General features: G+C 32.4%; 98 protein-coding genes, 8 tRNA genes, 1 pseudogene and 1 riboswitch. Of the genes and pseudogenes, 16 read left to right on the top strand and 91 right to left on the bottom strand.

What is annotated here, in order from left to right; all coding sequences use genetic code 11:
• Positions 1-34 precede the first annotated feature (34 nt).
• The 18 genes from KA873_RS09840 to KA873_RS09755 all read right to left on the bottom strand — a co-directional run bounded on the left by KA873_RS09840 (position 35) and on the right by KA873_RS09755 (position 15,581).
• Positions 35-108, bottom strand: a tRNA-Gly gene (locus KA873_RS09840).
• Between the two features lie 33 nt (positions 109-141).
• Positions 142-224, bottom strand: a tRNA-Leu gene (locus KA873_RS09835).
• 350 nt (positions 225-574) lie between these two features.
• Positions 575-1,027, bottom strand: a complete 453-nt coding sequence (locus KA873_RS09830) for a SprT family protein (RefSeq protein WP_107505347.1) — start codon at positions 1,025-1,027, stop codon at positions 575-577.
• Complete coding sequence (locus KA873_RS09825) at positions 1,020-3,170, bottom strand: Tex family protein (RefSeq protein ID WP_107505346.1); 2,151 nt, start codon at positions 3,168-3,170, stop codon at positions 1,020-1,022. Before KA873_RS09825 ends, KA873_RS09830 begins: the two co-directional genes overlap by 8 nt.
• 144 nt (positions 3,171-3,314) lie before the next feature.
• Positions 3,315-4,085, bottom strand: coding sequence for an RNA polymerase sigma factor SigB (gene sigB, locus KA873_RS09820; protein ID WP_107384537.1), 771 nt, complete (start codon positions 4,083-4,085; stop codon positions 3,315-3,317).
• Complete coding sequence (gene rsbW, locus KA873_RS09815; RefSeq protein ID WP_019468013.1) at positions 4,060-4,542, bottom strand: anti-sigma B factor RsbW; 483 nt, start codon at positions 4,540-4,542, stop codon at positions 4,060-4,062. The genes sigB and rsbW overlap by 26 nt, the downstream gene beginning before the upstream one ends.
• 1 nt (position 4,543) lies before the next feature.
• Positions 4,544-4,870 (bottom strand): anti-sigma factor antagonist, encoded by a 327-nt coding sequence (locus KA873_RS09810; RefSeq protein WP_019468012.1) that lies wholly within the window; start codon positions 4,868-4,870, stop codon positions 4,544-4,546.
• A 68-nt stretch (positions 4,871-4,938) separates the two neighbouring features.
• Positions 4,939-5,940, bottom strand: coding sequence for a SpoIIE family protein phosphatase (locus KA873_RS09805; RefSeq protein ID WP_210140277.1), 1,002 nt, complete (start codon positions 5,938-5,940; stop codon positions 4,939-4,941).
• A gap of 343 nt (positions 5,941-6,283) precedes the next feature.
• Entirely contained in the window at positions 6,284-6,646 is a 363-nt protein-coding gene (locus tag KA873_RS09800; protein WP_019468010.1) for a type II toxin-antitoxin system PemK/MazF family toxin, read from the bottom strand.
• Positions 6,643-6,813: a type II toxin-antitoxin system antitoxin MazE gene (gene mazE, locus KA873_RS09795; RefSeq protein ID WP_019468009.1), complete on the bottom strand. Its 171-nt coding sequence runs from the start codon at positions 6,811-6,813 to the stop codon at positions 6,643-6,645. Before mazE ends, KA873_RS09800 begins: the two co-directional genes overlap by 4 nt.
• A gap of 87 nt (positions 6,814-6,900) precedes the next feature.
• Positions 6,901-8,049 carry an alanine racemase gene (gene alr / locus KA873_RS09790; protein ID WP_107386317.1) on the bottom strand — a complete coding sequence of 383 codons (1,149 nt, stop codon included), beginning with the start codon at positions 8,047-8,049 and terminating at the stop codon, positions 6,901-6,903.
• A 105-nt stretch (positions 8,050-8,154) separates the two neighbouring features.
• Positions 8,155-8,505, bottom strand: a complete 351-nt coding sequence (gene acpS / locus KA873_RS09785) for a holo-ACP synthase (RefSeq protein WP_107384540.1) — start codon at positions 8,503-8,505, stop codon at positions 8,155-8,157.
• 35 nt (positions 8,506-8,540) lie between these two features.
• Entirely contained in the window at positions 8,541-9,032 is a 492-nt protein-coding gene (locus KA873_RS09780; protein WP_107505381.1) for a PH domain-containing protein, read from the bottom strand.
• Positions 9,025-10,530, bottom strand: coding sequence for a PH domain-containing protein (locus tag KA873_RS09775; protein WP_107384542.1), 1,506 nt, complete (start codon positions 10,528-10,530; stop codon positions 9,025-9,027). Before KA873_RS09775 ends, KA873_RS09780 begins: the two co-directional genes overlap by 8 nt.
• Positions 10,523-11,002, bottom strand: coding sequence for a PH domain-containing protein (locus KA873_RS09770; RefSeq protein WP_107384543.1), 480 nt, complete (start codon positions 11,000-11,002; stop codon positions 10,523-10,525). The genes KA873_RS09775 and KA873_RS09770 overlap by 8 nt, the downstream gene beginning before the upstream one ends.
• Before the next feature lie 224 nt (positions 11,003-11,226).
• On the bottom strand, positions 11,227-12,744 hold the full coding sequence (gene cshA / locus KA873_RS09765; RefSeq protein WP_107384544.1) for a degradosome RNA helicase CshA: 1,518 nt from the start codon (positions 12,742-12,744) through the stop codon (positions 11,227-11,229).
• Positions 12,745-13,142: 398 nt separating this feature from the next.
• Positions 13,143-14,498, bottom strand: a complete 1,356-nt coding sequence (locus tag KA873_RS09760; RefSeq protein ID WP_107384545.1) for a UDP-N-acetylmuramoyl-tripeptide--D-alanyl-D-alanine ligase — start codon at positions 14,496-14,498, stop codon at positions 13,143-13,145.
• 12 nt (positions 14,499-14,510) lie between these two features.
• A complete protein-coding gene (locus KA873_RS09755; protein WP_107384546.1) occupies positions 14,511-15,581 on the bottom strand; it encodes a D-alanine--D-alanine ligase in 1,071 nt (356 codons plus the stop codon).
• Positions 15,582-15,840: 259 nt separating this feature from the next.
• Between KA873_RS09755 and KA873_RS09750 the strand changes: the two genes are divergently transcribed.
• A complete protein-coding gene (locus KA873_RS09750) occupies positions 15,841-17,028 on the top strand; it encodes an FtsW/RodA/SpoVE family cell cycle protein (protein ID WP_107384547.1) in 1,188 nt (395 codons plus the stop codon).
• A 436-nt stretch (positions 17,029-17,464) separates the two neighbouring features.
• Here KA873_RS09750 and KA873_RS09745 read toward each other — a convergent pair whose 3' ends face one another.
• From KA873_RS09745 to csoR, 3 genes are all read right to left on the bottom strand, one after another.
• Positions 17,465-17,605, bottom strand: a complete 141-nt coding sequence (locus KA873_RS09745) for an Lmo0850 family protein (RefSeq protein ID WP_002482742.1) — start codon at positions 17,603-17,605, stop codon at positions 17,465-17,467.
• A gap of 257 nt (positions 17,606-17,862) precedes the next feature.
• A complete protein-coding gene (gene csoZ, locus KA873_RS09740; RefSeq protein ID WP_107384548.1) occupies positions 17,863-18,069 on the bottom strand; it encodes a putative copper chaperone CsoZ in 207 nt (68 codons plus the stop codon).
• Between the two features lie 14 nt (positions 18,070-18,083).
• Positions 18,084-18,377: a copper-sensing transcriptional repressor CsoR gene (gene csoR, locus KA873_RS09735; protein WP_107384549.1), complete on the bottom strand. Its 294-nt coding sequence runs from the start codon at positions 18,375-18,377 to the stop codon at positions 18,084-18,086.
• A 141-nt stretch (positions 18,378-18,518) separates the two neighbouring features.
• Between csoR and cls the strand changes: the two genes are divergently transcribed.
• The 3 genes and pseudogenes from cls to KA873_RS13600 all read left to right on the top strand — a co-directional run.
• A complete protein-coding gene (gene cls / locus KA873_RS09730) occupies positions 18,519-20,003 on the top strand; it encodes a cardiolipin synthase (RefSeq protein ID WP_107504822.1) in 1,485 nt (494 codons plus the stop codon).
• Between the two features lie 273 nt (positions 20,004-20,276).
• Positions 20,277-20,921, top strand: a complete 645-nt coding sequence (locus tag KA873_RS09725) for an HD domain-containing protein (protein ID WP_107504821.1) — start codon at positions 20,277-20,279, stop codon at positions 20,919-20,921.
• A 277-nt stretch (positions 20,922-21,198) separates the two neighbouring features.
• A pseudogene (locus tag KA873_RS13600) lies at positions 21,199-21,415 on the top strand (transposase); the annotation flags it as partial.
• Positions 21,416-21,552: 137 nt separating this feature from the next.
• Here the strand turns inward: KA873_RS13600 and yidC are convergent.
• The 7 genes from yidC to KA873_RS09690 form a co-directional block, all read right to left on the bottom strand.
• Positions 21,553-22,422, bottom strand: a complete 870-nt coding sequence (gene yidC / locus KA873_RS09720; protein ID WP_107504819.1) for a membrane protein insertase YidC — start codon at positions 22,420-22,422, stop codon at positions 21,553-21,555.
• An 86-nt stretch (positions 22,423-22,508) separates the two neighbouring features.
• Positions 22,509-23,147, bottom strand: coding sequence for a thiamine phosphate synthase (thiE, locus tag KA873_RS09715; RefSeq protein WP_107504818.1), 639 nt, complete (start codon positions 23,145-23,147; stop codon positions 22,509-22,511).
• Between the two features lie 2 nt (positions 23,148-23,149).
• Positions 23,150-23,929 carry a hydroxyethylthiazole kinase gene (gene thiM / locus KA873_RS09710; protein WP_182467395.1) on the bottom strand — a complete coding sequence of 260 codons (780 nt, stop codon included), beginning with the start codon at positions 23,927-23,929 and terminating at the stop codon, positions 23,150-23,152.
• Positions 23,922-24,743 carry a bifunctional hydroxymethylpyrimidine kinase/phosphomethylpyrimidine kinase gene (gene thiD, locus KA873_RS09705; RefSeq protein WP_107504816.1) on the bottom strand — a complete coding sequence of 274 codons (822 nt, stop codon included), beginning with the start codon at positions 24,741-24,743 and terminating at the stop codon, positions 23,922-23,924. Before thiD ends, thiM begins: the two co-directional genes overlap by 8 nt.
• Complete coding sequence (gene tenA, locus KA873_RS09700) at positions 24,736-25,425, bottom strand: thiaminase II (RefSeq protein ID WP_107385185.1); 690 nt, start codon at positions 25,423-25,425, stop codon at positions 24,736-24,738. The genes thiD and tenA overlap by 8 nt, the downstream gene beginning before the upstream one ends.
• A gap of 79 nt (positions 25,426-25,504) precedes the next feature.
• Positions 25,505-25,602: riboswitch (TPP riboswitch) on the bottom strand.
• 293 nt (positions 25,603-25,895) lie between these two features.
• The gene (locus tag KA873_RS09695) at positions 25,896-26,597 is read right to left on the bottom strand and encodes a transglycosylase family protein (protein ID WP_107504815.1); all 702 of its coding nucleotides are present in this window, start codon (positions 26,595-26,597) and stop codon (positions 25,896-25,898) included.
• Between the two features lie 444 nt (positions 26,598-27,041).
• Positions 27,042-27,461: a single-stranded DNA-binding protein gene (locus tag KA873_RS09690; protein ID WP_107386673.1), complete on the bottom strand. Its 420-nt coding sequence runs from the start codon at positions 27,459-27,461 to the stop codon at positions 27,042-27,044.
• A gap of 189 nt (positions 27,462-27,650) precedes the next feature.
• On the opposite strand from KA873_RS09690, the gene KA873_RS09685 reads away from it, so the two are divergent.
• Positions 27,651-28,091 (top strand): YwpF-like family protein, encoded by a 441-nt coding sequence (locus tag KA873_RS09685; protein WP_019468307.1) that lies wholly within the window; start codon positions 27,651-27,653, stop codon positions 28,089-28,091.
• A gap of 51 nt (positions 28,092-28,142) precedes the next feature.
• On the opposite strand, the gene fabZ is transcribed toward KA873_RS09685, so the two are convergent.
• The 27 genes from fabZ to fdaB form a co-directional block, all read right to left on the bottom strand.
• Positions 28,143-28,580 (bottom strand): 3-hydroxyacyl-ACP dehydratase FabZ, encoded by a 438-nt coding sequence (gene fabZ / locus KA873_RS09680; protein ID WP_046207765.1) that lies wholly within the window; start codon positions 28,578-28,580, stop codon positions 28,143-28,145.
• Between the two features lie 58 nt (positions 28,581-28,638).
• Entirely contained in the window at positions 28,639-29,904 is a 1,266-nt protein-coding gene (murA, locus tag KA873_RS09675; RefSeq protein WP_107385330.1) for a UDP-N-acetylglucosamine 1-carboxyvinyltransferase, read from the bottom strand.
• A gap of 101 nt (positions 29,905-30,005) precedes the next feature.
• Positions 30,006-30,239, bottom strand: a complete 234-nt coding sequence (locus KA873_RS09670) for a DUF1146 family protein (protein ID WP_019468304.1) — start codon at positions 30,237-30,239, stop codon at positions 30,006-30,008.
• A gap of 415 nt (positions 30,240-30,654) precedes the next feature.
• Positions 30,655-31,059, bottom strand: a complete 405-nt coding sequence (locus KA873_RS09665) for a F0F1 ATP synthase subunit epsilon (RefSeq protein WP_019468303.1) — start codon at positions 31,057-31,059, stop codon at positions 30,655-30,657.
• 18 nt (positions 31,060-31,077) lie between these two features.
• A complete protein-coding gene (atpD, locus tag KA873_RS09660; protein WP_107384837.1) occupies positions 31,078-32,490 on the bottom strand; it encodes a F0F1 ATP synthase subunit beta in 1,413 nt (470 codons plus the stop codon).
• 21 nt (positions 32,491-32,511) lie between these two features.
• Positions 32,512-33,378: an ATP synthase F1 subunit gamma gene (gene atpG / locus KA873_RS09655; protein WP_210140276.1), complete on the bottom strand. Its 867-nt coding sequence runs from the start codon at positions 33,376-33,378 to the stop codon at positions 32,512-32,514.
• A gap of 30 nt (positions 33,379-33,408) precedes the next feature.
• Positions 33,409-34,923, bottom strand: a complete 1,515-nt coding sequence (gene atpA / locus KA873_RS09650; protein WP_107384839.1) for a F0F1 ATP synthase subunit alpha — start codon at positions 34,921-34,923, stop codon at positions 33,409-33,411.
• 20 nt (positions 34,924-34,943) lie between these two features.
• Positions 34,944-35,483 (bottom strand): F0F1 ATP synthase subunit delta, encoded by a 540-nt coding sequence (locus KA873_RS09645; RefSeq protein WP_107384840.1) that lies wholly within the window; start codon positions 35,481-35,483, stop codon positions 34,944-34,946.
• Positions 35,483-36,010, bottom strand: coding sequence for a F0F1 ATP synthase subunit B (locus KA873_RS09640; protein ID WP_107384851.1), 528 nt, complete (start codon positions 36,008-36,010; stop codon positions 35,483-35,485). The genes KA873_RS09645 and KA873_RS09640 overlap by 1 nt, the downstream gene beginning before the upstream one ends.
• Before the next feature lie 97 nt (positions 36,011-36,107).
• Positions 36,108-36,314: a F0F1 ATP synthase subunit C gene (atpE, locus tag KA873_RS09635; RefSeq protein ID WP_002482721.1), complete on the bottom strand. Its 207-nt coding sequence runs from the start codon at positions 36,312-36,314 to the stop codon at positions 36,108-36,110.
• A gap of 38 nt (positions 36,315-36,352) precedes the next feature.
• Complete coding sequence (gene atpB, locus KA873_RS09630) at positions 36,353-37,075, bottom strand: F0F1 ATP synthase subunit A (protein WP_019468297.1); 723 nt, start codon at positions 37,073-37,075, stop codon at positions 36,353-36,355.
• 27 nt (positions 37,076-37,102) lie between these two features.
• Positions 37,103-37,453, bottom strand: coding sequence for an ATP synthase subunit I (locus KA873_RS09625; protein WP_107504823.1), 351 nt, complete (start codon positions 37,451-37,453; stop codon positions 37,103-37,105).
• A gap of 154 nt (positions 37,454-37,607) precedes the next feature.
• A complete protein-coding gene (gene wecB, locus KA873_RS09620) occupies positions 37,608-38,738 on the bottom strand; it encodes a non-hydrolyzing UDP-N-acetylglucosamine 2-epimerase (protein WP_107384842.1) in 1,131 nt (376 codons plus the stop codon).
• Positions 38,739-38,760: 22 nt separating this feature from the next.
• Positions 38,761-39,390 (bottom strand): uracil phosphoribosyltransferase, encoded by a 630-nt coding sequence (upp, locus tag KA873_RS09615; protein WP_019468295.1) that lies wholly within the window; start codon positions 39,388-39,390, stop codon positions 38,761-38,763.
• A gap of 16 nt (positions 39,391-39,406) precedes the next feature.
• On the bottom strand, positions 39,407-40,645 hold the full coding sequence (gene glyA, locus KA873_RS09610) for a serine hydroxymethyltransferase (RefSeq protein WP_107386306.1): 1,239 nt from the start codon (positions 40,643-40,645) through the stop codon (positions 39,407-39,409).
• Positions 40,646-40,666: 21 nt separating this feature from the next.
• Positions 40,667-41,191 carry a TIGR01440 family protein gene (locus KA873_RS09605; protein WP_107384845.1) on the bottom strand — a complete coding sequence of 175 codons (525 nt, stop codon included), beginning with the start codon at positions 41,189-41,191 and terminating at the stop codon, positions 40,667-40,669.
• A gap of 143 nt (positions 41,192-41,334) precedes the next feature.
• Positions 41,335-41,757: a low molecular weight protein arginine phosphatase gene (locus KA873_RS09600; protein WP_107504814.1), complete on the bottom strand. Its 423-nt coding sequence runs from the start codon at positions 41,755-41,757 to the stop codon at positions 41,335-41,337.
• Positions 41,754-42,797: an L-threonylcarbamoyladenylate synthase gene (locus KA873_RS09595; RefSeq protein WP_107384847.1), complete on the bottom strand. Its 1,044-nt coding sequence runs from the start codon at positions 42,795-42,797 to the stop codon at positions 41,754-41,756. The genes KA873_RS09600 and KA873_RS09595 overlap by 4 nt, the downstream gene beginning before the upstream one ends.
• 95 nt (positions 42,798-42,892) lie before the next feature.
• Positions 42,893-43,732 carry a peptide chain release factor N(5)-glutamine methyltransferase gene (gene prmC, locus KA873_RS09590; protein ID WP_107504813.1) on the bottom strand — a complete coding sequence of 280 codons (840 nt, stop codon included), beginning with the start codon at positions 43,730-43,732 and terminating at the stop codon, positions 42,893-42,895.
• Complete coding sequence (gene prfA, locus KA873_RS09585) at positions 43,716-44,792, bottom strand: peptide chain release factor 1 (protein ID WP_019468289.1); 1,077 nt, start codon at positions 44,790-44,792, stop codon at positions 43,716-43,718. Before prfA ends, prmC begins: the two co-directional genes overlap by 17 nt.
• On the bottom strand, positions 44,792-45,391 hold the full coding sequence (locus KA873_RS09580; protein ID WP_107384849.1) for a thymidine kinase: 600 nt from the start codon (positions 45,389-45,391) through the stop codon (positions 44,792-44,794). Before KA873_RS09580 ends, prfA begins: the two co-directional genes overlap by 1 nt.
• A 202-nt stretch (positions 45,392-45,593) precedes the next feature.
• Positions 45,594-45,851, bottom strand: coding sequence for a type B 50S ribosomal protein L31 (locus KA873_RS09575; RefSeq protein WP_019468287.1), 258 nt, complete (start codon positions 45,849-45,851; stop codon positions 45,594-45,596).
• Between the two features lie 133 nt (positions 45,852-45,984).
• Complete coding sequence (rho, locus tag KA873_RS09570; RefSeq protein ID WP_107384850.1) at positions 45,985-47,301, bottom strand: transcription termination factor Rho; 1,317 nt, start codon at positions 47,299-47,301, stop codon at positions 45,985-45,987.
• Positions 47,302-48,145: 844 nt separating this feature from the next.
• Complete coding sequence (locus KA873_RS09565; protein WP_210140275.1) at positions 48,146-49,573, bottom strand: aldehyde dehydrogenase family protein; 1,428 nt, start codon at positions 49,571-49,573, stop codon at positions 48,146-48,148.
• 404 nt (positions 49,574-49,977) lie between these two features.
• A complete protein-coding gene (locus KA873_RS09560) occupies positions 49,978-50,298 on the bottom strand; it encodes a winged helix-turn-helix transcriptional regulator (protein ID WP_107385296.1) in 321 nt (106 codons plus the stop codon).
• 87 nt (positions 50,299-50,385) lie between these two features.
• A complete protein-coding gene (locus KA873_RS09555; protein WP_107385295.1) occupies positions 50,386-51,645 on the bottom strand; it encodes a UDP-N-acetylglucosamine 1-carboxyvinyltransferase in 1,260 nt (419 codons plus the stop codon).
• Positions 51,646-52,007: 362 nt separating this feature from the next.
• Positions 52,008-52,868, bottom strand: coding sequence for a class IIb fructose-bisphosphate aldolase FdaB (gene fdaB / locus KA873_RS09550; protein WP_107505277.1), 861 nt, complete (start codon positions 52,866-52,868; stop codon positions 52,008-52,010).
• Positions 52,869-53,088: 220 nt separating this feature from the next.
• Between fdaB and KA873_RS09545 the strand changes: the two genes are divergently transcribed.
• Positions 53,089-53,610, top strand: coding sequence for a DUF2529 family protein (locus KA873_RS09545; protein WP_107384757.1), 522 nt, complete (start codon positions 53,089-53,091; stop codon positions 53,608-53,610).
• Positions 53,611-53,692: 82 nt separating this feature from the next.
• On the opposite strand, the gene KA873_RS09540 is transcribed toward KA873_RS09545, so the two are convergent.
• The 4 genes from KA873_RS09540 to KA873_RS09525 all read right to left on the bottom strand — a co-directional run bounded on the left by KA873_RS09540 (position 53,693) and on the right by KA873_RS09525 (position 57,599).
• Positions 53,693-55,303: a CTP synthase gene (locus KA873_RS09540; protein ID WP_107384758.1), complete on the bottom strand. Its 1,611-nt coding sequence runs from the start codon at positions 55,301-55,303 to the stop codon at positions 53,693-53,695.
• 325 nt (positions 55,304-55,628) lie between these two features.
• Positions 55,629-56,171, bottom strand: a complete 543-nt coding sequence (gene rpoE / locus KA873_RS09535) for a DNA-directed RNA polymerase subunit delta (RefSeq protein ID WP_107384759.1) — start codon at positions 56,169-56,171, stop codon at positions 55,629-55,631.
• A 115-nt stretch (positions 56,172-56,286) separates the two neighbouring features.
• Positions 56,287-57,147: a GNAT family N-acetyltransferase gene (locus KA873_RS09530; protein WP_107384760.1), complete on the bottom strand. Its 861-nt coding sequence runs from the start codon at positions 57,145-57,147 to the stop codon at positions 56,287-56,289.
• An 86-nt stretch (positions 57,148-57,233) separates the two neighbouring features.
• Positions 57,234-57,599 (bottom strand): VOC family protein, encoded by a 366-nt coding sequence (locus tag KA873_RS09525; RefSeq protein WP_181187764.1) that lies wholly within the window; start codon positions 57,597-57,599, stop codon positions 57,234-57,236.
• A 92-nt stretch (positions 57,600-57,691) separates the two neighbouring features.
• On the opposite strand from KA873_RS09525, the gene coaW reads away from it, so the two are divergent.
• Entirely contained in the window at positions 57,692-58,492 is an 801-nt protein-coding gene (coaW, locus tag KA873_RS09520; RefSeq protein ID WP_019468276.1) for a type II pantothenate kinase, read from the top strand.
• 136 nt (positions 58,493-58,628) lie between these two features.
• Here the strand turns inward: coaW and KA873_RS09515 are convergent, their stop codons facing one another.
• The 3 genes from KA873_RS09515 to KA873_RS09505 form a co-directional block, all read right to left on the bottom strand.
• Positions 58,629-59,294 carry a DUF2750 domain-containing protein gene (locus tag KA873_RS09515; RefSeq protein ID WP_107505396.1) on the bottom strand — a complete coding sequence of 222 codons (666 nt, stop codon included), beginning with the start codon at positions 59,292-59,294 and terminating at the stop codon, positions 58,629-58,631.
• 167 nt (positions 59,295-59,461) lie between these two features.
• On the bottom strand, positions 59,462-60,655 hold the full coding sequence (gene ldmS, locus KA873_RS09510) for an L-aspartate--L-methionine ligase LdmS (protein ID WP_107521361.1): 1,194 nt from the start codon (positions 60,653-60,655) through the stop codon (positions 59,462-59,464).
• Entirely contained in the window at positions 60,652-61,836 is a 1,185-nt protein-coding gene (locus KA873_RS09505) for a M20 family metallopeptidase (protein WP_107384764.1), read from the bottom strand. The genes ldmS and KA873_RS09505 overlap by 4 nt, the downstream gene beginning before the upstream one ends.
• A 254-nt stretch (positions 61,837-62,090) precedes the next feature.
• Here KA873_RS09505 and KA873_RS09500 point away from each other — a divergent pair, with 254 nt between their 5' ends.
• Positions 62,091-62,561: an S-ribosylhomocysteine lyase gene (locus tag KA873_RS09500; protein ID WP_107384765.1), complete on the top strand. Its 471-nt coding sequence runs from the start codon at positions 62,091-62,093 to the stop codon at positions 62,559-62,561.
• 418 nt (positions 62,562-62,979) lie between these two features.
• On the opposite strand, the gene KA873_RS09495 is transcribed toward KA873_RS09500, so the two are convergent.
• The 4 genes from KA873_RS09495 to deoC all read right to left on the bottom strand — a co-directional run bounded on the left by KA873_RS09495 (position 62,980) and on the right by deoC (position 66,560).
• Positions 62,980-63,294 (bottom strand): DoxX family protein, encoded by a 315-nt coding sequence (locus KA873_RS09495; RefSeq protein WP_154409672.1) that lies wholly within the window; start codon positions 63,292-63,294, stop codon positions 62,980-62,982.
• 35 nt (positions 63,295-63,329) lie between these two features.
• Positions 63,330-64,517 carry a phosphopentomutase gene (deoB, locus tag KA873_RS09490; RefSeq protein WP_107505284.1) on the bottom strand — a complete coding sequence of 396 codons (1,188 nt, stop codon included), beginning with the start codon at positions 64,515-64,517 and terminating at the stop codon, positions 63,330-63,332.
• 11 nt (positions 64,518-64,528) lie between these two features.
• A complete protein-coding gene (locus tag KA873_RS09485; protein ID WP_107384768.1) occupies positions 64,529-65,830 on the bottom strand; it encodes a pyrimidine-nucleoside phosphorylase in 1,302 nt (433 codons plus the stop codon).
• Between the two features lie 67 nt (positions 65,831-65,897).
• Positions 65,898-66,560, bottom strand: coding sequence for a deoxyribose-phosphate aldolase (gene deoC, locus KA873_RS09480; RefSeq protein WP_019468268.1), 663 nt, complete (start codon positions 66,558-66,560; stop codon positions 65,898-65,900).
• Positions 66,561-66,739: 179 nt separating this feature from the next.
• Between deoC and deoD the strand changes: the two genes are divergently transcribed.
• Positions 66,740-67,450 (top strand): purine-nucleoside phosphorylase, encoded by a 711-nt coding sequence (deoD, locus tag KA873_RS09475; protein ID WP_019468267.1) that lies wholly within the window; start codon positions 66,740-66,742, stop codon positions 67,448-67,450.
• Positions 67,451-67,689: 239 nt separating this feature from the next.
• Here the strand turns inward: deoD and KA873_RS09470 are convergent, their stop codons facing one another.
• The 9 genes from KA873_RS09470 to KA873_RS09430 form a co-directional block, all read right to left on the bottom strand.
• On the bottom strand, positions 67,690-68,139 hold the full coding sequence (locus tag KA873_RS09470) for a Dps family protein (protein ID WP_107384769.1): 450 nt from the start codon (positions 68,137-68,139) through the stop codon (positions 67,690-67,692).
• Positions 68,140-68,318: 179 nt separating this feature from the next.
• Positions 68,319-69,182 (bottom strand): ribokinase, encoded by an 864-nt coding sequence (gene rbsK / locus KA873_RS09465; RefSeq protein WP_107505375.1) that lies wholly within the window; start codon positions 69,180-69,182, stop codon positions 68,319-68,321.
• Positions 69,183-69,205: 23 nt separating this feature from the next.
• Positions 69,206-69,589 carry a thiol-disulfide oxidoreductase DCC family protein gene (locus KA873_RS09460; protein WP_107384771.1) on the bottom strand — a complete coding sequence of 128 codons (384 nt, stop codon included), beginning with the start codon at positions 69,587-69,589 and terminating at the stop codon, positions 69,206-69,208.
• Positions 69,590-69,915: 326 nt separating this feature from the next.
• Positions 69,916-71,286 carry an EVE domain-containing protein gene (locus KA873_RS09455; RefSeq protein ID WP_210140274.1) on the bottom strand — a complete coding sequence of 457 codons (1,371 nt, stop codon included), beginning with the start codon at positions 71,284-71,286 and terminating at the stop codon, positions 69,916-69,918.
• Between the two features lie 72 nt (positions 71,287-71,358).
• Positions 71,359-72,339: a YeiH family protein gene (locus KA873_RS09450; protein ID WP_107385905.1), complete on the bottom strand. Its 981-nt coding sequence runs from the start codon at positions 72,337-72,339 to the stop codon at positions 71,359-71,361.
• Positions 72,340-72,533: 194 nt separating this feature from the next.
• Positions 72,534-72,764 carry a hypothetical protein gene (locus KA873_RS09445; protein ID WP_019467689.1) on the bottom strand — a complete coding sequence of 77 codons (231 nt, stop codon included), beginning with the start codon at positions 72,762-72,764 and terminating at the stop codon, positions 72,534-72,536.
• 23 nt (positions 72,765-72,787) lie between these two features.
• On the bottom strand, positions 72,788-73,726 hold the full coding sequence (locus KA873_RS09440; protein WP_107505275.1) for a type I phosphomannose isomerase catalytic subunit: 939 nt from the start codon (positions 73,724-73,726) through the stop codon (positions 72,788-72,790).
• Between the two features lie 557 nt (positions 73,727-74,283).
• Positions 74,284-74,982, bottom strand: a complete 699-nt coding sequence (locus KA873_RS09435; protein WP_107384888.1) for a FadR/GntR family transcriptional regulator — start codon at positions 74,980-74,982, stop codon at positions 74,284-74,286.
• A gap of 131 nt (positions 74,983-75,113) precedes the next feature.
• Positions 75,114-75,773, bottom strand: coding sequence for an SDR family oxidoreductase (locus KA873_RS09430; protein ID WP_107384889.1), 660 nt, complete (start codon positions 75,771-75,773; stop codon positions 75,114-75,116).
• A gap of 149 nt (positions 75,774-75,922) precedes the next feature.
• Between KA873_RS09430 and KA873_RS09425 the strand changes: the two genes are divergently transcribed.
• Together KA873_RS09425 and czrB are read left to right on the top strand one after the other, a co-directional pair.
• On the top strand, positions 75,923-76,222 hold the full coding sequence (locus KA873_RS09425) for an ArsR/SmtB family transcription factor (RefSeq protein ID WP_107384890.1): 300 nt from the start codon (positions 75,923-75,925) through the stop codon (positions 76,220-76,222).
• 18 nt (positions 76,223-76,240) lie between these two features.
• Entirely contained in the window at positions 76,241-77,194 is a 954-nt protein-coding gene (gene czrB / locus KA873_RS09420; protein ID WP_107384891.1) for a CDF family zinc efflux transporter CzrB, read from the top strand.
• 126 nt (positions 77,195-77,320) lie between these two features.
• Here czrB and KA873_RS09415 read toward each other — a convergent pair whose 3' ends face one another.
• On the bottom strand, positions 77,321-78,052 hold the full coding sequence (locus KA873_RS09415) for a metallophosphoesterase family protein (RefSeq protein ID WP_107384892.1): 732 nt from the start codon (positions 78,050-78,052) through the stop codon (positions 77,321-77,323).
• A gap of 131 nt (positions 78,053-78,183) precedes the next feature.
• Between KA873_RS09415 and KA873_RS09410 the strand changes: the two genes are divergently transcribed.
• Positions 78,184-79,338, top strand: a complete 1,155-nt coding sequence (locus KA873_RS09410; RefSeq protein ID WP_107505273.1) for a hypothetical protein — start codon at positions 78,184-78,186, stop codon at positions 79,336-79,338.
• A 179-nt stretch (positions 79,339-79,517) separates the two neighbouring features.
• Here the strand turns inward: KA873_RS09410 and KA873_RS09405 are convergent, their stop codons facing one another.
• The 5 genes from KA873_RS09405 to glmS form a co-directional block, all read right to left on the bottom strand.
• On the bottom strand, positions 79,518-80,369 hold the full coding sequence (locus KA873_RS09405) for an HAD family hydrolase (protein ID WP_107384894.1): 852 nt from the start codon (positions 80,367-80,369) through the stop codon (positions 79,518-79,520).
• Between the two features lie 51 nt (positions 80,370-80,420).
• On the bottom strand, positions 80,421-81,221 hold the full coding sequence (locus tag KA873_RS09400) for an ABC transporter ATP-binding protein (protein ID WP_107505272.1): 801 nt from the start codon (positions 81,219-81,221) through the stop codon (positions 80,421-80,423).
• A gap of 27 nt (positions 81,222-81,248) precedes the next feature.
• On the bottom strand, positions 81,249-81,554 hold the full coding sequence (locus KA873_RS09395; protein WP_348634385.1) for a DUF2200 family protein: 306 nt from the start codon (positions 81,552-81,554) through the stop codon (positions 81,249-81,251).
• Between the two features lie 173 nt (positions 81,555-81,727).
• Entirely contained in the window at positions 81,728-82,711 is a 984-nt protein-coding gene (locus KA873_RS09390) for a BtrH N-terminal domain-containing protein (RefSeq protein WP_210140273.1), read from the bottom strand.
• 143 nt (positions 82,712-82,854) lie between these two features.
• Positions 82,855-84,660, bottom strand: coding sequence for a glutamine--fructose-6-phosphate transaminase (isomerizing) (glmS, locus tag KA873_RS09385; protein WP_107384898.1), 1,806 nt, complete (start codon positions 84,658-84,660; stop codon positions 82,855-82,857).
• A gap of 643 nt (positions 84,661-85,303) precedes the next feature.
• Between glmS and KA873_RS09380 the strand changes: the two genes are divergently transcribed.
• The 4 genes from KA873_RS09380 to KA873_RS09365 are packed head-to-tail and all read left to right on the top strand — an operon-like array spanning position 85,304 to position 90,450.
• Positions 85,304-86,839 (top strand): PTS mannitol transporter subunit IIBC, encoded by a 1,536-nt coding sequence (locus tag KA873_RS09380; protein WP_107384899.1) that lies wholly within the window; start codon positions 85,304-85,306, stop codon positions 86,837-86,839.
• Positions 86,840-86,876: 37 nt separating this feature from the next.
• Positions 86,877-88,907 (top strand): BglG family transcription antiterminator, encoded by a 2,031-nt coding sequence (locus tag KA873_RS09375; protein WP_107505200.1) that lies wholly within the window; start codon positions 86,877-86,879, stop codon positions 88,905-88,907.
• A 5-nt stretch (positions 88,908-88,912) separates the two neighbouring features.
• Positions 88,913-89,347: a PTS mannitol transporter subunit IIA gene (locus tag KA873_RS09370; RefSeq protein ID WP_107384901.1), complete on the top strand. Its 435-nt coding sequence runs from the start codon at positions 88,913-88,915 to the stop codon at positions 89,345-89,347.
• Positions 89,347-90,450 carry a mannitol-1-phosphate 5-dehydrogenase gene (locus KA873_RS09365; protein WP_107505201.1) on the top strand — a complete coding sequence of 368 codons (1,104 nt, stop codon included), beginning with the start codon at positions 89,347-89,349 and terminating at the stop codon, positions 90,448-90,450. Before KA873_RS09370 ends, KA873_RS09365 begins: the two co-directional genes overlap by 1 nt.
• Positions 90,451-90,788: 338 nt before the next feature.
• On the opposite strand, the gene glmM is transcribed toward KA873_RS09365, so the two are convergent.
• The 10 genes from glmM to KA873_RS09315 form a co-directional block, all read right to left on the bottom strand.
• Positions 90,789-92,144, bottom strand: coding sequence for a phosphoglucosamine mutase (gene glmM / locus KA873_RS09360; RefSeq protein ID WP_107505202.1), 1,356 nt, complete (start codon positions 92,142-92,144; stop codon positions 90,789-90,791).
• A 24-nt stretch (positions 92,145-92,168) separates the two neighbouring features.
• Positions 92,169-93,101 carry a CdaR family protein gene (locus KA873_RS09355; protein ID WP_107385262.1) on the bottom strand — a complete coding sequence of 311 codons (933 nt, stop codon included), beginning with the start codon at positions 93,099-93,101 and terminating at the stop codon, positions 92,169-92,171.
• Position 93,102: 1 nt separating this feature from the next.
• On the bottom strand, positions 93,103-93,909 hold the full coding sequence (gene cdaA / locus KA873_RS09350; protein ID WP_019467737.1) for a diadenylate cyclase CdaA: 807 nt from the start codon (positions 93,907-93,909) through the stop codon (positions 93,103-93,105).
• A gap of 148 nt (positions 93,910-94,057) precedes the next feature.
• Positions 94,058-94,963, bottom strand: coding sequence for an arginase (rocF, locus tag KA873_RS09345; protein WP_107505393.1), 906 nt, complete (start codon positions 94,961-94,963; stop codon positions 94,058-94,060).
• Between the two features lie 255 nt (positions 94,964-95,218).
• Positions 95,219-95,291 (bottom strand) — tRNA-Lys (locus KA873_RS09340).
• Between the two features lie 3 nt (positions 95,292-95,294).
• Positions 95,295-95,369 (bottom strand) — tRNA-Gln (locus KA873_RS09335).
• A 4-nt stretch (positions 95,370-95,373) separates the two neighbouring features.
• Positions 95,374-95,457 (bottom strand) — tRNA-Tyr (locus KA873_RS09330).
• An 18-nt stretch (positions 95,458-95,475) separates the two neighbouring features.
• Positions 95,476-95,551: transfer RNA gene (locus KA873_RS09325), tRNA-Val, on the bottom strand.
• 13 nt (positions 95,552-95,564) lie between these two features.
• Positions 95,565-95,636, bottom strand: a tRNA-Glu gene (locus tag KA873_RS09320).
• A 3-nt stretch (positions 95,637-95,639) separates the two neighbouring features.
• Positions 95,640-95,714: transfer RNA gene (locus KA873_RS09315), tRNA-Asn, on the bottom strand.
• Between the last annotated feature and the right edge of the window lie 31 nt (positions 95,715-95,745).

Genomic DNA, 95,745 nt, shown 5'->3' with positions numbered 1-95,745 from the left:
TTCAGTTTTCAATGTTCATTTTAAAATTTCTCAATGGAGCGGGTGATGGGAATCGAACCCACAACATCAGCTTGGAAGGCTGAGGTTTTGCCATTAAACTACACCCGCATATTTTTATAAATGATATGTAAAGTATTTTGATGCGGCCGAGAGGACTTGAACCTCCACGGGATAAATCCCACTAGGCCCTCAACCTAGCGCGTCTGCCATTCCGCCACGGCCGCTCGGTTGACGCTAAAAACTTTCGTTTATCAAGTTAACGTATTTCATTGTAATATGTTTGGAATGTTTTGTCAATAAGTTTTTAAAATTTCTTTAACAAACTTAATAACTCCTTCATTTAATTTCATATTATTTTCGCAACGTTTAATATCATATAACATAAATTATACAACGTCAACACATGCAAATAATAAATTAGAGTAAATATTCATTTTAAGGTGTTTTGTCCACTTAAATACACAATGTTCATATAAATTTGGTTACTTTCATTTAAAAATATCAAATGATAAGTGATTCATATTAAAAAGAGAGTTGAAAAGTATCAACTCTCTTTTTAATTAAATTCACGATTTTAAACACGTTTTTTTTCTATCAGTTTACCTTTACAACGTCCACAAAACATCTTATTTATATTTACTTTTCTTATTCTAGTATATTTCGCACCACAGTTTGAACATTTATAGATGTATCTAACCCTATCTTCATAACTTTCAATTGCTGAACAAAATCTCGGAGAACCTGTCTGTGCACTTAACACCTTGAAATCTTTATCTCTATGCTTATATCCCTTTCCTTGAATATGAAGATGGTAATGACATAATTCATGTTTAATAATATCAATAACGGCATTTTCTCCAAAAGCATCATATTGTTTTTTATTTATTTCTATATTGTGTGTGTTTAGTATATAACGGCCGCCTGTTGTTCTAAGTCGTTTATTAAAATAAGCGCTATGTTTAAAAGGCCTTTCAAAAACTGTGATAGAAATATACTCTGTCAATTTTTGTAGCTTTTCATTATCCATGAGGATCAATCATAGTTAATGAAACTTTCCCTTTCTTGTCATCGATGTCTAATATCCAAACATCGACAATATCTCCAACGCTGACAACATCCATAGGATTTTTAACAAATTTCTTAGATAATTTTGAAATGTGTACAAGTCCATCTTGTTTAACACCTATATCCACAAATGCTCCAAAGTCAACGACATTTCTTACAGTACCACTTAATTTCATATCTTTTGATAAATCTTCTATTGATAAGACATCTGATTTTAAAATTGGTGTCTCAAATTCATCACGAGGATCTCTATTAGGTGCAATTAATGATTTGATAATATCTTCAAGCGTTGGTTTTCCAATGTTTAGTTTTGCAGCCATGTTAGTCAAATCCACATGATTTAATGCCGCTTTCAAATCATCATTTCCTAAATCTTCTGCACCAAAACCGATTTCATTTAACAATTGATAGGTTGCGTGGTAGCTTTCTGGATGAATTGATGTATTATCTAAAGGTTCATTGCCATTTATAATTCTTAGAAAACCAATACTTTGTTCAAATGTTTTAGCACCTAATCTTTTAACTTTGGCAATATCCTTATTATGTTTAATAGGTCCATTTTCTTCACGATATAAAATTATGTTTTGAGCTATAGTAGAAGACAAACCAGAGACATATTGCAGTAATGAACGTGAAGCCGTATTTACATCTACCCCCACTTGGTTAACAGCTGTTTCAACAACAAACGTTAACGCGCCTTCCAATGCTTTTTGATTAACATCATGTTGATATTGACCAACTCCAATTGATTTTGGGTCGATTTTCACAAGTTCACTTAATGGATCTTGCACTCTTCTTCCAATCGAAACAGCACTACGTTCTTCTACTTGAAAATCTGGGAACTCTGAACGAGCGACTTCTGAAGCTGAATAAACGGAAGCTCCAGCTTCGTTAACAATAATAAATTGTGTTTTTAATTTATGTTTCTGAATCATTGAAGCTACAAATTGTTCTGTTTCTCTACTAGCAGTACCATTGCCAATAGCAATTAAATCAACGTCATAATTATTTACAAATTGAACAAATGTTTTTTCCGCGTCTTCTTTTTTATTTACTGGTGGATGGGGATATATAACTCCCTTAGCAATAAAAGTTCCAAAAGGATTTATTACAGCCAATTTACAGCCTGTTCTAAAAGCAGGATCCACTCCTAGAATTTGTTTACCTTTCATTGGTGGTTGTAATAAAAGATTTCTTAAATTCTCACTAAATACATCAATAGCATGATTTTCAGCTTTTTCCGTTAAATCCCCTCTAATTTCCCTTTCGATCGAAGGCATAATTAATCGTTTTAAACTATCAGAAATCGCATTTTCAATGATATTCGAACCATCGTGATGATATATTACTTCATACTTACGAATAAAATTTTCAATTCCCTGAATATCCATTTCTACTTTGACGGTTAATATTTTTTCTTTTTCTCCACGATTGATTGCTAATGTTCTATGGTTAGCAATTTTCTTTATTGGTTCTGAATAATCGTAATACATTGAAAAAATTTCTTGTTCATCTTCAGCATTCTTTTTCTTTTGTGTAACGATTTTCCCGTGTTGGAAAGTATCTTTAAGAATTTTAGTTCTATATTTTGGTTCATCTGAAATTTTTTCAGCGATAATGTCTTGTGCACCTTGTATTGCTTGTTCTACATTTTCTATTTCTTCATTTAAAAATTGTGTTGCTTTTTCTTCTATTGTCATGTCTAAACTAGAGCTTTTAAGCCATTTTGCAAGAGGTTCTAAACCTTTTCTCTTAGCTTCCGTAGCTCTTGTTTTCTTTTTCTGTTTATAAGGTCTATATAAATCTTCAACTCTTTGTAGCTTAGTTTGCTTTAAAATGTCAGTTTTTAATTCTGTAGTCAATAGACCTTGTTCTTCAATATTATGTATAACTTCTTCTTTTCTTTTTTGAAGATTGACCATATATTGGTACTCATCATTAATTTGCTTTATTTCTACTTCATCCAAACCGCCAGTCTGTTCTTTACGATAACGCGCAATAAATGGTACCGTATTTTTTTCTTCAAGCAAAGTTAATACTGCATTTATTTGTTTACTTGAAAATTTATATTTTTCTTTTATAGATTGTATTAAATTACTATCCATAGTATCCTCCACTCATAAATAAAAAAATTAATTACTATTACTAATATATTCTAACATATTACGTAATATTGATTCTTTTTATAAAAGTAAACGAAGTATAAAAAAGCAGAATTCATTAAATGAATTCTGCTTTTAGCATGTATTTTATTGATTTGCTGCTTCTTGCAGTTTTTTTATAGCCGTTCGTTGTAAACGAGATACATGCATTTGACTTAAACCTATTCTTTCACCTGTTTCTTTTTGACTCAAACCTTCAATAAATGTGCACTGTATAATTTCTCTTTCACGCTCAGACAAAATTGGAAGTATTTTTTCTAATATCATACGCTTTTCTGTTAAATCATAATTATCATCTTGTTGCCCCATAATATCTAATAGTGTAACAGTCGAGCCATCTTTATCCGCTTCTATGGAATGGTCTACACTTAAAGCATTGTAACTTTGCCCCATTTCCATAGCTTCGAGCACATCTTCTTCATTGACTTCTAACCTATCAGCAATTTCAGCAATAGAAGGTGAACGCTCTAACTCATTTGTTAACTCATCAGTAACTTTCTTAATACGGGGTCCGATTTCTTTAATTCGTCTTGGAACGTGCACACTCCACGTTTTATCACGTAGATAACGCTTAATCTCACCAATTACAGTTGGTACTAAAAAAGCTTCGAACTTTCTATCAAAAGATAGGTCGAATCGGTTAATTGCGCCAATTAAACCAACCATACCAACCTGAACGAGATCTTCGTGATGAGATTGACCTTTTGAATATTTATATGCCAATGATTCAATCAACTTTTTATAATGTTTAACAAGTTTATCTTGTGCATCTGTATTCTCATTATTTTGATGCTCCATTATCCACTGGTTGATTTGTTCAGGTGATACGTCATTAACTGATTTCGACTCTCTCGCCATTATTTCGCACCTGCTCTTTTTTTATATACTTAATCATACTAATGGTTACACCAGAGTTTTTATCTACTGTAACTTCATCCATTAAAGATTCAATTAAAAATAAACCAAGACCTCCTTCTCTAAGGAAATCTATATTTTCATTATCTTTGTATGGTCCTAATTTTGCTTTAGTTTCTTCATAATCAAAACTTTCACCTTGATCGGAAATAACTATTTTAATTTTATCATCGAAAATTTCAAAACAAAGGTTAATCATACCTATATCTGTAGCATCGTTTTTATATGCATGTTTTACTGCATTTGTTACTGCTTCACTCACTGCTATTTTGGCATCTTCTATATCGTCATATGAAGCTCCAGCACGAGAAAATACACCTGATAATGTCAAACGTATTAAGCTTACATACTCTGCTGATGCTGGTAAACGCATTTCTATATAATCTTGTTTAAGTTGCATGTTATTCGACCTCCGTTCCTTCATTAACATGCATCAAATCTTTTAAACCTGTGATATCAAATAGTCGACTTATTCGATCTGAAGCACCTAATATATATAATTCTTTATCATTTTGATTTAAAGCTTTTAATGTTCCTACAAATAGCCCTAAACCAGTTGAATCCATATAACTTACATTTTCCAAATTTACATATATGTCATGCGTTCCCTCTTGTCTCATCGGCACGAGTACCTCTTCAAGTTCTGGAACAGTATAAACATCTAATTCTCCGCCAACTTTGACTTCATAATGTGTATCATGTGATATTGTTTCAATATTTAGATTCATAAATTACACTCCTAAGCATAGTCTCATTAATAACCGTTATACCCTTTTATTTTAATCATTAATCTTCTCTAATTCACTCTTTTTATAATCAATATTGTTAAATCATCTCTTTTTTCTGGATTCTGTATTTTTAAAATTGCCTCATATAAAAGTTGAACGATATCTTGTGGATGCATATGTTTATACTTTTTTATCATGTCGAGTAGATAACTTTTATCTAAAAAGTCGCCTGCTTCATTTCTAACTTCAGTGACACCATCTGTAAAAATGATGACTAAGTCATCTAAATGAACTGGTATTTCTTGCTGATTGTATCTTGTTTGTTGGCTGACACCTAAAACACGACCTCTCACTTTAATTTCTTCGAATGTTTCAGTTTCAGCTCTATAAATATACCCCGGTTCATGGCCGGCAGAACTACAATATAACAAGTGATTTAACTCTTCATATAATCCATAAAACATCGTTACGAACATATTTTGATTCACATTTTTTTCTACTACGCGATTCAATCTTTTAAGCCCATCGCTTGGCAATTGTGAATGTCCATATGAATCCATACCAAATTTGATCATACTCATAGCTAAAGCAGCAGGTATACCTTTACCTATAACATCTGCTACCGCAAAGCTCATTGTACCATCTTTATGATCTATTAAATTAAAGTAATCACCGCTCACCTTTTGCGCCGCTACAGAAATTACACCGATTTGTATACTATCAAATTGAGGAATATCAGTCTTAAGCATAGTTTGTTGTAAACGAGATGCTAAGTCGATTTCTTTATCATGATATTGTAATCGATTTACAAGATCTTGATAATCTCTATAATTATAGCCAAATCCTTTTACTACCTCTTTAAGCACATTGAATGTTTGAGTAATTTGTTCATTATCTAACTCTAAGACTTGAACATAATTTTTATGAATTTCAACGATGTCTTCAGGTAGTAAGTCTTTTCTTTTCACTTCTTCAGTAAAGCATTCACACTTTTTTAATAAATCTGTCTCATTTACTGTGTGTAGACTTTCGTCAATTAGCGCTTTATATTGATTTTTGAACTCTTTCACTCAGTATTTCCTCCTCAAAATGCAAATATAAATCGCATACATCGGTTTTAACATGAATATATTCTGTTATATGTATGTGTATTAAATGATTAAACAAGCAATACAGTTTTTATTTCTAGCAAAACAAAATATTTTTAAATATATGATTTACGTTGATATCGAAAAAAGCTTTAGGATAACCTAAAGCTTTTCAACTTAAACATCCTATTCAAAAATATTTGATTACAAACACATGATATGTTTTCTCTGTTCTATTTCAAATTATCTTGCGATTAAGTGTTTGTTGCATGTATAAGGAATTGATGTCTATCATTCGTTATTTTATTACGCTCGCTTTTAAAAATTATGTTCTATGATTTCTAATATTATGTAAACCTAGACTAATATCTATAGCATTATTAACTTCTTGCATTTTTTCTTCAGATAAATATGTCAGCTTTTCTTTTAATCTATTTTTATCTAAAGTCCGTATTTGCTCTAACAATATAACAGAATCTTTGTCGAGTTTATACTTGCTTTTTTCTATTTCTACATGTGTGGGTATTTTAGCCTTATTAATCCTACCTGTAATTGCAGCTACAATTACGGTAGGACTATACTTGTTACCAGTATCATTTTGTATAATGACTACGGGTCTTATTCCCCCTTGTTCAGAACCCTGTACTGGTGACAAATCAGCTAAATAAACGTCTCCTCTTCTCATCATTCATTGTTATTCTTAGATATAATGTAGACTTCATTGCAATCGCAAGCTTCACATTCAAATGGAAATGCTTCCGCCGCAAGGGAGAGATTCAAGTCAGCCATTTGAGAATAGCCTTCTTTTAAAAGTTGTTCAATACTATGATTTCTGTTTTGATTAAAACTTGCCATGAATAAAGACCTCCATGTGACTAAAATAGAATATATTGAGATTTCTTGTTAGATATATAATAACAAATTTTAAATACAGTGACTATACTATTTTAGTAATTCATTGAGGATTTCTAGGTCTTGGGTACCATAATATATACGTGGTAACCTTCTGTTTAAACGACATAAAACTTCATAATTGATTGTATGTTGTTGATATGCCAGCGCTTCCACAGATTGTTGACTGTCTGAATGATGATCCAACAATATCACTTTATCTCCTGTTTGAATTTCTTCTGGAATTTTAATAATTATTTGATCCATGCAAACTTTTCCAATAATTTCACATTGTCTGCCATTAACATTGACAGAAAATCCGGTCATCATTCTTGGAAAACCATCTGCATATCCAACGGGAATGATACCTATTTTTGTAGGTTCTGTTGCTGTATAAATACTGCCATAACTTACAGATTCTCCATGTTGTAAGACTTTTGTTTGTACAATTTCACTAATCCATTGTGCGCTTGGTTTTAAATGTATTTTCACACTGTCTTTGACATATCCTGAGGGATAGTAACCATATAATGATATACCCACCCGTACTGTATTACAGAATTGGCTATCTTTCATCAATGCACCTGCAGAATTTTGTGAATGTATATATTGTGGTTTTTCATCTTCTTTTACAATTGATTCAAATAAACTTTGTTGCTGATTCATCGATTCTCCAGGTTCATCTGCACATGCAAAATGTGTAAACACGCCTTCAAATACTAAATGCTCATGATTATTAATCAGCTCAATAACTTCTTTGTACTCATTTGTATCTTTAATACCTAATCTTCCCATACCAGTATCTATTTTTACGTGCAACCATAAATCTTTGTCGTTATCTACTGGAATTTCTTCTAATGCTTCAACTAACCATGCTTTTGATGGAACAGTAATGGCTACACGGTGTTGTATAGCTTTATTTATATTATATGTAGGTATAACTCCCAGTATTAAAATTTTGGCATCTATACCGTGCATTCTTAATTCTATCGCTTCATCTAAAGTTGCTACGCCAAAAAAATCAGCCCCATGATCCATTAGATGACGCGCTATTTTCACACTACCAAGCCCATAAGCATTTGCTTTTACGATTGGTATCACCGTTTTATTTGGATGTAATTTTTGAAAAACCTGAAAATTTGCCACAATTGCATTTAAATCTACGTTTAAATAGGTGGATCTATAATACTTATCAGTCATGAAACGAGACCTCCATTTCAAAAAATAAAATTACGCTTTGACATACATTAAGTTAAGTTTATAACAATTAAATAGAGATAGCCAAATCTTTATATTAAAATAGTTTTATTTTTCTATAATGACTTGACTCATCGCGTAATGTTCTGTGTGTGTAATACTTACATGAACTGTAAAACCATCATAATTTATACATGGTTTACCAAGTTCATCATTAAAACAGTCAATTTCATTTAATGCAATCTTTTTTCCGAGTCCGGTACCAAGCGCTTTGCTAAAAGCTTCTTTACAGGTAAACCTTCCCGCTAAAAATTCTATTTTACGAGCTTCGCTTTTAAACTGGTGAAAGCAATTTTGCTCATTTTTTGACAAAACACGTTCTACTAATTTGTCTTGTCTGTGGTAAAGTTTTTTTATTCTATCAATTTCAATTAAATCAATGCCAATACCATATATCATTAGCTGCTCCTAACTTTCTATGACAAGTATTTATATTATAAACTTTGTTGCATAGAATGATTACCATTTTTTATTTCTTGCTTTAAAGCATTTGCTTTATTTTTGTCAATTAACTTTATTTCAGTATTCCCACCAGCTGTAGACAAGGTTAAACTCGCTAAATTATATTTTCGCATTAAGATACCTTCACGTGTATCTACATTTTGAATACGAAACAAAGGGATGTTCACTACATTAACAAACCACAAACCATTTCTAACCGTTATTTCTTGGTTTTCTAGCTTATATCTAAATATTTTATATCTATAAATTGGTGCTATAATCCCACCAACAATTATAACAATTAATGCAAGTGTGATATTTATCGTCCATAACCAAAACAATACTTTAGAGCTTATGAAATGTAGCCATATTTTATCAATTATTGTAACAATTGATAAAATTAAAATTAATAGGATTACTGTAATTATAGAACTAATACGCATTGCTGTTTTACCAGATTTATCCATATAACTATATTCATTCATCAAAATCACCTCTCAAATACCACGACTTTAGTTTCTCCACATTAGTAACCTCACTATATTTCAATCCTATTTCTGCGCTACCAGCAGCTTTAGCAATTATAAACTTAAAGTTCGATAGACTACTACGAATTAGAAAAGGATTTTCTGACATTTGCATCCCTAATAATTTATTGTGTTTAAAGTATGTGCTTTTAAAGCCAAACATGGTTACATTCCGTACAACTAATTCATCACGATTTAAGTTTAAGCCTGAATACTTAATAACGATAAAGCTGTGAAGAATCATTAATAAAATTAAGCACCCTGCAATGACAAACGACCAGACAGACCAATAATAAGTAGCAATCGCTGCACCTATAAGTAATACAAGTGACTCTCTCCAAAAATATCTATGAAACCCTCTCCAAGGCATGCCTAGTTTCGGTTTAGTGAACTTCATGTCTGGAATAAGTTGCTTTATAAGTTCAAATGCTTTTTTTCTCTTAATAAATGGCAAGATCATAACATTACCACCTAGTGTAACATCATCTTTATCTAGACTGTCCATGTCACTGGTAATAACGAAATGAATTGAAGTATAGCCGAATAACTTCCTTAAAAATGATTGACGTTCTACGATTGCTTGCACTCGGTCAGTGGGTACAGTAATGCTTTTAACATTAAACAAACCATATTGAATATTTAATTGTGTACCTTGCTGCGTAACCGTATAATTGAAATTTCTTATTATCTCAATGACAGTTCCAAAAATATAACTTGCTACAATGACCAATACAACAATCATTAAAATAATCATAAACGTAGCTTGAAAGATTTCAGAAAATGTATCTGTAATTTTGTCCCAAGGTATAATGTCATTAAGTGCAAACATAATTGGTGAAAGTGTTGCAAAAGCTACACCAATTACACCACTCGTTAAAGCCATAAATAAAAGTTCTTTAAAATTTAATTTATAGATATTAATAGCGGGTGACTGCATATTTTGCTCTTTTTCAGTATCCTGCTCTGCAAACGAACTATCAGTGTCACTGATTTCGCTATTTTGAGTTAAGCTTTGTTGTTTTTCTTTTAAGGTTTGCTGGATAAAATCACTTTGCTTTTTTGATACAGTATCTAACTCTATACCATCACTTGGTGTTTTAATTTGAAGTATTACCCCACCAACAATTTGATTAATAATACCTTGTGAGGTATCTAGCGTTTGAATTCTCCGTATATTTAACTCTTTTTTTTCTTTGCTAAAAATACCTGTAGCCAAGATAAAATGATCATTTTCAATCCAGTACCTAGTGTTATAAACCTTTAATATTTGTAATACAAACGAGATTAAAAAAATAATAGTAACAATTCCTGGATAAATATATGATTTATAATCAGTAAAATCAAAGTTACGTAAATTAAAAACTAAAAAAATGATAATTAAAATAATATTTTGTTTAATCGCTTCTATTATTCCAGTAATATAAGAAATTGGATGTAATTTTTGAGGACTATACATCGTAATCAGCTCCTCGTAAGTATTCTAAAATGTTATGTTCAAATACTTCAATTTCCTTTGTTAACATCAATGGGAAATCGAGTGAATGTCCAGCTGTCATCAAAGTTAGCTTTGATATATGTAATTGTCTTAATAATGGATTGCTTTTTCTTTTTAAAAATTGTGTACGCTCAAATTTAACAATTTCATACTTTTTAAAAAATAATCCCTTTTTTATTTCAATATAGTGGTCTTTTACACAATAAAATGTGTATTTATACTTCAACCAAGGTCTTAATAGCATATAGATAACATCAAATAGTATTATTGCAATAAATATGTAAATTAAAAAATGCCACCAATTATAATGACTCCATAAAAACACTAATGCCACCATAAATATTAAACTAACAATCAATTCAATAACTTCAAGTATGTAATAATATCTCATTGCTTGCTTAGGGCTTCGCCTAAATTGTTGGTCGTTAGTCATAATTACACTCCTTAATAAAATTTTTCAATTCATTATAACATAGCGATATGCTTGCTTCATTATAGTCTTAGAACTAGATGATCATTCAAATAGTTTCTAATTGTTTTTATAGTTATATACATTTTCTAATCGTTTTTAACGCGTCTGGGTTACTTTAAGATATAAAAAAGTCACCCCAATAAATTGGAGTGACTAAACCTAAAATTCATATATGATAAAGTATTTTATTTTTTATGGTCGGCGAATGTGCGACCCTTCATTGATTTTTTGTTGTTTCTATCTGATGATCTATCATTTTTCTTTTTATTGTTGAAGCCGCCTTTATTTGGACGACGATTTCTGCTATCGAATTTGCCGCCACCACGTTTATGGTTTCCACCGCCACGTTTTGGTCCACCTTTACCTTGACGACCTTTGCCTCGAGATAATGGTTTTTCAAATGTTAATTGAACATCAACTTCATCGTTTGATTCAACTAACTCTTGTAGTAATGCTGCTACTAAATTCACATCATTATATTCTTCAAGTAATTCTGTTGCAATACGCTCTAATCTTGGTTCGCTATCTCTTGACATCCAGTTTTGAACTTTACCTTTAATGTCGTCTTCACGTGCTTTAAGCACTTCTTTACGATGAGGTGGTCTCAATGCTGTCATTTGTCGTTTGTTTGCTTGTTCAATTTGACGGATATAATCCATTTCAATTGGGTTAACAAAAGTGATTGCTACACCTTTTTTACCAGCACGACCTGTACGGCCAATTCTGTGTGTATAACTTTCTGTATCTTGAGGTATATCAAAGTTGTAAACATGACTCACGCCAGATATATCAAGGCCTCTTGCTGCAACATCTGTAGCAACTAAGATATCCAATTGATCGTTTTTAAATTTTTTCAATACTTCTAAACGTTTAGCCTGTGTGATATCACCATGTAAACCTTCAGCTTTATAACCTTTTGAAATTAACGCACTTGTTAGTTCGTCAACACGACGTTTAGTACGACCAAAAACAATTGCTAACTCTGGTTGATGTACATCTAAGAAATTTGTAAATGTATCAAATTTTTCTAATTCTTTTACAATTGTGTAATATTCATCTATTTGAGGATCTGACATCTCATTATTCATAGTTTTAACAATTTCTGGTGATTTCATAAATTGTTGCACTAATGTTTGAATAGCTTTTGGCATTGTTGCTGAAAACAGCATTGTTTGACGTTGTGATGCTGGTATTTTATCCATAATAAATTTCATATCATCAATAAAGCCCATATTCATCATTTCATCAGCTTCATCTAATATTAATGTATGAATATCGTTTGTTTTCAATGTACGACGATTTAAATGATCGATAACACGTCCAGGTGTACCTACAACAATTTGTGGTCCCTTTTTAAGTGATTTAATTTGACGATCTATTGGCATGCCACCAAATACAGTTACTATTTGTACATTTTGACCTGTCGCAAACGTTCTAAGTGATTCAGCAACTTGCATCGCCAATTCTCTTGTTGGTGCTAATATTAATGATTGAACTCCATCTTGTCCTGCCACTTTCTCAATAAGTGGAATACCAAAAGCGCCTGTTTTTCCTGTACCTGTTTGCGCTTGACCAAGAACATCCTTACCTTCTAAGGCAAGAGGGATACTCTCTTTTTGTATAGGAGTGGCCTCATCGAACCCCATTGATACTAGGGTTTCTACCGTTTTATCTGAGATCCCTAATTCTTTAAAATTTTGCAATATAATTCTCCTTTATTTATCTGTATTTCTCTACATATATGTTCATCTAAGTTTCTTCAACTTCTTTATAGTACCACCTCAAGTCTATAATCGCAATAAACCAAATTTATTATAATGGTCTAAATTTCCACATTTATAATCACATTATACTGATAAAATACTGTGATATATAGGTTGTAAGCGTTTAATTTTATTTTTCGGTATTTATTTTTTTCTTTCGAAAAAAATTTGTAGATTAATTTATCTTGATAATTATTAGCAATTTTCAAATATTTAGTAACTTAAATATACTGATTCAAGTTATTAAATATTGCTACATACTATTTTTTAAACAAACAAAAAATAAAACACCACTATTTTCATTATTAAAAGTGATGAAAAATGTGGTGTCTATAATTTTAAATTAGTGCTTCTACAACTTCTTCTAATTGCATCCCTCTTGAACCTTTTATTAATATTTTATCTTGTGGTTCAATATTTGCTTTTAATGACTTAATCAATGCTGTTTTATCTGTATAGTGTTCCGCGGACTTTACAAATGTTTTACCTGTATGATGAATGTGGGCCGCTTCTTTTCCATAAGTATATAACGCATCGATTTGTTTATTAACTAAATAATCTCCAACCGCTTCATGCATTATTTGGCTGTCAGGACCCAATTCTAAGACATCACCCAATACAAGTATTTTTCGGCCTTCCATACTACTGAGTGTATCAATTGCCGCTTTCATGCTAGTTGGACTAGCATTATATGCATCATTAATAACAAGTATACCTGAATCAGTATGATGTTGCTCCATTCTCATACCTGTGAGTTGAACATCTTGAATATTTTGATATATCGTTTCGTAACTCAGATTCAATCTTTTACCAACAGCAATAGCTATAGTCGCATTTTTCATATTATGTTCACCTAAGATAGGTAATTCATAATTTTCAGCTCCATTAATATTAAAAACAATACCTGTATCATCTATATTGTCAATTTGACAGACCAAATCATTATTTTCTTTTTTACCTATACTGATTAAATCTAAATCCACTAATTTATCAACATGCGGCTTTAATAATGGTTCATCACCATCATAAATAAATAAGCCATGAGGTTTAAGGCCAATTGTAATTTCGGATTTAGCTTTCGCTATACCTTCACGCGATCCTAAATCTTGCATATGTGATTCACCAATATTAGTAATGATTGCAATATCTGGATTAACTAATTGTGATAATGCTTCAATTTCATGAAAACCTGACATACCCATTTCTAAAATAGAAATTTCTGTGTCTTGATCTAATTGCAAAATGGTTAATGGCATACCGATTTCATTGTTATAATTTCCTTGCGTTTTTTTCACTTTGAATTGAGGCTTCAATACACTTTCAATCATATCTTTAGTCGTTGTTTTACCGTTAGACCCAGTAACAGCAATCACATGCGGATTAACAAACGCCAAATATGCTTTGGCTAATTGCTGCAATGCTTCCAATGTATCATCTACCCAAATAATCGGACCGGAAATTTGAGGATCTAATACGCTGTCTTTCTGATAAAATGCTGCACCAGCACCATCTTTCAATGCTTGATTCACAAATTTATGTCCATCTACGTGTTCTCCTTTAAATGGAATAAATAAATTTTGTTCGTCAATTTTTCTTGAGTCTATAGAAACACCTTTAATTGTGTAATCTAAATAATCATTATTAATCTCACAAGGAATCCATTCTTGGATTTGTTCTAAAGTTACTTCAATCATGATTTAACCGCCTCAGTCAATTTTGTATTTATTTTTCTTTTTATCTTCGTGTTTTTCTTTTGCTAATTCAATTAATTTACTTATGAGTTCTGCATAGCTGACACCCATATTTTCCCACAAACTTGGATACATACTATAAGCAGTGAAACCAGGCATTGCATTTGTTTCATTAATAAAAATTTGATTATCTTCAGTTACAAAGAAATCTGCACGTAATAATCCTGAACAATCTGTTGCTTTAAAAGCTTCTACAGCCATATTTCTTAAAGTCATTTTCACTTCATCATTTAAGTCAGCTGGAATATCTAATTTGATTTTCCCATCTTTATATTTAGCTTTATAATCATAAAAGGCAACATCTTTAACTACCTCGCCAGGCCATGTCGTTTCAGGATAATCATTACCTAAGACAGCAACTTCAATTTCTCTAGCATCGATGCCTTGCTCAATCACTAATTTACGATCGAATTGAAATGCTTCTTCTATACCTCTTTTTAATTCTTCCTCATCGTTACACTTACTAATACCTACGCTTGAGCCTAAATTCGCAGGTTTCACAAATACAGGGTATTCTAACTTATCATGTACTAATTTAAGAATATTGTTTTCATATTTTTGATATTCGCTTCTTAAGAAACTTACATAGGGTAACTGAGGTAATCCTCTATGTGCAAATAGTTGTTTCATCACAAGCTTATCCATTGAACTTGAGGCTGCTAACACACCATTACCAACATATGGTATATCTAATACTTCAAATAAACCTTGAATTGTCCCATCTTCACCATTCGGTCCATGTAATAATGGGAAAACTGCACTATATGCTGTGCCTAGGCTTCCTTCATTCAATAATTTGGAAATTTCTCCAGCAGGAACTTCTGCTAATCGTAACGTATCTATGTCATCTATAGGATCTACGATATTTTCTTTCTTTTTCCAATCACCATCGTTTGTTATGTAAATAATGTCCACTTGATATTTTTCTTTATCAATCGCATTTAAGACATTTTGTGCTGTTAATATTGAAACATCATGTTCAGCACTTTTACCTCCATATACGATACAAACATTTTCTTTAGCCATATTTTAGCCTCCATATAGAATTCTTAAACTACATCATATCACGATTTATTAGCATTTTGCATTTGTTATGTAGTAGTAAAATCATTGTTTTTTATTAGTATATTGAAGTTTTTTAAGTATTTAAAGTGAAAACTTTAAATACTCGCACAATAATTATTTAAGTTTTACATACCCTACTTCTAGCAAAATCGTATAAAGTTCGGTAAAATCTATATATACTACATATTATTGAAATAATAGTTTTCCAAAGGAGTAAGAAATGAATACTTCACGTCAATCAAAAAATAATCATTGGATCCGAAAAATAGACTGGATTTTAGTTGGCTTCATCGCATTATTCGCTATCATTAGTATTACATTAATTAGTTCTGCTATGGGTGGAGGCCAATATAGCGCTAACTTTAGTATACGTCAGATATTATATTATGTTTTTGGAGCAATCATCGCATTGTTAATAATGTTAATTTCACCTAAAAAACTTATGAAATATACATATTTACTTTATATTATACTTTGTTTCTCATTGTTATTATTACTGATTATTCCAGAAACTCCCATCACACCGATTATTAATGGAGCAAAAAGTTGGTATACATTTGGTCCAATCAGTGTCCAACCATCTGAATTTATGAAAATAGTTATGATTTTAGCATTAGCTAAAATTGTAACAAAACATAATCAATTTACTTTTAACAAATCTTTAGAAACTGATTTTAAATTATTCTTTAAAATTATCGGTATAGCCTTTATACCAATGGTACTTATATTATTGCAAAATGATTTAGGTACGACACTAGTTATTTTTGCGATTATTATCGGGGTTATGATAATCAGTGGAATAACGTGGAAAATACTAGCCCCTTTATTAATAGGTGCAGTCGTTATCGCGTCGACAGTAATATTATCAATAATTTATAAACCTTCTATTTTAGAAAATAGTTTCGGCATTCAACCTTATCAATTAAGCCGTATCAATTCTTGGCTCGATCCTTATACTTATAGTAGTGGGGATGGATTTCATTTAACTGAGTCACTTAAAGCGATTGGATCTGGTCAATTATTTGGAAAGGGATTCAATCAAGGTGAAGTTTATATTCCAGAAAATCACACTGATTTTATTTTCTCGGTTATCGGGGAAGAATTTGGTTTTATAGGATCTGTCATTTTGATATTGATTTTTCTAGCGTTTATTTTTCATCTAGTACGACTTGCTACTAAAATAGAATTACCATTTAGTAAAATTTTCATCATTGGATTTACGACTATGATACTATTCCATATCTTAGAAAATATTGGTATGACTATTCAACTATTACCAATTACTGGTATACCATTACCATTTATTAGTTATGGTGGTAGCTCATTATGGAGTTTAATGTGTGGTATAGGTGTTATATTATCAATTTATTACCACCAATCTAGACAATATACAACACAAAACAAATAAATACTTATCTCAAACTGTCGACAAAGTCTCCGACTTTGTCGGCAGTTTTTTGTACACGCTTTCCGCGGGCACTGCCTTAGCCTGTAGTCTTCGGCTAGTGCGATTCCGCAGGAGTCGGCTCAAATCACTGCCAATATTATACGAAAAATATTATAATATATATAAATTAAACAGTGGTGGTGTTTATTTTGTTGAATAAATCAATTGATAAAAGATAGATCAAGATGTTTCCAACGCTTTTATTTATGAATTTGAACTTACCATTCAATCACACGCACTAAATGAGCTATGAAGCAATCTAATTTATTTAAAATGATTGCTTCTGTCCAACCATTTAAGACTGGCTGTCAATATAACAATAAGAGGCTGAGACAATAAATTTGTCTCAGCCTCTTAAATTTTGCATATATACTTTATTCTTAGTACGGGTAACTCACTATTTCAATTCGTTAGCGGCTTTCACAGTCGTTGGTAAAGTATGCATGACTTCTAATCTTGATTTAGTTTTCTTTATGTTTACCCCTAATGATGATAATAGTTTAACTACATTTTGAATCTTTTCGTTATCTTTACTCATATCATCACTCCTAACTTCTAGCTTCTATTCTATTTTACCCTATTTATTTACAAATTACTACATGTTATTGAAATTTTCTTTATTTTTATAAAATAATTTTTGTTTTATTACGTAGTTTTAAAATTTTCACTTAATAATTATTTTAACTATTAAAATTCAAAAATAGAATATAAGTTAGTGCGAGTTTATTGATAATTTCATACCAATCTTATATGACATGATATGCGTAAGATAACATTTCAATAGCATTGGCAAACTTAATATAAAATTTCAAATCCTAAATCATATATGTCTTTTTCTAAATTGTTTAAACTCGCTGGTGTTTCAAATTCTATAAACACTTGAGCTTTTTCAATATCAACTAAGACATGGTTCACACCGATGATTTGTGATAATTTATTTTCTATTTGAAGCTTATCTTGTTTATGGTTTATTTTACTTAAATAAATAATTTGTGATTCCATTAACGTCACCTGATCTAGTCTTTCATTAACTTTTGAAAAGTCACTAATAACTCATCCATCGCTTCTTGTTGTTCACCTTGATTTACTTTATCCATGATACAACTTTTCATATGATGATCCAACAGTTTCGTAGCAACACTGTTAAGTGCTGATCTTGTTGCTCTTATTTGTGTAAGTACATCATCACAATATACATCTTCATCTACCATACGATTGATTGCTCTCACTTGTCCTTCAATGCGGTTCAAACGAGATTTTAAATTTGATTTAATTTGTTCAGAATGATGCGCTTTTTGCAATTCGGCCATGGTTCAACGCCTCCTCTTAATATAGTTTTTATAATATACCCCTATCAGGTATTAGTCAAGTGATAAAAACGTGGTACCATGTTACAATGATTAAGAATTTATCAATTGTAAATTAATTGAATAGCAATTTGGAGGTTTAATATGATAGATATTTTTGCTATAACTTACAACCATACGAACGTCATCATTAATGTCATTCTGATTGGCGCATTTATATTAAACCTAATCTTTGCATTTACAATTATCTTTATGGAGCGACGATCTGCAGGTTCTGTTTGGGCATGGATATTGGTTTTGGGTCTTATACCTATTTTAGGTTTTATCGTATATTTACTTTTTGGTCGCCAAATCCAACGAGAACATATCTTTAGTTTAGATGAAGAAGATAAAGTCGGCATTGAAATGATTGTAAATGAACAACTAGAAGCCTTGAAAAATGACGACTTTTCTAAAGGCAATCATCAGATCGTGAAATTTAAAGATATGGTGCAAATGTTATTGTATAATAATGCGGCTTTCTTAACTACTGATAATGATATAACCATTTTTGTAGATGGAAAAGAAAAATTTGATTCACTCATTGAAGATATATATAATGCCAAAGATTATATACATATTCAATACTATATTTTCCGTAATGATCATTTAGGAAAACGAATATTGACAGCATTAGAACATAAGCTTAATGAAGGTGTCGAAGTGAAAATGCTTTATGATGATATGGGCTCTAGAGGTTTATCAATTAAAGACTTTAAAGCTTTTAGAAAAAAAGGTGGACTCGTAGAAGCATTCTTCCCTTCTAAATTACCATTAATCAATTTGAGAATGAACAACCGTAATCATAGAAAAATTGTTGTTATCGATGGACATATCGGTTACGTAGGTGGTTTTAACGTCGGTGACGAATATTTGGGACTTAAGAAAAAGTTTGGCTATTGGAGAGATACACATCTCCGTATTGTTGGTGATGCTGTTAACGCTTTACAACTACGCTTTATGCTAGACTGGAACTCACACTCAACACGTGATAACTTAAAATATGAAGAACGCTATTTCCCAGATGTAGATTCAGGTGGCACAACCGGTGTACAAATTGCTTCAAGTGGTCCTGATGAAACGTGGGAACAGATAAAATACGGTTATTTAAAAATGATTGCTTCTGCAAAGCATTCTATTTATATACAATCGCCATATTTTATACCCGACCAAGCATTTCTAGACGCTGTTAAAATTGCGTCATTAGGTGGCGTGAATGTTAATATCATGATACCCAATAAACCGGACCATCCTTTTGTTTATTGGGCAACATACAATAACGTTGCTTCTTTATTAGATGCTGGTGTGAATATTTTCCACTACAATAACGGGTTCTTACATTCTAAAACTCTTGTGATTGACGATGAAGTTGCCAGTGTTGGTACAACAAATATGGATCACCGTAGCTTCACATTAAACTTTGAGATAAATGCATTTATCTATGACACACATATAGCTAAAGCTTTAAGAGTGGCTTTTGAAAATGATTTAAACGTTTCTTATAGACTAACGAAAGCATTATATGAACAGAGAAGTTTATGGGTCAAATTTAAAGAAGGCATCTCAAGATTATTATCCCCTATTTTATAGAATAATTAGTAGTCCGAGGCTTATCATATGTCTCGGACATTTTTAATCTTAGTAATTGTACGTGTCTAAAATATGTTTCTTTATATATGAATTTTTAAAGTATATACATACTTTTGGGTCATTCTTATGTATCCATACGGCGTTTTATCTTAGAAAATCTTAAAAATTTTGATTTTTTCTCACTACTTGAACATATTAAAATATTTTTCAAAAATATTTTAACCTCAAATTTTATTTACTAATTTAATTTTCTCAAAATGGAGGCAATTTTATATGACGGATAATGACATAATCTCTAAAGCACAAGACTATATGACATCTTTTCACTGTGATGATACAACTGGACATGATGTTGCACATGTAAAACGTGTTACAAGATTGGCAAAATATATTGCTATGAATGAACAACAAGGTCATTTACTCACCATTCAGTTAGCAAGTATTTTACATGACACCATAGACGAAAAACTTACCAATACCAAAGAAGCAAAAATAAAATTAGTACAATTTCTTAATCATTTGGAACTTGATTTTACGGTACAACAAAATATATTACATATCATTGAACATATAAGTTATAAAAATGGTAAGAATGATCATATTCAATTGTCAATTGAAGGACAAATAGTTCGTGATGCAGATCGTTTAGATGCTATTGGTGCAATTGGTATAGCACGCACGTTTCAATTTGCAGGTTATTTCGGTGAACCTATGTGGATTGAGCATCAATCCTATAACATAGATGAATCTAATCAACCATATTTTGATTGGGAGCCTTCTGCAATTAAACACTTTTATGAAAAATTATTTAAACTTAAATCTCTTATGCATACTAAAACTGCAAAAAATTTGGCACAACAACGCCATGAATATATGAAAAATTATGTAGATACTTTTTTTAAAGAATGGTATTTTTAAAATTTTAATAATGGTAGTTACAGATTGACTTTTAAAATGTGATGGTTCATTAACTATCGAAATTAAATTACATTTATTTAAAATAAACAGAAGATATTGGGACATAAATTCCAGAAAAATAGCACTCAGATGATTTTTTTAATTCATCTAAGTGCTTCTTTTTATTCCATACTCCGTATTGTTAGCTCGCTTTCTGAGGGAACAGATTCAGCCAGTAGTCTTCAGCTTGTCCTATTCCCTCAAGCGTTCCGCCAAAATACGTCGCATTTATATGTATTTATCACGACATGTTAATGAAATCTTTGAGACAATCCCTAAAAATGTACTTGATGAATGTAAACATCATTGTAGTGCTACATCATATCAAAATGATGTTAAAAATTATTCTATATATTTACTCACGATCCGTATGCTTTGGTAGTAAAATAGAAAAACTACTTTATAATCGTATCCGAATGATATGGCTGTCACAAAATCAAACACAAAATGAAAAAGGCAATTTCTATATTATTTCAATAGAAATTGCCTTTTTTCACTTGTCCGAGAACTTTATGTCTCAGACGCTTCTTATGCTTTATACCTGCTATTTATTATGTACCAGGCTTGTCATTTTAATTAATGATATGACGCACTATTTCTTTTTAGATTTCTTAGGAGCTACTTGTGTATTCTTACCTTTGCTAGGTTTATCAGAATCATTATTCTTCATTGCTTCAATCATTGGAGCAACTTCCTTTTTAGCAAGGTTAGAATAATACATGTTGGCAACTTGAGTTTGTACAATCAAGAATGCCGCACTGACTGACCAATAAAGACCTAATGCAGATGCAGAACTTAAAGAAATCCAAACAATCATAATTGGAGAAATAATCATCATCATATATCCCATTTGACGTTGTTCATTCGGCATACTCTTACTTGATACATATGCTTGTAAGAAGTATAAAATACCAGCGATAACTGTAATCCAAATATCAGGTTGTGCCAAATTGAACCATAAGAAATTTGGGTGTTCAGTAAATCCACCACTTGAAGGGTATTTTAATACGAAGAATAAGCCCATAATGATTGGCATTTGAATTAAGATTGGTAAACAACCTAACATGCTCTTCATTGGATTCATATCGTATTTTTTATATACTTCCATCATTTCTTGGTTTGCAGCCATTTTTTCTTCTTGCGTTCTTGAACGCTTAACTTTTTCTTGAACTGCATCGATATCTGGTTTTGCAACCTTCATCTTTTCTCGCATCATATGACTATTTTTATAGTTTGATAACATGAAAGGCAATAATACAACACGTATTGCCAATACAAGTACTACTATTGCTAAACCATAATCATTGTTAAAACTTGTTCCCAACCAATGAATTAATTTGTCCATCGGTTCTACAAACGTATTAAAGAAAAATCCATCTCTATTTTCAGGTTTAGAATAGTCACAGCCTGCTAATAAGACCATTACACCTAATAATAAAGGTAGTAGCGCTTTCTTTTTCATTTTTCCACCTCTAATGATATATTCACATAAAATTTATTTTATCATACTCAAAGGAAAGTAGAAAACAAAAAAAGAAATTTTCCGCATTATTCAACAGTTTGTAAAAATTGTTGTACAGTTTCTGGGATATTTGAACTTTTCGCGATGGCTGAAATAATTGATAATCCATCTGCACCATGATTCATAATTATTTCAGCATTTTTTGTATGAATACCTCCAATTGCAACGATTGGAAAACCTTGAACTTTAGTTCTTAATGTTTGAATCATTTCCGGCCCTACTGGAGCTTTAGCATCTGATTTCGATCCAGTATGATACATCGGTCCAACACCGATATAATCAACGTTGGATAAGTCAGATGCTTGATATTCTTCTAAATCACTTACACTAAGTCCTATTATTTTATCGGTAAATGCACTAGCGAATACATCAACATTTGCATCATTTTGTCCTACATGTATTCCATCTGCATCTATAGCATTTGCTAAGTCTACATCATCATTAACAATAAAAGGAACACTGTAACTTTTACATAAAGAGAATAACTTTTGTGCAAGCTCTATTTTAGCATTTCCAGTTAATGAGCCCTCTCCTTTTTCTCGAAATTGAAACATTGTAATCCCAGATTCTAAAGCTTCAGTCACAACATCTATGATTGATTTGTTCTTTGGTATATCTTGTGTTCCACAAATAAAATATAGCTTTAAATACTCTTTATTAAACATAGTTACACCTCTTGCTTATTATGATATTGTAGATATGTTTCAAAAGTAATGTTGTATAATGCATTTAATAACTCCACTTTAAAAGTACCAGGTCCTGCTGAAATTTGTTCAGCTTGTTCAGCAGCGATATTATATATAGATACCGCTTCTATTAATGCATTTATAGATGGATCTTCTGATTCAACAAAACTTGCAACTATAGCTCCTAATAAACAACCAGCACCAGTTATTTTTGCCAACAATGAAGATCCGTTAGATAGTTTAAATATGCGTTCATTTTGAGCAATGACATCCTCTTTGCCAGTGATAACAATCGACGTATTAAAATGTTCATATGCCTCATTTGCAATCGATACTGAATCTAAACTATTATCACTATCAGTTCCTTTCATTTTTGTATCACTGTTAATTAACGTTAAAATTTCAGAAGCATTACCTTTAATAACAGTAACTTTTATTTCATTCAGAAATCTTTTGCAAAAATCTTTGCGATATTGTGAAGCACCTACAGCAACAGGATCAAATATAATCGGTTTGCCAAGTTGATTCGCTGTTTTTGCGATTTTAAAAATATCTTGTTCTCTTTCTTTTGTTAACGTACCGATATTTATTAACAATGCTTTTGCAGCTGTCAGCATATCATATGCTTCTTCAGGTGCCTCACTCATTGCTGGACTAGCACCAAGACTTAACAAACCATTCGCAGTAAAATTTTTCACTACATCATTCGTATAACATATTACAAGCGGTTGATCCGCTCTTAATTTTTCCAAATTATTCATCATCTAAACCAACTTCCTTCATATATGCAAAATGGTTTACTGGTCCTCTACCAAAACCAATTTCAGGTGTATGTTTAATACTAAGAGAAATAAATTTTTTTGCTTTTTGAACTGCATCAAACATAGATTTCCCTTTAGCTAACTCTGCGGTAATAACGGCTGAAAAAGTACATCCAGTACCATGTGTATGTTTGGTATCATATCTTGGTTCTTCAAAAGTATACACATCATCTTGTGTAAATAAATAATCTATAGATTTATTTTCATCATTTGAATGCCCACCTTTTATAACTACACCTTTGCTACCAATTTCATTGATAAATATATTACCAGCTTGATAAATCGATTGTTGATCATTAATAGTAATGCCTGTGATTTCCTCAGCTTCTGGTAAATTAGGTGTCGCTATTGTAGCATAAGGCAATAAAATATTTTGTAAGTTAGCTTTGGCATCATCATCCATTAGTGAATCACCACTTTTCGCTAACATAACCGGATCAATTACATAAGGAATATCATCATATTTTTTTAAATATGGTTGAATAATCTCCATCATTTCTTTTGATGCAATCATACCAGTTTTCAAAGCATGTGGCAGTTCATCGGAAAATACACTTTCCATTTGCTCTTCTAACCATGTTGAATCTAGATTATGAATGTGCTGTACGCCTTTTGTATTTTGTGCCACAATACTAGTTATTGCGGCCATACCATATACACCACATGCATGAAATGATTTCAAATCTGCCATGACACCTGCGCCACCTGTAGGGTCTGTTCCTGCAATCGTTAATGCTATTTTAGGTTTATTCATTTGTTTGACCTCCATATAACCAATTTTCTTGTATATAAGCCATATTAAAGAAATTTCGTTCATGTATCGTACTTTGTAAGAAACAAGATTTTATTGCCTCTTTTTCTTCAACAGAAATATTTTGAGTTAACCGGTCCATTAAACCATCGAAGATATTTACTAATTCATCCATTTCTGTACTATAAAATTCAAACCATTTTGATAAAATTGAGTCTTTATTTAATTCATTATCTTTCAATGCTTCTTTAGCAATCACCTGATACACATACGGACATGGTGCCATTGCTGCAATTGTATATGCTGCATTTTCTTTTGAATAAGCATTGAAATACATATGTTTGATATAATGGTCTCCACTTGGTGGCCAAACTTTTTCTTGGACGATTTCATCATAGTTTTCTTGTACGTATGCTGCTAATATTTCATGTGCTTCTACTTCACCATCAACTATAAATTGAATTTGTTCTACTAAAAATTGGACTTCTTCCAATCTATTCATTTTTGGTATTAGCAATGCATATATATTTGCAAATTCTTTTAAATACGAAGCATCTGCTCTTAAGTAAAATTTCAAAGCTTCGTTAGAAATCGTACCGTGTAACATTTCTTGAATAAATGAATCATTATAAATATCCTCAATAATTGGTTTTGAAGCTTCTTTTAATTCCTGTGAAAATAACAAATTTAGCCCTCCTAATTAAAAAACTACATCCCCGTAGGAATGTAGTTTATTAATAAATATATTAGAGCAATTTTCCAAATATTAATGAACGCTACTTTCCTACGTTGGTCTTAACCAAATCAGGTTATAAGGGTCTGAATTTCTCATCTCAGCCATAAGGCTCCCCTAGTAGTTTTTATAATGTATTTATATAAAACATATCAAAGTATACCACCTATTGCAATAAAATGAGTTATATCAACTATGACCATTTGAAAAATATTTAACAAAAGAGCATTCATGGTATGAATTTTCTCCAAACATTTATACAGAAATATGATTATATTACCACTTATATACTTCCGATATTTACGATAGAAAAAAATGAGTTAGTCTCTAAGTTTACCTGCATTATTTCCTATATAATAAAAAAAGCTAAGACAATTAAATTGTCTTAGCTTTGTATAATAATATATTACATTATTGTTATATTATGCAGTAACCCATTGTGAAGCGCCAACTTCGTCATATAATTTTTGAGCTGCAGCATCTTGAACTGATTCTGGTGCGTTAGCTGCTGGTTGACCTTGATATTCAGCTGGAGCTACTGAATCCCATGTACTTTGTAAGAATTGGAACTTACCTGAAGCACCTGATGATGGATTTGTAGCATGAATATCGCCACCTGATTCACGTTGCGCGATTTGTTGTAAGTGTGCATTCACACCTGATGAACTATTTGAAGCTTCATTTGAACTTGATGATTGAGTTGAAGCTTTTGTAGTTGCTTCTTGTTGTGGTTGTTGTGTTTGTTCAGTTTGTGGAGCAGCTTGTTGAGCTGGTTGCTCAGTTTGTGCTTCTTGTGCTGGTTGTTCAGTTTGTGTTTGTTGAGGTTGTTCAACAGAAGTTGTTTGTTCTGATGAAACATCTTCACTAGAACCTCCACCAAAACTCCATGACCATGTTTGGCCATCTGATTCAAAATTATAGTTTGTACCATTGAAATCAAAATTATAGTTATATGCACCCTCTTGTACAGGTGATGCATTTAATTGTTCTGGATTAGATTGTGCTAAGTTTGCTAATTCTGCTTTGTCAACACCTTGTTCAGCTGCGTCTGCTGAGTTTCCTGCTGCGAATCCTGTTACGCCTAAGCCTACTGCTAATGTTGAAGCTAATACTGTTTTTTTCATTTTTAAAAATTCCTCCTATAAGGTAAATAATTTTTTCGTTATGATTAATTTGCAAGTACAACTATAACATCTAAAAAACAGTAGCAGGTTACAGCCAAATAAAAAAGTACACCTTTTCTTTACACGGGGATTACATTTTCAAAATAGTATAAAAGCATAACTTTTCACTTTAAAAACTGCTATGAAAGTTTATATTAGTAATAATAAAAAGTATGTTGTGTAATGATATTGTAATTTATCTGATTATTCTGCATTATATTAGTATGAATTTTGGCTTTTTTAATAATGGATATGTTTGCCATATAGTATGTATATTAGCTATTCCTATTGAATCATTTTTGAGTTAATAGGAATAGCCTGATAGAAGTATAATTAAATAGTAGGATTAAATGTATATTAGATTTGATGGGTTAAATTAATGGGGAGTTGGAAATGCCTGAAACTTTATACAATTTCATAAATATCGTTTTCCTCTAAATGAAATTTATTAATAAGTTCTTGATTTGGGACTATTGGAAGTGGGTCAAAAAGTGCTTCATCTTCATTTTTAGAGCGTGGGGACATAAATTTAATAGTTTCAATAAAAACTTCTGATACAAAATGCATCTGTCCTTCTTTTTCAAATTTTCTCGATTGCATTTGTCCAGTTATACCAACTAATGAGCCTTGATTGATATATTTTTCGACATTATTAGCAATTTTTCCGAATGCTTTACAGAATAAATAATCACAAATATCTTTTTGATTTTTATCTTTATAATTTCTTGAAACAGCTACGCAAAATGTAGCTAGTTTATTTCCCTCCTTATCATAAATTTTAGGGTCTTTTGTTAGTCTCCCTACAATGACAATACTGTTAATCATATGTCACCTCCTTTATAAGCTAATCATAAAAAATTCACATGATTCCGTCAAAACACATTTTTTAAAATTTAAAATAGTAATCGAATACTTATTTCTACTTTTTTCACCTTTCTCATAGAAAATTACGTTATAATAATAATATAAATGCATTTTTTGTAGAGTTTAAATTAATTAAATGGATGTGAGACGATGAAAACATTTAAAGCCGTTCGATTTCAAATCGTATCAGAGAATGGTGGCGTGACTGAGTACGAATTAGAAGATGGTGTCATTATCAATAAGGAAAACAGTGGCACTGGCTGGTTGCTTGAAATCGTCATTTCAGATTATCACTATGAAACTATGAAAGCATATATGGAAAACGAGACATTATTAGACATACGTGTCGTTATCACTAGACCTGCTAACGATCCAGCTTTGTTTGATGCAACCATTAAACATATCATTCAATTAGAAGACACAATTTCTGTTGTTTGTGAATGTCATATTTACACATTGAGACAAGTTTACGCTGAAAGTTTATTAGAACAATTAATAGATGAAGGTTTAACTGGCGACGACTTGAAGAAATCATTTAATAGATTGATGCAATCTAAACCAAGACTTAAAGATGAAAAAATTGATAAATAAAAAATAGTGTTACATTCTGTTGAAAACAGTCTGTAACACTATTTTTATATACTATTTATCTTGCAAAGCAAATGTTAACTCACAACTACATGCTAATTGTCCATCAACTGTTGCTTTAGCACTACCCTTACCTATAGGACCTCTGAGCTTCGTTATTTCAACTTCTAAGCGCAAAGTATCTCCAGGGGTTACTTGTTTTTTAAAACGACATTTATCGATACCAGCAAATAGTGCAAGTTTACCTTTATTTGCTTCACTATTTAACATAGCAACTGCACCTGTTTGGGCTAAAGCTTCAGTAATTAATACACCAGGCATTACAGCATATTCTGGAAAATGACCTTGAAAGAATGGTTCATTACCTGAAACTTGCTTAATGGCCACACATCGTTGACCTTCATCGTATTCTACGACACGATCAATTAATAAAAATGGTTGCCTATGTGGAATAATCTCTTTTATTTGGTTGTAGTCAAAAATTGTTTCCATAATTTGCTTCCTCCAACTATACTTCTATCTATTTCCAATTTATTAATATATTATAACATTAATCTTGTGTTCTTTTGATATCAGCACCTAATGCTTTTAATTTACCATGTAAATCAACATATCCTCTGTCTAAGTGTTTTAATTCAGTAACATATGTTGTACCTTCAGCCACTAAGCCTGCTAAAATCAGTGCTGCTGCAGCACGTAAATCTGTTGCTTTAACTTGAGCACCTTGAAGTTCACTTTTACCTTCAATTTTTGCACTTCTACCTTCTACAGTGATTTTAGCATTCATTCTTTTAAATTCACCGACATGCATAAATCTATTTTCAAACACAGTTTCAGTTACTACTTTGTGCCCTTTTGCAGTTAATAATAACGCCATCATTTGTGATTGCATATCTGTAGGGAAACCAGGATGCGGAAGAGTTTTGATATCTATTGGTTTCAATTCGTTTTCGGCACTTACACGAATTGCATCATCAAAATATTCTAGATTAACTCCCATTTCTTCTAGTTTATAAACTAAGCTCGTCATATGTTCTTTGATTGCACCGTTTACTAAAACATTTCCTCTTGTAATTGCACCGGCAATTAATAATGTACCTGCTTCTATTCTATCAGGTATAATTGAATGCTCAACGCCATATAAAGCTTCAACGCCTTCAATCGTGATCGTGTCCGTACCGGCTCCTAATACATTTCCACCCATTTCATTGATATAATTAGCCAAATCAACGATTTCTGGTTCTCGTGCGACGTTTTCTAAAACAGTTTTACCATCAGCTAAAGAAGCTGCCATTATAATATTTTGTGTCGCACCTACGCTAGGAAAATCTAAGTGAATCGTTGTACCTTTCAATCCATTAGTTGTGTTTGCGTATATAAAACCACCATCCATATGGATTTCTGCACCAAGCTCTTCAAAACCTTTAATATGCTGTTCAATCGGTCTAGAACCAATAGCGCAACCACCAGGCAAAGCCACTTTGGCATGACCTAATCGTGCCAATAATGGGCCCATAACAAGAATACTTGCTCTCATCTTACTTACATATTCATATGGTGCTTCTTCATTTAATTGTTTCGTTGCATCTACTGTAACTTCTTCTTGCTCTTTATTATAAGAAACATCAGCATTTAATGTTGATATTACATTATTAATTGTTTCTACGTCACTAAGTGCTGGTACATTTTTTAACTTGCTCACGCCTTTTGATGCTAATAGTGATGCTGTCAATACTGGTAATACTGCATTTTTTGCACCTGAAACTTTCACTTCACCAGTTAATTTTTTACCACCATTAATTTCTATCTTATCCATCTTAAATCCTCCACTTAACTACTTATAAATTGCCTTTAATTTTCAATCAAACTTACTACTAAATTATATCGATAATCATGCGTAATATACAATTATTTGAATTATTGTGCCAAATATTTTATTTGTGTAGAAAATTGTAACAAATCTACAATAAAATTGCTGACTGAAGTCCCGATTAATATTGCTAAAAATATCATACAAATTTGAACTTGTACTGGAAAACCTTTTTTAAAAAATTGTTCCAATCTCACTGCATTCAATGCCCAATAGGCAATGCAAATACAAAGGACATGTAAGATGAGATGTACAATTGAAAACTGTCCCAAATATTCCATAATTATTCTCCTTGCTAAACACTATTTATATATTTTACACGAAACACTATGCAAAAGATACTTAATAATGAGATAACTGACATTTAAATAATAAAGCGTCAATTTAGTATTATTTTCCCATTATATATGACATATATGCATAACAATTAAAATTAAATACTTTTAATTATTTTAGTCATTTATCAATTATTTTCTTCCTTTATAAATGATTATGAAAAATCATATGTAAATGTAAGTCTTCATAAAAATATTTTAATATAGTAAATACAAGCTATTACTTAAATCAATATGTCATTGATAATCATACGCTAAAATTTTGATTTTAACATGTCTTAATCAAAAAATAGAAAAAAGTCGACAAAGTTTTATACTTTGTCGACTTTTTTGATAAACATAATAGAATATCTTATATTCATTATTGTAATTGAGCGACACGAAGACGGTTATTAGCACGATCTAATGCGCGTTTGGCTCTATTTATGTCACTGCTATCTTCTTCATTGTTTAAATGAGATTCTGCTCTTGATTTTGCTAATTCTGCTCTAGCGACATCAATTTCATTCGCAGGCTCTGCAGTTTGAACAATGATTGATAATTTATCTTGTCTTACTTCAACAAAACCTTCACTCACTGCAATATATTCTGAACCACCGTCAAAATTAATTTTGGCATAGCCAATTTCAAGTGCTGCAACTGTTGGAATATGTCCATACATGACACCGATTTCTCCAGCAGTAGTTTGTAATACTGCAAGAGTGACATCTTCTCGGTCGTAAACAGAACCATTAGGAGTGACAATATTTAGGCTTAATGTATTCATTATCCATACCTCCTAATTTTAAACTTCAACACCCATATCTTTAGCTTTTTCAATTACTTCATCCATACTTCCAACTAGACGGAATGCGTCTTCTGGAATATGATCGTAATCACCATTTAATATTGCTTTGAAGCCTTCTACTGTTTTTTGAACAGACACATAAGATCCTTTTTGGCCAGTAAATTGTTCAGCAACGTGGAAGTTTTGTGATAAGAAGAACTGAATACGACGTGCGCGTTCTACAGTTTGTTTATCTTCTTCAGAAAGTTCATCCATACCTAAAATAGCTATAATATCTTGTAACTCTCTATATTTTTGTAAAGTAGATTGTACTTCACGTGCTACTTCATAATGTTCTTGGCCAACAATTGATGGGTCAAGCGCTCTAGAAGTAGATGCTAAAGGATCAACTGCAGGATAAATACCCATTTCAGTTAATTTACGTTCTAAGTTTGTAGTTGAATCTAAGTGGGCAAATACTGCAGCTGGTGCTGGGTCAGTATAATCATCGGCTGGTACGAATACCGCTTGAATTGATGTTACAGAACCTTTAGTTGTAGAAGTAATACGTTCTTGTAATTGTCCCATTTCAGTTGCTAACGTTGGCTGGTAACCAACAGCTGAAGGCATACGACCTAATAACGCAGAAACTTCTGAACCAGCTTGTGTAAATCTAAAGATGTTATCTATGAATAATAGAACATCTTGTCCTTGTTCATCACGGAAATATTCAGCCATAGTTAAACCAGAAAGTGCTACTCGCATACGCGCACCAGGTGGTTCGTTCATTTGTCCAAATACCATTGCTGTCTTTTTAATAACACCACTATCACTCATTTCAAAGTATAGGTCATTACCTTCACGAGTACGTTCACCTACACCAGCAAATACTGATATACCGCCGTGCTCTTGAGCGATATTATTGATTAATTCTTGAATTAATACGGTTTTACCAACACCGGCACCACCGAATAATCCAACTTTACCACCTTTAATATATGGTGCTAATAAATCAATGACTTTGATACCTGTTTCTAAAATTTCAACTTTAGTAGATAACTGATCAAATGCAGGTGCTTCTCTATGAATTGGATCACGACGCACTGAGTCATCTATGTTTTCATCTAAATCTATCGTATCACCTAATACATTAAATACTCTACCTAATGTTTCATTACCAACTGGTACGCTAATACTATTTCCGCTATCTCTAACTTCTGTACCACGTTTAACACCATCAGTTGAATCCATTGCGATTGTTCGTACTACGTCATCGCCAAGTTGTAATGCAACTTCTAACGTTAATTCAACATTACCTTCTTCTCTTTCTATATCGAGAACTAAGGCATTATTAATTTCTGGAACTTCATTGTGCTCAAAGCGAACATCAATTACTGGACCCATAACTTGTGTTACACGGCCTAATCCCATGCTATTTTCCTCCTTTAATCATTATTCAAGTGCAACTGCGCCACCAACGATTTCAGTAATTTGTTGAGTGATTGCTGCTTGTCTCGCTCTGTTATACTCGATAGATAAATCATCAATGATATCTGTCGCATTATCAGATGCATTTTTCATAGCCGTCATACGTGTAGCATGTTCACTTGCTTTTGCATCTAAAATCGTTCCATATATTAAACTTTCAACATATTGAGGTAAAATAACACTTAATATTGCTTCTTTGTCTGGTTCAAATTCATATGAAGACATTTGACCATGTCCTAAGCTTGAATCTTCAGGAGACAATGGAAGCACAGTTTTCATCGAAGGTGTGTTTTCTAAAACACTTACGAAGTGACTGTAATAAATTTTTACCTCATCCACAATCTCGTCGTTATACAAATCTATTGCTTTTTTAGCAATTGCTTGTATCTCTTTAAATGAAGGTTGATCAGGAACTTCTGTTAAAGAATCATGAATCTCATATCCTTTATTTTTAAGAAAATCAACACCTGTTTGACCTAAAACTAAGATGGAATATTCATCACTACTACTATGTTTGCGTTCAATATCTTTCATCAGATGTTTCAATACATTTGCATTGTATGCACCTGCAAGGCCTTGGTCACTAGTAATTACGATATAACCACTTTTCTTCACTTCTCGCTGTTGTAACATTGGATGATGTGAATTTTTGTCCGCACCAGCAACGGCTGTAATTGCATCTTGCATTTTAGCCATATATGGTCTGAATTGATTCGTGTTTTTTTCAGCACGACGCAATTTCGAACTAGAAACCATGTTCATTGCTTTCGTAATCTGTTTCATCTTTTTTATTGATTTTATTCGTGTATCGATTTCTTTAAGAGATGCCATTATCTCACCACCTTTTATCTACATTAACTATTATGCTTCCTCTGATTTGCTAAAACTCTTCTTGAATTCATTGATTGCTGATTCAAATGATTCATCATTAGGTAAAGCACCCGTCGTTTTGATTTCATTTAATAAATCAGATGCATTCGATTTAGCCCATTGATTCAACTCGTCTTCAAAACGCGTAATATCAACTACTGGGATATCATCTAAATGTCCTTTTGTTAAAGCATAAATAATTAAAACTTGATTTTCTACAGGTAGTGGTTTGTTTTTATCTTGTTTTAATATTTCAACTGTACGTTTACCACGTTCTAATTTTTTAGCAGTAAATTCATCTAAATCAGACCCAAATTGCGCGAATGATTCTAATTCACGATATGATGCTAAATCTAGACGTAAAGTTCCGGCAACTTTTTTCATTGCTTTAATTTGTGCAGAACCACCAACACGTGATACTGATTGTCCTGCATTAATCGCTGGTCTAACACCAGAGAAGAATAAGTCAGATTGCAAGAATATTTGTCCATCTGTAATAGAAATTACGTTTGTAGGAACATAAGCAGCAATATCGCCTGCTTGTGTCTCAATAATAGGTAACGCTGTGATTGAACCGCCACCTAAATCATCATTTAATTTAGCTGCTCTCTCTAATAATCTACTATGTAAGTAGAATACGTCACCAGGATAAGCTTCACGACCTGGAGGTCTACGTAATAATAGTGATAATTCACGGTAAGCTGCAGCTTGTTTTGTTAAATCATCATAAACGATTAAAACATCTTTGCCAGCAAACATGAATTCTTCAGCCATTGCTACACCAGAATATGGCGAGATGTAAAGCATAGGTGCTGGATCTGCTGCTGAAGCAGAAACAACAATTGTATAATCTAATGCACCTTCTTGACGTAATTTTTCAACATTTGCTCGAACCGTTGAGTCTTTTTGTCCGATAGCAACGTATATACAAATTGTATCTTGATCTCTTTGGTTCAAAATTGTATCAATGGCAACCGTTGTTTTACCTGTTTGACGGTCACCGATAATTAATTCACGCTGCCCACGACCAATTGGTACAAGTGCATCAATTGCTTTGATACCTGTTTGTAATGGTTCATCTACAGATTTACGATCCATTACACCAGTTGCTTTCTTCTCTACAGGACGTGTTTTTGTAGTATTGATTGGTCCTTGACCATCAATTGCTTGTCCTAATGGGTTAACGACACGACCAAGTAACTCCTCACCAACTGGAACTTCCATGATACGTCCAGTTCGTTTTACTTCGTCTCCCTCTTTTATATCCGCGTAAGGGCCTAAAATTACTACACCGACATTGGATTCTTCTAAGTTTTGTGCTAAACCTAGAACGCCGTTATTAAATTCAATAAGCTCACCAGCCATAACGTCATTTAATCCGTGGATTAAAGCGATACCATCACCAATTTGCAGAACTGTACCTACATCAGTAACAGCCATTTCTGACTCATAATTTTCTATTTGTGAGCGAAGTAATGCACTGATTTCTTCAGCTTTAATGGCCATCTATGTCACTCCTTCAATTTTTATTTCACTCTAATAAATTGCTTTTCAAGTTTGGCAAGATCATTTTTAATACTTGCATCCATCACTTTCGTACCGACTTTAACTCGGATACCACCGATAAGATCTGGATTTATTTCATTTGTTATCATTAGTTTTGAAAGTTTTGTACGTGATTTTATAATTGAATCAATACTTGCTATTTCATCCTCAGATAGTTTATAAACTGATTCAATAACTGCAAAGTCTTGATTATGATATTCATTATATAAGGTTTCAAAAGCTAAAAATATTTCATGAGTATATGTAAGGTGGCGATTACTTGCAAGCACCATAAACATATTCTGTAAATATTGATTTGCATGTCCAAAAATAATAGCAACAAAACGTTGACGTTGTGTTACATCTTTTTGCGGATCTGTGTCTAATTCTTTTAATTTTCCAACTTCAGGTTGTACTGCTTCGTCAATTGTTGAAAATTCTTCATACATTTGATCGAGTAACGCTTTTTCTTTAGCAGTATCAAATAACGCTTTTGCATATTTTTTTGCTACATTAGCCATTATTTATCGCCTGCCTCTTTAATGTACTTTTCAACTAATTCTTTTTGATCTTTTTCTGAAATTTCTTTTTGAAGTACTTTTGAAGCAATAAGTACTGAAAGTTCAGAAACCTGATTGTTAATATCCGCAAGTGCACGTTCTTTTTCACTGTTTATTTCATTTTGTGCTGTTTCAATCATACCATTGGCTCTAATGTTGGCTTCGTGAATGATTTCTTCGTGCTGTTTACGGGCTTGTATTTTAGACTCTTCTAAAATTTTATGAACCTCTTCTTGTGTTTCTTTTAGTGTTTGTTTGTTTTGTGCTTCTAGTTTTTGAGCATTTAATTTAGCTTGTTCAGCATCGTCGATATCTTTATTAATATCGTGTTCACGTTTGTCCATCACTTCTTTAAGTGGGCCCCAAGCAAACTTTTTCAATAGTAAAAGTAAAATGGCAAATGTAGCAATCGTAACAATGATTGTTCCCCATTGTACACCGCCGCCACTAGCCGCACCTAGAACGAACATATTAGTCGTAGCAGTCACTTTCATAGACACTCCTTTCATCCAGTATAATCATAAGGTATTTTGATAAAAACGAACGGCGAGAGCCCAGAAGACTTCGCCATAAAGACTAGTTTACTTATAGTGACATGAAAGCGATAACTACACCTATAATTGGTAACGCCTCAACTAAACCGATACCGATGAACATAATACCCATTAATTGACCACGTGCTTCTGGTTGACGAGCGACACCTTCTACTGTTCTTGAAACGATAAGACCATTACCAATACCTGCACCAAGTGCTGATAAGCCGATTGCGATTGCTGCTGCGATTAAATTCATTTAAAAATCCTCCTAATTTGTTCTTTTTATTTTTTAATTTAATGACTCTTTTGTACTTTGTGTGACATATATACCATCGAAAGCATTACAAATATATATGCCTGAATCGTACCGATAAAAATTGAGAATCCTTGCCATACAATTAGGCCAGGTAATCCGATTAGCCAACCCCATGCTGGGAAGTCGAATACTAAACCTGCCAATAATCCTAGCAATAATTCACCTGCAAAAATATTTCCGTAAAGTCGTAATCCTAGCGTCAATGTTGAAGTGAATTCTTCAAATACATTGATGGGCAATAGGAATATTGGCTTTGTATAATTTTGGAAATATCCTTTAGTTCCAACCATTTTAACTCCATAATAATGTGTTAATAGTATTATCAGAGTTGATAATGTTAGTGTCACAGTTGGATCGGCTGTGGGAGATTTCCACCACAGGGTGTGTCCCGAAATTAATTGAAACGGTAATCCAAGCATATTACTAACAAATATGAAAAAGATTAATGTAACGGCTAAGAAATGGAACTGACCGCCTTTTGACCAAGCCATGTTACTTTCAATAATCCCTCTTACGAAATCAAAAACCCACTCAATAAAGTTTTGTTTGCCTGTTGGACGTTTCTTGAGGTTACGTGTACAAATAATAGCTATTACAAAAACAATAAACGCCGTAATCAACATCATCATAATCGATGATAGATTAAACACGATGTCTAGACCGAACACATTCCAACTGACTAGAGGGTCTTTATGATCCATGCTTTCTCACCTCTTTCATTATAAATTTTATTTCTTGTGTAAAAATGGTTTGAAAACAATTAAAACATAAGAAATCATTAAACCAACAACTACTCCAAAAATGTTTATATAGTCCTTATAAAAATACCATGTCGTACAAGCTAATATCACTATCAAATATCTCCAAATGTTGCCCGTTGAAATATGTATGTTATCCTTTTCTTTTGCTTTCGCCAAATAATATTCAAAAGTAAAAGTATTGATTAGCGATCCGATCATACCAATTATAAGACCTAATATAAATGTAGAGTATGTGAAAATAAACACAATTACAAGTACAATAATACAATATAAATAGTATTGTATGTACTGATTAAAAATGATGTTGAAACGTTTCATTTCAGTGCCTCGCTTCACCTTATCTTTCATATATGAAAACCATTCCAATCATACAATTTTAATAATAATATAGGGTACTTTACGTGTCAATTCTATTCAAATTGTAATTCAATTTTTTACAAGAATGTCACAAAAATGACACATAAATACATAATTATTTGAAAGAAGAAGGTTTTTTATCAATTAAACCGAAAAAATATTTAATATTTTGACAAATTCTATATGATGCATTGCCATCTCCATATGGATTTTGAGCTGTGCTCATCGTCTCATATAAATTTTTGTTGTCTAATAGCTCTTTGGTTGCTGCAAAAATGTCCTTTGTATTTGTACCTACAATTCTTAATGTACCCGCTGCCACACCTTCTGGCCTTTCTGTTACATCCCTTAGTACGAGCACTGGTTTGCCTAATGAAGGCGCTTCTTCTTGTACTCCACCAGAATCAGTTAAAATTAAATAAGACTGGTGTGCAAAATTATGAAAATCAACAACTTCTAATGGTTCTACAAGCTCGATTCTCGTGTGGTTTGACAAATAATAATCTGCAATTTCGCGTACTTTAGGGTTTTTATGTATTGGATATACGACAACAACATCCTCGTATGCTTCGACAATATCACGTACTGCTTTGAAAATATGTGCCATAGGTTCTCCAATATTTTCTCGTCTATGCGCAGTTAAGAGAATAATACGTTTGTTTTTATGCTTAGCTATGATTTCTGATTGATAACCATTATGAATTGTCGTTTTCATAGCATCAATCGCAGTATTGCCTGTCACTACGATCGTGTCTTCTGGTTTGTTTTCAGCGATCAAATTGTTTGCAGCATTATTGGTAGGAGCAAAGTTTAAATCAGACATTACTCCTACCATTTGTCTATTCATTTCTTCAGGAAATGGAGCGTATTTATTCCAAGTTCGTAAACCAGCTTCGACATGTCCGATTGGGACTTGATTATATAATGCTGCTAAGCTTCCGGCGAATGTACTCATAGTATCTCCGTGAACAAGTATCATATCTGGTTGCGCTTCCTTTATCACATCCTCTAATCGAATGAGTATGCGAGAAGTTATATCAGACAATGATTGACCCTGTTTCATAATATTCAAATCATAATCAGGTGTTATGTCAAAGCTCTTCAAGACAGAATCTAACATTTCTCTGTGTTGCGCAGTCACTACAACGATTGGTTGTAATTCAGAATCTTTCTCCAACTCTAAAACGAGCGGTGCCATCTTTATCGCTTCAGGACGTGTCCCAAAAACAGTCATAACTTTTTTCATACTACTCCACTCCTGGGTTAAACTATTTTGTACCGAATAAACGGTCACCAGCGTCACCTAAACCAGGTGTAATATAAGCATGGTCATCTAATTTCTCATCTAATGCTGCGATATAAATATCAACATCTTCATGTGCTTCTTGTAATTTTTCTACACCTTCTGGAGCTGCAATCAGACACATAAATCTGATGTGTTTAGCGCCACGTTTTTTAAGTGAATTAATCGCTTCAATTGCGGAAGCACCAGTCGCTAGCATTGGATCAACTACTACAATTTCTCTTTCTTCAATATCTTGTGGTAGTTTTACAAAATACTCAACTGCTTCTAGTGTTTCGGGATCTCTGTATAACCCAACATGACCTATTCTTGCTGCCGGCACTAAATTTAAGATACCTTGTGTCATACCAAGTCCCGCTCTTAAAATGGGAATAAATGCTAATTTTTTACCTGTTAGTCTCTTAGCTATCATTTTAGTGACTGGTGTTTCAATTTCTACATCTTGTAACTCTAGATTTCTAGTTACTTCGTATGCCATCAACATACCAACTTCATCTACGAGTTCTCTAAATTCTTTTGTACCTGTATGTACATCTCTAATGTAACTTAATTTGTGTTGAATAAGTGGGTGATCAAAAACATGTACGTTGCCCATAATTACTTCCTCCAATTTAATTATATAAAGGATGTTTCGTAGTTAATGCTTTAACTCTTTCTTGTCCTTCTTTTAATGTTGTTTCATTTTCAGGATCTTTTAGCACTAGGCTAATAATTTTGGCTACTTCTTCAAATGCCGCTTCATCAAAACCACGTGTTGTAGCTGCTGGCGTACCAAGTCTTAAGCCACTTGTTACAAAAGGTTTTTCTTGATCAAACGGAATTGTATTTTTATTACAAGTAATACCTATTGAGTCCAAGGCTTCTTCTGCTACTTTACCAGTAATATTGACTGATCCTTTTACATCTACGCATACTAAATGATTATCAGTACCACCAGATACTACTCTAAAACCTTCTTTATTTAATGTATCAGCTAATGCTTTTGCATTTTTTATCACTTGTTGTTGATATGTTTTGAAATCATCTTGAAGTGCTTCACCAAACGCTACAGCTTTAGCAGCAATAACATGTTCTAAAGGGCCCCCTTGAATACCTGGGAAGATTGTTTTATCAATTTGCTTTTTGTATGCTTCTTTACATAAAATCATACCACCACGAGGGCCGCGTAATGTTTTATGTGTTGTCGTAGTTACAAAATCAGCGTATTCTACTGGGCTTGGGTGTAGACCCGCAGCTACTAATCCGGCGATATGCGCCATATCCACCATCAATTTAGCGCCAACTTCATCAGCAATTTCTCTAAAACGTTTGAAGTCTATTGTTTTTGAGTATGCAGATGCGCCAGCAACAATTAATTTAGGTTGATGCGCTTTTGCTACTTTTAAAACTTCGTCATAGTCTATTTGTTCACTCTCTTTGTCGACACCATATTCGACAAAGTTATAAAATTGACCACTAAAGTTTACTGGTGCACCATGAGTTAAGTGTCCACCATGACTTAAATTCATACCTAATACAGTATCTCCGTGTTCTAATGCAACGAGATAAACAGCCATATTTGCTTGTGAACCAGAATGTGGTTGAACGTTAACATGTTCTGCACCAAACAATTGCTTAGCTCTTTCAATAGCTAATGTTTCAGATACATCTACGTATTCACAACCACCGTAATATCTTCTGTTTGGATAACCTTCAGCATACTTGTTAGTTAATACGGAACCTTGAGCTTCCATAACTGCTTCCGACACAAAGTTTTCTGATGCGATTAACTCTATATTGTTATTTTGACGGTTGAACTCGTTTTGAATCACTTCATAAATTTCTTTATCTTGATCTTTAATAAATGACATTAGTAAACCCTCGTTTCTGTATTAGTTATATTTTGCTCTTTCGCCACCAATTTTCTTAGGTCTTGAAGAAGCGATTGTAACAATTGCTTCGCCAATTTGCTTCACGCTTGTACGCTCAGGTATCGCTACATGTTTAATATGCATACCGATTAATGTTTGGCCAATATCAATACCTTTTGGAACGTTAATTGTTTCAACGACTATAGGGTCAGCCATATGTTGATATGCATATGTAGCTAAACTACCTCCAGCATGGACATCAGGTACAACGGTTACTTCTTCCATCGTTAGGGGATCGAAATTTGCTTTTTCAATAGTAATTGCTCTATTGATATGTTCACAGCCTTGAAATACAAAAGAAACGCCTGTTTCCGTTTCAATCTCTTTTAATGCTTCAAATATATCTTTTGCTACCTCCATTGATCCAACACTACCTATGCGTTCGCCAATCACTTCTGAAGTAGAACAACCTATAATGCAAAGCTCATCGTCTTTAAAGAAAGATTTAGATTTTAATTCATCTAATAACGCTTTTAAATCCTCCATGTTCAACACCCCTTATTTATTTTGATATAAAGTAAGCCAAAATACATAAGTCCAATCAGACAAATTTAATTGCTAGCAAATTTGCTACACGTTATTATTATAACGTATTTAATGAGTTACTCATACTAATTTCACATATTTATTTACTCTAATATTTTATTTTTTAATTTTCCAATCAATGAATTTAATTCATTATAAATTTCAATATAATCTGATTTAGTTCCTCCGAACGGATCAGCGACATCATCACCATGCAATACATACTCACTTAAAGTGAATATATGTGTACCTTTACCATACATTTGTTTAATTGCTTCTTTATGGCTTGTTGACATGGTCAAAATAAGATCCGCATTCATATCAATTTCAGTGAACTTTTGAGCATTTTCTGGTATTGTTAATTGTTTTTCTCTTACGATAGCGCGTGTATATTCTGATGTAGGTGCACCATCTATTGCAAACAAGCCACGTGATGCAACTTCAATATCTGGCATTTTAGCTTTTGCAATACTTTCTGCCATCGGACTTCTGCAAGTATTTCCAGTACAGACAAAAACGATTTTCATAAAGTTTCTCCTTTAACAATGGTATAATTTGCTGCCTTTTGCATACGATTCATGATAGCAACTGCATCATCACGATTTTCAAATCCAAATATATAAGCCTCTTTAATATTTTCATTTTGATCTATATCATGCAATATTTGATACAAATTATGATTTGCACCTTTAATATCTCTTTCATTTTCACATAGTGGAATGAAAGTTGCATTTTCAGGAATATATTTCAGTTTATCTTTTGGAAATATAAAAGCGACATTACGCCAATCTTTACTTGAGGATAGTTGTTGATGAACCGCGTATACAATTGTTATTGGGGTATCTGGTGCATAATGTTTATATTTCATTCCTGGAGCTATGGGCTTTTCTTGATTCAAATCCTCTTTTGTTGAAATAGATCCAGGCAACACATTTTCAATCATAGATTTGGTAATAGACCCTGGACGAGCTATCCTAAACGGATATTGTGTACAATCTAACACTGTACTTTCTAGACCTTCTTCACTTTGGTCACCATTGACAATACCATCAATTCTTTGGTTTAAATCACGATATACGTGTTCAAAATTAGTTGGAGAAGGTCTACCACTTAAATTAGCACTGGGCGCAGCAATCGGTATATCTACAAACTCTAATATTTTCCTTCCAATCGGGTGACTCGGCATCCTAACTGCTATGGATGAAAGTCCACCACTTACACTTTCACATAAAAAACCTTTTTTCAGTGGTAAAATAAATGAAATTGGACCAGGCCAAAATTGATTCATTAGCATCCTAACTTCTTGTGTAATATGCTTTGTAAATGCATCTAATTGTTTAACATTATGTATATGAACGATTAGAGGGTTATCTGAAGGTCTACCTTTTGCTGCATAAATATTTTTTATAGTCTGTTCATTTCTTGCATCGCCACCTAAACCATATACTGTTTCAGTTGGTATAGCGATGAGTCCACCAGCTTCAAAAACATTTTTTATTTCATTATAAGTATCTATATTAACATCGTCTGTCAGATGATTCCTCAAATCCCATATTTTTGTTTCCATCTATACACACCCTTTCATCTTAATTTCAATTTTAAAACAAAATAAGAAGTTATGCACCTTCATGACTTATCATGTTCAGCACACAACTTCTTAAGTTACCATTCGAAAGAAATAATTCTATCATTATTGTTAATATCTTTTATTATTTGAACACAAACAGCAGGATATTTTTCTTCAATTTTTTTCTTTAAAGTAAGGCCTTGTTTATAACCAATTTCAAACACAACTATTGCATTGGGTAATAATACATCTGGCAATTGTTCTAAAATCTTATCATAAACTTGAAAACCATTATTTTCAGCAAATAAAGCACTGGTAGGTTCATATCTCAATACTGTATCTTCCATTAAAGTTTTTTCGCTATCAGCTATATATGGTGGATTTGAAATTAATCCATTCACTTTAATATTTTTCTCTATTAAAGGATTTAAGGCATCACCTTGTAAAAATGTAATGTCTACATCATGATACTGAGCATTGTCTTTTGCCACCGATAAAGCTGCATCATATAAATCTGTAGCTAAAACGTCCAAGTATTGATTCATTTTTTTAAGTAAAATAGGTATGTTGCCACTACCTGTGCCTATATCTACAACTTTATCTCCAGACTTCACCAAATTATAAAAATGCAGTAATACTTCTTCTGTTTCAGGTCTCGGAATTAAACAGTGTTCATTCACTTTAAATATTTCACCATAAAAAGATTGTGTGCCTACAATATATTGAATAGGTTCACCTTGTAACATCCTTGCTTCCGCATTATCAAACAACACGTTGTGTGCTTCTGTCATAATTTCGTCAGCATGCAACAAATAATCTGTTTTTTGCCATTGAAATAAATCAAGCATCAACCATTCAGCTCTTGTTACTTCAATACCTTTTGCTTCACATTTGCTTTGTGCAGTCTTCAATCTTTCTCTATAATTCACCGTCATTCAGTTCTTTCAATTTATCTGTTTGTTCAGCTAAAGTTAGTGCATCAATAATCTCATCTAACTTACCTTCCATAACTTGCTCTAATTTCTGCAATGTCAATCCAATACGATGATCCGTTACACGACTTTGTGGGTAATTGTATGTTCTAATTCTCTCTGAGCGATCACCTGAACCGACAGCTGATTTACGCTGTGCTGCATACTTTTGTTGTTCTTCTTGTAATTTCATATCAAACAAACGTGCCTTTAACACTTTCATTGCTTTTTCACGGTTTTGAATTTGAGATTTTTCTGATGAAGTAGCAATAACACCCGTTGGCAAGTGTGTGATTCGAACGGCTGAATCTGTAGTATTTACGTGTTGCCCACCTGCCCCACTAGAACGATAGGTATCTATTTTAATATCTTCATTACGAATTTCTATCTCAACATCTTCAACTTCTGGTAATACGGCAACTGTAGCTGTAGACGTGTGAATACGTCCACCTGACTCTGTTGCTGGTACACGTTGTACACGATGTGCGCCATTTTCGTATTTCAATTTACTATAAGCGCCTGTGCCTGAAACAGAGAAACTAATCTCTTTGTATCCGCCATGGTCACTTTCAGTAGCTTCTACTATATCTGTCTTATAACTATGCGCTTCAGCGTATCTAGAATACATTCTAAATAAATCTCCAGCAAATATTGCAGCCTCATCTCCACCAGCAGCTGCACGAATTTCAACAATTACATCTTTTTCATCATTTGGATCTTTTGGAATTAACAAGAATTTTAATTCTTCTTCTAATTCTGGAATTTTTTGGCTCAATTCTTGCTTTTCATCTTTGAGCATTTCAACTTCTTCTTCATCTTTTGTTTCCTGTAACATTTCATCTATTTCAGTTACATCTTCTTTAACTTGTTTATATTCGCGATACACTTCAACTGTTTTTTGCAAATCAGCCTGTTCTTTTGAATATTTTCGTAAATTATCTGGGTTATTTACGACTTCAGGATCACTTAACATTTCGTTTAATTGTTCGTATCTTTCTTCTACAATGTCTAATTGATCAAACACTACATTTCCTCCTTCTCATGATTACTTGGTGCAACGATATGATGTGCCCTACATCTAGGTTCATAGCTTTCGTTTGCGCCGACGAGAATCACAGGGTCATCTATTTTTGCTGGATTGCCATCAATTAACCGTTGTGTACGGCTTGATGACGAGCCACATACTGCACAAACAGCTTGTAGTTTAGTCACTTCTTCACTTACTGCTAATAAATGAGGTATCGGTTCAAATGGTTCACCTCTAAAATCCATATCTAAACCTGCAGTAATCACTCTATGTCCCTTTTCAGCTAATTCTTCTACAATATGAACAATGTTGTTTTCAAAAAATTGAACTTCATCGATTGCTATAATATCAAAATTTGATAAATCGTGTTTATAAATCTCAGCTGCTGTTGAGATATTAATTGCCTCAATTGCATTGCCATTATGCGAAACAATTTTATCTTTATGATAGCGGTCATCTATTGCTGGTTTAAATACAACCACCTTTTGTTTAGCATATAGTCCACGTCTTAAGCGACGAATTAATTCTTCAGATTTACCACTAAACATGCTTCCAGTTATACATTCTATCCAGCCGGAATGATAAGTTTCATTCATTATGCGTTCCACCCTTTTTCAAAACATAATCGGTTTATTATATCATATTTTCCATCTTAAAATATCAATTTCTCTTAAGTTATTTGTAATTTAATATGTAATTAATGTACTAAAACATCGGCACTCTTTTGGTTTTACCTTTCCATCATCCATGTTAAATAAAAAAGCATTCTCATAAAATGAGAATGCCTTATTACAACAATTATTCGTTGCTTGATTTGAATCCGAATTTCTTGTTGAAACGTTCCACACGACCATCCGCAGCAGCGAATTTTTGACGTCCTGTGTAAAACGGATGTGAATCAGAAGAAATATCTAAACGAATAACTGGGTATTCATTTCCATCTTCCCATTCCATCGTTTCTGATGAAGATTTTGTTGAACCACTTAAGAATTTAAAATCTGTAGTTGTATCTAAAAAGATAACTTTGTGGTATTCAGGATGAATATTTTGTTTCATTTTTTTCAGCTCCTTTGCCCTGAACCATCTGGAACAGAGTTGTTTGTGAGTTTTTTTACCCAATACTTGATAATTATAATTGTTATAAAACTAAAACGCAACCCTAAATCACATTTTTAAATGATAAGCCGCTTTAAATAATTGGCTTTCCAGTTTTAGTACTCTCCTTGGCAGCTTCCTGTAATTGTTCAAAGAATTCTTGATTCGTTTTTGTTCGTTTTAATTTTCTTACAAATCTTTCTGTAAAATCAAGTGAATCTGTAAACATGTTACGCAGTTGCCAAAGTGATTCTAAATCTTTTGGTGATATTAGCAATTCCTCTTTACGTGTAGAACTTCGACCAATATCAATAGCTGGAAATACACGACGTTCAGCAAGTTTACGATCAAGATGTAATTCCATGTTTCCTGTTCCTTTAAATTCTTCATATATCATATCATCCATACGAGAACCAGTATCCACTAACGCAGTAGCTAATATCGTCATACTACCACCAGCTTCAATATTTCTTGCTGCACCAAAGAACGCCTTAGGTTTGTGTAATGATGCTGGATCTAAACCACCTGAAAGTGTACGTCCACTTGGCGGGATAACCAAGTTATACGCACGTGCAAGTCTTGTAATGGAATCCATTAAAATAATGACGTCTTTACCTATTTCTACTAAACGCTTTGCACGTTCTAATAGTAATTCTGCTACTTTGACATGATGCTGTGGAGGTTCATCAAATGTTGAGTGAACAACTTCTGCCGATTCAACAGAACGCTCTATATCAGTAACCTCTTCTGGTCTTTCACCCACAAGTAGCACAAATAATTCTGCATCAGGTTTATTGATTGCGATGGCATTTGCAATTTCTTTCAATAATGATGTTTTCCCAGCTTTAGGCGGGGCAACAATCAAACCACGTTGTCCTAAACCGATTGGAGTAATTAAATCCATAATACGCGTAGAATAGTTTTCTTTTGTTGTTTCTAACTTGATGCGTTCTTCTGGGTATAATGGTGTTAATGCTTGGAAATGTGGTCTTTTCTTAACTTCTTCTGCATTCTCATCATTGACAAAATCTACTTGTAGCAAACCATAATACTTTTCATTATCCTTGGGTTTTCTTACTTTACCAGTTACTTTATCGCCTCGTTTAATTTCAAAACGACGTATTTGACTAGCAGATATATAAATATCTTTTTCACCTTTTGAATAATTGACAGTTCTTAAGAAGCCGTAACCATCTTGTTGGATATCATCTAAGATACCTTCCATATAATAGTTTCCATCTTTTTCCATTTGCGCTTCCATAATTGCAAGAACTAACTCTTTTTTATTTAATTTACTATAATTTGTTAATTTCAGTGATTTTGCTTTTTGAGTGAGATCTTTAGTAGTGTAATTTTTATATAACTCGTGGAACGATTCGTACTGAGGTGATGTTCGTACTTTTTCAGGCATTATCTTGCACCCATTTCATAAATAAGTTTTAAATAACATAATGAACTACGCTATTTACCTTTATAACTATAGCAAATATTTTATTTAATTACAAAATGTATTTCAATAATTGAAATTTATAAATACTGCTTTAAAGCTAATTAGTTAATAAAACAGTATGTTAAATTGTAAAACTTTACTTTATATTTCAAATTTTCTAAATATAATAAGCCCCAAGATATAAATATCTTTAGCTCAAGCGTAATTATCAATTGCTATTGAAACAATACAGAAGTTGTTATTTACATATTGCGATGTACTTATATTAGGAATTAAAATTTCAGTTTCAACGAATAATATAAGTTAAGTCTTAGTTTATAGCGATTTAAAAACGTGCTGACGCCCGGGGAAATGATATGAATGAGAGACTACAAACTCGAATCATATCCCCAGGCAAGCATGCACGATCGAAATCGCAAGATTAAAAAAGTGACTAATCCATCATTTATACTCATGTTCAGTTGAATTATTTGGTGAATTTAAAAATTCAACTTTCCATTAATTGTATATGATAAATCATGTTTTCTATTGTTATAAAATAGTTACTTCTTTAAATAATACGGAGATGTTTTTGTATGATGACACATCACTTATAGCGATTGGGAAACGTGCTGACGCCCAGGGAAATGATATGAATGAGAGACTACAGGCTCGAATCATATCCCCAGGCAAGCATGCACGATCGAAATCGCAAGATTAAAAAAGTGACTAATCCATAGACCTATGGATTAGTCACTTTTAAGCGTGAGATTTTTGTCTCAGTTTGTTTTGTTACAACATCTCACTTAGTTTTTATAATAGATTATTAATTATAATATCCTGCAATAGATTTAACTTCTAAGAATTCTTCTATACCATAATCTCCCCATTCGCGTCCTAAACCTGATTGTTTGTAACCACCGAATGGTAAATCTGGTTTACGTCCAGCTTCATTAATTTCAACTGTTCCAGCCTCAATTGAACGTGCTACTTTGTGAAGTTTTTCTTTATCTTCTCCATATACATAACCAGCTAAGCCATATTTCGTATCATTTGCAATTTCAATAGCTTCGTCTAAATCATTATACGTAATTACAGACATTACAGGACCGAAAATTTCTTCTTGTGCAATTGTCATATCATTTTCAACATTATTAAAAATAGTTGGTCTTGCAAAATAACCTTTTTCTAAGTTTTCAGGTTTTCCAGGACCACCATATAATAATTCGGCACCTTCTTCTACACCTTTATCAATATATGATTGAACCTGATCAAATTGTTTTTTGCTAATAATTGGTCCTACTTGTGTACCTTCTTCACGAGGATTACCAACTTTAACTTGGCTAAATTTTTCTTTAACAGCTGTTAAGAATTCTTCTTTTATACTTGCTGGTACTAATGTTCTTGTTCCTGCAGTACAAACTTGGCCTGTGTTATTAACGACTTTGCCAGTAGCTGCACTTGCAGCGCCATCGATATCAGCATCATCTAAAATTATATATGGAGATTTACCCCCTAATTCTAATGATACTTTTTTGAAATCTTCAGCTGCTTTTTTCATAATACTCGCACCAGTTGGACCAGATCCAGTAAAGGACATCATTCTCACTTTTGGATGTTCGCTAAGCGGATTTCCCACACCTTGGCCGTCGCCATTTACTAAGTTAAACACGCCTTTAGGTACGCCAACTTTATCAAATATTTCTGCTAAAATAATTGCTGCAAATGGTGTTTCTTCTGATGGTTTTAACACGACCGGACTTCCCGCTGCAAAGGCTGCAGCTAATTTTAATGAAGTTTGGTTAGTTGGAAAATTCCATGGTGTAATTAATCCTGCAACACCAATCGCTTCTTTGACGACTAAATCGTCACCGCGTCTTTCTTCAAATTCAAAATTATCTAATGCGTCTCGTGCTGCTTCAAAATGATCTAATCCCATTTGGTAATGGACATTTTCAGATACTTTTAAAGGAGCTCCTAATTCGTCGGTTATTGCGTCAACGATATCATCTTTTCTATTTTTATATTCTTGAACGATTTTATCTAAGAGTTCTTTTCTTTCTTCTACAGAACTGTGTCTAAATTCTAAATATACATTATCTGCCGCTTCTACCGCTTTATCAACATCTTCTTTATTACCTTTAGCAATTTTACCTGCTACTTCTTCTGTTGCTGGGTTGATAACATCAAGTGTTTCTCCGCTTGAACTTTCTACCCATTGTCCGTTGATATATTGTTTAGTGAAGTTTCTCATCTATTATTCACTCCTTAATTTGTGTTCATATTTTTATTCTAACCTAGATTTTTAATTTTAAAACATATCTGCTCATATCAAATCTTTTCAAACGTTGTTATTACAGGCTTTCACGCATGATAATTGCACATTGTTGTAAGAGCATTAACTAACTATACGACGACATGAAATAACAGTGATAGCCTAAAAATTATGATTATTAAGCATAATACGATATGTCAATCACCTAAGTCATTTTAAATTATTGCAAAAAGATGGCTCAACAATAAATAAAAAAAGCTATAAAGAAATCTTTAAACAAAGATTTCTTTATAGCTAACCTAAGTATGTTAAAAATAACCTCGAAATAACATTTATCTGTAAATAAATATTACGTAGAATATTAAATTAAAAAGCTAAAATCTTTAGCTTTCTAACTCAATATATTCTTGGGCCCATTTTTCCATAGGAACCAATGCCGTTGCCAAGGCATCACCTTTATCTGTAAGTTGGTATAAAATGTTCATAGGACTAGTAGAAATAATCTTTTTCTCTACAAGCCCCCATTCATTTAGGTCTGTTAATTTTATGCTAAGCGCACGAGGCGTAATTGTTTTCAAATCACGCTTCATATCAGAAAAATGAGCAGATTTTTCTGTGCATCTAGACAAGTAATTAATGATAAGACCGTTCCAACTTCTGCCTACTATTTTAAAGGTCTCTTCTAGATAAGGGCAAACCTCCATGGTCATCACCTCATATCAATTATATTTCCCACTGCATAAACTATAATTATGTTTTATTCATTCAGTATAATTATTATACCACATGTTTTATATTTTTTCAGTCCAAATGTCTGCACCAAGTGATTTTAGTGTTTTAACAATGTTAGTATAACCACGATAAATATGCTTTACATTGTAAATTGTAGTAACACCTTCAGCCAATAAACCAGCTACAATAAGACAAGCACCTGCACGTAAGTCACTCGCGTATACTTCTGCACCAGTTAATTTTGATGGTTTGATAGTAGCAGTACCATTATCTGATGTAATATGAGCACCCATTTTTTTAAGTTCTTCTACGTGCTTGAATCTAGCAGGATAAATTGTTTCAGTCACAAAAGATACGCCATCAGCCATAAATAATAACGGCGTGATAGGTTGTTGTAAATCTGTGGCGAAACCAGGATATACTAATGTTTTGATATCTACACTAGCATATGGTGCACTCCTCTTAATTGTTGCACTATCATCGCTGACATTAATGTCTACACCAAGCTCTTTCAACTTAACAGTTAATGGCTCAACATGAGTAGGAATAATATTATTAATTACAATATCTTCACCACAAGCTGCTGCAATACACATATAAGTTCCTGCTTCGATTCTATCTGGAATCACCTGATGATGTGATCCATGAAGATGCTCAACACCTTTTATTTTAATAGTACTCGTACCAGCACCTTTAATATTAGCACCTAAACTTGTTAAAAAGTTTGCTACATCAACAACTTCAGGTTCTTTCGCTGCGTTTTCAATTACAGTTTGCCCTTCAGCTCGAACTGCTGCCAACATAATGTTAATTGTAGCACCCACACTAACAATATCTAAAAATATGTTAGCTCCTATTAAACGATCAGCTTCAATTTTCATAGATGTTTCACTGGATTCATCAATATGCGCACCTAATGCTTTAAAACCTTTGATATGTTGATCAATTGGTCGTGGACCTAATGGACAACCGCCTGGTAAACCAATCACGCATTTTTTAAATCTACCTAACATTGCTCCCATCATATAGTATGATGCACGTAATGATTCTACTTTGTTATTAGGTAACGGCGCATTTTCAATTTCATTTGGATCAACTTCAAGGGTCATACCTTCTAAGTTTGCCTTAATGTTCAAATCACCTAATAAACTCACAAGCGTTTCAACATCTGAGATTTGTGGCAACCCTTCTATTGTAACTTTATCTTCCGCTAATATTGTCGCTGGAATAATTGCTACAGCACTATTTTTTGCACCATGATTATTAACTTCACCTTTTAGTGTTTGACCGCCTCTAATTTTTATTACTTCTTGAGCCATTCGCTTGATCTCCTTTGCCTTTCAATCAGTATTTCAATTTAATTACATTATTTGCATTATAAAGTAAAAAAATACAGTTTGCAAAACACACCAATGAAACAAAACCTTTTTAATTTAAATTTATGTATTGCTTCACTTTTATGTATACTATAATGATATATTCATTCCCGATTTAATAGGATTCAAATCCTACTTGTCTTATTTCTGTTTAAAAATTATATTAATTTTTTCAATTTACTTAATTTTAATGCTCATAGATTATAACATAAAAAAATAAGACTGCGACATTAAAAATTGTCGCAGCCTTCTCAGTTTAATCATCAAGATTGTTATATAATACTAACCTTTTTATTATAAGCCGATTATTTAGCTCTATTTGATGTACCAAACTCTTTAATTTTACCAATTACTGTTGTTTTAATTGCTTCACGTGCTGGTCCTAAATATTTACGAGGATCATACATTTCTTGATCATTGTCTAAAGCTTCACGTACTGCTTTAGCAGAAGCAATTTGGTTTTCTGTATTAACATTGATTTTTGCAGTTCCAAACGGAATCGCTTTTTGAATGTCTTTAGTTGGGATACCAGTTCCACCATGTAATACTAATGGTAAACCTGTTGAAGCACCAATCTCTTCCATTTCTTTAAATCCTAATTTTGGTTCACCTTTATACGGTCCATGAACTGAACCTAATGCTGGTGCTAATGTATCTATACCTGTTTTTTCAACAAGCTCTTGACACTCTTTAGGATCTGCATAAATAACACCTTCAGCAACAACATCGTCTTCTTGTCCACCAACTGTACCTAATTCTGCTTCTACTGATACACCATGTTCGTGAGCGTATTCAACTACTTTTGATGTAATTGCTATGTTATCTTCAAATGATTCATGAGAAGCATCAATCATAACTGAAGTGAATCCAGCATCAATAGCTTCTTTACATTTATCAAAACTTGAACCATGATCTAAGTGGATTGCAACTGGAATCGTAATTTCTTTATCGTGCATTAATCCTTCTACCATTTTAACTACTGTATAGAATCCACCCATATAACGTGCTGCACCTTCAGAAACTCCTAAAATAACTGGAGCATTTTCTTCTTGTGAAGCTTCTAATATCGCTTGTGTAAATTCTAAGTTATTTAAGTTGTATTGACCAACCGCATAACCATTTTCTTTTGCATCGATTAACATTTCTTTCATTGAAACTAAAGGCATGAAAGTTCCTCCTTAGTGCATTAAGCACATATTTTTACAATTTAATTATATCAAAATCCCAAACAATTTGCATTCTTCTATTCAATTGTAAGCGTTTTTAATTTATTTTTTCAATTTATTACTTTTAAATCAGTCTTTAATTTTCATGTTTTTATATAAAATTGCAATATTTACTACCATTATTTACAATAAGTTGAGTGAATAGAACGGAGGTACATATATGTCTAAAATTTTGAACACACAATTAAATGGTGTTTTTAATCGAATAGAAGCACAAGCTTTAGATATTCAAATGGCAGCTCAATGCTTAATTCAAGCAATTGGCGGTGAAGGTAATGTATTTGTTAAAGGTTATGGAGATTTGAATTTTTTTGAAAGTTATATATTAAACAGTAATGAAAAATTAGAGTCTAGTATAGCGCTACGCTCACTCAATACATTTGAAGATATTGATACAACAGATAGAGTGTTTCTCTTTTCTCCTTATTATACTGAGGATGTAGAAAAAGACGTTAACGCATTAATTGCAAACGATGTAGATTTTGTCTTAATTTGTAATAAGCCAAAGACAGAAAACTTTCAGGATCATTTATTTCATTTTATTAATTTAAGTACGCCTAGACCTATTGTCTATACGGAAGATTACGATAAAATTGTTATACCACATCCTATTGCATTTAATTATATTTATTATGATATATATACACAAATGGTTGAAATGGTTAGAGATTTAAATCTTTAGCATTTCATCAAATTTAATAGACAATCTGATTTAAAAAAAGGCTGAAACGTATGTTATCGTTTCAGCCTTTTTACAACTATATTTACTTAATCTGTTGGTGTTTCAATGATGCTTCTATAAACGCTTTGAATATAGGTTGCGGTCTATTAGGTCTAGATAGGAATTCTGGATGGAATTGACATGCGACAAAGAAATCATTTTCCGGAATTTCTACCATTTCGATTAATCTACCATCTGGACTAGTTCCAGAGAATATCATGCCTTTTTCTTCTAATTGATCTCTATATTCATTATTGAACTCATAACGGTGACGATGTCTTTCTTCTATATCAACTTCACCATAAATTTTATGCGCTAAAGTTCCTTCTTTTATATGGCATGGATATAGACCTAATCTTAACGTACCACCTAAATCTTCAATATCTTTTTGTTCAGGCAATAGGTCAATAATCGGATGTGGTGTTGAAGGATCTAGTTCTGCAGAGTGTGCATTTTCAAAGCCAAGTACATTTCTAGCAAACTCTACTGTAGCAAGTTGCATACCTAAGCAAATACCGAAATATGGTACATTATTTTCTCTCGCGTATTTGATAGCAGAAATTTTTCCTTCACTTGCTCTGAATCCAAATCCACCAGGAACTAAAATGCCATCAACATCATTAAGTATATCATGTACATTTTCATCAGTTACTTCACTAGAATCTATCCATTTAACTTCAATATCTTTTTTAAATGGATAACCTGCATGTTTTAATGATTCAACAACCGATAAATATGCATCTTGAAGACTGACATATTTACCAACTAAACCAATAGTTATTTTGCCATCTAAACTATTGACTGTATCCAATAAATATTGCCATTCATCTAATTGAGTATCGTATTTAGCGTTAAGTTCTAAGCGTCTAATTACGATATCATCCATGTCCTGTTTACTTAATTGTAAAGGGATTTCATAGAGTGAATCTGCATCACGACATTCAATTACACTTTCTTTGTTAATATCACAGAATAAAGCAATTTTATCTTTTAAATCTTGCGTTAGTTCATATTCTGTACGTACTACGATTAAGTCAGGTTGAATACCTAAACCACGTAATTCTTTAACACTGTGTTGCGTTGGTTTTGTTTTCATTTCACCGGCAGCTTTTATAAATGGTAAAAGTGTACAATGTACGTACATGACATTTTCACGACCTAAATCACTACGAATTTGTCTAATCGCTTCAATAAATGGTAATGATTCAATATCACCAGTAGTACCACCAATTTCAGTAATAACTACATCAGCATTTGTACTTTCTCCTGCTAATAGTAAACGTTCTTTAATTTCATTTGTAATATGAGGGATTACTTGGACCGTACCACCAAGATAATCACCACGACGTTCTTTTTTCAAAACATGTGAATAGACTTTACCAGCTGTAACATTTGAATATTTATTTAAATTAATATCAATAAATCTTTCATAATGTCCTAAGTCTAAATCTGTTTCCGCACCATCATCAGTAACAAATACTTCACCATGTTGGTATGGACTCATTGTACCTGGATCAACATTTAAATATGGATCAAATTTTTGTATTGTAACTTTTAACCCTCTATCTTTTAATAAACGTCCTAAAGATGCTGCTGTGATACCTTTACCTAATGAAGATACAACTCCACCAGTTACAAAAATAAACTTTGTCATTTTCTGCCTCCTATTATTAAAACAGTCATTCTCACAATACCAACAAAAATTTATGGCATGTTTCATTAATCATTGAAATGGTTATAATTTATCTAAACGTCAAAGCTTTATAATTTTTAAATATCATTATATTCACTATAAATAACGTCATAAATTAAAATTTTATAAAATTTGTATAGTAATTCAAATAAAAAAATCGCTCCCTCTCACAGCATTTGCAAGGGGGAGCGTATAATATTTATACACGTCGTCCTAATTAAAGGAGCCCGAATAAAATTTTATCATTTTCGCAGAAAAAGTCAAATGAATATTGATAGATTATTGATTAATTTTCTTTATCTTCGTCCTCTTCATCATATTCTTCTTCGTCTTCTTCTAAATCTTCATCTTCGTCATCATCTTCATCAATAACGATTTCATTTTCAGGAATTTCTTCGTCCACTTCTTCTTCATCAGGTTCTTCGATTGTCTCTTGGTCATCAGTAACTGCTGGGATGTCATCATCGTCGTCAGCTTCATCTTCACCAAGTAATTTTAATGTCTTATCTTCTTCATCGTCGTCGTCTAAAATGTCGAATTTTTGGATAGTTGGTGCTATTTTTTCTTCAATATCAGCTACTGAATACCAATCACGTAAGCCCCATATATTTTCTCCAACATTTAGGAAACGACCATCTGTATTTAAGTCTGTATAGAATTGAACAATTCTATTCTCAATTTCGTGGTCTTCGTAATGACCTAATGCTTTAAATTCATCAATAATATCATATAAGTTCATTGTATCGCCTTTTTCAAGTAATAATGTATAGGCCATATCAATAAATGATTTCTCGTCAACCATTTCTTTAGTGTAATCTTGAATTCTCATTATTTATTCTTCCTTTCAGAGGCATTTATGCATTTATCCAAATCAGTACTATTCATCTTAAGTAATAATAACAAAAGTAAATTATAAATGACAATCCCTGATTTCGCAAACACTATTAATAATTTATATATTTTTCAAATACAGAAAAATCTTCAGCTGTTTCAATTTCAACAAAATTACTATTTATACATAATGGTTTTAATTCATTATTTTCTCCATAAAGTGTAATCGTTATAAGTTTGATACCTTCAAAATGCTTTCGAATATATGTAGGTAATTGTCTTAACGCACTTTCTGCTATACCATTATGTCTCTCTGATTTATCAACTTCAATTGAATTGATATTCATACGTTGCCCATGTTGCTCAATTGCTATAAAACCTACTTTATCATCATCTTTCATCATATCAATGATATAAACGTCATAAGACGACGTATCTCCATTTGCTGTTAATTTTAAAGAAGACACATGTTTAGAATCTAAATCTAAATAATAGAGACGTTCTTTACCGATAGGCCCTTCTTCTTTCGTAGCAGCATGCATAAAACCTGCACGTTCATATACATTCCATGCACCTTTATTTTCTGCATCTACGACTAAGTATAAATGATTAAAATTTGGAAATAGCTTTTGGACATATTGTGGCAAATACATCATCATTTTTGTACCATATCCAAATCCTTGAAAGTCTTCATTTACAGATAAAGAACGAACATATATAACCTGTTTAGGTGTATCGTAACCTTCATGTTGATAATATTGATGTAATACAAAGAAACCGACTACTTCACCTTCATCATTTAAGGCGATGTTAGCCACTCTGTCTTCGTCCTTTAACGCATCATCAAGCACGTCTTTGGGCAAAGAAGAATATATCTGTTGACGCTCGCTCAATTTAAAATGATATAAAGCTGATTTATATTTTTCTTCAAAAACTTGAATTGTAATATTTTCAAATGATTCTTTAATAAACATATTTTATCCCCTATTGTGATTAGCTTTTATTAGTTATTAATACCACTTTTACATTAATATAATCGAAATTTGAACATTTTATCTTATTAGTCTAAGAAACAATTCATGAGCCAATTGACTTCAAACTGATCTTTCACTTGTCCATGCATCGCATTAAAAAATGTTTTAGACAGAGGCATATGAGGGTCTCCTGCTTCACTTAATTTATCATACACTTGTTTTTGAGTAGCCAAATCATCGAAAGTTAAAATAATGTTCGTATTGTCATTGCTCCATTCACGACCATATGTACTGGAAATATGTAATACAACTGTTTCATTAACATGAAGCTCCGCATGTAAGGTTTTCCCGTTTGTTTCATTTAATATTTTTTCGTTACCACCAAACGCATTTTTATAAAATGTAAGAGCCTGTTCTACATCATCTACTTTAATAAACGGGCTTAAATTCATTAAAACCATCCCTTTCAAATTTTCTATAGTTGATTTTCCCTCATTTTATTATAATATAAGTTATAATGTAAATTTTTTTAGGAGGTACACAGATGAAAATAGGCATTGATGCCGGCGGAACACTTATAAAAATTGTTCAGGAGGATAATGGCAATCGACAATATACAACAAAATTAACTACTGAAATTAATGAAGTCATTGATTGGTTAGGACAACAATCATGTGAAAGTATTAGCTTAACAGGTGGTCAAGCTGGAACAATTCAAAATAAGTTAAAATGTGAATCACGTATCTTTGTAGAGTTTGATGCTGCTGCAAAAGGTTTAGAACTCTTGTTAGAAGAACAAGGTCATCATTTAGATAATTACATTTTTACTAATGTTGGTACCGGAACATCACTGCATTATTCAAATGGCGAAAAGCAACAACGTGTTGGCGGTGTTGGAGCAGGTGGTGGTATGATACAAGGCCTTGGTTATTTATTAACTGGATTAAAAGACTACAAACAATTAACAGATACTGCCCAAAAAGGTGAGCGAGAATTTATTGATTTGAAAGTAAAACATATCTATAAAGATAGTGAACCTCCGATTTCAGGTGATTTAACTGCTGCTAATTTTGGGCATGTACTGCATAATTTAGACAAAGATTTTTCAGATTCTGACAAATTAGCTTCATTGATTGGTGTCGTGGGGGAAGTCATTACTACGATGGCTATCACAGTAGCGAGAGAATATGGTACTGAAAACGTAGCTTATATTGGTTCTTCTTTCCATAATAATCATTTACTGAAAGAAGTTGTTAAAGATTATACGATATTGCGTGGTTTCAAACCATTTTATATTGAACACGGTGCCTTTTCCGGCGCATTAGGTGCAATACATCTACAATAAAAATTACCATGACATAAGTATAAAAAATTGAAGTTTCTATACTTATGTCATGGTAAAAAATGGAAACAGTTATTTCATTTGATGGTGACTATTTCTTCAAAATAACTACTTCCATTAGTTCATATATTCATTTACATTAAAACGGTAATTGATCTAATACTTTTTGAGCTGAGACTACAGTGCCTACAACACCTGATTTCAAATCGATTGCTACTGCTTTATCATCATCTCTTAAAATATCTAACCATTCTGCGAAGACTTCACCTTCTATTTCAATGATATCGCATTCTTCAAAGTCTTCATTTCTTACTTTTTCTGCTCTATTTCTAATACTCCACACCGGCATAATATGTGGTTTTTGATGTTCTTCATCACTAATCATGATAAATTGTTTTTCATTTTTATTTGTTAAACCGAACACAGCGTCTTCTTTCGCCACATCTATTATAAATTCTTTGAGACGAATTTCATCTAAATCTGACATTAATTCATTTGTAAAATCAATAATATTAACTAAATCACCATCTGTCTGAGATGACGCATTCATCAACACTTCTTCACCTTGTTCAAACATATCATCCATTTCATAAGTTACAAAACGATCAATATCGATTTTTTTAAGCTTATCATAATCGGTGTCATGTTTATTTAAGAAAGTTTCAGCTGTTTCTTTTTGTGTCCAAACACAAATGACGTCCTTTCCTAAAATTTCATGTCTAATTAATTGTTTTGACTTTGTTGCTATATAAAAATATTCATTTACTAGAATATCTTGAAAAAATGAACTTGCTTTATAAGACATAATTACACCTTCAATTCATTAAAATATTTAACTATATTTAAAATATAAATGAGTATATTACTATAGTCAATTAACGTCATACAATAAATATTAAAATTTTAATATATCTATACAATAAACTTAAGTTATCAAATCTTAATTAAATGAAATTTTCACTATATTTCTGATTATATTTTTAATTCTTCTAAAAATTGCTGTTCTAACTTTTCTATATGTTCTTGTGATTGTCCATGCCAAATACATGCAAATCTCGAAGGCACGTTTTCATTTTTATACCAATCGCCATCATAATATGATAGTGGAAATAAGCAACCCATGTTTACATATTTTATAATTGTCTGAAAGAAATGCTCATTATCGTTAGGTGCAATATAACTATAAAACTTTTGATATCCAGATTGCATTAATGGATCTAATAAAAGCATACTTGTCGATCCATTTTGTCTAAAATTCAAATCAATCGCAAATATATCACCATGTTTATCTAATAGTAAATCAAAACCTGCGATTCCAAAATAACCTTTGGCCACGCCTATTTCCATAATTTCTTTGCCAGCTTGTATGACTGATTCAGGTACATCTTGTACATTTTGATTGCCACTATAATGACCATATTTGTCTGTAATTTGCTCTGATGTTCCAATATAGTGAATTTCCCCGTCCTTTTTACATGCAAATTGCACACAATAATTAGCAATTTCTTGAATTTTTTGTTCAATAATAATTGTGTCAGTTTCTGCTCTTGCTTGTTCAATACGGGATTTTGCTTTAATTAAATCAGCTTCGTCATAACAAATCATCACACCGTAACCACCTGCAGTTGGTAAATCATCACCTGGCTTCAAGACAAAAGGGAATTCCCAATCTGCAATCGCATCTTCGAAATCTTCTATTTTTACCACTTCACGTGCAGGTAAATATTTTTGATTAGTCCATTCTGGAATACGTGCTTTATTATTTAAAGCAACAAAGATATCTTTATCCATAGCGTAATATTCTTTTTCTAAAATAGACTCACTATGAATATATTGAAAATAAATACGTTTATTATCTTGTTTGGCGAGTTTCCTTATTATTTGTTCGTAAGAAGCTTGGTTGTCAAAAGTATAAATATTTGTGGGCATTGGCTTGCCAATCATTTCCAATAATATTTCTAATTTCTTTGTAGCGCTTGCTTTATGAACAATAACAGGCATTTGATCAGCAATAATCAATTCTCTACCAGTCAAGAAATTAGATTGATGTTCTTCCGGTTCTAACCATGGATTTGATATATAAGATGGTCTAGAACTATATACGACATCATCATTGTATAAATCACTAAGTGTTAATTTAGGGCTTTGAGTACTTAGTTTTTTCATTTTTTGTTCCCCTTTATATAGTGGTGCTGTTCAATTATTTCATTTAATTCTGCTTGATTTTCTATTAATTCCAATCCCATTAATGCAAGGACTTTAGCACCTCTTATTAAAGCTTGATCTCCATGAGCACTCCCTGCTGCTTCACGAAAACGATGCGTGTGCCCCACTAAATTCCTAGAACCTATTTTAATATGGGGATGAATCGTTGGCACAACGTGACTTACATTACCCGTATCTGTCGAACCAAAACCAAAATCATCATCTATGACCGCTTCTCCCATTTTCGTCGCATATTTTGCAAATAAATCATCTAATTTAGGCGTCTTAATAAATTCATTGACACCATTTTGTATAGGGCCAAATTCAAAGTCGCAACCTGTTTGAATTGCAGCACCTTTTGCAATTTGCCCTACTCTATCAGTTAATATATCTAATTCTTTACGTGATGTTGCACGTGTATAAAAACGCGCATGAGTATAGTCTGGAATAATATTAGCAGCTTTTCCGCCATCTAATATAACACCATGAACCTTTTGACTTTTTTTGATATGTTGTCTTAACTGAGCTACACCATTAAAATACGCAATCATTGCATCTAAAGCATTTCTTGCTTCTTCAGCATTTTCAGAAGCATGCGTACTTTTACCATAGAATTTAATATCTAAAACATCTACCGCTAATGTATTAATAGTTTTATAAGTTTCATTACCTGGATGAACCATTAAAGCAACATCCATTTCATCTACAATACCTTCTTTAACGTAAGCAGCTTTTGCGCTACCATTGACACCGCCCTCTTCGGCTGGACAACCAAGTATTACTACTTTTCCGCCTGTTTGTTCAATCACTTGCTTCAAAGCTATACCAGCAAATGTACTTGCCGTACCTATAATATTATGACCACAGGCATGTCCTAGACCTGGTAAAGCATCATATTCTGCTAAAAATCCAATGGTTGGACCATCGATGTCTGAATCATAACGCGCAATGAAACCCGTAGCATAACCAGCAATGTTGGTTTCAACTTCAAAATCATGCTTTTCCAAATCTTCAATTAACGTTCTTGAAGCAAATATTTCTTCATTGCCTAATTCAGGTCTTTGATGGATGAGGTGGCTCATCTCTATGTATGATAATTTTTCATTTTCTATATAATCTAATATGTTTTGTTCATGTGTCATTTTCAATACAACTCCCTTGTACTACAACATTTTACACGTATTATTATTAAACTTATAAAAATGCATGTTCAATACTAAACGTGCAAAATACATTTTGATTATTACTTATTCTATCCGTTTTGATTAATTCTGTCATTATTTTTCTGAAATTTTAAAAAATGATAATTCCTTCTGTTTTCTAAAATTTATAGAAATTGTAAATACCACTACGTCTTGTTACAATTATGATAATTATTATTTTAGGAGGACATCGTATGCCAAAAATGAACGTTGAAAGTTTTAATTTAGATCATACCAAAGTAGTAGCACCATTTGTTCGACTTGCAGGTAAAATGGAAGGTGCTAATGGGGATGTTATCCATAAATATGACATTCGTTTCAAACAGCCCAATAAAGAACATATGGAAATGCCTGGTTTACATTCATTAGAACACTTAATGGCTGAAAATATTAGAAATCATTCAGATAAAGTGGTTGATATCAGTCCAATGGGTTGTCAAACTGGATTTTATGTATCTTTTATAAATCACAGTGATTATGACGATGTGTTAAATATCATTGAAAAAACACTTCAAGATGTATTATCTGCTACAGAAGTTCCTGCGTGTAATGAGGTACAATGTGGTTGGGCTGCTAGCCATTCATTAGAAGGTGCAAAAGAAATTGCACAGACATTTTTAGATAAAAGAGATCAATGGCATGATATTTATGGTGAGGATAAATAATATCTAATTACCATTATAAAGTAAGATATCAAAAATCGAATTTATTAAAAAAGGTTAAGATAAAAGGCTGAGACAATTAATTTGTCTCAGCCTTTTTAATGTTTCCAACTTTAAACATACATGCTCGTCAGAAATCTATTGTGGTAAGGAATGAAGATGCGATCTCCCACTTATATTATTCCACCGATGATTCATACGTTTCTACATCGCTATAATTATTGTAATTTGTAAAAAATGATATTTTCGTATAATTTTAGCACTTTCAAGTTTTTATCGTAACCATGATATATAAAACAGCGTAAACGCCAATTTCTAATTTAGCTCAATAGAAATTGACGTTTACGCTTTTACTGTAACATTTCAAACACTTATCTCTTTATAATTTATAAACCAGTCACACAACGATTGATTGTTTAATTTATAATTTGTTCACAACTTTTATCAAGACAAATTGTAGTGGGATTCTACTATATAACAAACTTTCTGGTAGTTGTTTGTCGCCTAGTGGCAATTTTTTCCTAGCCATATAAATATTTGCTGGTAATACAGCTAATAAAAATATATTAATCATTTTCTTTAGGCATAGGCTTGGTCTATTCACTATTAAAAGTATTCCAAAAATCATTTCAACAAATCCAGAAATGATAACAGCCGATTTTCTAAATGGTAAATAATCAGGCACAATTTTTCTAAAGCGCGACTCATGTTTAAAATGTAAGACACCGATGGTCATGAAGCCGCAACCTAATATTAGGCTTAATAGTCGTTTCACTTATCGACACCCATTTCTTTCAAATAGCTTCGACCAAATTCTGGCAATTTAACGCCAAAATTATCCGCTATAGTAGCACCTATAGAACTAAAGGTATCATCCATAGATAACTCATGATAATCATTTATTTTAGGACTAAACATAAGGACTGGGATGTATTCTCTTGTATGATCAGTTCCTGGTGCTGTAGGATCATTGCCGTGATCTGCAGTAATAATGACTAAGTCATCATCCTTTAGATGTTTGATAAGTTCTGGTAAACGCTCGTCAAAATCTTTTAACGCCTCAGCATAACCGTCTTTATCACGTCGATGTCCATACAGTGCATCAAAATCCACTAAATTCAAGAAACTTAAACCTTTAAAGTCACGTTGTACAGTTTCTATTAGTTTATCCATACCATCCATATTATTTTTAGTTCGAATTGCTTCAGTGACACCTTCACCATCATAAATATCATTGATTTTTCCTAAAGCAATCACATCAAATTGATTATCTTTCAACTCATTCATCACTGTTCGTCCAAATGGTTTTAACGCATAATCATGTCGATTAGAAGTTCTTGTAAAAGCACCTGGTTCACCGACATATGGTCGCGCAATAATTCGACCAATTAAATATTTTGGATCTTTTGTTAATTCTCTTACTTTTTCACAAATATCATACAATTCTTCAAGTGGAATAATATCTTCATGTGCCGCAATTTGAAGCACTGGATCTGCTGATGTATAGACGATCAGGTCCCCAGTTTTCATCTGATGTTCGCCCCACTCATCAATAATTTGTGTGCCGGAAGCAGGTCTATTTGCAACTACTTTACGACCTGTCATTGTTTCAATTTCACTAATCAGTTCTTGTGGAAAGCCATCAGGATAAACTTTAAAAGGTTGCATAATATTTAATCCCATAATTTCCCAATGACCGGTCATTGTATCCTTGCCTACAGAAGCTTCACTCATCTTAGTATAAAACGCGTCAGGTTTAGACACTTTTTCAATATTAGGTAAAGCGGCAATATTACCTAGACCTAAGCTTTGTAAATTAGGTAATGATTTATCAAAATCTTCTAGCGTATGCTTCAAAGTGTGACTGCCTTCATCATTAAAGGCTTTTGCGTCAGGTCCTTCGCCTATACCCACTGAATCCATGACAATTAAATGCACCCTCTTAAATGGTATCGTCATCATTCCATCTCCTATTCAGTAATTATTTTATGAATCAACGTAGGAACTTCACCTTGTGAACTAATCGCAATACTTTGATTTAATTTTTCCTTAACATCATCAATTTGCTCACGGTTACTATGAATCGTTAATAAAGCTTCGCCTTCATCAACTGAATCTCCTACTTTTTTGTGCAAGACAATACCTACACTTAAATCAATATCGTCTTCTTTAGTTTGTCTTCCTGCACCTAACATCATAGATGCAACACCGATTTCATTGGCTATAATTTCAGTTACAGTACCTGTTTTTTGCGAAAGCAAATCAATTTGATAGCGTGCTTGTGGTAGTTTATTGACATCATCAACGACAGAACCATCACCATCTTGATTTTCTAAAAATGTACGGAAACTTTCTAGCGCTGAACCATCTTGAATTGCTTTTTCTAATAATGTTTGAGCCTCATCTAAATCTTTAGCTTTACCGCCAACAACTACCATTTGCGAACCTAAAGTCATAACTAGCTCAGTTAAATCTTTTGGACCTTGACCTTTCAATGTTTCGATCGCCTCTTTAACTTCTAAGGCATTACCTATTGCATTACCTAATGGTTGACTCATGTCTGAAATAATCGCCATCGTGTTTCGGCCAACATTATTACCAATACTGACCATCGCATGTGCGAGTGCTTCAGCATCTTCGATCGTTTTCATAAAGGCACCGTTACCAGTTTTTACATCCAATACAATAGCATCAGCGCCAGCAGCAATTTTTTTACTCATAATAGAAGATGCAATCAGTGGTATTGAATTAACTGTTCCAGTCACATCACGTAAGCCATAAAGCTTTTTGTCTGCCGGTGTTAAATTCCCAGTTTGTCCAATTACAGCTACTTTTGCTTCATTTACAAGTTCAACAAATTTATCTTCACTAATTTCGACGTGAAAACCTTCAACTGATTCTAATTTATCAATAGTGCCGCCAGTATGACCTAATCCTCTACCACTCATCTTAGCCACAGGAACACCAACAGAAGCTACTAATGGAGCTAATACTAGTGTAGTTGTATCACCAACACCACCTGTAGAATGTTTATCAACTTTAATCCCATTAATCGCTGATAAATCAATCACGTCACCTGAATTAACCATTGCCATTGTAAGTGCTGCTCTTTCTTGATCATTCATATCCTGGAAAAAAATTGCCATCGCTAAACTCGACGCTTGATAATCTGGTATTTCACCACTGGTATAAGCATTAATAAAGAATTCTATTTCTTCATTTGTTAAAGCTTGACCATCACGTTTCTTTTCAATAATATCTACCATTCTCATTTGAGTTGGCCTCCCCTGTTAGACATTTATGTCTTTATATGTCTCATCTTAAACTTAAAGATAGTAATTAATAATCTGAATTACTTTCTAATCCTTGGATGATTTGTACACCTGCACTAGCGCCAATTCGAGTCGCACCAGCTTCTAGCATTTTGTTGAAATCTTCTAAGTTTCTGACACCACCTGAAGCCTTAACTTCTAAAGCATCTCCGACTGTATCTTTCATTAACTTAACATCCTCAGGCGTAGCTCCACCACCGGCAAATCCAGTTGATGTTTTCACAAAGTCTGCGCCTGCTGCTTTACTTAACTCACAAGCTTTTACTTTTTCATCATCAGTTAAAAGGCAAGTTTCAATAATTACTTTCACTGTCTTACCGTTTGCTGCTGCTACAACACCTTCAATATCTTTTTGAACTTCGTCATAACGTTCATCTTTTAAGGCACCAATATTGATAACCATATCTACTTCTGATGCGCCATTTTTAATAGCATCTTCAACTTCAAACACTTTCACTTCAGTATTTGTAGCACCTAATGGGAAACCAATTACTGTACATACTAACACGTCAGTGTCTTGTAATTTATCTGCTGCGTATTTTACATGCGTTGGGTTAATACATACTGATTTAAAATGGTACTCAATTGCCTCATCAAGAATTTTATCGACTTGGTCTCTTGTAGACTCCGGTTTTAGTAAAGTGTGATCTATATATTTTGCATAATTCATTCTAATTCCTCCTAAAATATTATCTGTATGAAATTATTCTCATTCTTGAAAGTCATTACTATTCTAAAAAATTAATAACATCACAACAAGTGCTTTACCTCTATATTACAAAAATTCGCAAAAATAATAAACAAATGTTATCTTTATTTTGATAAAAGAATTTAAAGGAGAAGAAGTCTATGACAAAATCTACACCACATATTCAACCTAATGGAGTTAAAATTGCTAAAACTGTTTTAATGCCTGGCGATCCCTTAAGAGCAAAATATATTGCTGATAATTATTTGGAAGATGTAAAACAATTTAATGAAGTTAGAAACATGTTTGGTTATACAGGTACTTACAAAGGAAAAGAAGTTTCTGTAATGGGTTCTGGTATGGGTATTCCAAGTATTGGTATTTATTCATATGAACTATATAATTTTTTCAATGTCGACACAATCATACGAATTGGTTCATGTGGCGCTTTGCAAGAAAATGTTAACTTATATGACATCATAATTGCTCAAGGTGCTTCTACGAACTCTAGTTATGTAGAGCAATATAATATTCCTGGACATTATGCACCTTTAGCTGATTTTGACTTAATGTTAAAAGCGAAACAAAAAGCAGACGAAATTGGTGCTACTACACATGTTGGTAATATTCTTTCTTCAGATACATTTTATAATGCTGATCCAACATTTAACGAAAAATGGCAACGTATGGGCATCTTAGGTATTGAAATGGAATCAGCTGCTTTATACTTAAATGCAACTTATGCTAATAAAAAAGCATTAGGTGTCTTCACAGTAAGTGATCATATTTTACGTGACGAAGCAACAACTGCAGAAGAACGTCAAAACTCATTTACTCAAATGATGGAAATTGCGTTAGAAATTGCTGAATAATATTTGAACATGTTTAGCTTACTCACAAAATAAAACAGCTTGGGATTATAATTTTTAATCCCAAGCTGTTTTTGCACAATTTTACTAAAATTACTGAACACAAAATTTTATAATGCTCATGTATGAAGTATCTAGCTTTTATGTTCTTATAGCTTTATCACAAAAAAGACAGAAATCAAATGATTTTATCATTTGATTTCTGTCTTTTATTCATGAAAGCTGTTTGTCTATCTATATTTTTATTTTCCTAAATAAGATTTTAACATCCAATTATGTTTGTCAATATTTGTTTGCATACCGATAAACATATCTTCTGTTACATCATCTTCAGCTTTAGAAGCTACTTCAATCGCTTCTCCTAATTGTTTAGAAATATTATCAAAATCTACTGATAATGCTTCAACCATTTGTTCAGCTGTATAGCCTTTGCCAGCTTCATCTATAATTGATAACTCTAAACTTTCTTTCAATGTTCCTACTGGATTACCGCCTACTGCTAAAATACGTTCTGCTAAATCATCTATATATTGACTTGCTTCATCATATAATTCTTCAAATTTTGTGTGTAGTGAGAAGAAATTTGGCCCTTTTACATACCAATGAAAATTGTGTAATTTGGTGAATGCAACTGTCCAGTTTGCTACTTGCTGATTTAATACTTTTACAACTTCTTCATTATTTTTTGACATATCAAAAATCTCTCCTTTGAATTGTTGTCCTAATTAAGCGACAATCGATTTTCTATTACAATAATTATTATATTATAATAATTATAATCTGTAAAGTTATTTCCTCTTCTAAATTATAATTATTATAATTTAGAATGTAGCTTAATTATCTACTTACATTATACCCTGAATCATACGCTTTAATCTAGTTCTTTTCTGTATGGCATTGCACCTTGAGCGCCTAATTCTGTAACTGAAAAACTAGCAGCTAAATTGGCAAAATTAACCGCTTCTTCTAATGACCTATTTTCAATTAGTGCAACTGCTAATGCCCCATTAAATGTATCTCCAGCGCCTGTAGTATCAACTACTTGTTTTTTATACCCTTTTACAAGTTGTTGAGAATCACTGTAAAACAATGCCCCCGAAGCGCCTTTAGTTACAATTAATTTTTCAGGATACATCATTAAAGCTTTATCAACCTTATTTTCAAATAATAATTCACTTTCTGATTCATTTGGTGTCAACCAATTAACTTGTTCAATTATTTCTTTGTCTAATGCACGAAATGGTGCAGGATTTAACATTACTCTCATTTCATGTTTTTGTGCAAAGTCCACTACTTCTTTTATGGTCTCTGCCGGTATTTCATGTTGCATTACAATAATATCGCCAGCTTCAAAAAATTCAAGTTTTGGAATTACTTTATCTGGCGTTACATAATTATTTGCTGCCGGCACTACAATAATACGATTATCATCATCAAATAACGTTATATGGGCAGTCCCAGACGCTTCATTTTCAATAACATCCATATACGCTGTATTTACATTGTTGTTGTTAAGATTTGAAAGTATTTGCTGGCCATTATCATCATCGCCTACAGCTCCAATCATATAAACATGATTGCTTAAACGCGCAGCCGCAACAGCTTGGTTAGCACCTTTACCTCCAGGATTTGTAAAAAATGATTCTCCCATTACAGTTTCTCCTACTTTAGGTAAAATATCTGTTTTCACCACTAAATCGATTGATGCGCTACCAATCACAATTATGTTCCCCATATTCTTTTCCTCCATCTATTCAATCAGTCAATAAAAAATGATCGTTCATAGTCATTAGGTTTGTGCCAATGTGTTTTCCACATTCTATTTCTATTATCTGCAAAAAGTTGATAACCAAAATCTCTCAGAAATTTAGGCGTTAAATATAATAATAAACCAATCCATTTATAATTTGTTAAGGATGAAATAAGTGATGCTATTGCATCCGACTTATATTTAAATTGATCTCCTTCTTGCAAAATAACACTATCGTGTTGCTGTGTTTCAGGATAATTGGCAAACATATTTTGAGCTGTAGCACCTTGAAGTTTTGCAAATTGGTAACGACTAGACAACCCATTTTGTATAAGCCAAATTGCGTAATTATAACAGTATACACAATTACCATCGTAATAAATTATTGGCATACGTTCATCTCCTTTTTATGATTAGTTATCATAAAATATAAATTATTTATTCACAGTTATATTATATCCTAAAATGATAAAAATAAATCATGATATGATTTATCTTATTATGTATCGCTAAATATTACACTTATATACAAAAAAGGATGAGGCAGAAATCTAATTTTATTAAAAAGATTTCGTCGTCCACTCCAGCAAGGATGACTAGCATTGAAAATGTATAAAATGATGTCCTGAGCTGAAGTTCAGTCATCTTCTGAGAATATAAAAGCGTCTGGGGCACATCAATGATGCCCCAGACGCTTATTGGTACTTTTACTGTAATTTTAATCTTGGTTAACCTTAACAATTCTTGTGTACTTTAAAAATTGTTCAGTATATTTTTGCTTTATATCATTTATGCTATCGTACGTGATACCAACGATATGCCAATTCGGATTAAAATGATAAAATGAGTCTTTTTTTCTGGACCACTTCACCATGCTGCCGTCCCTATTATATCTTGGCAGTGTCATTTCATAACCTTCTAAAACGTTAATATATGTTTGAAAAATGTCTGGGTCTATACGATTAAAATTATCTATGACTAGATAACTTTTATCATTTCTTGGCATAAGATTAGTAATGAAGCCCTCTCTATAATACAAAGCACCAGCCTCATTTGGTAAATACTTACCATAAAGCATGTCTTCTGTAAAATCTGGATGACCTGCTGTAATTACTGGATTAGCATTCGTCTTTTGTAACAAGTTTTCTGCAGCTTTTAAACCTTCACCTTTATCAACTACTAACAGAATAAATGGTTTTATATCCTCATCATCTGTTTTATCGATAACACCTTGACTTTTAACCGCTTCAAATTGAGATTTCATGCCATCATTTTCGCTCATTTCAAGAATTGCATCAAACTGTGTGCGTGACATGCTCGCAATAGCTTGTTTTGCATTTTCTTGTAAATAATATAAATTTTTCAATTTGGGGTGTTTATTTAAAGTACTCAATGTTACAGGTTCGATTTCTTTTTCAAAATAAACTTCTATCGCAGTACTGTTTGTGCGACCAGGGATTGGAGATTTTTCATGTAAATGTTGACTTACTTCACCTACACCAATCACTGATTGTTCTCTATGTTTATTATAAAAAACGAGTTGATCACCAATTTCAAGCTGTTTATAAAAATGGTATCCATTTCGTTTAATGCCATTATATGTGTGTGTAAACAAGGTATTATAAGAATTGGGTTCGAATTCTTGTTCCTCTGATATAAAGAAATATCTAGGTATTTTCGTTTCGCCTTTACCTAAACTCACGATTAAGTCAAATTCATCTTTTGTAATTTGATTAAACAATGTTTCTTTCATATTAGTAATTCGAAATTCTAATTGTTCACTTCTTTTTAAGTAATCAGCAGTTAATGGTTTCAATTGTTCTAATAACTGAAAATGCACGCGAATTTTATTTTGTGCACCTGTTTGTACACTAGTGATTTCACCAAATCCTAGTAAACCAGTATCCATCTGTACTTGATAAAATACAACTTTATCTCCTACTTTAGCTTGTTTAAAAGATCGGAAACCTTGTGACGGATTAAATTGTGCACCTGATTCAAATAATGTTGTTTGACCCACTAATGGTTCGTTATGATTCCAGCGATTATATCCGCAATTCAACCAAAAATAACTTGTTTCCTCTACCATTTAGATACTCCTTATCTCATATAAAAAATTCTATTTTCTCATTATATTTAAAAATCAGTTCTCAAACAATGATTATAATAAATTAATCAATTTCATTGATATTAAACTTGTTATTATTACTACTATCCAAGTCACTAAACCTAATAAAATCGGCTTTGCACCAGCTTGTTTAAACTGTTTGAAATCTACATTTAATCCTATACCTGCCATTGCCATCGTTATTAAGAATAATGATATTTGTTGGAATATATGAATAACTGTAGGTGAAAAATTAAAAATTGTACTAATCAGTGAAGCTACAACAAACCAAACAATAAACCATGGAAATATTTGTTTAACCGATGTGCCTGTTTGTTTTGATTTTTCTTTAAGTATCGTTCTATATGTAAAAAATAATACTACTGGAATAATCATTAATGTACGTGTCAGTTTTACGATAGCACCAGTTTCTAAAGCCTTACTTCCGTAATTAGATGTGGCAGCAATAACACTAGATGTATCGTTAATTGCCGTACCCCCAAAATAGCCAAAAGCAGTTTGGCCCATGTTCATTAAATGACCAAGTGGTGGGAATATAAAAACTGCTATTAAATTGAATAAAAATATAGTTGAAATTGCGAAAGCTACTTCATTTTCTTTAGCTTTGATGACTGGGCTTGTAGCAGCAATTGCAGAGCCACCACAGATAGAAGTACCGACACCAATCAAAATACTAAGATTTTCATTAATTTTAAATATTTTCATCAATATAAACACGATTATAAATGCTGCTAATAAAGTTATGATTATAATTGGTAAAGATTTCCAACCAATTGAACCAATAGATTGAAAACTCAATGTAAAACCAAGAACAATAATACTATAATGCAATATTTTTTTACTACTAAATTGGATGCCGGCACGATACTTTTTTGGGATTTCAATAAAATTATTTAAAAGAATACCTATAACAATTGCAAATATTGCACTTCCTATTATTGGAAATTTACTTCCCATAATCGTTGCAATAAGTGCAATAATAAATGTCATCAGTATACCTCGAGATTTCGACATTTAGCCCACCTCCAATTTAAATTCTATTTTACCATAAATAATTTATCGCTAAAGAATATTTTATAATCTTTTAATTATAATCACTAATATCCATTCCGTTAAAAATAAATTTGATTTAGTTAATGACGCAAATGATTTTTTACATATAAAAAAAGTACCTTTTACTTCAAAAGTAAAGATACTAAATTTATTGACTATTGAACCATCGTCAATGCACCCAAAATTGGCATTAAATTAATGAGTACACCACCAAGTTTTAATAATCCATTTATTTCTTTGTTAGGTATCGTAATTAATGCAGCAATGATACCAATTGCACCAATGATAACTGGTAAGAAAAATGAAGGAAAAATAGGTATTTTTAAAAATATTCCCGCACCAGCTAATAAACCGCAAATTAATGATACATATAAATACTTATACATTTTGAAACACTCCGTTTTTTTATCTATAAATAACTTATAATTAATTCATAATTCCCTTCAAAAATTGTATCTAAATCGTCTGAAGTTAGTATGAAATTTTGACCTTGTGTTACATCATAAATGTCACCATCAACAATGACTTGTCCAGAACCTTTTAATACGGAAACTAAAACAAATTCTCTAGGTTTCATATAATTTAATGTACCAGATATTTCCCACTTAACCATTGTAAAAAAATCATTTGAAACAAGTTGGATACGTTTATGATTTTCAACAATTTCGGTGTCTGTTGCTATATTAATATTTTCTTGAGTAACTTCGATGACTTCTTTCGCTTTTGCTTGATTCAATCCTCTGCGATCATGTGCTGCCTCTTCTCTATCAAAATCATAAACTCTATATGTGACATCAGAAGATTGCATTGTTTCATACACAAGTACACCAGCCCCTATAGAATGAATCGTGCCTGCTGGTATAAAATAAAATTCACCTGGTTTGACTTTAACTTTATTAAATAAATTTTCATAGTCTGTTTCATCGATTTGATCAACTGCAGTATCTTTACAATCTACGTTCACACCATATATGATTTCTGCGCCCTCTTCAGCATCTATAATATACCAACATTCTGACTTACCATATTGTCCGTTTTCGTTTTCATAAGCGTAGGCGTCATCAGGATGCACATGAATCGATAATGATTGCTTAGCATCTACAATTTTTGTCATTAACGGAAACTCTTGACTCGGAAAATCACCAAACAATTCCCGATGATTTTTCCATACCATATCTAATGTTTGTCCTTTGTATGGTCCATTCAACACTTCACATCTTCCATTTGGGTGTGCTGAAATCCCCCATGCTTCTCCAATATTTTCAGCGGGCAAATCATAACCGAGTGATTTCAACTTTGTGCCACCCCAAATTTTCTCATGTAATACTGGTTTTAAAAATAATGGCATTCACCACACCTCCAAACTTAGTTTTTATATTGTTTAATCTGATATATACAATTTAGAAAAAGATAAAATTATACTATTTATATTACATTTTAAAATTAATTTTACAGAACTATTGAAATTGTATCACATATCTTAATGCTTTATAAACTGTCACTTCAACGTTTGGTCATATTCAAATCATTAATTATTATATCAATACGTTTAATAGACGTATAGTTAAATTAATGCTACCCCATTCCATTCAACTAAATTTGACAATAAAATTATTCAATTGTCATAAATTTTTTAAAATAAAGACTTGCCTTCGCAACATTTTTAACATTATAATGACACTAGAGTCTTCAAAGGACTCATATTCTTTTACATATAAGGTAATAAATTATGATTATTTTGACCAGATGATCACTGTTCAAAATATAAAATTTGCAAAAAAGGCCCAAACTATTGTAGTTTGGGCCTTTTTATTCCTTGAAATTTAATTATATGTGCATATACTTTAAGAACTTGGAAAGCATTAAACTAAATTTGAAGATTATAAGTATCTTACGTTCTAAAATCTATTTTTCTTTGAAGTTAGCTAAAATTGTTTCTTTAACTTCTAATAAATGTGTCTCCATGGCTTTAACAGCTTCTACATCATCTTTGTTAGCAATTGCATTATAAATGACTACATGTTCCTCTAATAATTTATTCATTGTTTTTTGTTTACTATAAATAAATATTTTTCTTGTTTCTTTCATAGAATCTTGCATAAGTTCAGATATATTATTAAGTAATTCAACTAACAAAGAATTGTTACCAGCTTTTGCGATTAATAGATGAAATTCTAAATCAGCTCTTTCTCCTGATGTACCATCTGTTATTGCTTCCCCCATTCGATTCAAAGCCTTTTCCAAATCAACTAAGTTCTCTTCTGTACGGTGACATGCAGCCATTTTGACGGTTGCACTTTCAACAATCTCTCGTAACTCTAATAATTCTTTTATCTGAACTAACGAATTAAATTTATCTCCTAATTCAAAAAAAGTCGGTTCAATTTGCTTTACAAATGTTCCATAACCTTGTTTTATTTCCAATACACCTATCGTTCTTAATGCATTTAAAGCTTCTCTTACCGAAGCCACACTCACACCATATTCTTTACTGAGTTTTTGTATAGATGGTATTTTATCTCCAACTTGATAATTTCCAGATTTGATGCTTTCCAATAAAGTATCTGCAACTTGTTCATAAATTTTAGTGTTTGAAATCTTCATAGTTACCTCCAAACGATATCTATTATTGTATCAAATTTTCATCATAAAATTTATTAAAATAATAGATATTTCAATTAAAAATGGACCAAATTACATTAATTTGTAAATTGGCCCACATTTGTAACTATCGATTATTTATTTTTAAAGCTATCTAAAGCTTGTGATATTTCTACATCTCCACTAATAATTTGGAATTCAGTATTTAAATAGTCGTCACTTGTGACAACTTCATTGAGGACTGAAGCAACATCTTCTCGTGGAATTGAACCTCTGCCTTCAAAAAAGGCACCTACTTCAATTTTGTTTGTACCATCATCATTTAATAAAGCACCTGGATGTACAATCGTATAAGGTACTGATGCTTGTTTTAAGTATTCATCAGCATAATGTTTGGCAATTGTATATGGTTTCAAATCTCCACTTGCGTCAAATGCTTCTCTTCTAGAATCATATGTTGACACCATCACAAATTGTTTCGCATTATTTACCTCACTTGCTTTAATAGCTTTAACAGCACCATCTAAGTCTACAATAATTGTTTTATCGGCACCTGTACTACCTCCTGAACCAACGGAAAATACTACACGGTCAAAGCCTTTAAATTTTTCAGTTAAAGTTTGAACATCATCTGACTCAACATCAATTAAAGTTGCTTTGATATTCTGTTCTTTCAGTTGTTCAACTTGTGATTCTTTTCTAACTCCAGCGGTAAAATCTACCTCTTTTTCTTTTAACTGTTCTATTAAGTGATGACCAACGCCACCATTTGCGCCAATAACTAAAATACTCATATTGGTACCTCCTTATCGAGTTCATATTAAAAGTCTACCACTTTTATAAGAATTTAAAACAAATATGCATTTTCAATTGACATATTGGCACAATAACATTAATATATGAATATATATTAATATCTTCATATGATAGGAGGGTTGAATTTATGAATACGCCAATAAATACCGAAACTTTAGAGCATGTAACTGATATTTTCAAAGCGTTAAGTGAGAGGAATCGTATACGCATCATGCATTTATTATCACAAAATTCTAGCAGTGTAGGTCATATTGCGCATACTTTAAATATGGGGCAATCTAATGTGTCGCATCAGTTACGCATATTAAAACAAGCCCACCTAATCAAATCTAACCGCGAAGGCCAATCAATGATATATTCAATTGATGATACACATGTGACTGATTTATTGAAACAAGCAATTCATCATGCAAATCATAAACTATAATGAAAGGTGTGAACTTATATGTCACAACATCACGAACACAATCACACACACAACCATACACATGGTCATGTACACACCAATAATAAAAAAATCTTACTTATTAGCTTTTTAATTATTGGTATATTTATGATAGTTGAAATCATCGGAGGTTTTTTAGCACATAGCTTAGCATTATTATCAGATGGTTTACACATGTTTAGCGATTCTGTTTCATTAGGTGTAGCATTATTAGCTTTTATTTATTCTGAAAAACATGCTACTCAATCTAAGACTTTTGGCTACAAACGCTTCGAAATATTAGCAGCATTATTTAATGGTGTGACATTATTTGTTATCGGCATTTTTATCATCATAGAAGCAATCGATCGTTTCTTTAATCCAATAGCGGTAAAATCTACAGAAATGTTTATCATCAGTGTAATTGGCCTCATTGTTAATATCGTTGTTGCTTCTTTTATGTTTAAAGGTGGAGATACAGATCATAATATAAACATGCGTGGCGCTTTTCTCCATGTAATTGGAGACTTATTAGGTTCTGTCGGAGCAATTGTAGCAGCTATTCTTATTTGGTCATTTAATTGGACTATTGCAGACCCAATTGCAAGCATTATCGTCTCCCTACTTATTATTAAAAGTAGTTGGGGCATAACGAAATCATCTATTAATATTTTGATGGAAGGTACACCAAGTGATGTCGATATGGATGAAATCATTAACGCTATTACAAGTGAAGTGCAAATAAAAAATGTACATGATTGTCATATATGGACTATTTCTAATGAAATAAATGCTTTAAGTTGCCATGCAGTAGTACCTAATGACATGACAATCGAAGAAGGCGAACAACTTTTAAACCAACTTGAACATCGCTTAACACATTTAAATATTCAACATATGACGATACAATTTGAAACAGAATATCATAATCATGACAGCAATACCTTATGTTCAGCAATTTATACAGAAAAATAACGTGAGTTAAAAAAGTAAAAAGTGACTAGATTTTAAAGCTTGAAACAAGCAGTATCATTCAATTTAGTCACTTTTATGATTTTAATCACTATTAAAATATATAACAAATCCGAAACATTTTACACATTATAAAAACTTATCAAATATCAGTTCTTTAGCTGGCACTTGTTTTTCTTTAAAACCTCTTATAAATTCTTCATTATCATAAGGAACTTTAACTCGTTCAAATGAAAATTCATTTTCTTCGATAGTAACAATACCATATACCGCGTATGCGCCGTTATTTAATCCAACAGAACCAGGATTAAAATAAACCTTAGATTTATCATCAAACAAATGAACTGTATGATTATGACCGAAAATAATTAAATCAGCCTCTTTATCTTCAAAAAGTGATTTTATATTTTCTTCAGTAGGTTCAACAATAGGACTAAATGGCTGGCCATCAATCGGCGTATTCAATTTATCGTTTGGAATTTCGTAATGGATGAACATGACTTTTTTATGATTCATTGTTTTTTCAATAACACGAGGTAAAGCATTTAATTTATCGTAATAATCTTCGTCTAAGTGGCTTTCAATCCATTGGTGGTGTTCATAAAATTTATCTTTTAAGTCTTCAGGATAAGGCGTATCGTTAACAATTGACATCACCGCTTCATCATGATTACCTGCAATAATTTCCATATCATCTCTTTCGAATATTTCATCAAGAACTTTATTTGTTTCATGGCCTACACCAATATTATCGCCTAAGTTATATATTTTATTTATATCTTTTCTTCTATCAATATCATCCAATACTGTATCTAACGCATCAAAATTGCCATGTACATCAGTAAGAATTGCAAATTTCATGATGATATCTCCTTTCAACATTTTCTCATTTGGTCATTTTAACATTTTATAGCCATTTTGTTACCTATTAATTTTAAAATCTCTAATTTTTTGATAGCATATGCTTATCACTAAAAAGGAGTGCTTAAAATTTGTTTAAATTTCATAAACTAGCATTACAAAATGCAAAACCGCAAAATGCTAAAATTTTACTATTCACAATTGTAAGTTTTATCATATTGTTTGCTTTGACTGTAATAACTTTTATACCAGTTCAACCAGCAATATATAAATTTTTAATGTCAATGGCAATGCAACAACCTATTGGAAGTGCATTAATTACATTGATACTAGCAATATTAATTCCATTAGTGGTTTTTATATTTGTAGGATATCAACTTATTGCTGGAACTATATACACTATAGACAATGCAATTAATAAAGACAAGGTTAAATTCAAAGATTTATTTTCAATATTTAAAAAGGGTAAATATGCTAAATCATTAAAATTATCTTTAATCACATTATTAAGTATTATTATTATATTATTACTTAATCTTTTAATAAGTAAGCTATTGCAATTAGGAATTGTACAATTATTCACTGCATTACAAGGACCGTTAAGCAGTTCTGATCATGCACTTGGATTGTCATTAACATTCCAAATTATTGCAGCTACCTTACAAGTATTTATATTGTCATTTGTTTATTGGTTCTTTACAATCCTAATCATCAACTTTACACTAGCCTTTGTTAAAGAACCTAATAGAGGTGCTTGGTCTTCTGTAAAACGTGGCTTTAAAGCTATTAAAAACGGAAATAAAACTTGGTTTAAATTTTATCTAGGTATATTACTATTAAATTTACTTGTTATAATCTTAGCAAATCCGGTGAGTCAGTTAGTGTCAATTAGTACCGGTGGTATTTCACAAACATTAGCTATGACTATTATCTATATTGTGTCAGTAATTGTTATAATAATTAGATTGATTGTTTATTACACAAACTTATTAGCAATTATTCAATACTACAATAAAAATGGCGAGAACATTGATAAATCAGAAGTCAAAAAATCAAAAGCTTCTAAGCAATCTGATCAAACATCTAAAGTAACTAATAGTGTTAATCACACAACTGAGAAATCTACTGATGAAGTTAACCACACAACTGAGAAATCTACTGATGAAGTTAACCACACAACTGAGAAATCTACTGATAAAGTTAATCAAAATACCGATCAGTTTACAGATAACACAAAAGAAAAAACTACAGACATCAAAGATCAAATGAATAATAAAGATAAATAATATATTGGAATATAAATTGCAAAAGGACTAATCCGCAATAAGTGGATTAGTCCTTTTTAAATTGTAATTATGATACTACTTAATTTTTTATGCTTATACTCAAACGATTTTCTTATCGTTACAGAATGTAATTAGTAAATTTTCAGTATCAAAAAAGACACTTCATCTATGCATACAGATTATAATAAATGCTTTTTCAAGTATAATGCAGCACCATTTTCTTCATTTGTGAATGAAGTGACATCATCTGCTAAAGCTTGAATTTCTGGTCGAGCATTCTTCATCGCCACAGTATAATTGCCAAACGCAAACATCGCTCTGTCGTTATCACTGTCACCAATGACTAACGTTTCTTCTTGTTTAATGCCAAAGTAGTCTATCATTTCTTTAATTCCAGTTCCCTTATCAATGCCAAAAGCCATTGTTTCTGCGTTAAAGCGCGATGAATTAGATACACTGATTTGAAGTGTCGTTTGGTCATCGATTAACTGGTTTCGAAATTGAGTAATCTTATCATAATCTGGCGAAAATAAATAAATTTTTGAAAATGACGTGTCAGGGATACTTGTTTTCCAACTTACTTTTTCAACGATAGATTCTCTTCTGGATGTCCATTCACTGTATCCTACGTTTTCAGGTGGTGTTGATTGTTTAAACATCGCTTCTGCCCACGCTTGATCTTCATTAAGAATTATTCTATTACCGTCGAAAGGAAAAACTTCATAATAAATTGCTTGTGCTTTTGCTCTTTTCACAATTTCATTTACCGTATCAAATGTTAAACTATGTTTAAAAATAGTTTCATTGTGAACGACACCATTAGTACCGTTAGAACTAATAATACCATCCACTTTAAAATTTTCTGGTACAAGGTAATGAATCTCATCATGTGCTCTACCAGTAGCTAAAAATACTTTATAACCATGATTTCTTAATGTTTGAATAATCTCTGTCGTTTCTTTATCTACACGATTATCTTTATGTAAAATTGTACCATCCATATCTAAAAATATTGCTTTAACATTTTTCATGTAATTAAAATCCTCCATCATATGTTATCATATTAAATTATGGCACTTTATCTATGTTTCTGCAATGTCTCCATCTTTTAAAAACAGTGTGTATCGCCCATTGTTACATGCTATGTTGACATTTCTTTTAAAGAAATGACTCAATGTTGTACTATTAAGAATTTCAGATATTTGACCTTGTTTAAAAGGTTGCCCATTTTTCAATAAAAACCCGTAATCAATATCTTGTGTAATTTCTTCTACAAAATGCGTTACATAAATCACTGCTAATTTAGGATTTTGCTTATACAATTGTGTCAGCGCACTTAATAAATCTTCTCTTGCAATAAAATCTAAACCTGAAGCTGGTTCATCTAAAATTAAAAGTTTAGGGTTCCCCATCAACGCTCTTGCTATCAACACTTTTTGACGTTCTCCAGTAGAAAGATAACCATAATATTGGTTTTCAAATTGAGCGATTCCCATTTGTTTTAAATATTGTTTAGCCAAATCTATGTATTGTTGTTGTACATCTTGAAACAGACCGATTGACTTAAATATCCCACTAATTACAACATCTATAACAATTTCACCATCCTGAAATCGATCCATTAAACTACTAGATACAAATCCAATTTGTTGGCGTACATTTTCAGCAGAATACCCTTTTTTACCAGGCTCCATACCAAATAAAGCCATTTCACCAGATGTGTTTGGCTCATATGCATTTAAAATATTTAATAGTGTAGTCTTACCTGCGCCATTTAAACCATAAAGCATCCATTTTTCTCCCTCATTGATTTGCCAACTCACTCCTTGAACAATTTCTTTTCCATCTTTTCTTCTTGCTATATTGTTCAAATCAATTAGCATATATATCCCCCTTTTTAAAATTGTCATTTATTTTTGATTTTGTCTAAATATCTTTTCCAATGTCTTCCCTTTAGCCAATTCATCAACCATTTTGTCTAAATATCTAATTTCTTTCATTACTGAGTCTTCCATATTTTCAACACGAATACCACATATAACACCAGTTACTTTAGTTCTATGTGGATTTAACCTTGGTGCTTGTTGAATAAATGCTTCATAGTCTGTGCCATCTTCAATCATTTTATCTATTTGCGACTGACTATAGTCAGTCATCCATTTAATGACAGTATCTACCTCATTTTTTGTTCTACCTTTTTTTTCGACTTTTTTCACTAAATGAGGCTAAACATCTCCAAAAGCCATGGTATAAATTTTAGGTTTTGCCATTATTTTATAAGACCTTTCTTTATTTATAAAATGTAAGCTTGTACATAGCATATTAAATTTTTTATTTTTTTGAAAATATTTCACTTTTACTATACGTTAAAAAAATATCATAAACGTTATCATTTTTTAACTTCGAGCAATCGTTTCATCGCGTCGTATTCTTTGACTGATAAATCAACTAATATGTCAGAAGCTTGCTTTAAATATGCTCTATCTTGAGTTTCTCCCGCACATTTAATTAGCTTTATCACCTCTTCCCACATAATAACTATTTCAGAGAATAGGTGATATGATTGTTCTAAAGCACTATCTTTGATTAATAATTGAGCTTCTTCAAGAAAGGAAAGATACATTTTTCTAAACAATGCCCCTCCAGTCCCACCATTTTCCATTAAATTAGCAGTAAGTAATAAATCATATTGAATGTTTGAACTTCTTTCAAACCATGTTTGTATTTTGTCGCTTGTTTTCTTTATCCCTTTATATCCTATATTTTTAATAGGAGGATTTAAATAATCTTGAGCATTATTATGTATAGCATTTAATATGACTGTTTTCATATCTGGTAAGGGATGGTCTTGTTTTATTGTATAAGAGAGATTTTTAGATGACATAGGCCCTTTAGCATTTCTTGCTTGCGCTAAGTGTTCTAATTTTGTTTTAACAATGTTGCCTTGTTGTTTTGTATCAATCAAATAGGCATAAGCATCATCATAATCAAACATAGCTACATAGTGCCCTGCAAAATGCACTTTATCCGAAAAATAATCTAAATAATAACTGTCTAATTTCAAACCAACTGGGTGACCATCATCAAGTGTCTTTTTGACATTTTGCCAAGCCTTTTTTATGGATGTGGTTTCTTCTAATAAAATTTCTAAATTCAAATTTTTTACGATATTATTTGTTAAATAATCTGGTTTAATACGGCCGCCAAGAAATGGGAAATCCATATTTTTCATATCCCAATAAATATATCCAAGTCCTTCTCCGATACCAAATAACATCGGTTCAGATAACTCTATACCAATATGTTTTAATAATGTGCCAGTCGCTGTAGTTTCACAATGGGCGCCATTTAAATAATTAAGTTCACTATCCATATATTGTATTCTCCTTCTATGTATCATTTCATTCTCATTGGATGCATCATCTCAATTGTTCAACATAACTTCATTAAACTATAAAATTTCCACAAATAAAAGCTGAGACATCAAAATGTCTCAGCTCAATCTTACATATTAATTTATTCTACTGTTACAGATTTAGCTAAGTTACGTGGTTTATCCACATCTAAATCTCTGTGTAGTGCAGCATAATATGAAATTAACTGCATTGCTACAACAGCAACTAATGGTGTTAATAACTCATGGACATGAGGGATAACATATGTGTCACCATCTTTATTTAATCCATCCATAGAAATTATACAAGGGTTTGCACCACGTGCTGCCACTTCTTTCACATTACCACGAATTGAAAGGTTTACATTTTCTTGTGTTGCTAAAGCAATCACTGGCGTACCCTCTTCAATAAGTGCGATTGTACCGTGTTTAAGTTCGCCACCTGCAAAACCTTCTGCTTGAATGTAAGAAATTTCTTTAAGTTTCAATGCGCCCTCTAAACTAACATTATAGTCAATTGTACGACCAATAAAGAATGCGTTTCTTGTTGTTTCTAAGAAATCTGTAGCAATTTGTTTCATTACATCTGCATCATCCACAATTGTTTCAATAGCAGTAGTCACTTTTGCAAGTTCGCGTAGTAACTCAACATCGGCTTCTTTACCGTGTTCTTTCGCTACAATTTGTGACAAAATTGAAAGTACTGCAATTTGTGCTGTATATGCTTTTGTAGATGCAACTGCTATTTCAGGACCAGCATGTAATAATAAAGTATGATCCGCTTCACGTGATAATGTAGAACCAGGCACGTTTGTAATTGTTAATGATTTATGCCCTAGTTTTTTAGTTTCTACTAATACAGCACGACTATCCGCTGTTTCACCTGATTGTGAAATATAAATAAATAATGGTTTTTCTGAAAGCAATGGCATATTATATACAAATTCTGAAGCAACATGCACTTCTGTAGGAACGCCTGCCCATTTTTCCAAATATTCTTTACCAACTAAACCTGCATGATAACTTGTACCTGCCGCAATGATATAAATTCTGTCTGCATCGGCTACATCTTTTATAATATCTGCATCCATTTTTAAATTGCCATCAGCATCTTGATATTCTTGAATAATACGACGCATTACTGCAGGTTGTTCATGAATTTCTTTCAACATGTAATGATCATAAACACCTTTTTCAGCATCAGCAGCATCAATTTGTGCAGTATAAGCTTCTCTATCTTGTACTTTACCTTCTTGGTCTTTAATAATTACTTCGTCACGTTTAACAATGACAATTTCATGATCATGAATTTCTTTGTATTGGTTTGTAACTTGTAACATTGCAAGCGCATCTGAAGCGATAACATTAAAATCATCACCTACACCAATCAATAACGGTGATTTGTTTTTTGCAACATACATAGTGTCACGATCATGACTATCAATAAGGCCTAATGCGTAAGAACCTTCTAATAACGATACCACTTTTGTAAATGCTGCTTCTGTAGAAAGTCCAGTATTTGAGAAATATTCAACTAATTGAACAATAACTTCTGTATCCGTTTCAGATAAAAATTTTACATCTGATAAATATTCATTTTTTAACTCTTCATAATTTTCGATTACACCATTATGAACTAAAGTAAAACGTTCAGTTGCGGATTGGTGTGGATGTGAATTTTCATAATTTGGTACACCATGTGTTGCCCAACGCGTGTGACCAATACCTACATTTCCATCTATATCTTTACTATCTGCTACTTTTCTTAGCTCCGCAATACGTCCTTTTGATTTAAATACATTTGTGCCATCATCGTTAACAACAGCAACACCAGCAGAATCGTATCCTCTATATTCTAATTTTTCTAATCCTTTTAATAATAATTCTTTGGCATTATCATGCCCGATATATCCAACTATTCCACACATATACATACTCCTCCAATTTAATGGTGAAGGGCATTGAACGTTCGGCGTACAGGAACCTGTTCAATATATGAGGCCAATTTAAATAAATTTCTTAACATTCATTTTATCGTAAGAAATTTTAAAAAAAGGCACAGAAATCCCATTCACCTTTAATCTTAATTTTTATTTAATTTGGCTATCTTATTAACTTTGTGCACCAGGTTGCCCTAATGTTTTCCTTAATAAGTTTACGAATGAGCCACATCCGGGATAGCATCCGCCGATGGTTCGATAACTATCCTCCTCGTCTACAAGCTTCGATTTCATATCTATTAAGATTTCTGTTTTAAATCTTAAATGCTAAATATTTAACCTTTTCACTTGCACAGGCGCTTTAATTGATATATTTATGTCAAGCTGTCCTCCTTTCCTTCAATACCACTAATTGTACAATGCTTTTGCAACCAAATGCAAATTTTTTATTAACTACATCCTTAAAATAATTGTAAAATTGTTTTATTATTTAATATTCAAAACTTTCCATATATTAATAGTCATAAACTTGTCAAAAACACTGTGACAAATTTGAGATTACTATTTGTTGTTTATTTATGTAAACACACCTACAATAATAGTTAAATACAGAGAAAAAGAGGTGCAAATTATGTCACAAACAGATGCTCAAGATAATAAAGGGATTGGTCGTAAAGTTCAAGCTTTTGGTTCGTTTTTAAGTAGCATGATTATGCCTAATATTGGTGCATTCATTGCTTGGGGCTTTATTGCGGCAATATTTATAGACGGCGGTTGGTGGCCAAATAAAGATTTAGGTGAATTGGCTGGACCAATGATTACTTATTTAATACCATTATTGATTGCTTATAGTGGTGGTCGTTTAATTCACGAGATGCGTGGCGGTATTATTGCTGCTGTAGCAACAATGGGTGTGATTGTAGCATTACCAGAAACACCGATGTTACTAGGCGCAATGATTATGGGACCACTTGTTGGTTGGTTAATGAAAAAAACTGATGAATTCATTCAACCAAGAACCCCACAAGGTTTCGAAATGTTATTCAATAATTTCTCCGCTGGTATTTTAGGTTTTATAATGACAATCATAGGTTTTAAAATATTAGCACCAATTATGGAATTTATCATGCATATTTTATCCGTTGCTGTTGAAGCATTGGTACATGCGCATCTACTTCCATTGGTAAGTATTATTGTAGAACCTGCTAAAATCGTATTTTTAAACAATGCTATTAACCACGGTGTATTTACACCACTGGGTGCAGATCAAGCTGCATCTGCGGGACAATCTATTTTATACACAATTGAATCAAACCCTGGTCCAGGTTTAGGTGTATTAGTTGCTTATATGATTTTTGGTAAAGGCACAGCTAAAGCTACTTCATATGGTGCTGGGATTATCCACTTCTTAGGTGGTATACATGAAATTTACTTCCCTTATGTATTAATGAGACCGTTATTGTTCGTCGCAGTAATACTAGGTGGTATGACTGGTGTTGCTACTTATTCATTATTAGACTTTGGATTCAAGAGTCCAGCTTCACCTGGTTCATTTATCGTATATATGTTAAACGCACCTAAAGGTGAGTTCTTACACATGATTATAGGCGTATTATTAGCAGCAATCGTATCATTTATTGTTTCATCAATTATTTTAAAATTCACAAAAGAAACAGAAGAAGATTTAGAAGCTGCAACAGAGAAAATGGAAGCATCAAAAGGTAAAAAATCAAGTGTATCTTCTAAGTTAACAGGGAATAGTGATGATAACACTTCAACAACTGCTACTGATGCAACTGACAAAAATAGCGATAGTCAAACAGAAGATGATTTACTAGATAACTATGATACTGAGAATGTAGATGCACATGACTACAGTAAAGTAAGTCACGTTATCTTCGCTTGTGATGCAGGCATGGGATCAAGTGCTATGGGCGCAAGTATGTTACGTAACAAATTCAAAAAAGCTAGCATACAAGACGTTGAAGTAACAAATACAGCGATTAACCAATTACCTAGCGATGCTCAACTTGTCATTACTCAGAAAAAATTAACAGACAGAGCAATCAAACAAGTTCCAAATGCAATTCATATTTCAGTAGAGAATTTCTTAAATTCCCCTAGATATGATGAATTACTAGAAAACCTTAAAAAAGAAGAAAACTAATCACTCACTAAAAAGATATAAATTGGAGGGTATGGCTATGTTTTTGAGTACACGTGAAAAAGAGATTATCGAAATGTTAATTAAGTATCACGGTCAATATGTCACTATTTACGACATTGCTCAACATTTAGCTGTATCCTCTCGTACTATTCATAGAGAATTGAAGTCTATTGAACCCTTTTTAGCAAGTTTTAACATTGAGTTGGAACGCGTTACGAAAAAAGGATTACAGTTATCTGGTAATTCATCTGCGGTACATTCATTAAAAAATGAATTAATTCAACAAGTCACGATTGATCTGTCTCAAGAAGAACAAAAAGTAATTATTTTATATGCACTTATCCAAGCTAAAGAACCAATCAAACAATACAGTTTAGCACATGAAATTGGTGTTTCTACTCAAACACTAGCTAAATTACTAGATGAATTAGATGATGAACTAGACCAGTATCAATTAACACTTCAAAAAAAACGTGGTGAAGGTATCCACCTTTATGGTGCTGAATCAAAAAAAAGAGAATTATTAAGCCAATTAATGGTAAATAATTTAAATAGTACGAGCGTTTACTCTGTAATAGAAAATCACTTTGTGTATCAATCCATTAATCAATCCCAGTTACCAATGGTTGATTTAGATAAAATTTTCCAAGTTGAGAGAATTCTTATGGATCATTTGGGACAACTGCCCTATTCTCTTACAGAATCAAGCTATTTAACCTTAACAGTACACATTGTACTCAGCATTGATCGAATGCTTAAAGGCGAATATGTAGCTTTAAATGACGATATTTATAACAGTGTCAAAGACACCTTTGAACACCAAGTGGCTTCAGCTTTAGCATTACATTTAGAGCACATCTACGGTGTTCAGTTCAACCAAGCGGAAGTAACCTTCATCACGATTCATTTACGCGGAGCCAAACGCAAAGAAACTACTGAAGTATTTAAGAATAACAAAGATGATCAACGCATCGAAAAACTTATTCATATGGTTTCAGAGGTTTCCCAGCAAACATTTAAAGACTGGAGAACACTCAGTGAGGGGTTAAAGCTGCATATTATACCAGCAATCAATCGATTAAATGCTAATATTGAAACCTATAATCCTTTAACTGAAATGATTAAACATAAATATCCACGGCTATTTGAAAGTGTGCATCAGGGGTTAATAAAAACGTGGCCGAATTTTAAATTTCCAGAAAGTGAAATTGCGTTTATCGTATTACATTTCGGCGGTGCAATTCAAAAACAAGCGACACCTTTTTATAATGTACTTGTCGTTTGTAGTAGCGGCATAGGTACAAGCCGTTTACTCGCTACTCGGTTACAACAAACATTTAGTGAAATTCAACAAACAGCACAAGCGTCTGTGGGTGATCTTAATTCCATTGATATTCAACAATATGATGCAATTATTTCAACGGTTAATTTAGATATAAGCTTACCTTACCTCACAGTTAATCCATTGTTACCAGATGCAGATATCAATCATGTAGCTGCTTTTCTAAACATGCAACAAGACAAACCACAAACACAAATATTTGATGGCACTGGTACAACTTTTGCAAATCCTGAATATCAATTAGAATATATCCGTAAAGGACTAGAAGTCATTGATTCAATTTATCTTGATTATGCACATACTCAAGATTGGATTACGTATTTAACTGAACAATTATTTAAACATCAAATTATTGAAGATAAGCAGTCATTCGCTGAACTTATTAAGCAACGCATGGATGAACAAGGTTTTGTTTTAGACCCTTATCCCATTGCTATGCCACACTTAAAAAGTGATTTAATTAAGAAGCCATTTATCTTAGTCACTATTTTAGAAAAGCCACTTATGCTTAATAGTAATCAAAATGACAAAGTTTCTGTAACATATTTATTAAATATGTTCATACCTCCAGATGATATCATGGCACAATTTATTAGTGAATTATCTGGAAAAATTGGTGAGTATCTCGATGATATCGACCAATTTATGAAACAACCGGAACAATTAACAGATTTACTTAAACAAAGTTATCTGAAAGTATTACAAAATCAATTAAACATGGAGTGAATGATATGAGTGAATTATTTAGTAATGACAATATTTTTATTAATCAAACAGTGAAAGATCAAAACGAAGCAATTGAAAAAGCAGGACAAGCACTTGTATCAAGTGGTGCAGTTACAGAAGACTATATTCAAGCTATGAAAGATCGCGAGCAAGTTGTAACAACATTTATGGGAAATGGATTAGCTATTCCCCACGGTACAGATGAAGCTAAAACAAGTGTTTTAAAATCAGGCTTAACTTTAATTCAAATTCCTGAAGGTGTTGATTGGGATGGTGAAGAAGTTAAAGTTGTTGTTGGTATCGCAGGTAAAGATGGTGAGCATCTAGATTTATTATCAAAAATTGCCATCACATTTAGTGAAGAAGAAAATGTTGAACGCATTATCAATGCTTCATCAGCTGAAGAAATTAAGCAAGTATTCGAGGAGGCTGACGCATAATGAAAGCATTACATTTTGGTGCAGGTAACATTGGTCGTGGTTTTATTGGTTATATTTTAGCTGATAATGATATTAAAGTTACATTTGCAGATGTCAATGCTGAAATTATTGATGCTTTAGATTCTAAACAAGAATATGACGTCATATTAGCAGACGAGGCAAACACAACAACTCGTGTACACAATGTAGCCGCAATCAATTCAGGACAACCTTCTGCTAAATTAAAAGAAGCTGTATTAGAAGCAGATTTAATTACTACTGCAGTCGGTGTCAATATATTACCGATTATTGCTAAAACGTTTGCGCCTTATTTAAAAGAAAAAGAAACACCAGTAAATATTGTTGCTTGTGAAAATGCCATTATGGCCACGAATACATTGAAAGAGGCAATTCTAGATATCACTGGACCATTAGATGAACATATTCATTTTGTTAACTCAGCAGTTGATAGAATTGTCCCTCTGCAAACAAACGAAAATATTCTAGATGTTATCGTGGAACCTTTCTATGAATGGGTTGTAGAAAAAGATGCATGGTATGGTCCAGAATTAAACCATATTAAATACGTATCAAATTTGACACCATATATTGAAAGAAAATTATTGACGGTAAACACTGGCCATGCATACTTAGCTTATGCTGGTAGATATAATAATCAACCGACGATCTTAGATGCAATTAATGATAAAATGATCAAACATGATCTAGAAGAAGTCTTGAAAGAAACAAGTCAGTACATTACCAACCAATTTGATTTTTCAACAACTGAACAAGCACAATATGTTGATAAAATTATTGAACGCTTTAAAAATCCGCACCTTTCAGATGAAGTGACTCGTGTAGGTCGAGGTACGATCCGTAAAATCGGACCGCAAGACAGAATTATTAAACCATTAAATTATCTTTATCAAAATAATTTGAAACATCAGGCGTTAATTAAGGCAGCTGCATTACTGTTAAAATATGATGACATGAATGATCAAGAAACAGTAGAAAAAAACAATTATATTAATGAATATGGTGTTGAAACATTCTTAAAAGATTACGCTAAAATTGATGATCAATTAGCATCTGAAATTAGCAAAGAATACAACGTCTTATAGTATTAAATGATTAAAAGATAATATATTTAGTTACAGTATTGAACAATACAATATTTCTAAGTCAAAGGCTGATCCGTTTAAATACGGATTAGCCTTTTTTATGGTTAATTTTTTATAGCTTAGACTGTGCTTGTTAGAGATAAGTTATGATTGTAACTCAATCTTGTAGTTTTTTTATATAGTATTCTACTAAGCATACAACTTATTTTATATAAATTTAAAATATAATTTTATGAACTATCCTATGTTTTTGATACTTTACTAATAAAAAAACTGTCAATACATGTACTAACGCTACCATTAGTACTTGTATTGACAGTTTATAATAAATAATAAGCTTATTCATTTAGACCCATTTTGTCTTTAACTACATCAGCAATTGTTTGAGCATATCGTTGCGCTGCTTCATCAGTTGCTGCTTCAACCATAACTCTTACTAAAGGTTCTGTTCCTGAAGGTCTAACTAAAATACGTCCTTCTCCGTTCATATCAACTTCTACTCTAGTCATGACTTCCTGAACATCTACATTTTCTTCCACGCGATATTTATCAGTCACACGTACATTGACTAAAGATTGAGGATATTTTTTCATTTGTTTTGCAAGTTGACTTAAGCTTCTACCAGTCATTTTAATAATGCTTGCTAAATGCACGCCTGTTAATAAACCATCACCAGTAGTGTTATAATCCATTAACACGATATGACCAGATTGTTCTCCGCCTAAATTATAATTACCTCTACGCATTTCTTCAACTACGTAACGATCTCCAACTTTTGTTTTATTAGATTGAATGCCTTCATCTTCTAAGGCTTTGTAGAACCCTAGATTACTCATGACTGTTGAGACTATCATATTATTATTTAATTCTTGATTCTTGCTCATTGCTTGACCAATGATGAACATAATTTGATCTCCGTCTACGATGTCCCCATTTTCATCAACGGCAATTAATCTATCGCCATCGCCATCAAAAGCTAAACCAAAGTTGCATTCTTCCTCAACTACTTTTTCAGACAGTGTTTCTGGATGTGTTGATCCTACATTATCATTAATATTATAACCATTAGGATTACAACCAACTGTAACTGTATCGGCCTCTAAATCTCCAAATAAAAACGGTGCTAGTGATGAAGTAGAACCATGGGCGCCATCTAAAGCGATTTTCATGCCATCTAAGTTAACATCAATAGTAGATTTTAAATAACTTATGTACTTCTGTGCACCTTCAAAATAATCAGAATAATGCACGATGTCATCCCCTACTGGACGTGGTAATTCTGGGTTTTCTTGATCTAATAATTGTTCAATTTCTCTTTCTTGATCGTCAGAAAGTTTGAAACCATCAGAACCAAAAAATTTAATACCATTATCTGGAACAGGATTGTGAGACGCAGAAATCATAACACCTAGTTCAGCTTCCATCTCTTTAGTTAAATAAGCTACGCCAGGTGTTGATATAACGCCTAAACGCATCACTTCTGCACCGATTGAAATCAATCCAGCAATTAATGCAGATTCAAGCATTTCACCAGAAACACGAGTATCTCTACCAACGAGTACTTTAGGGTGCTTTTCACCTTCATTATGGGCTAATACGTAACCCCCAAAACGCCCTAATTTAAACGCAAGTTCTGGCGTTAATTCTTTATTTGCAACGCCCCTTACGCCGTCTGTACCAAAATATTTTGCCATGATTTATATCTCCTTTATAAAAAACTATTTAATATTAATTTTTGCTGTTGTTTCTTTTGGATTAATTTTTGAAACGTCATCTGGTAATTTAAATTCTACATTTTTTTCAGTTGATTCTGTAACACCATCTAAATCGATTTCTGCAGTAATTTCGTCAATATCTTGAATGTCGTTTCTATTACCGAAAATTTCCACTTCTTTTTCATCTAATTTTATATCATCTATTTCTTTACCTTTAGGTAAAGCACCTATTGCTTTAGTTTTAACTTTTACTTTCTTGCTATAATCTTCTACTTTTACACTCAAATTAACTTCATTCGGTTCAATTAATACTTTAATTTTATTAAGGTTTCTGTCAAAAGCAGTGATACGTGCAATATCCGTAGTATCTTTGCTAATTTTATCTTTATCCTTAAACGTAGCTTTTAAATATGCAATTTTATCAATTTGTTTGCTACCACCAGTCACTTTAACTGTTTCAGGTGATACACTTTGATCACTAACTTTATAATTAGCATTTAAATCGTTATCACTCACGTCAGGTTCTACCTTAAGTTTTTTAGTAACTTTTTCTTCAAGATTAACTGTTGTTTCTTTTGGCTTAACTGTATAATCAATGTTTTTATTTAAACCATTGACTTTGAATTGTGTGGTATGCTTTCCAGCTTTCTCACCACTCAGATCAAGTACTGCCTTAATATTTTCACCGTTTTCAGCTTTTAGTACTTGAGATTGTGGGCCAGATATTTCAATATCTACCTTACTCGGCACATCGCTAGCATATAACGATTTACTATCATAATTAACTTGCACTGGTACATCTTGAAGTGTTTCCGTAGATTTTTGTCCTAATTGGTCAGCATTAAAGATATTACCAAACATGTTATTGACAGATAAGAAAAATACTAGTGCTAAAACTAATGCTATTAATCTTAAGCCCCATTTACTTTCTAACATATTAATTCACACCTTTCTCTTGAAAGTGTGTGCCAAACCAATGTTCAGCCAATAATTCTTCAAATGCTTCATTTGATATATCTTTTCTCAATTTTCCATCAAATGTGACTGAAATAGATCCAGTTTCTTCAGATACTACTACTGTAAATGCATCTGAAACTTCTGAAATACCTACAGCTGCTCTATGTCTTGTTCCTAAACTTTTAGCTATTTTAGCACTGTCTGATAGTGGCAAATAACTGGCAGCACTTGCAATTTTGTTCGCTTGAATGATCATAGCACCATCATGTAAAGGTGTATTAGGTATAAACACATTAGTCAATAATTCTTGAGAAATTTCAGAATTCATTGCTATACCTGTTTCAATATAATCTTGTAATCCTGTTTCTTTTTCAAATACGATTAATGCACCAATACGACGTTTAGCCATATACTGTACTGCCTTAGAAACAGACGAAATAAGTTTGTCCTCATCACTATTCAAACTTGTGGAATAGCGTTTAAATAGACTTCCTCTACCCAGTTGTTCTAAAGCGCGTCTAATCTCCGGTTGAAATATAACAATTAAAGCTAAAACACCCCATTGTATTACTAAATCAAACAAACGAGATGTCGCTGTTAAATTTAACATTTTACTCACTTGTTGGCCGATTACAATTACAACAATACCTTTCAGTAATTGAATCGCTTTTGTACCTTTAAATACTGTAATGAGAAGATAAAGTACATACCATACAATGAGCAAATCGAGTACACTAGCAATTATTTTGACTGTACTCCAATCATCAAAAAAGTTGGATAAATCCATAACATCTCCTCCGGTTATCTGTTCCCATGATATATATTATACCAATCATAACACTAACTGTCATATTAAGTATTAAATTTTTATCATAAAATTAAAAGGAATATAAAAAGGAATAATATGGAAATAATGCCATATTATTCCTTGTTTTTTATAATAATGTTTCACCAAAGAAACTACCTACTAAAGAAACTGCCTGTTCTGCTGTGTGATTATTCATATCTATCAATGGATTGACTTCTACTAAATCCATTGAAGTGATTAAATTTGACTTATGTAATAATTCAAGTGCAAAATGACTTTCCCTATATGTTAAGCCTCCCAGCACTCGTGTACCAGTTCCTGGTGTTTCAGCTGGATCTAAAGCATCTACATCTAATGATAAATGAATGCCATCTGTTTTAGATTTCAAATAATCTAAAGTTTGTTCCATCACTTGTTTAATGCCTAGTTTATCAATATCTGCCATTGTATATGTTTTAATATTATTTTCTCTAATGTATTGACGTTCTCCCTTATCTAAATCTCTCATGCCTATAAGCACGATATTTTCTGGTTTAACTTTAGGTGCAAAATTAGAGATATTCACTAAACGTGAATCACCTTCTCCGGCTAATACCCGTAGTGGCATTCCATGTATATTACCAGAAGGTGATTCCTCAGGTATATTTAAATCACCGTGAGCATCATACCAAATGATACCTAAATTCTCATAGTGTTTACTGATACCCGAAATAGAGCCTATTGCTATGGAATGGTCTCCACCTAAAATAAGTGGAAAATTGCCATTATCAACACTTTGCCCTACTGTTTCACTAAGTTGATTAGATACTTCTACTATTTCATCTAAATTACGTAAGCCTTTTTGAACTGAGTTAAACTTCTCTAAACGCATTGCAGGAACATTAATGTTACCTGAATCTTTAACATCAATTCCAATATTTTGTATTCGTTCTACAATACCTGCATATCGAATTGCATCTGGACCAAAATCTACCCCTAATTTTTTTTGGCCATAAGTCGAAGGTGCACCAATAATCTCTACTAATTTATCCATAAAAAAACCCCTTTGTTTGCGTTTGATATTAGGATAATCTAAAGTGATATGACTTTCAAGTTAATACAAGCGCCCTCAATTGTAAGATTTTAAGCAAATTACATAAAGAAACAAAAAAACGATTTTTAATTCAAAATAACTAAATATAGCAATGTAATTTTATAGTTTTAAACAAAAAAATGTATATACTAAATATCAAAAAATTTTTCATTTATAAAAAAACAAAAAAGCATTCCCAAAGGAATGCTTAAAAAGTGAGCCATAGAGGATTCGAACCTCTGACCCTCTGATTAAAAGTCAGATGCTCTACCAACTGAGCTAATGGCTCTAATGGCTGGGCTAGCTGGATTCGAACCAGCGCGTGACGGAGTCAAAGTCCGTTGCCTTACCGCTTGGCTATAGCCCATTAATGGTGGAGGGGGGCAGATTCGAACTGCCGAACCCGAAGGAGCGGATTTACAGTCCGCCGCGTTTAGCCACTTCGCTACCCCTCCGCATTATTAAATTAGCAATGGTGGAGGATGACGGGTTCGAACCGCCGACCCCCTGCTTGTAAGGCAGATGCTCTCCCAGCTGAGCTAATCCTCCAATATGTATAAAATGACCCCGACGGGACTCGAACCCGTGTTACCGCCGTGAAAGGGCGGTGTCTTAACCGCTTGACCACGGGGCCATATGGCTCCACAGGTAGGACTCGAACCTACGACCGATCGGTTAACAGCCGATAGCTCTACCACTGAGCTACTGTGGAATAATGAAATATTGCCTGGCAACGTCCTACT

It is taken from the genome of Staphylococcus sp. GDY8P45P (assembly GCF_017892745.1).
GTDB lineage: Bacteria > Bacillota > Bacilli > Staphylococcales > Staphylococcaceae > Staphylococcus > Staphylococcus cohnii.
The sequence above is the reverse complement of the archived record's forward strand: the minus strand, read 5'-3'. Positions and strand labels throughout refer to the sequence as shown.

Bases quoted from the DNA above. Each gene is read 5' to 3' on its own strand.
- KA873_RS09830 (WP_107505347.1), bottom strand. From the start codon at position 1,027: ATGGATAATGAAAAGCTACAAAAATTGACAGAGTATATTTCTATCACA.
- KA873_RS09825 (WP_107505346.1), bottom strand. From the start codon at position 3,170: ATGGATAGTAATTTAATACAATCTATAAAAGAAAAATATAAATTTTCA.
- sigB (WP_107384537.1), bottom strand. From the start codon at position 4,085: ATGGCGAGAGAGTCGAAATCAGTTAATGACGTATCACCTGAACAAATC.
- rsbW (WP_019468013.1), bottom strand. From the start codon at position 4,542: ATGCAACTTAAACAAGATTATATAGAAATGCGTTTACCAGCATCAGCA.
- KA873_RS09810 (WP_019468012.1), bottom strand. From the start codon at position 4,870: ATGAATCTAAATATTGAAACAATATCACATGATACACATTATGAAGTC.
- KA873_RS09800 (WP_019468010.1), bottom strand. From the start codon at position 6,646: ATGATGAGAAGAGGAGACGTTTATTTAGCTGATTTGTCACCAGTACAG.
- mazE (WP_019468009.1), bottom strand. From the start codon at position 6,813: ATGGCAAGTTTTAATCAAAACAGAAATCATAGTATTGAACAACTTTTA.
- alr (WP_107386317.1), bottom strand. From the start codon at position 8,049: ATGACTGATAAGTATTATAGATCCACCTATTTAAACGTAGATTTAAAT.
- acpS (WP_107384540.1), bottom strand. From the start codon at position 8,505: ATGATATATGGTATTGGCATTGATTTAATTGAAATTGATAGAATAAAA.
- KA873_RS09780 (WP_107505381.1), bottom strand. From the start codon at position 9,032: ATGAATGAATATAGTTATATGGATAAATCTGGTAAAACAGCAATGCGT.
- KA873_RS09775 (WP_107384542.1), bottom strand. From the start codon at position 10,530: ATGTATAGTCCTCAAAAATTACATCCAATTTCTTATATTACTGGAATA.
- KA873_RS09770 (WP_107384543.1), bottom strand. From the start codon at position 11,002: ATGACTAACGACCAACAATTTAGGCGAAGCCCTAAGCAAGCAATGAGA.
- KA873_RS09760 (WP_107384545.1), bottom strand. From the start codon at position 14,498: ATGATTGAAGTAACTTTAGAACAAATCCAAGAATGGATTCCTTGTGAG.
- KA873_RS09755 (WP_107384546.1), bottom strand. From the start codon at position 15,581: ATGGCTAAAGAAAATGTTTGTATCGTATATGGAGGTAAAAGTGCTGAA.
- KA873_RS09750 (WP_107384547.1), top strand. From the start codon at position 15,841: ATGAATACTTCACGTCAATCAAAAAATAATCATTGGATCCGAAAAATA.
- KA873_RS09745 (WP_002482742.1), bottom strand. From the start codon at position 17,605: ATGAGTAAAGATAACGAAAAGATTCAAAATGTAGTTAAACTATTATCA.
- csoZ (WP_107384548.1), bottom strand. From the start codon at position 18,069: ATGGAATCACAAATTATTTATTTAAGTAAAATAAACCATAAACAAGAT.
- csoR (WP_107384549.1), bottom strand. From the start codon at position 18,377: ATGGCCGAATTGCAAAAAGCGCATCATTCTGAACAAATTAAATCAAAT.
- cls (WP_107504822.1), top strand. From the start codon at position 18,519: ATGATAGATATTTTTGCTATAACTTACAACCATACGAACGTCATCATT.
- KA873_RS09725 (WP_107504821.1), top strand. From the start codon at position 20,277: ATGACGGATAATGACATAATCTCTAAAGCACAAGACTATATGACATCT.
- yidC (WP_107504819.1), bottom strand. From the start codon at position 22,422: ATGAAAAAGAAAGCGCTACTACCTTTATTATTAGGTGTAATGGTCTTA.
- thiE (WP_107504818.1), bottom strand. From the start codon at position 23,147: ATGTTTAATAAAGAGTATTTAAAGCTATATTTTATTTGTGGAACACAA.
- thiM (WP_182467395.1), bottom strand. From the start codon at position 23,929: ATGAATAATTTGGAAAAATTAAGAGCGGATCAACCGCTTGTAATATGT.
- thiD (WP_107504816.1), bottom strand. From the start codon at position 24,743: ATGAATAAACCTAAAATAGCATTAACGATTGCAGGAACAGACCCTACA.
- KA873_RS09695 (WP_107504815.1), bottom strand. From the start codon at position 26,597: ATGAAAAAAACAGTATTAGCTTCAACATTAGCAGTAGGCTTAGGCGTA.
- KA873_RS09690 (WP_107386673.1), bottom strand. From the start codon at position 27,461: ATGATTAACAGTATTGTCATTGTAGGGAGACTAACAAAAGACCCTAAA.
- KA873_RS09685 (WP_019468307.1), top strand. From the start codon at position 27,651: ATGAAAACATTTAAAGCCGTTCGATTTCAAATCGTATCAGAGAATGGT.
- fabZ (WP_046207765.1), bottom strand. From the start codon at position 28,580: ATGGAAACAATTTTTGACTACAACCAAATAAAAGAGATTATTCCACAT.
- murA (WP_107385330.1), bottom strand. From the start codon at position 29,904: ATGGATAAGATAGAAATTAATGGTGGTAAAAAATTAACTGGTGAAGTG.
- KA873_RS09670 (WP_019468304.1), bottom strand. From the start codon at position 30,239: ATGGAATATTTGGGACAGTTTTCAATTGTACATCTCATCTTACATGTC.
- KA873_RS09665 (WP_019468303.1), bottom strand. From the start codon at position 31,059: ATGAATACATTAAGCCTAAATATTGTCACTCCTAATGGTTCTGTTTAC.
- atpD (WP_107384837.1), bottom strand. From the start codon at position 32,490: ATGGGATTAGGCCGTGTAACACAAGTTATGGGTCCAGTAATTGATGTT.
- atpG (WP_210140276.1), bottom strand. From the start codon at position 33,378: ATGGCATCTCTTAAAGAAATCGATACACGAATAAAATCAATAAAAAAG.
- atpA (WP_107384839.1), bottom strand. From the start codon at position 34,923: ATGGCCATTAAAGCTGAAGAAATCAGTGCATTACTTCGCTCACAAATA.
- KA873_RS09645 (WP_107384840.1), bottom strand. From the start codon at position 35,483: ATGGCTAATGTAGCAAAAAAATATGCAAAAGCGTTATTTGATACTGCT.
- atpE (WP_002482721.1), bottom strand. From the start codon at position 36,314: ATGAATTTAATCGCAGCAGCAATCGCAATCGGCTTATCAGCACTTGGT.
- atpB (WP_019468297.1), bottom strand. From the start codon at position 37,075: ATGGATCATAAAGACCCTCTAGTCAGTTGGAATGTGTTCGGTCTAGAC.
- KA873_RS09625 (WP_107504823.1), bottom strand. From the start codon at position 37,453: ATGAAACGTTTCAACATCATTTTTAATCAGTACATACAATACTATTTA.
- wecB (WP_107384842.1), bottom strand. From the start codon at position 38,738: ATGAAAAAAGTTATGACTGTTTTTGGGACACGTCCTGAAGCGATAAAG.
- upp (WP_019468295.1), bottom strand. From the start codon at position 39,390: ATGGGCAACGTACATGTTTTTGATCACCCACTTATTCAACACAAATTA.
- glyA (WP_107386306.1), bottom strand. From the start codon at position 40,645: ATGTCATTTATTAAAGATCAAGATAAAGAAATTTATGAAGTGATTCAA.
- KA873_RS09605 (WP_107384845.1), bottom strand. From the start codon at position 41,191: ATGGAGGATTTAAAAGCGTTATTAGATGAATTAAAATCTAAATCTTTC.
- KA873_RS09600 (WP_107504814.1), bottom strand. From the start codon at position 41,757: ATGAAAATCGTTTTTGTCTGTACTGGAAATACTTGCAGAAGTCCGATG.
- KA873_RS09595 (WP_107384847.1), bottom strand. From the start codon at position 42,797: ATGGAAACAAAAATATGGGATTTGAGGAATCATCTGACAGACGATGTT.
- prmC (WP_107504813.1), bottom strand. From the start codon at position 43,732: ATGACGGTGAATTATAGAGAAAGATTGAAGACTGCACAAAGCAAATGT.
- KA873_RS09580 (WP_107384849.1), bottom strand. From the start codon at position 45,391: ATGAATGAAACTTATCATTCCGGCTGGATAGAATGTATAACTGGAAGC.
- KA873_RS09575 (WP_019468287.1), bottom strand. From the start codon at position 45,851: ATGAAACAAAATATTCATCCTGAATACCACAAAGTTATCTTTTTAGAT.
- rho (WP_107384850.1), bottom strand. From the start codon at position 47,301: ATGCCTGAAAAAGTACGAACATCACCTCAGTACGAATCGTTCCACGAG.
- KA873_RS09565 (WP_210140275.1), bottom strand. From the start codon at position 49,573: ATGAGAAACTTCACTAAACAATATATCAACGGACAATGGGTAGAAAGT.
- KA873_RS09560 (WP_107385296.1), bottom strand. From the start codon at position 50,298: ATGGAGGTTTGCCCTTATCTAGAAGAGACCTTTAAAATAGTAGGCAGA.
- KA873_RS09555 (WP_107385295.1), bottom strand. From the start codon at position 51,645: ATGGCTCAAGAAGTAATAAAAATTAGAGGCGGTCAAACACTAAAAGGT.
- fdaB (WP_107505277.1), bottom strand. From the start codon at position 52,868: ATGCCTTTAGTTTCAATGAAAGAAATGTTAATCGATGCAAAAGAAAAT.
- KA873_RS09545 (WP_107384757.1), top strand. From the start codon at position 53,089: ATGTCTAAAATTTTGAACACACAATTAAATGGTGTTTTTAATCGAATA.
- KA873_RS09540 (WP_107384758.1), bottom strand. From the start codon at position 55,303: ATGACAAAGTTTATTTTTGTAACTGGTGGAGTTGTATCTTCATTAGGT.
- rpoE (WP_107384759.1), bottom strand. From the start codon at position 56,171: ATGAGAATTCAAGATTACACTAAAGAAATGGTTGACGAGAAATCATTT.
- KA873_RS09530 (WP_107384760.1), bottom strand. From the start codon at position 57,147: ATGTTTATTAAAGAATCATTTGAAAATATTACAATTCAAGTTTTTGAA.
- KA873_RS09525 (WP_181187764.1), bottom strand. From the start codon at position 57,599: ATGAATTTAAGCCCGTTTATTAAAGTAGATGATGTAGAACAGGCTCTT.
- coaW (WP_019468276.1), top strand. From the start codon at position 57,692: ATGAAAATAGGCATTGATGCCGGCGGAACACTTATAAAAATTGTTCAG.
- KA873_RS09515 (WP_107505396.1), bottom strand. From the start codon at position 59,294: ATGTCTTATAAAGCAAGTTCATTTTTTCAAGATATTCTAGTAAATGAA.
- ldmS (WP_107521361.1), bottom strand. From the start codon at position 60,655: ATGAAAAAACTAAGTACTCAAAGCCCTAAATTAACACTTAGTGATTTA.
- KA873_RS09505 (WP_107384764.1), bottom strand. From the start codon at position 61,836: ATGACACATGAACAAAACATATTAGATTATATAGAAAATGAAAAATTA.
- KA873_RS09500 (WP_107384765.1), top strand. From the start codon at position 62,091: ATGCCAAAAATGAACGTTGAAAGTTTTAATTTAGATCATACCAAAGTA.
- KA873_RS09495 (WP_154409672.1), bottom strand. From the start codon at position 63,294: ATGACCATCGGTGTCTTACATTTTAAACATGAGTCGCGCTTTAGAAAA.
- deoB (WP_107505284.1), bottom strand. From the start codon at position 64,517: ATGACGATACCATTTAAGAGGGTGCATTTAATTGTCATGGATTCAGTG.
- KA873_RS09485 (WP_107384768.1), bottom strand. From the start codon at position 65,830: ATGAGAATGGTAGATATTATTGAAAAGAAACGTGATGGTCAAGCTTTA.
- deoC (WP_019468268.1), bottom strand. From the start codon at position 66,560: ATGAATTATGCAAAATATATAGATCACACTTTACTAAAACCGGAGTCT.
- deoD (WP_019468267.1), top strand. From the start codon at position 66,740: ATGACAAAATCTACACCACATATTCAACCTAATGGAGTTAAAATTGCT.
- KA873_RS09470 (WP_107384769.1), bottom strand. From the start codon at position 68,139: ATGTCAAAAAATAATGAAGAAGTTGTAAAAGTATTAAATCAGCAAGTA.
- rbsK (WP_107505375.1), bottom strand. From the start codon at position 69,182: ATGGGGAACATAATTGTGATTGGTAGCGCATCAATCGATTTAGTGGTG.
- KA873_RS09460 (WP_107384771.1), bottom strand. From the start codon at position 69,589: ATGCCAATAATTTATTACGATGGTAATTGTGTATACTGTTATAATTAC.
- KA873_RS09455 (WP_210140274.1), bottom strand. From the start codon at position 71,286: ATGGTAGAGGAAACAAGTTATTTTTGGTTGAATTGCGGATATAATCGC.
- KA873_RS09450 (WP_107385905.1), bottom strand. From the start codon at position 72,339: ATGTCGAAATCTCGAGGTATACTGATGACATTTATTATTGCACTTATT.
- KA873_RS09445 (WP_019467689.1), bottom strand. From the start codon at position 72,764: ATGTATAAGTATTTATATGTATCATTAATTTGCGGTTTATTAGCTGGT.
- KA873_RS09440 (WP_107505275.1), bottom strand. From the start codon at position 73,726: ATGCCATTATTTTTAAAACCAGTATTACATGAGAAAATTTGGGGTGGC.
- KA873_RS09435 (WP_107384888.1), bottom strand. From the start codon at position 74,982: ATGAAGATTTCAAACACTAAAATTTATGAACAAGTTGCAGATACTTTA.
- KA873_RS09430 (WP_107384889.1), bottom strand. From the start codon at position 75,773: ATGAGTATTTTAGTTATTGGCGCAAATGGTGGCGTTGGTCATCACTTA.
- KA873_RS09425 (WP_107384890.1), top strand. From the start codon at position 75,923: ATGAATACGCCAATAAATACCGAAACTTTAGAGCATGTAACTGATATT.
- czrB (WP_107384891.1), top strand. From the start codon at position 76,241: ATGTCACAACATCACGAACACAATCACACACACAACCATACACATGGT.
- KA873_RS09415 (WP_107384892.1), bottom strand. From the start codon at position 78,052: ATGAAATTTGCAATTCTTACTGATGTACATGGCAATTTTGATGCGTTA.
- KA873_RS09405 (WP_107384894.1), bottom strand. From the start codon at position 80,369: ATGAAAAATGTTAAAGCAATATTTTTAGATATGGATGGTACAATTTTA.
- KA873_RS09400 (WP_107505272.1), bottom strand. From the start codon at position 81,221: ATGCTAATTGATTTGAACAATATAGCAAGAAGAAAAGATGGAAAAGAA.
- KA873_RS09390 (WP_210140273.1), bottom strand. From the start codon at position 82,711: ATGGATAGTGAACTTAATTATTTAAATGGCGCCCATTGTGAAACTACA.
- glmS (WP_107384898.1), bottom strand. From the start codon at position 84,660: ATGTGTGGAATAGTTGGATATATCGGGCATGATAATGCCAAAGAATTA.
- KA873_RS09380 (WP_107384899.1), top strand. From the start codon at position 85,304: ATGTCACAAACAGATGCTCAAGATAATAAAGGGATTGGTCGTAAAGTT.
- KA873_RS09375 (WP_107505200.1), top strand. From the start codon at position 86,877: ATGTTTTTGAGTACACGTGAAAAAGAGATTATCGAAATGTTAATTAAG.
- KA873_RS09370 (WP_107384901.1), top strand. From the start codon at position 88,913: ATGAGTGAATTATTTAGTAATGACAATATTTTTATTAATCAAACAGTG.
- KA873_RS09365 (WP_107505201.1), top strand. From the start codon at position 89,347: ATGAAAGCATTACATTTTGGTGCAGGTAACATTGGTCGTGGTTTTATT.
- glmM (WP_107505202.1), bottom strand. From the start codon at position 92,144: ATGGCAAAATATTTTGGTACAGACGGCGTAAGGGGCGTTGCAAATAAA.
- KA873_RS09355 (WP_107385262.1), bottom strand. From the start codon at position 93,101: ATGTTAGAAAGTAAATGGGGCTTAAGATTAATAGCATTAGTTTTAGCA.
- cdaA (WP_019467737.1), bottom strand. From the start codon at position 93,909: ATGGATTTATCCAACTTTTTTGATGATTGGAGTACAGTCAAAATAATT.
- rocF (WP_107505393.1), bottom strand. From the start codon at position 94,963: ATGGATAAATTAGTAGAGATTATTGGTGCACCTTCGACTTATGGCCAA.